Source organism: Senegalia massiliensis (assembly GCF_900626135.1).
GTDB classification, from domain to species: domain Bacteria; phylum Bacillota; class Clostridia; order Tissierellales; family SIT17; genus Anaeromonas; species Anaeromonas massiliensis.
This window is the reverse complement of the sequence record NZ_LR130785.1, coordinates 1119423-1234765: the sequence shown is the minus strand read 5'-3', so window position 1 is coordinate 1234765 and position 115343 is coordinate 1119423. Positions and strand designations below refer to the sequence as shown.

The window sequence follows — 115343 nt, the reverse complement described above, 5'->3', positions numbered from 1 at the left end:
CTTTGTCCTCTTTTTATAAATTTTGTAATATCAAATTCTGATGCCGTTCTACTTCCTTGACTATATCCTACTTCTTTCCCATTTATCCAAATATGAAAAGCACTATCTACCCCTTCAAATCTTAAAATAATATTAGAATTATTCCAACTACTTGGAATAAAAAATTTTCTTTTGTAACATCCTGTAGGATTTTTTGATGGGACATTAGGTGGATCTATAGGGAATGGATAAATTAAATCTGTATAATGAGGTATGCCATAGCCTTCTATTTGCCAATTACTTGGAACAATTATATCATCCCAATCATCAGTTTTATAATTATCATCATAAAACATCTCTGGTGATTCTTCTACTGTATTTGAATAATAAAATTTCCACATACCATTTAACAACATAAAATTATTAGATCTTCCCCTTTCATAAGTTAAGGCATCATTTATATTATTATATGTAAAAAAATATGCTCTACTATCTAATCTATTTTTTTGTAATATATTTAAATTATCCCAATCTTTACTTATCACTTTACCCCTCCTATATTTTGAATATTATATATATTTATATTATACACTATTTTTACTAAAATTCACTAAAAAAAGACTATGCTAAGCATAGTCTTTCATTAAAAATTAGCATCTTCCTCCATAGCCATAAGGCATGAAAAGAACTACTAATAATAAAAAGAAGAATAGTAATTCACTACCTTCATTAAATAATCCGCCTAATACTCCACCTTTAGCTTCGCCCATTTACGATTCCTCCTCTCAATACATTATATGTAAACTAATTATATCTGTTACAAATACATTAATTCATAATTTATACTTTATTTTTAGTCTAAAACATTATATAATAATACTTAGTATTAGTATCTGGTACTAAATATTTCTTGGAGGTGTATAATGAATTTACCTAAACTTAAAATTGGAAATTTAATTGCTAAGGTTCCTATAGTCCAAGGAGGTATGGGTGTAGGTGTATCCTTATCTAATCTAGCTGGAACTGTAGCAAAAAATGGTGGCATTGGAGTGATTTCAGGAGTAGAAATAGGGTTTAATGAGCTTGATTACTTTTCAAATAAAAAAGGAGCTAATATAAGAGCCTTAAAAAAACATATAAAAAAAGCAAAAGAAATATCTCAAGATGGAATAATAGGAGTTAACTTAATGACTGTACTTAATAACTTCGAAGAATTAGTGAAAGAATCTATAAAATCAAAAGTTGATATTATTTTTTCAGGTGCAGGATTACCTTTAAATCTTCCTAAATTCACTAAAGACAGTAATACTAAAATTGCTCCTATAGTTTCTTCGGGAAAGGCTGCAAAAATAATTTGTAAAAATTGGGATAGAAAATATAATGTTATTCCAGATGCTATTGTAGTAGAAGGACCAAAAGCTGGAGGGCATTTAGGATTTAAAAAATCTGATTTAGATTTAGAAGAAAATAATTTAATTAATATTGTTAACTCTGTATTAGAGTCTATTACACCCTTTGAAAAAAAATATAATAAATCTATACCTATTATTGCAGGTGGTGGTATTTATAGTGGAGAAGATATCGCTAAATTAATTCAATCTGGAGCATCTGGAGTACAAATAGGAACTAGGTTTGTTGCTACCAATGAATGCGATGCATCTTATGCATTTAAAGAACAAATAATTAATTCTAAAAGAAATGATATTAAACTAATAAAAAGTCCTGTAGGTATGATAGGACGTGCAGTTAACAATAATTTTTTAGAAGAAGTTTCTTTAGAAAGTAGACATCCTAAAGGATGCATATCAAATTGTCTTAAACCATGTAAACCTAATAAAGCGCCTTATTGCATAGCTGATGCATTAATAAATGCACAAAAAGGTAATTTAAAAGATGGATTTGCATTTGCAGGTGCTAACGCTTATAAAGTTAATGAAATAACATCTGTAAAATCATTAATAAATGAATTAATAAATGATGTTAAAAACTATTAAAAAGCACAGAAGAATTTAAATTCTTCTGTGCTTTTTAATAGTTTTTATATCAATTTACTAACTAACTTATCTTGGTTTGAATTTTCATTATTTATTAAAATTACTTTATTCGCTATAGCTTTTACATCTTCTTTATCATGAGTAACAAAAATAGTAGTTATATCTGCTTTATTAAGTATGCTTTTTAATTCTTTCCTTATCTTAGACTTTAATTCTGAATCTAAATTACTAAAAGGTTCATCCATTAATAATACAGATGGTTGAGGAGCTATAGCTCTAGCTAATGCAACTCTTTGCTGTTGACCACCACTAAGCTCATATGGATACCTATCTTTATATTCAACCATATCAATTAATTTTAACACTTCATTAAGCCTTTTATTTTTTTCTTTTCGATTCATTCTATCTAGTCCAAAAATAATATTTTTAGAAACAGTCATATGAGGAAAAAGAGCATAATCTTGAAACACCATACCTATTTGTCTTTTTTCAGGCAAAATATAATTACTATCATCTGCTAATATTTGTTTATTTAATTTAATTGAACCTTTATTAGGCTCTTCCAGTCCTGCAATTAATCTTAAAATAGTACTCTTTCCACTTCCACTTTCTCCTAGTATAGAAAGAATATCTCCTCTATCTATATTCATATTGAAATCATTTAAAATATACTTTTTACTATTTCTATATTTAAAATATAAGTGTTCAATACTTAGAAACAAATTAATCAACCTCCTTATTCTCTAATTTAAATAAGGCATATATAGCTAATGCACTAATAATAATTATTATGATTGATGAAATTGATGACTCTTGAATCATTTCATCATTTGCATACTCAAAAGATTTTGTTGCTAATGTATTAAAATTAAATGGTCTCAATATTAATGTAAGAGGTAACTCTTTTAATATATCTACAAACACCAATATAAATGCTGTGATTATTGCTGGTCTCAACATAGCTAAATCTACCTTAAAAAAAGTAGTAGTTATATTTTTTCCAAGAACCTGTGATGCTTCAAAAAATTGTTTACCTATTTTATCAAAACCAGATTCTATTGGATTAAATCCTATTGCTAAAAATCTAATTACATAAGCAAATATCAACATAAATAAACTTGTACTTAAAATTAATTTAGAAGACTGTTCTCCAAATAATCCATATATATTATAAAGTATATTGTCTACTTTAACTAATAACAATATTACAGCCATTGCAATTACTGCTCCTGGAATAGAGTATCCTATAGATGTTATTTTAGAATATATTTTTGATATTATACCTTTTTCTATTCGAGTAAAATTTGATATGATTATTGCAATAAAAAGTATTATTAAAGTTGAAATTATTGAAACAAATAAAGAGTTCATTATTAATTTTATAAATTCAAAATCTAATACATTTCTAAAGGACATTATACTCCACTGTATTAGTTGCAATGTAGGTATAATAAAACCTAACGAAAGAACTATTAAACTATATGAAAATACAACCCACTTCTTAAACCCTTTTAATTTTTGTCTATTTATAGGCCTTATTTTTGAATTGCTAAAACTATATTTTCTTCGTCCTCTTATTAATTTTTCTATAATAAAAGTTAAAAATACAATCATTAATAAAATAGAAGAAAGACGGATTGCAGAATCTATATCTCCCATAGAAAACCAAGCTTTAAATATAGCTGTACTAAAGGCTGGAATCCCAAAATACTTTACAACTCCATAGTCATTTAAAACTTCTAGAATTACTAAACTAACTCCACCAATTATAGCTGGTCTAGATATTGGTAATAATATTTTTAAAAATATTTTAAATTGAGAATTGCCTAATATTCTACCGTTTTCTATCAAATCATAAGATTGTTTCTCTAAAAATGATCTAGTTATCAAATATATATATGGATAAAGAAATATTGAAAATATAAATACTGCTCCATTAATATTCATAATATCAAAATATTTTTGATCTACACTAATTTTTAAGGTTTCTCGTAAAAACGTTTGTATTGTTCCTGTATAATCTAATATTCCACTATAAGTATATGCTCCAATATATGATGGTATAGCCATAGGAAGAACTAAAGTCCATTTCATGAATTTCCTTAAAGGGAATTCAAATACAGTTACAATCCATCCTAGACTAGTGCCTAATATCATACTAATTAAACCAGTAAAAACGATTAATTTAGTAGTATTTATCAAATAATCTTTTAATAAATATTCTTTTATATGGGTCCAATTTTCATTAGGACCATTAAATAAATTTTGTATTATATTTAAATTGGTTACTACTATAATTAATATAATTATAGTACTTATTACTGACCAAGCATTTATATGATTCTTCATTCGACTCATTAATTTCATCTTTACACTTCCTATAGCAAATTCATAAAAATTAATATATTACTTCCAACCAACTCTATCAAATATTTTAACAGCTTCAGAGTTATATTCTCCTAATATTGATAAGTTTATATCTTGAGCATTAAAATTTCCCCAAGACTTTAGTAATTCTGATGGTTCTACATTTTTATTAACTGGATATTCATAATTTGCTTCAGCGAATTCTTTTTGAGCTTTTTCACCAGATAAAAATTCAATTAATTTTAAAGCATTTTCTTTATTTTTAGAATTTTTTGTTATTCCTGCTCCACTTACATTTATATGTGTACCCTCAGTTTCTTTATTAGGGAAAAACACACCTATTTTATTTGCAACTTCCACTTCTTCTGGATCAGAAGAATTTAACATTTTGCCTATATAGTAAGTATTCATTATTGCTAAATCACCTTCTCCAGCTACTATAGCTTTAGCTTGATCTCTATCATTTCCTTGTGGTTTTCTAGCCATATTATTAACTATACCTTCTGCCCATTTTTCTGCTTCTTTCTCTCCATATAATTCAATAAATGAAGCTAATAATGATTGATTATATATGTTTGAAGATGATCTAACTAATATTTTTTCTTTCCACTTATCTGAAGTTAAGTCTTGATATGTGGATAATTCTTCAGGACTAACTCTTTCCTCTGAATAAACTATAACTCTTCCTCTAATTGTTAACCCATACCATGTATTATCTACATCTTTTAAGTTTTCAGGAACATTTTGTGATAAAACATCACTCTCTACCGATTGAAGTAAATCTTTAGACTTTGCTCTATGCAATCTTCCAGCATCAGCAGTTATAAGTACATCAGCTTCTGTAGATTCCCCTTCTCTAGATAGCCTTTCAATTAATTCATCTGATTTTGCTTTTACTATATTAACTTCTATCCCTGTATCTTCTGTGAATGCTTCATATAAAGATTCATCTGTATCATAATGTCTATCTGTATATACATTAACAGCTCCCTTACTTTCTTGATTTTTTGAACTTGTTGTATCTGAATCTTCTACAGATGACTCATCACTACAACCTATGGCTAATAGTGAAGTTAAAAATAACGTGAAAATTAATATTATTTTTTTCATAGTACCCTCCTAATTATTATATATTCATTAATTGATATTGTATATTTTTTGATAATATCTATCAATTAGGTATTTACTATGATAATATACTTCTATTTATACTGTCAAGTAAAAAAATAGATCTATAAGATTTTATCTTATAGATCTATTTTACGTTCTAATATATATCCTGTAGTAAATAAAAATGCTACAAAGAGTATTAAAGTAAATATTAATGAAGGTATATTTATAGAAAGTGCTTCTGACATTGTACTCATATCTAAATTAACATTATTAAAAGTAAGGTTTTTTTGTAAAGCTTCACTATTTATTGTTATATTTAACGGTAGATATGTTATCAACAAATAATCGATATAAGATGTAGCTGCAGTAATTGCTATAAATACTATAAATGATATAAACTTACCAATCTTTTTAACCCCTAGAGCTGCTTTACTTATAGCTATAGAAAAATAAACACTCATAACAAATATTATTGAATCTAAAATACCTAATAATGCAACTATAATAAATTCTGGAGTTAATAAAAATTTATTCACATCTCTGAGTATAGTTGTTAATATTGGTTGTTCAATTAAATTTGAATATTTATTTAATATAAAGTAAACAAATATTAATTGTATTAAAGTATATACTGCATACCAAAAAATAGTTACGATTAATTTAGATAATACAATAGAATTTCCTGATACAGGTAAAGTTAAAGTAAGGTACCCTCTATCTTCATATACTTCTTTACTAAATGAACTTACAAAGTAAAATAGTATAGCTACATTCCCTCCAATAAATCCTAGTGTAGTTAAAAATATTGTTCTTCCTACAGTATCTACATCAGCTGTTAAGTAAGTAAACAAACTTAAAAGTGTAAGTGTTATTACTACAACTGAAATAAATTTAGTACTACCTCTAATTTCATATTTCATTAAATTTAACATTACTTAAAAACCTCCCTATATAATTCATCTACAGACATATTTCTTTCATTTCTTAAACTTTCCACATTTCCATTTAAAACTATTTCACCATTTTTAAGAAATGCCACTTCTTCAAACACTCTTTCAAGATCATGTACTAAGTGAGTAGTTATTAACATTGAACTATCTTCATTATAATTATTAATTATAGCATCTAGTATCTTTTCTCTTGCCACAGGATCTACTCCTGCAATAGGCTCATCTAATATATATAATTTTGCATTTCTTGATAATACTAATGTTAAATTCAACTTTTCTTGCATTCCTTTAGATAGCTTTGTTACTTTCATATTTTCTTCTAACTCCATAAATTCTAAAAGTCTTTTTGCTTTTTCTCTATCAAAGTCATTATAAAAATCATCAAATAAATCAATAGCGTCTTTTATCTTCATCCATTTATATAAAAAATTTCTATCAGGTAAATATGACACCATAGATTTAGTTTCTGTTCCTGGTTTCTTTCCTGCAATATATACTTCTCCTTTAGATTGTGTAAGTATCCCCATAAGAATTTTAATCATAGTAGTTTTCCCACTACCATTTGGTCCTAGAAGTCCAATTATCTTACCTTTTTCAATATTTAGATTCACATCTTTTAAGGCAGTTTTTTTCATGTATTTTTTCGTTAAATTTTTCATTTCAACAATATTACTCAAATTAATTTCCCCTTTCTAATTCTTCATTTATTATATTAACTATTTCGGTTTTATTAAAACCTAATTCCTTCATATTATCCAAAAAGGAACTTATTATTTCTTTACATAATTCATCTTTTAAATTAAACATTATTCCCTTATCTTCAGTCACAAATGTACCCATACCTCTTTTTGTGAAAGTAATATTTGACCTTTCAAGTTCACTATATGCTCTTTGCACTGTGTTTGGATTAACTTTAAATTTTTCTGACATGTCTCGTACTGATATTATCTTATCTCCATTTTTTAATTCCCCTTTTGCTATAAGTCTCTTTATATAGTTCATTATCTGAATATAAATAGGTATATTATTATTAAAATCCATATAATCCCTCCAAGGGTTTTATTGTTATATATCAATAGTACACTATGTCACTAACAATGTCAATAATAAATATCACAATTAAAATCCATGTAATCCCTCCAAGAGTTTCAATGTTATATATCAATAGTACACTACATCACTAACAATGTCAACTAAAAATGTAGCCCAAATTTAATTTTTTTAAAATAATATGATAAATATCACAATTAAAATTCTTAATTATTGGTATAATTATATTAGGAACAATTTTTGAAAGGAGATAGTTTATGAATTCAATAGATGTTTTAGTCAATGAACATAATAATATAAAAAGAGTTTTAAAAATCATTAGGTGTATTTGTGTAAATATGGTAGAAGGAAATAAAGTAGAGATAGATGATTTTTCAAAAATTATTGATTTTATCAGAAATTACGCAGATAAATATCATCATGGTAAAGAAGAAGAAATGCTATTTAAATATATGCAAGAAGATTTATCTTCTGATATAGGTGAAGGACCTGTTAGAGGGATGTTCATCGAGCATGATTATGCAAGAAGTTTTATTATGAACTTGGAAATAGCTATAAAAAAATATAAAAGCGGTAATACCGAATCCAAAGTAGATATAATTGCAAATGCTATAGGATATGCAAATTTACTAAATAACCATATCCTTAAAGAGGATAATGTGATTTACAAATATGCTATAACTCATCTACCTAAAGAAACTATAAATAAAATGAATAAAGAATTTGAAATCTTAGAACAAAAACAAGAAAATATAGAAAAAAGAAAAAAATATATAGATTTAATTGAAAAATTAAGTAAAAAATATAACTGCTAAGATTATAATCTTAGCAGTTATATTTTAATAATATGGACTTCCATAACCAGGATAATTATAGTAATCACGATCTCTATATCTTGGATAATAAGGTCTTCTACGTCTATTAAATAGTGACCCTAATAATATTAAAGATATAAAGTCTCTAAATATTCTTCGCCTTCCATAATAAGGTCTTTGCATATTTACTCCCCTGCTCATAACACGTCTTTCCCTTATGTCCTCCTCTATTTCAGGATACTCTTTTATCATATCATCATATATCTCGTCTATCATTTTCTCTAATTCTTCTTCTGTTGGCATTTCATCCATATCACTATATGGATAGTATTTCATTATAGTATCTTCTACTTTAGGATAAAGCTTTCTGTAAATATCAGGATAAGGTATAGTTCCATTCATAAAAAAATCCTCCTCTACATTTTTTCCTTCAATATATATTATGTGAAGAAGATTTTTTTGTGAATATATTATGCTTATTAATATTTTTTATCTATTAGTATCCCGGAATATTCAATATCATTATGAGTATATCCTTTAGAATCATTACTAATATCAGGTATTTTTATAGATTTAAATTCATAATATAAAACTTCCATTAATTCCTTTAAAGGTTTTAAAGAACTCTCTAGTTTTTCTAAGGTTTTAATACTGTCTATAAACTTATAAGTATCTAGCTTTAATATTTCCTTGTTTTCAATGCTTATACCAATTTTAAACAATTGTTCTTTATAGTTTTTTACTATGTTTTTTATCTTAATATTATAAGTCGTATTAAACTCTTTATCTATTATCTCTAAGGACTCTAAAGTTTTATTATATTTTTCTAATAGTTTTTTCATATTGTATGCTCCATAACTATTATTCCTTTGAAGTGCTTTAATTTCCTTTTCGAGACTTATTTCATTGTGATAAAACCTATAATAATGCTCTTGTAGCCTTTCTAAATTATCATAAAATTGATCTGATGCTATAAGGTGATTGGCATTAGAATAAGAAATATTATTTTCAGTCTTGCTTGTAGCCTCCACCCTTTTTACCCCTATGGTACTTAATACTTGTCTATTCCTTTCAACAAAACTACCATGTATTCTTCTTTTACTTCTTGAAGTACTAGATACTGAAGCCATTAGAACACTTCCCCTCATCTTTTACTTCTTTATACCCCTAAATTTTAATTTTTAACTATATTTATGCTACTTCATCAGGAATATATCCTTTAAATTGTGATTTATATAATTTAGAATATAATCCTTTATTATCAATTAAGTCTTCATGTGTACCTACTTCTTCTATTCCTTTATCTGTTAGTACTACAATTTTATCTGCATTTTTGATTGTAGACAATCTATGAGCTATTACTATAGTTGTTCGTCCCTTAGATAATTCTTCTAATGCTTTTTGTATTTTTATTTCAGTTTCATTATCTAAAGCACTAGTTGCCTCGTCAAGTATTAATATTGGTGGATTTTTAAGGAAAACTCTAGCTATAGAAATTCTTTGCTTTTGTCCACCAGATAATCTAACTCCTTTTTCTCCAATATATGTTTTATATCCATTAGGTAATGATATAATAAAATCATGAATATTAGCACTTTTTGCTGCTTTTATAACTTCCTCATGTGTAGCATCTGATCTACCATAAAGAATATTTTCTTCAATAGTACCAGTAAATAAAAACACATCTTGTTGTACAAATCCAATATGTTCTCTTAATGATTTTATTTTGATATCCTTTATATCTATACCATCAATAGTTATACTTCCTTTATCTACTTCGTAAAATCTTGGAATTAAGTTACACAAAGTTGATTTTCCACCACCTGAAGGCCCTACAAGTGCCAATGTTTTTCCACTAGTTATATCTAAATTCATTCCTGCAAGCACTGTTTCTTCTTCATCATACGAAAATGTTACATCCTCAAATTTTATATCCCCTTTAACATTATCTAACTCCATTGCATCATTAGAATCAATTATATCAGGTTTAACTTCTAATATTTGTAAAAATCTTTCAAAGCCAGTCATGCCTGATTGAAACTGCTGTGTAAATTGAGTAAGTCTCCTAATTGGTTGCATAAAGAAATTTATAAATAATAAAAATGCCAATAAGTCAGGTATATTCATAGTACCATTATATATAAAAATACCTCCTACACTTACAACAACTAAATTCAACATATTTATTAAAAAATTCATTCCTGTAAAGAATTCTGCCATAGATTTAAATGCATATTCTCGTGAATCTTTAAACTCTCTATTCCCTAATTCAAATTTATACATTTCATATTCTTCATTTGTGAAAGATTTAGATACCCTTATACCAGATATACTATCTTCAACTTGAGCATTTACATTAGCTATTTTTCTTTTCACTTCTCTAAATGCTTCATTCATTTTCTTCCTTTTTTTCAACGCAAAAAATAACATTAAAGGTACAAATATAAATACTACTAATGTAAGTGGAACATTTATAGTAAACATTAAAATAAAAGATCCTATTAGCATTATAACTGATAAAAATAAATCCTCAGGACCATGATGAGCTAACTCTGATATTTCTCTTAAATCATTTACTATTCTAGACATAATATGACCTGTTCTTACTTTATCAAAATAACTAAAAGGTAATGTTTGAAGGTGAGAAAACAAATCTTTTCGCATATTTGCTTCCATTCTTGCACCAACAACATGTCCCCAATAATCTACTATATAATTAAACAATGCTCTTAATATAAAAAGTAAAATTAAAGTTCCTGTAATTATATATAATTCCCTCATTTTTCCGTTTGGTATAATATCATTAGTTAACTCACGTGTTACCATAGGAAATACTAAATCAATCAAAGCCATAAAAAAAGCACATACCATATCTAATATAAATAGCTTTTTGTGTGGCTTATAATATGATGCAAATTTTCTTAACATTTTCATCTCCCCTTCATATATCTTCTATATATAGTTTAATTCTATTAATTATAGAAGTCAATAATATATTTAGAGAGTCTAAATAAATATAAATGATACCTTAAATTAAGGTATCATTTATATTTATATTTATATATTTTCTTTCTTTCTGATTTTTCTCTTAGTTTTAGGATTTATACCATATTTCTTTCTAGATAATTTAGATAACCAGTACATAAGACCAAATAATAAAGTTATTCCAAGTGGTATAAGTATTAATGGTGTTATGTTAAATTGTCCCCATAATAGATACATAAATACTGCAACTATTGCTGTAGTTATTGCATAAGGTACTTGTGTTGAAACATGATCTATATGGTCTGCTCCTGAAAATATTGATGCAAGTACAGTTGTATCTGATATTGGTGAACAATGATCTCCAAATATAGCTCCTGAAAATACTACTCCAGCCATAGCTACAGATAAATATGCATCATTAGTTAATGCATAAGCAAGTGGTATAGCTATAGGGGTAAGTATTGTCATAGTTCCCCAAGATGTACCTGTTGCAAATGAAATAAGCATACCTAAACCAAATATTAACATTGGTACAAATACAAATGGTAAATTCGGAGGTATTGCTTTTACTATGAATTCATCTAATTTCATCTCTGCAGTTATTGACCCTAAACTCCATGCCATTACAAGAATTACACAAGCAAGTAACATAAGCTTAAGACCATCTACAAAAGTATCCATTGCTTCAGATAATGTCATTATTTTTGTGGAAAGTGCCATTACTATACCAGTTATAGACATTGCAAATGCTCCCCAAAGTAAAGCTTTTGCTGGATCAGAAGCTCCCAATATATCAGTTATGCCTCCTGCACCTCTACCTGTAAACCAAAAACCAAATAGTGTAACACCTACAAGTACTATTAAAGGTAAAAAGAATGTTATAAGCATTGGTTTTGTATCCTTTGGCTCACCTAATTCATAATTAACATCAAGCATTGGTTTTGCACCATCACGAACTATTTTACCTTCTGTTACAGCCCTATGTTCCGCTTTAAGCATTGGACCAAAATCTCTTCCTGTTATTACAAGCATACCTACAAGTAATACTGCAAATATACAATAAAGATTTAACGGTATACTATAAAGATATGCTGTGAATGGTTGTATACTATCTATACCTGCTGTTTCCATACCTGTCTTTACCATACCTATTTGAAATGCTATCCAATCTGATATAAAAAATGTTGCAACTGGTGCCGCAGTAGAATCTAATATGTAGGATAATCTTTCTGAAGATATTTTATGTTCTTCTGAAATATCTCTAAAAACATTACCCACTATTGCAGCATTTACATAATCATTAAAAAATATTACAATACCAAGTATCCAAGCCCCTATTCCAGCTGCCTTTCTCGTTTTAATCTTTTTTCTTGCCCAAGCAGTAAGAGCTTCACTACCTCCAAGTCTCCAGATAAATGCTACCCCTGAACCCATGAGTAGATTAAATAATAATAATGATGCATTCCATTCATCTGTAATAGAACCTACTACTGTATCCAAAGTATATACAGTACCAGAAAAAGGATTCCATCCAGAAATTATAAGTCCTCCTGTAAATATACCTATAAATAAAGAAATTAATACCCTTTTTGTGATAAATGCTAATACTATTGCTACTAGTGGTGGAATAATGGCTAGCCACCCATAATCCATAAATTATCACTCCTCCTATTATTTATTTGAAAATTTCTTTACTTAATATATATTCTACATAAATTATTAAATTCCTTTAATTTTTTAGAATATTTTTTATTTACAGTTTTTTTGATGATTACAATATATACATTTGTCTGTATTTTTACTATAATATAATTCTTCATTATGCGTGTTTACAAAAGTAATAAATTTTTTTATTTTATTCAAGTTCTCGTTTAAAGCATCTTCTGATATATCAATATCCATATATTCTCCTGTTTTAAGTAACATAATTCTAGCTTTTTCCACATTAATTTTATATAGATCCTTTACAACTGAAGTATATAATTGCATTTGTGTAGAATATTGCTCTAATATATATTTTTTATTTTTTACATCATTAGTTTTAAAGTCAATTATCGTTGCTCTATTACCATCAACTATTATTTTATCAATAACACCGGATAATTTAATATCTAATATATTATAATAAAAATGAATTTCATTGTATTGCTTTTTATTATGAAAGTCATTCATGTCTATGTAATTATTTATATATGGTAGAATTTCATTTATTTTATCTGCTGTAATATTTATATTTTTTTCTTGAAAAACCTTTTTAATTAAATTATACTTATCTATGTCTGGATTATATAATTCACATATTCTATGAACTAAAACTCCTTTTTCAATACTAGATAATGTATTATTCATATTACCTTTAGAGTTATTAAAATTAATTACAGGACTTTTTTTATAATATTCATAATAAAAGCTTCTCTGACAATTTTTAAATTTCATATAAGCACTTATACTTAATGTTTCAAATTTCTTTTTTATACTATTATTTATATTAATTAAAGGAAATATATTTGTATCTATATCTCTTTTTTTCAAATGACTTTCTTGAAAGTTCTTTACTCTTGATATTTTCTCATATTCTAAATCTATATTATTTATATATTTTATATTTTCAGTAGATATATTTTCTTCTATCATTGATTTAAAAGAATTTTTATAATTTCTTCCTAAAGATTGAGATCCAAGTATTAGCTTTTCTTCAGCACGAGTCATAGCCACATACAATATTCTTTTATTTTCTTCAAAGTCTTCAATGATTTCATTTTCTAATATATTAGAATAAATAAATGATAATTCCTTTGATTTTTTTTGATTTTCATCTATATGCTTTATGCCTAAGCCTTTATATTTTGAGAATAAAATATCTGAATTATTATTTCTAAAAGGTTTTGAAGTTTGAGGTATAATTATTACTTTAAACTGTAAACCCTTTGATTTATGAATAGTCATAATACTTACACCTTTAGAATCTAAACTATTCACATTGTCTTTTTCAATATCTTGTCCATATTTTTTAAAGTCATCTATATATTTTATAAATTCATTTAACTCTAGATTTTCTTCATATACTAATTTTTTTGTAAAATCAATAAACTTCTCTATATTAGATATCTTTTGTATATTATCATCTAATAGCAAGCAAGTTTCTTTAAATTTAGTTGTTTTTAAAAGTTCTATTAATAATTCGTCTACCCTTAATATTTTTTTAAGCTTATTAAATCTTTTTATAATTGAATAAGCAAATTCTAATTTATCCTTTTCTTTGTTTTCTATAAAATCTTCATAGTAATAAAAATGTTTATATAATGTACTATCTGAAACTCCTATCATAGATGATCTTAAAAAGCCTATAAAAGAAATTATATCATCATTATTATTAATAGCTTTCAATGCATTCATTATATCTACTATCTGTTCTAAATATAGCAACCCTTCACCAGAAAAATTTGAAAAAGGTATATTATATTTTTTAAAAGCTGATTCATATAATGAAATATCTGTCATACTTCTAAAAAGCATTGCAAAATCCCTATAATTATATTCTCCTTTATCAACTGATAGCTTAATTCTTTTAGCTATTAAATCAGCTTCAATTTTTTTGTTATATTCACTTTTATTTTCATCATTTGGAATTTCAATTTCATCATTCTTTAAAATTTCCACATCTATTTCATTCTCAGTAGATTTATTTGAATTAAGTACTTGATATTTACCTCCCATTAATTTTATAAAGAAGTCATTTATTACTTTCATTATTGTGTTTACAGTTCTAAAATTATCATCTAAATTAATTATTAATTCGTCATTTTTATTAGAGATATCCTTTGAAACTTTATCAAATATTGATACATCTGCCCCTCTAAATCTATATATAGATTGCTTAGGATCACCAACTACAAATAAATTATTTCTATCTAAAGCTTTATTTAATGAACATAATTTATATAATATATTTTTTTGTAAATTATCTGTATCTTGAAATTCATCTATCATTATATATTTAAATTTATTTATATAATGATTTAGTATATTTTTATTATCAAATAATTGTAAAGTCAATATTTGTAAATCTTCATAATCTAATTTAGATAATTTTTGTTTTTTTTCACTATATTTTTTGTCTAATAATTTTAGTATATAAAAAGTAAATATATATATATCTTTATTTAATTTTTCTAACATTACTAATAAATTATTAATAACACCTTTGACTTCATCTATATTCTCTTGTAACTTCTTGTTTTTTCCTAGATTTTCCTTTATATATGCAATATTAAATAAATCTTCTTTTTTTATTTCATTACTCTGTTTATTATAAAACTCTAACCATATTTCATCATTTTTTAATTTAGCTAACTTTGAATTTTTACGTGAATTTTCTATTAAATATAATACTTTTTCTTTTATATCACCTAAGTTTGAAGAATCTATTTTCAAATTCTCAATATTTTCAAGGGTTAAATTTTCTATATAATTTATATCCTTACCTGTAGTTCTTATATCTAAATAGATTTTTTTTAAGGTCTGTATTATATTGTCCGTATGCATACTTTCTTCTATAGAAAAAGGAGTGAAATACTGTAAAAATTTATATATTTGATTGTCTTTCTCTATTTGTACAGTAAATATATCATTTAAAATTTCTTCAATAAATTTATTCTTTTCATATTCTTCTAATATCTTAAAATTTGGTTGTACACTACTTTCAATAGGATTTTCACTCAACATCTTTGAACAAAACGCATGAATTGTTGATATATTAGCCATTTCTAAGTCTTCATATATTCTTTTCCAATACTCTTTTTCTTTAGATTCTTCTTCTATTTTTTCTATTACTCTTTTTCTAATTCGTTCTTTCATTTCACCTTGGGCTTTTTTAGTAAATGTAATAGCAACAATAGATTCAATTTCGCTATATTTATCTAGATTGCCATTTTCTAAAATTTTTATATATCTATCTACTAAAACTTTTGTTTTTCCACTTCCTGCTCCTGCATTTACAGCTAAATTTTCATTTATTGTATTAATAGCTTGTTTCTGGCTCTCTGTAAGTTTTATCATACTCTACATCCTTCCCATCTATTCTTTCCTTATTGTATCTACATATTTCTTTATAAGGGCAATAAGGGCTACATTCTTGAGGCTTTACAAAAAAATCACCTGATTTTATACCATGAATATATCTATTGATTTTGTCTTTAGTTATTTCTATAATATCCTGCCATTTTTCTTCATTTAAAGTTTTCTTTTCACCTAGTATATCTTTAGACTCTTTTTTAGCTAAAATATTTATATACTTTTTATCATTTAAAACTATATATCCTCCTGATAATATTTCATAACCTCTCTTCTTCATAGCCATTAAATATATAGGTAATTGAAGGCTTGTCCCTTTCTCAATATCTTTTAATTTTAATCCCTGAGAAGTTTTATAATCATATATTATTATTTTTTCATCTTTTATATCTATTCTATCTATTTTTCCTAATAATTTCACATTAAAATATTCAGTTTCTAAAATGAAATCTTCTTTATAACCAAATTTATATTCAAAAAATTTAGGATAAATTTGCTTTTCTTTTAATCTATTTAAATCTTGATATAAAAACTCTAAAATAACTTTTTTCATAAACTCTATTCTTAAATTCCACATTTTATTTATATTTTTTATTTGTAATTCATTTTTTACTATCCTTATAAGTATTTTAGTTACAATATCTTCTATATTTTTAATTTCAACAATTTTATTATCAATATAATCATAAATTTTATTTTTATATCTAGAATAAAATTCTGCTAATACCATGTGATAAATATTTCCTTTATCCCTATTGTCAAAATCTTTCTCTTTTTCTTCCTCATTAATATTTAATACATATTTAAAAAAGTATTTCATAGGACATTGTCCATATGTTTCAAGACTAGTTATACTAAATGTTTTATCAATAAAATTATATTCTTCATTAATATTTCCATCAAATTCACTAAATTCATGGGAATTTCTTTTAAACTCTACATTAATATTGCTCATTATTTTAGATATAGCATATTTATCTATAGTATTATACATATTAATTTCACGAGACATATCTTCACCTTTGGAATATCTATATAATATATTTTGAAGTAATTCTTCATTATTATATAGATTTATTAAATCTTTTTTAAATATATAATCACTGTTTATATTTTCTATATATTTATCATCTAAACCTATATTTTTAGATACTTCCTCTATAAAAATAGATGGTATTGAAAGTTCAGATGTATTTTCATTACAATATGATAGTACTAATTTTGATTTTGCTCTAGAAATTGATATAGCAAATAATAATTTCTCTTTATCATATATTTCTCTATTAGATGGATATATAATCCCTTTTCTATTTAATAAATTCATGTTTTTCTTATTAAAAAACCAATTATTTTTCTTTGTTTTAGGATAATTACCTTCACTTAATCCTAATATATATATATTTTCAAACTCCAATCCTCTTGATAATGAAGGGCTTATTATATGTACTCCATTCTTATCTTTTTCTTTTATTATTATTTCTTCCTCTTTAAACAAGTCTTTTAATAAATTCATAAAGTATTTTATATCAAAATTATTATTTGGAATAATATCAGTATAAGTTTCCAATTTTTCAAATATCATATTTAAATTATTAATAAAGGCTACATCTCTATAATATATATCTTCATCCTTATGTAACTGATATAATTCTTCTATATTATCTTTTATTTTATAATCTATTAATAAAGTGTTTAGCACTTTTATAATATCTTGTGGATATCTTATTGAATTTAACTCAGGTATTTTTTCTAATAATATATTAATTTCAGATTCTATTATTTGGATAGTTTCTAATTGTTGATTATGTTTTTTGTCATTAGATGCATTTATTAAATAATTTAATTTTTCCTTTTCTTTAGATATTGCAATATGAACATTACTTTCGTTATAATTGTCGTATAGATAATTTAATCTCTTCTCTATAATTTCTTCAGATATATTATAATCTATATTTAAATAAGGTGACTTTAATACTTTAACTACATTTCTTATATTATTATCATTTATTAAATCTAATATATTTAATATATCTCTTGCTATAGGTATATTAAACATTTTTTCTTTTTTATCTAAATTACAAGGTATATTATAACTATTTAACTTTTCTCTCATCAATTTACCATAATTATTTAAATCATCAGTAATAACAGCTATTTTATTTGGAAGTATTTTACCTAGTACATCCTCTTTTATATCATTAGCTATTTTCATAATTTCCAAATTCAAATTATCTGCTCTTATTATATTTATTTTACTAGTATCAACATTTTCATTCTTTTTATTAGAAAATAATTCAATTCCTAATTTATCAAATAAATCTTTTTGGTCATTTTCCTTTTGTTTTAATATAAAACCTAAATCTTCTAATCTTTCTATTGTTTTTCTTATAGTTATATATTCTTTATCTGTTTTATATGGAATGTTTATTAAAATATCTATATTCATTTTGGACAATTGCTTAATCATTTCAAATTCTTGTGATCTAAAGTCAAAAAACTCATCTATTATTATTAATTCTAAGTTTTCAAAAGCACTTTTATTTTTTTCGAAATTATTTATTGATTTTAAAAAAACTTCTTCTTTATCTAATAAATTATTGTTATATAAAAATAATTGATATTCTTTATAAATATAAAATATCTCTTTGAACTTTATATGTTGATTTTCTTCAACCTTTATATCTTCAGATTTTACTAAAGATCTTTTTATTTCACCTATTATATAAATTAAAGATTCTATAAAACTATCATTTTTTATTATATCTTTATAATATTTAATTTTTCCTTGTTGCTCTAATTTTTTTAATATATCTTTTAATATTATTTTCTTTGCTATATCTTGTATCTCAGTATAAATTGATTTATCAATTAATTTATCTACTATGTCATCAAATGTTATTACATTTAAGTTAAATGCTCCTTTAACTTCACTCAATAATAATTTTCTATATTTCATAAGCAAGTCTCTAGAGGGAAGTATGTAATTCATTTTTTCACAATTATTATTACTTATGTATTTTCTTGCCTCATCTATTAATTTATTTTTAAAATTATTATTTATATCACCAAAGAAAATTATTTTTCTACTCATTTTGTACCTCCAAAAAATTTATAATATAATTATACTAAAGTTTTAATTTATTTCCAAAAAAATAATCCCCTTATATAAGGGGATTATGCAGAAAGTTTATATTCTCTAAATATAGAAACTATATCATCTACATTATATTTGCTTGTTTTATCATAAATTAATGAATCTAATATCCTTTTTAATTTAATTTCAAATTCATCGGCATTTGGATTATCTAAATGAAATGGATTTTTTACTATATTTAATTCTAATAATAATTCCCAGAACGTTCTATAACTTACAATTTCTAAAGTTGAAATAGGATATTCTTCAATAAATTTATGTTTGTCTATTTTACAAGTTTTTTTGTATAGTTTTCTTGTTATATAACTTTCAGTATCTTTTAGTTCTAATAGACTATTATAATATTCCTTTGCTATTTCTCTTTTATTAATAATCATATAAATGCCTCCTTATATCTCAAAGTAAATATTAAAACGATTATAACATGAAAAAGCTGCTATAATTGTCGAAATCTCAGTATTTACAAAACTTTAAAAATTATCTTAAATTATTGAGATAATACCTAAGCATCTACTACAATATCTTTATATGGAATAAAACTACAAGATAACCTCCAGTTATCTTCTATTTGCTCATCAGATAATTTATTATATTCTTCAGCACTTACATCAATAATATCATTCCCCTCAAGTACTTTTACTCTACAGCCTCCACATAATGCATTTCCACCACAGGGGGATAATATAGGTATTTTATTTGCACGAGCAATTTGTAATAATGTATATCCTGGATAAGTTTTCACAGTTTTTCCACTCTTTTTAAATTCTATATTAATGTACATATTATTCATCTAATCAACCTTTCTAAAAATATCAGTATTAATATACCCAATTTATAATTAGTTTAATATTTTTAGACATAAATTAATTAATTGTTAATAATAGATTCATATTTTTCTACTATTTCTTTACCTATTTCATCTTTCGATGATAATATTATAAATTTGATTTTATTTTTATCTACTGAATAAATAGCATCTTTTACCTGACTCCATTCTAAATTATCTAAAATATAATCATTCACTAAAACATGAATATTCTCATCACTTTCAATAGTATTAAGCTTAGATATAATTACAGGAAATAATTCTGCTGCACTCATAAACCCTACTATTGATTTTATTTTTACTATATTAATATCTTTTTTGTTCATATAATCTACTAAATTATCTTTTTGTAAAAAATCTTCTACTGATAACTTTATATGATACCTTTTTTCTATATTAGATTTATATGGAGAAGTTATGAACCTTGAATATTTTTCTTTACTCCAAAAAGAATCTAGTAATACTATTTTCTTTCCTTGTTTTGATAACTCTATAATATATTTTTTTGCATCTATTTCAGCTTGTTTTAGATTGCTATTTAAAAATAATACATTTCTATCATACATATTAGACACCCCTCTTAATTTAATACTAGTTATTAGTACCTGATACTAATATTATATGTTATTATAGCATAAATATATCCATTATGTCGAGTTTATTGTTATTGCTGTATTAGTATAAACTTTTTTATGATATACTTTTATATTATAGATAAAGGAGTGTCACTATTGTCTAATAATTTCTTTGACAATTTATCAAGTAATTTTAATATAAATTTAAATTCTCAACAACGTGAAGCAGTATTACATAAAAATGGACCAGCTTTAGTACTAGCAGTACCTGGTGCTGGTAAAACTACTGTTCTTATATCTAGAACTGCTAATTTGATTTTAAATCATAATATAAATCCACAAAATATATTGTCTGTAACTTTTAGTAAAGCCTCTGCTATTGATATGAAAAGTAGATTTTCAAAAGTATTTGGTAATAATTTAGGTAGAAAAGTACACTTTTCTACAATTCATAGCTTTGCATACAGTGTTATAAGATATTATTCAAAAATCAGTAATGATTATTATACTTTAATTGAAGGTAAAAATTCTCCTGTAAATAAAATTGTTATACTAAAAAAACTATATATGGAATTAAATAATTCTATGCCTTCTGAAGAAAAGTTAGAAGAATTATTAAATGCAGTGGGATTTGTAAAAAATATGTTGCTAAATGAAGATGACTTTACACAATATAAAAAATTAAAAATAAATAATTTTAAAAAGATATATGCTAAATATGAAAATTATAAAAAGAAAAATAACTATATAGATTTTGATGATATGCTTTCATTAACTATTAATATATTTGAAAAAAATCCTCTTATATTAAATAACTTAAAACAAAGATATCAATATATACAAGTAGATGAAGGACAAGATACTTCTAAAGCTCAACATAAAATAATTAGTCTTTTATCAAGTCCAAAAAACAATCTATTCATTGTGGCTGATGATGATCAAAGTATATATGGGTTTAGAGGAGCTTATCCAGAGTATTTATTAAGTTTTGAAAAAAAATACTCTCATTCTAAGAAATTTTTTATGGAACAAAATTATAGATCTAGTAGTAATATAGTTGATACTTCAAATAAATTTATTACAAATAATACTATTAGATATAATAAAAACTTATATACTGAAAATAGTGAAGAATCACCTGTAACAATTATTAAATTTAAAGATGAAAAAAAGCAATACGAATATTTATTTGATAATCTCAAAAATAATAGTCATGATTCAGCAATTCTTTTTCGAAATAATGTTTCTACTATATCCATAGTTGATGGATTACTTAAAAATAATATTCCTTTTTTTGTAAGGGATTCTAAAATAACATTTTTTAATCATTGGATAGTAAGAGATATATTATCTTTTATAAAATTATCCTATGATGAAACTGATATAAATAGTTTTGAAAAGATATATTATAGAATGAATGGATATATTTCTAAAAAACAAATAAATTTTATTAAAAGTAAAGATATAGATGAATCTATTTTCCATAACCTATTAAACTTTCCTGATTTAAAAATTTATCAGAAAAATAATATTAAAAGAATACGAGATAAATTTAAAGTCATTAGAAAATTAAATGCAAAAACAGCAATTGACTCTATATTATACGATTTGGAATATGATGAATTCCTAAGAAAAAATTCTAAAAGATATGGACAATCTTATGAAAATATAAAGATAATAATCTCTACAATCAAACTTATTTGTAGAGATCTAGAGTCTCCAATTCTTTTAATAGATAGGTTAAATTATATAAAAAAAGCTCTATATGAAAATAGAGAATATGGTGAAGAAAAGGTTAGGCTATCAACTTTTCATTCAGCAAAAGGATTAGAGTTTGAAAGAGTATTTATGATTGATTTAATTGACAGTGAATTTCCTAATAGTAATAGTATTGACGAATATGAAATGGGAAATAAAAAACCAATAGAAGAAGAAAGAAGACTTTTTTATGTAGGCATGACTCGTGCTAAAAAAGATCTGAAACTTCTTACATATAAATCTCGTGATGGAGAAGAGGTATTAATGTCAAGATTTATAGCTGAATTAGAAAAAATAATATCAAATCAATCTTTAGGTATAAATAACGGTGACAATATAATTCATAAATCCTTTGGAAAAGGAATTGTACTTGATATTGATAAAGATATACTCACAATTAAATTTGAACAATATGGTAAAAAGAAAGTTTCATTGAGTCTTAGTATGGAAAATAATTTATTAAAAGTAGTATAAGACAGATTTTAAAATCTGTCTTATACTACTTTTCTTTTTACCAACCACCGGATGCACCGCCTCCTCCTGAAGAGCCTCCTCCTCCTGAAGAGCCGCCACCTCCTCTTCCAGATCCTCTTCCTCTTCCTATACTTCTTATTAGCATATAAGTCAAAAAACCACCAAAGAATCTAAAGTCTATAAATATTAATATAATAATGAGTAACCCTATAAATATCTTCTGGAGTGTACTAAAACCATTTGACTGATTACTAGGCTTATTTTCTTCTATATTCTCTTCTTTATTTATACCTAAGTATTCATTTTCTATTTCATTTGTTATATTATCAAATGCTAAAAGTATACCTTTGCTATAATTCTCATTTCCAAAATTAGGTTTTAAATACTCATCTCGAATACGTCCCACTTTTCCATCAGGAAGTGCTCCTTCTAATCCATATCCTACTTCTATCCTAAGTCTTTTTTCATTTGGAGCTACTAATAAAAGTACTCCATTATCCTCTTCACTACTACCAATTCCCCACTCTCTAAACAATTCATTAGCAAATTCTTCTATAGAACGTTCTTGTAGTGAATTGACAGTAGCTACAACTACTTGTGCACCATATTTACTATATAAATTTTTATTTTTATTTATAATATGTTCTTCTACATCAGATTCTATAATGTTTGCTTCATCATAAACATAGTATTCATAACTAGGTTCTGGAAGTTCAAAATCTGCGGCAATAGATATGTTAAAATTAAATACTATGGAAAATAATAGAAATATAGTGAGCATCTTTTTGATCATATTCTATCACCTATTCAAATTCTACATCAGGTACTTCTTGATCTTCTTCAGATACCTCAAAATATTCTCTTTTATCTATTCCAAATATTCCTGCTACAATATTTGTTGGAAACTTTCTTATCTTACTGTTTAAAATTTTAGCTGATTCATTATAATCCTTTCTTGCAACAGCTATTCTATTTTCTGTACCAGCTAATTCATCTTGAAGTTGAATAAAATTCTGGTTAGACTTTAACTCTGGGTATCTTTCTACCACTACATTAAGTCCTTGTAGGGCATTTGTAAGCTGATTATTTGCATCAGCAAATTCCTCAGGTGAATCTGCTTTCATAACTTTACTTCTTGCTTCAGTAACTCCAATTAATACATCTTTTTCTTGATCTGCAAAACCTTTCACTGTTTCTACTAAGTTAGGTATAAGATCTGCTCTACGTTTTAATTGGTTTTCTACCTGAGCCCATGAACCATTAACTTGTTCATCTAATGATACTAAGTCATTATAACTCCCAGCTAAAAACATAATAGGAATTATTAAAACAACAACTATCACAACTAATACTATTAACAACGATCTTTTCATAAAATATCTCCTTTCAATCATATATTATACAATATGTATATTATACTCTAATTATATGCTTATACACAAATTTTTATAAAAAAATAACCCCTAGATTCCGTTTCTAGGGGTTACTCCACATTGGGAGGTTTCATTAAAGTATTATCGGCAAGATATACTTTTAAATATTACTATGGAATTGTGTAAATTATGAATTTACTTAAACGGGTAGGTATTGATAATGGGGGTAATATATTATTCAACACCTTAATTTACTTTATTGTTTAATTGAGAGTCATTCTCAACTCTATAAATATAATACCACAGTTGATAATTATTATCAAGTACTTTTTTTAATTTTTTTTATTTTAACTAAAATGACTTGTATCCCCATACATTTTTATATCAAATTTATCATTTTCTGCTTCTACTATTGTAAGGCTAGTATTAGGTAGCACTTGTTCTTTCCATAAGTTATCTATAGTTCTACCTTCAACATACATCATTATAATTGCAAGCACTATCCCATGAGCTACTATAAGTACTTTACCATCATGTTGTTTTTTAATATCTTCTATTGCAGGAATAACCCTATTATATACATCTTTATATGATTCTCCACTATTAGGTTTGTAATCCATTGGTGAGTTCCATAAATTATCAAACATTTTAAAATATTTTTTCTTTATTTCATCTCCTTTAATTCCTTCCCAGTCACCAAAATTCATCTCTTTTAATCTATCATCTGTTATGATATTAATCTTTCTATCTCCTTTTATTATATTTGCAGTATCATATGCACGTGATTGAGGACTAGAATATATTGCTTGAAATTCAACTTCTTTTAACCTATCTCTTAAATTTTCTGCATCTTTTATTCCTTTTTGTGTCAACGGAGATCCCATCTGCCCTTGAAAGCGTGCCTCAATATTCCATTGAGTTTGACCATGTCTTGTTAAATATAATTTTGTCATATAAATCACCTCTAAATTTTATTCATAATACTATATTACCCTATAATTCATAATTAATCTAATAGTATGCTATAATTATTTTAAATATAATTAGGATATATATATGTTGTTAGTGTATAATATAGTTGATATAAATTTATTAGGAGATGATATTGTGAGTAAAAAGCCAATTGTAACTATTAAAATGGAAAGTGGAGATGAAATCAAATTAGAACTGTATCCTGATATAGCTAAAAATACAGTTGATAATTTTATTTCTTTAATAAAAGAAAATTTTTATGATGGACTTATTTTCCATAGAATTATAAAAGGATTTATGATTCAGGGTGGTTGTCCTCAAGGTAGTGGAACAGGTGGACCTGGATATAGTATCAAAGGTGAATTTAGTGGGAATGGCATTAAAAATGATCTTAAACATGAAAAGGGAGTTATTTCTATGGCAAGATCAGCTCATCCTGATTCAGCTGGTAGTCAATTTTTTATAATGCATAAAGATTCTCCACATCTAGATGGTCAATATGCAGCATTTGGAAAAGTAGTAGAAGGAATAGAAATAATAGATAAAATAGCAGAAATGGAAACTAGCTATAATGATAGACCCTTAAATGAACCAAAAATAAATCTAATGACTGTAGATTTAAATGGCTATGAATTTAATGAACCAAACAAAATAAAATAATAGGCTAAATTTAGCCTATTATTTTATTTTGTTTTATTTAAGAAAAATATTGCAAGTGTACCTGGTCCTGAATGTGCCCCTATAGAACATCCTATCATATTAATTACAAAATCTTTAATTCCAAATTTTTCTTGCATCATATTTTTTAACTCATTAGCTTTTTCTAAATCATCTCCATGACTTATAGCAACTGTTTGATTTTTTAAATCTACTCCCCTTTTAGTCATTATTTCTATCATTCTTTTCATAACTTTACCTGAACCTCTAACTTTTTCAATAGGGATTAATTTACCTTCTTCTACATTTAATATAGGCTTTATGCTTAAAAGTCCACCTACAAATGCTTGAGTTTTACTTACTCTACCACCTCTATAAAGATATTCTAAATTATCTACCGTAAATACATGCTCCATGTGATTACTATAAAACTCAATTCGTTCTAAAATTTCATTTATAGACTTTCCTTCTTTTGCTAAAGATGCTGCTTTATGTACTATAAGACCACAACCAAGTGAAGCAGCAAGTGTATCATAAACCTCTATTTTTGATTTAGGATATTCTTCTAATACCTCTTCTTTCATAAGATAACCAGTATTAAAGGTCCCTGATAATTGTGATGAAAATCCTATATAAATAGCTTCTCTATTTTGTTTAGCATATTTAATGAAAGTATTTTTAAATGTTCCTGGAGATACTTGTGCTGTCTTTGGAGCTTTCCCATCTTTCATGAGTCTATAAAGCTCTTTAGGGTTCATATCAACACCATCGCTATATTCTTCGTCATCTATTATTACAGATAAAGGTAATATTTCAATATCTAATTCTTTTATTATTTCTTTTGGTAAATCACATCCACTGTCTGCAATTATTTTTACAGTCATATAATCATCTCCTATTTTTTATAGTTTTGATATACCATTTCAACATGAGGTATATCATCTTCTAAATATACATTTGAAACTTTTTTAAATCCTAAGTTTTCATAAAAACTAATTAAATATTCTTGGGCAGAAATTCTGATTATATCATATCTTAAATTATTTATTATAAAATCAATAGCCTTATCCATCATTTCTATAGCAAGACCATTACCCCTTTGGTTTTTATCTACTAAAACTCTTCCTATTGAAACATCTTCAAAAGATATCCCAGGCTCTAATACTCTTAAATATGCAATTATATCCTTATCTTTTTTAAAAAATATATGATAAGAATCTTTATCTCTGTTATCTATTTCATCATAAGGGCAATTTTGTTCTACAACAAAAACATCTATTCGCTTTTTTAATATTTCATAAAGTTCATCTTTAGTTAATTCATCATAAGTTTTTATCGACCACTCCATTTCATCCCTCCTAAAAATTTATATCTTATATTAGTAATATATATTATTTCTCTTAAATAAATTATACTATAAGGTTATAATTCTTTCCATCATATAGATAAATAAGAGGTGATTTAATGAGTAAAATTTTTTTCATTAGAAAAAAAACATTATATCTATTAATAGGTGCTTTAATACTTCTAATAGCGATATTAGTAGGTTCAGCACTTATTTAACTTAAAATCTAAAGAATAAGGCCCTTATTTCGGGCCTTAAAATTTTGCTATTCATTTGTCTGAAGAACTTCTTTATCTTCTTGTTTAGTTGTTTCTAAGTTTTTAAATGCTACAGCAAGCATAAGTTTTATACGATTTAATTGATTTACTTCACTTGCTCCAGGATCATAGTCTATGGCTGCTATATTTGATTTAGGATATGATTTTCTTAATTTTTTAATCATTCCTTTTCCTGTTATATGATTAGGAAGACATGCAAATGGTTGTAAACAAACTATATTTTCTACTCCCTCTTCTATTAATTCTACCATTTCAGCAGTTAAAAACCATCCTTCACCTGTTTGATGTCCAAGTGATAAATGTTCTTTTGCTGATTCAGCAAGTTCTATTATTTTTTTAGGTTCATTAAATCTTTTACTTTTCTGCAATGCTTTTTTCATATCTTTCCGTAAAAACTCAATAGCCTTTATTGAAATATTGCCTAAAAATTTATTTTTTAAACTACCTGACAATTTTTCATATTTAAAATTATTATTATAGGAAGAATATAAAAAGAAATCTAATAAATCAGGCACTACTGCTTCTGCTCCTTCTTCTTCTAACAATTCTACTATATTATTATTTGCAGTTGGATGAAATTTAACAAGTATTTCTCCTACTACCCCTACTTTAGGCTTAATCATATCCTCAATTATCTCTAATTTATCAAAATCATATACTATAGAATAAATATTTTCTTTAAAATTATCTTTATGTTCACTTGATAAACTATTTTTACATTTATCCATCCAAAAGTTATACAATTTATCTGATGAACCTTTAACTTTTTCATATGGTCTAACTTTATATAATACTCTCATAAGCAAATCACCATATACAAGAGCTTTTACCATTTTGATAGCCATTTTTAAACTTACATTAAACCCTGGTTGTTCATCTAATCCTGATGCATTAAGTGAAATTACTGGAATATGATTTAATCCAGCATCTTTTAAGGCTTTTCTTATAAAAGCTATATAATTTGTTGCTCTACAGCCTCCACCTGTTTGAGATATTATAACTGAAGTGTTATTTAAATCATATTTACCAGATTTTAAAGCATTCATAATTTGACCTACTGTTATAATAGAAGGATAACATGCATCATTATTAACATATCTAAGTCCTTCATCTATAGCCTTATGGTCTACTGATGGTAAAATCTCCAAATTATATCCTACACTTTTAACTGAAGCTTCTAATAACTCAAAATGAATAGGAGCCATTTGAGGTGCCAATATAGTATGAGTCTTTTTCATTTCTTTTGTAAATAATTTCTTCTTATCATTATCATATAATTTTTTAGGAATAAAGTTTTGATTGTCTCTTTCATCCATAGCTGCTATAAGTGATCTAATTCTAATTTTAATAGCACCTAAATTATTTATTTCATCTATTTTTAAAACAGTATAAATTTTCCCATATTGTTCTAAAATCTCATTTACCTGATCAGTAGTTACTGCATCTAACCCACACCCAAAAGAATTTAATTGAACAAGCTCTAGATTCTTTGTTTTTGCCACAAACTCTGCCGCTCTATACATTCTAGAATGATATACCCATTGATCTACAACTCTAATTGGTCTTTTTATTTCTTCAATATCATCTATAGCATCTTCTGGGATTACAGCAATACCAAAGGAATTTATCATTTGTGGTATTCCATGATTAATTTCTGGATCTATATGATAAGGTCTACCTGTCAAAACTATTCCTTTAATATTATTTTTTTCGATGTATTTTAAGGTTTTTATACCTTCTTTTTTAATATCCAGTTTAAATTTATCTAATTCTTTATATGCAGCTTCCACTGCATTTTTTATCTCTCTTTTAGATAAATTTTCTTCTTGTAACTCTTCTATTAATCTTTTAATTAATTTATCTTTATTATCTAGTGGTAAAAAAGGATTATAAAATTTGATGTTTTTATCGTTTATATCTTCTACATTTGCCTTTAAAGTTTCAGGATAAGAAATTACAATAGGGCAATTATAATGATTATCGGAATTCTTATCTTCTTTAATATTAAAAGGAATACAAGGATAAAATATTTTATCGACTCCTTTGTATATCAAATCCATTGTATGACCATGTGTTAATTTAGCTGGATAACAAACTGATTCAGAAGGTATACTATCCATTCCCATTTCATAAACCTCTTTAGAAGATCTTCTAGATATTCTAACTCTATAACCCAATTCAGTAAATAAAGTAAACCAAAAAGGATAATCTTCATACATATTTAATACTCGAGGTATTCCGATTTCACCTCTTATGGCTTCATCTTTTGAAAGAGACTTATATTTAAATAATCTTTTATATTTATATTCATATAAATTTGGAATATCGTTATTCTTTTTTTCTAACCCTGCCCCTCTTTCACATCTATTTCCTGATATATATTTTCTGCCATCAGAAAAATTATTTATAGTCAGTAAACAATTATTCCCGCAAAGTTTACATCTATCTATATTAGTATCTATTTTAAAATCATCAATTTTTTCTTTTGTTATTAATGTAGATTTGTGATTAAAATTATACTTTTCCTTTGCAATAAGAGCTGCTCCAAATGCTCCCATTATTCCAGCAATATCTGGTCTTACAACTTCTCTTTCTGAAATAATCTCTAGAGCCCTTAAAACTGCATCATTATAAAAAGTTCCTCCTTGAACAACTATTTTTTCACCTAATTCTTCAGGTGAACGAAGTCTAATAACTTTGTATAATGCATTTTTTACAACTGATATTGAAATGCCTGCTGATATATCTCCTATATCTGCCCCTTCTTTTTGTGATTGTTTAACCCTTGAATTCATAAACACCGTACATCTACTACCTAAATCTACAGGATGTTTTGAAAATAATGCTTCTCTTGCAAAAGTTTTAATATCCATATTTAAAGATTTTGCAAAAGTTTCTATGAAAGATCCACATCCAGAAGAACACGCTTCATTCAACATAATGGAATCTATAACACCTTTTTTGATTTTTAAGCTTTTCATATCTTGGCCACCGATATCTAGTATGAAATCTACACCTGGAAGGAAAAAATCAGCTGCCTTATAATGTGCTACAGTTTCTATTTCCCCTATATCGATTTTTAAAGCAGATTTTATTAAATGTTCTCCATATCCTGTAACTGTAGAATTAACTATATGGATATTATCATTTAATTTATTATACAAGTCTTTTAAAGCTCTTATACTGGAATTTAAAGGACTACCTGTGTTACTTCCATAATAAGAATATAAAAGCCTTCCTTTCTCATCTATTAATGCCAATTTAGTCGTAGTCGAACCTGCATCAATTCCTAAAAATGCATTTCCTTTATAGTCTTTTAATTCTATTCTCTCTACTCTATTATTATCATGACGTGATTTAAATATTTTATATTCATTTTCACTATCAAATAATGGCTTAATTTTTTGTACTTCTCCTCTATTCATTTTATATATGCCTGGTACTCTCTCATACAAACATTCAAATGGAACAGGTTCTTGTTCTCTAGAAGACAGAGCCGCTCCCATTGCAACAAAATACTGAGAGTCTTCAGGAAATATTATATCTTCATCCTTTAATTTCAATGTTTCTTTAAATCTTTTTCTAAGTTCCGACATAAAATATAATGGGCCACCTAAAAAGGCTACACTTCCTCTTATAGGCTTACCTTGTGATAATCCGCTTATTGTTTGATTTACTATTGCTTGAAGAACTGAAGCTGCAATATCTTCTTTTCTTGCACCTTCATTTAATAAAGGTTGTATATCGGTTTTTGCAAAAACTCCACATCTAGATGCAATAGGGTAAATTGTTTTATAATTTTTTGCAAATTCATTTAATCCAGATGCATCAGTTTCTAATAGTGAAGCCATTTGATCTATAAATGCACCTGTTCCTCCTGCACAAGTTCCATTCATCCTTTGCTCTAATCCTTCACCAAGATAAGTTATTTTAGCATCTTCACCCCCTAATTCTATAGCTACATCTGCTTGTGGAATATATTTTTCTATAGAACTAGTACATGCTACAACCTCTTGTATGAATTCAGCATTTAAATTTTTAGATATTGAAAGACCTCCTGAGCCTGTTATCAAAACTGTAATTTTTTTCTTTTGTAATACTTTTTGAGCATCTGCAAACATTGATATAACTGATTTTTTAATATCAGAAAAATGTCTTATATAATTTTTATAGAGTATATTAAATTGAGAATCTAAAACTATCATTTTTATAGTAGTAGATCCTATATCTAAACCTACATTTAATATATCGTACATATTAAGCCCTCCACGTACCAACATTTTATTTTGTTTTGTTATTATTTATATTACTATAATCAATGATTAATACTTTTTAACTAGATTTAATTATATTAACTATACTATTTATTTATAATTTAATTGTTCAAATTATATTTAATCTTCTACTTTTCTTCTTGGTACATTGAGATACGTCAATGATTCTTCTATTATTTCTTTAGTTATAGGTGCAGCTAATGTGCCACCATAATGAACACTTCCCTTTGGCTCATCTATAATAGTCAAAACAGAAACTCTTGGATCATCCATAGGAGCAACTCCAACAAAAGAAGCCACGTGTTTACCTTTTACATATTTTCCATCAATAGCTTTTTGACTTGTTCCAGTTTTACCGCCTACTCTATAGCCTTCTATATATGCATTTTTTCCAGAACCATTAGATACTACAGACTCCATCATATCCATCATAGTTTCAGCTGTCTTTTTAGATATGACCTGTCTTTTATAAGTGGATTCAAACTCTTTTACTGATTCTCCCTCATCATCTACTATGTTCTTTACAATTCTTGGAGTCATTAGCTTCCCGTCATTTGCTATAGAAGAAACTGCATTTATTAGTTGAATAGGAGTTACAGCTATACCTTGTCCAAATGACATAGTAGCTATATCTACATCTTTCATTGTCTTTTCACTTTTAACTAAGCCTCCAATTTCAGAAGGTAATTCTATGCCTGTTAAATCCCCCATTCCAAAAGCTTTTGCATATTCTACTATTTTTTCTTTACCTAATCTTAAACCTAATACTACTGGCACCTCATTACATGAATTTTCAAGTGCTTCCTCTAATGTTTGTTCCCCATGCGCTTTTAAACAAGTTATGTTTCCAGGAACTTGAGTTACTTTACCATCACAGAAGAATTTTTCATTTGTATTTACAAGTCCTTCTTCTAAACTTGCTGCAGCAATTAATAATTTAAATGTTGAACCAGGCTCATATATTTCTGATACAAGAGTATTTTTCCACATATCATACAATGTATCTTCTTTTTCTTCCCAATTTTTTTCACTAAATTTTTCTTTATACTCTTCTCCTAAATCTATCCAAGGAGATTGAGGATCATAATTTAAAACCATTCTATTGTTTGGATTATATCCAGGCTTAGAGGCCATAGCAAGAATTTCACCAGTTTTAGGATCCATTACAAGTACTGATGCTCTTTTTGCTTTATTATCTTTTAAAGCTTTTTCTGCTCCATTTTCAGCAAAATGTTGTATTCTCTCATCTATAGTTAATACTAAGTTTTTACCGTCTTCAGGTTCATATTTTTTCTGATAATTATATGGAAGCTCCATCCTATTACCATCTACTGTTTTAATCCACCTACCAGGATTACCCATCAATATTTCATTAAAATATTTTTCTATTCCATATTGACCAACTCCATCTCTATTTGTATTTCCAATGACTTGAGATAGAAAATCATCAAAAGGGTAATACCTCTTACTTGTTTCATCAATACTAACTCCTATTAAATTTTCTTCTTTCAATTTTTCTGCTTTTTCTGTTTCTACATACCTTTTTATCTCATACCAATTTTTATCTGATTTTAATGCTATTTCAACCTTTTGTTTTTCTATATCTATTATTTTTGAAATCTTGTTTATGTAATCTTCATGTTTTTCTTCAGATATGTTTTGAGGAATAATAGATACAGTATATAAAGAAACGCTAGTAGATAATTTTTTACCATTTCTATCATATATATCTCCTCTATTAGGTTTTAATTCTATATCTCTAGTCCATTGATGAATAGCTTTGCTACTAAGGCTCTCACCTTTTACAACCTGTAAATAACCTAGTCTTATTATAAAGATAAATACTAGGATCGATAAGATTAATGAAGATACTATTAATCTATTTTTTATAAGCTTATTATACCTTTTCTTCTTCATAATTGTCCTCCGTTTCTTTAAATATATTTTACCACAGCTACAAGAATTTTTCACGTTTTATGCATAAAAATAGACCAGCGTTGCTGGTCTATTTAGGGGGAGTTTAAATGAATTTAAGTTTTAAAATGTCAAATTTTAAGTTATTATTATTAGATGATAATTATTATCATTAACATCCTATTCTTATATTACCCTTCCTTATTTTTATTAAACATTTATTTTAAATCTTTTATTTCTATAAAAGTTTTATCTTTAGAATTCATATCATATTGAACATATAATGCTATTTTTTTATAATCAGGTGATATATTAGCATCTACATTTAAAATATTTTCTCCATAATTTTCTTTAAAATTTAGCAAGTTACTTATCTTTAAGTTTTCATTAAATACAAATATTCCTTCATCCGTAACAATATATATATCATTTTTATTAATACTAATATCATATACATATCCTATGTTTTCTGATAAAATTTCCCCTTTATTAATATCCATAATATTTATATTTTTAACATCTTTATCAATATCCATAAATAAAAAGATTCCATTATTAAATAATTTTAAAGGCGTGATTTTATGCACAGGATAGTCTTCACTTATATCAATTTGATCTTCAAGTATTGTATCTTTGTTTTCATTTAATATGGATATATGTTCTACATTACCATCTATTTTTTTTACACTTCTACTTATAATATTATTTAGTTTTTTTATTTTTGCAGTTTCTATGATAATTGAATTGCTTTCTTGTGGCCAATAAATTCTTGATGTAGTTAATTTCTCTTCTAAATTAATTATTTTCACTTCTTTAGTTTCAGTATCATATATTCCTATCTTATCAGACAAGAGATAATTCATCTCTAAATCATTTAATATATATTCATCATATTTAGACGATTGGATTAAAAATGCTAATTTTTTACCATCATTAGACCAAGTAGGAAGAGTCAACTTACTATTTCCAAATTTTAATTCTTTTTCTATTCCCTCATTTATATCTATTATATTTATAATATCATCTCTACCTGGTATTTGAGATACAATATGTATAGAATCAGGACTCCAGCTAGCAGCAATATAAGAATATACATAATCAATATCAGGTATATAATTTGCATCTTTAAATTTGTCATTTTCTAAATAGTATATAAATCTTTCATTATTTTCTACATTACTTTTTCTCGGTATTCCATTTACGATGACTTTTTTACCATCTGGCGAAATATTATACCATTCTTGAGATTCAGATATTTTTATCTTCTTATCTTTATCTTTCATATAAAATAATCCATCAAAACCATCATTTGAATATACTATACCTTCTTCATTTACTTTTTTCCATTCCCAAATAGTTCCATCAATATGAAATATCTTTTCAAGATTTTGTTTTTCTGAATCATATTTATAAATTATATTTTTAATATTTTCATCTTCAAATGTCAAATTAAAACTAAAAGAATTATTATTAGTCCAAGATAAATCTGTTATAGGATTTATTGATTCTAATTTTGATTTTATATATGTTTTATCACCTTGTTTTTCTATATATATTTTTTTATCTCTATTTTCTTCATTTTCTTTTTTATAATCTTTTGTTTTTTCATTTTCTTTTTCTTTATTATTTTTACTTATTTCTTCATCTTCTTTTTCTATTACAATTATATTTTTTATTCCTTCAATATCTTTTTTATCTAAAGTAAGTGAAATTATAAGCACTATAGTTATAATACAAAAAAGTAAAAGGATTTTTTTGTCTTTCATATTTTCACCCCCATTTTATAATATTTAAACTTGTTTTATTTTATACCATACTTTATTTATACCCACTCATTATTTTGATATAGTAAATTTTTAATTACAATAAGATTACAGTTATTAATAAAAAAAGAAGTATAGAAAAATTTCTATACTTCTTTTAACACTAAATATCATCAACTGATGTAATGGCATTTTGAATTTTTTTAATAGATTGTTCTTTGAGACATTCCATATGATAGCACTGTTTAATTTTTACGTCATAAATTAATTCTTTATCCAATGGATTATCTTGGCAAATATAACATGTGTTTTCGCTTTGCATAAATTTCTTTAATATACCCATTTTTAGCCCCCTAACTTAGCTTAAACTTAGATTTAACTTTTATATCTAAGTTTAATATCCATAAACATAAATTTTTTTCTAAAGTTTTCCATTGGATGCTATATTTTAATTATATTATATTTCTCTATAAAAAGCTAATTAATATTTCATTTCAATTTATTATTTTTTTGCCTCATCATTTCAAATGCGATTATTGAAGTTGCTGAAGTAGCTGCAAGTGAAATCCCTTCATCTCTACCATAAGGAATACTAATTATAGTATCTGCTTTATCTAAAAACGATCTAGTTATTCCTCTTTTCTCTCCACCAATAAGTAAAAATGTAGGTATATCTAAATTTACGTCATATAATGATTTTGAATCTTTCTTTGCAGTAGCTGCTATATTTAATCCATTGCTACTAAAAAATTCTGCAGCATAATCTATATCTTCTGCTATAGCCATAGGCATAAGTTCTGTAGTACCTGCTGAAGCTTTGGCAACAATACTAGTAGCTTCCATCCAATTCCTCGGCTTCACTACTACCCCATCTACACCAGCTAAATAAAGACTTCTTACTGCATATCCAAAATTATACGGATCTTCTATACCATCTAACATTACAATAAAAGGATTATCATTATCTTCAATAAGATTTTCTAAAGTTAAAAATCTCTTCTCGCTAGCCTTCGCTATAATACCACCATGAGTTTTACCTTTCGTCATCTCATCAATTACTTCACCGTCTACTTTTTTTATTTTAATACCTTTTCTATCAACCCAACTAATAAAATTTTTAATTCTTCTACTTTTTTTATCTTTATCAACGTAAATCCTACTAATTCTTCTGCTTTTTGCTTTTATAGCAGATTCTATAGATAGTTTTCCTTCTAATATATATTCTTTTGTCATCTAACCACCTTTCTTTATTATATATTATACTTTAATTTAATAAATATTAAAATATAAAAATAAAATGCGACAATTGTCGCATTTTACTAAGTTTTAATTGTAGATTCTATGATCAATTGCTCCTTCATACCAATATTTTCTTTAGTATCAATTAAATATTTACTAATCAATATCATATCATTAACCTCCTTTATCTTAAAATTTATTTATTAAATTCTATTTTAGTATATTCATCTAATCCAGAATCTCTTTTTGTAGAGCTCATGTTTATTAGTCTATCAATTATATTATTCATGATTTCACCTCCTAATTATATAACTTCATTTTTTTACTTTTCTTCATAATAGCCAATTTTATAGCCTAGTTCTTCCTCTATACCATCATAAACTTTAAACATAATATCACCACCTATACTCTTTAATGGCTAATACTTACATGATTCTATTTTGTTAAATAAATCTAATTCTGTTGATTCTTTTGAAACATTTAAAATATTACTAGTTTCAAATACTAAAAACATAATATCACCTCACCTCTTTATTAATATGTGTAACAACAATACATTGTTACATTTATTACAATTAGACAATAAAAAACCACAGTATCAACTGCGGTTTTTTATAAAGGCACAAAAATAGCCGCAGTTCTGCGGCTATTTAAATATCCAATTCTAAAAGTATATAAATAAATCGCAGTATTCCTGCGATATTTATTACAAATATAATTTATGTAAAGCTAATTTAATTATAAATCGCAGGTCGTTCTTTATATTCAATTTTTTTAATTTTTAAATCTTTTCTTATCATCATCTAAACGACCTCCTTTAATCTATTTGTTATTATTGTATCACACAAATTTTCCTATTACAACTGTTTTTTTAGAAAATTTTTATTTTTCTTTATATATTCATCTACTCTTTTATTATATTCTCTCCTTATATTTTTTATTACTGTATTTTTAGCTGAATTATATTTTATATCATCAACTACTTTTATAGGTAATACACCTACAGATGTGCCACTCATAAAAATACCATCAATATTATTAAGCTCTTCTAATTTTAAATTCTTTTCAACTATATTTACATCTAAACTTTCACACGCTTTTAATATATTAGCCCTTGTAACTCCTAAAAGTACTTCTCCTTTTGGAGCTGTATAAACTTCATTTCCTTTTATGAAAAACATATTTGAACGGCTTCCCTCTGTAATATACTCTTTTTCATCTATAAGTAATGCTTCATATGCATCTTTTTCTTTTAACTTTTCTTTTACTTTTGTTTTAAAAGTATTATTTACTTTTTTAACATTAGGTAAATCTCTCATAGCCTTAATTGTAATAGTAACTACACCTTCATCATATATTCTTTCCTCTGGATAATTACTTTTTATAAAAAAGAATACAGATTCAAAATTAACACCATAATAATTTAATATAATTTTTATATTCATATTAAATTCATCATTTTTGCTTATAAGTTTATAAGTATTTTCTCTTAGGGTTTCTTCATTTATTTGAGAACTATATCCTATCAAATCAATAGATTTTTTTAATCTTTCTATATGTTCTTCTAGAAAAAGAGGTACTCCATTAATAACTCTAATAACCTCATATACTTTTTCTCCTTCTTTTAATTTTAATTCTTTATTATTAGACAGTTCATTGTTATAAATAAAGAATTCTTTGTTAGTTTCTATATTCATTTCACACTACCACCTTTTTTACTTGATTTATACCTTTAGTATACCAAATATATTGATAATATAAAATCTAAAACCATATATCATATTGAATAAAATATTTCTACATACACAAAATATATTATAAGTACAAAATAATAAAAATAACCTTTACAAATGATTTTCATATGCTATAATAAAAGCAAAAGTTATTGTATACAATATTCAGTATCCAAAAAAAATAAATTTACTGGAGGTTTTAATATTGAATAAAGAATGGCAAGATTTTAAAACTGGTAATTGGACAGATGAAATAGATGTACGAGATTTTATACAAAGTAATTATACCCCTTATCTAGGTGATGATTCATTTTTAGAAGGGGCAACAAAAAATACAATAAAACTTTGGGATAAAGTATCTGAATTTATGAAAGAAGAAAGAGAAAAAGGAATACTAGATGCAGATACAAAAATAATTTCTACTATAACTTCCCATGATTCAGGATATATTGATAAGGATTTGGAGCGTATTGTGGGGCTTCAAACTGAAAAACCTCTTAAAAGAGCTATTATGCCTTTTGGTGGTATAAGAGTTGTAAAAGGATCTTTAGATGCTTATGGATATGAATTAGATAAAGAAACTTCAGCTATATTTGATAATAGATATAGAAAAACACATAACGATGGAGTGTTTGATGCTTATACTCATGAAATGAGACGTGCAAGACGTTCAGGAGTTATAACAGGTCTTCCAGATGCTTATGGTAGAGGAAGAATAATTGGAGACTACAGAAGAGTAGCTCTATATGGTATAGATAGATTAATCCAAGAAAAAGAAAATGAAAAGAAACAATTAGATATGGACTTTATGTCAGCAGATGTTGTAAGACTTAGAGAAGAAATTTCCGAACAAATATATGCTTTAAAGGAACTTAAAGAAATGGCAGCTAAATATGGATTTGATATATCAAATCCTGCTAAAAATTCTATAGAAGCTGTACAATGGACATATTTTGGTTATCTTGCAGCAGTAAAAGAACAAAATGGTGCTGCTATGTCACTTGGTAGAGTAACTACATTTTTTGATATATATTTTGAAAGAGATTTAAAAAATAAAACTATAACAGAAAAAGAAATTCAAGAAATTATGGATCATTTTGTTATGAAGTTAAGAATGGTAAGATTTTTAAGAACTCCTTCTTATGATGAGTTATTCTCAGGAGATCCTACTTGGGTTACAGAAGTTATAGGTGGTATGGGTATAGATGGAAGAACTCTTGTAAGTAAAACAAGCTTTAGAATTCTTCATACATTATATAATATAGGTCCTGCTCCAGAACCAAACTTAACTGTACTTTGGTCAGAAAGACTACCAGAAAACTTTAAAAAATTTGTTACTAAAGTATCTATAGATACAAGTTCGATTCAATATGAAAATGATGATTTAATGAGAGAAACTTATGGTGATGATTATGGAATAGCATGCTGTGTTTCAGCTATGAAAATAGGCAAACAAATGCAATTCTTTGGAGCACGTGCAAACCTTGCAAAAGCTCTCCTATATGCTATAAATGGTGGTAAAGATGAAAAAAGCGGTGCTCAAATAGGCCCAAGATTTGAACCTATTACTTCAGAATATCTAAATTATGAAGAAGTTGCAGAAAAGTTTGATCTTGTAATGGATTGGCTATCACAACTATATATAAATACTCTAAATATAATTCATTATATGCATGATAAATATTCATATGAAAGAATACAAATGGCACTTCATGATAAAGATGTAGTAAGAACTTCAGCTTGTGGTATAGCAGGATTATCAGTTGTAGCAGATTCATTATCTGCAATTAAACATTCTAAAGTTAAGGTTATTAGAAATAGTGAAGGTCTTGCAATAGATTACGAAATAGAAGGTGAATATCCTGCATTTGGTAATAATGATGACAGAGTAGATAAAATAGCTACTTCTATAGTAAAAGATTTTATGAATAAGCTTAGAAAGCATAAAACTTATAGAAATTCTATCCCCACCTTATCTATATTAACTATTACATCAAATGTAGTATATGGTAAAAAAACAGGAAGTACTCCAGATGGTAGAAAAGCTGGAGAGCCATTTGCACCAGGTGCAAACCCAATGCATGGCAGAGATACAAATGGAGCTATAGCATCAATGGCATCAGTTGCAAAAATACCTTATGAACATTCAGAAGATGGTATTTCTTACACTTTCTCAATTGTGCCAAAAGCTCTTGGAAAAACAATAGATGATAGAACAAATAATTTAACAGGACTATTAGATGGATATTTCCATGATAAAGGTCATCATATAAATGTAAATGTATTTGATAGAGAAACTCTATTAGATGCAATGGATCATCCAGAAAAATATCCTCAATTAACAATAAGAGTATCAGGATATGCAGTTAACTTTATTAAACTTACAAGAGAACAACAATTAGATGTAATAAATAGAACATTCCATAAAAGAGCTTAAAGTTAATATATTTATCTCTTAATAGGAGGTGTAAGTTTGAATATAGAAGGTAACATTCATTCAATAGAAACATGTGGTACAGTAGATGGACCTGGTGTAAGATTTGTAGTATTTACTCAAGGCTGTCCTTTAAGATGTCAGTATTGTCATAATCCAGATACATGGAAAGTGAATGATGGAAAAAAAATATCAGTAGATGAACTTATGGAAAAAATAATTAAATATAAATCATATATGAAATATTCTGGTGGTGGTGTCACTTTAACAGGTGGCGAACCACTACTTCAACCAGAATTTGCAAAAGAATTATTTAAAAGATGTAAAGAAGAAGGAATTCACACAGCAATAGATACATCAGGATTTATTCCACTTGATAAAACAAAAGAAGTCTTTGAATATACTGACTTAGTATTACTTGATATTAAATCATTTAACCCTAATTTATATAAAGATTTAACAGGGGTAAATAATGACCCTACTATAAAACTAGCTAAGTATTTATCAGAAATAAATAAACCTGCTTGGATTAGATATGTATTAGTTCCAGGTCTTACTGATAAAGATGAAGATATAAAAAATTTAGCTAAATTCCTCTCCCCTCTTAAAAATATAGAAAGAGTAGAACTACTTCCCTTTCATAAAATGGGCGAATATAAATGGGAAGAGCTTGGATATGAATATAAATTAAAGAATACCCCTACCCCATCAGATGAAGCCATAGAAAAGGCAGCTGATATATTTAAAAATGAAGGTATAAATGTAGTTTATTAAAGAACCTGTGGTCAAAATTGACCACAGGTTCTTTAATATATTATTTAAACTCTTTTCTTAAATCATATTCCACCTGAACTATTAAAGCTATAAAGAATATAACAAATAAAACAATATTATATTCAAATACAAATTCTATATCTTTTTCTATATAATAAAATATTACATCAGATATAGCAGTTATAATAGCCATAACTATAAAAAGTATTTTGGATATTTTATAAGCTTTTTTCTGAGCATATTTCCAACTTTCTTCACTTTTAAGTGAACTAGAAGTTCTATAGCCAAATACTACATTTGATTTCATATGACTACTAAAATAAAATGCACCTAAGAATAATGAATATAGAAATATGAAAAATAAATATGTGAGTATTGTACTTAATATGGACATATGAACCTTTCCTTCATGATTACTCTTGCCTAAGTGCCTCTAACACACTTATTTTTGCTGCTTTGTTGGCTGGGTATAATCCTGATAATACTCCTACAATTACAGAAAAAATAATTGCAAATAATGCTAGCCATATTGGAATAGATGTAATATTATTTTCAAGACCATTCATGAATATTTTAGCTACAGTATTGATTATAAATGATAATATATAACTTAGAATTAGCCCTGCTATTCCACCTAATAATCCTATAAACGTAGCTTCATATAAAAATTGTTTTCGTATATCTTTTACTGACGCTCCTATTACTTTGTTTACCCCTATTTCTTTTGTTCTTTCATAAGTACTCATTATCATTGTATTAGTTATACCTACCGCTGCTACAATAAGAGCTATACTTCCTATTCCTCCAAGAAATAGTTGTAAAAATTTAAATACACTACCTACTTGTTCTATCATATCTTTTGTAGAATAAGCCATATAACCTTTATCATTGATTTCTTTTGATAGTCTATCTATCTCATCCATATCATTAGCTACTACTCTAATATTAGAATAGCCTTCTTTTTCTATTATATCTCTAGCATTTTGCTTTTCTTCTACAATATCTACTAGTTCATCTATATCCATTACAGCAGAATAATCTTCTGCTCCTCCAGTAGATTTTAATATTCCTGTAATTCTAGTTCTATATTTCTTTGAAGTTTCCTCTTCTACTTCTGAAATGCCCTCTGAAAAGCTAATAGAAGAAGAACTTCTAAGTAAATCTTTTTCACTTTCATTAGATATTTGTTCTGAAAGGCTTGAGCCTAATAGAATAGAGTTATTCCTTGGAAAACGTCCTTCTTCTAATTCATATCCTAATTCATCTATCTCCTTTGTATCTATACCTGTAAAAGTAGCTGATATAGTTTCTCTACCTATATTTAATTCACCATAAGTCTGATATATAGGAGTAACTGCTTTTACTCCTTCTAACTGCTTTAATTCATTTACATGTTCTTTTTTTAATATCTTTACACTATCTCCTTCATTAGGTCCCATATTAACTCCAGGATAAACTTCAATATTAGTCATATTTCCACTTTCAAATTCTCCTGTAACACTTTCCTCTAGTCCTACTCCTAAAGAAACCATAGTTATTATTCCTGCTGTACCTATCATAATCCCTATAAGAGTTAATATAGTTCTAAGTTTTCTTCTCCACAAACTCGTCCATGCAAATTTTATTATATCTTTATCTATCATATTATCCACCACTAAAATCCAAATAATCCTTTGATAAATCTAATAAATGCATTACCTTCTTCTTTGTTATTAGAATTATCAATATTTTCCCCTGATTTCACATTATATTTTATCTTTTTTTCTATTTCTGTATTTTTATTAAGTCCATCAATATAGCTTACTTTTACATTTATATTCTTTTTACCCTCTTTATCAAATACTGTATTAAAAGTATAACTATCAAAATCACCACTATTAAAATTACCTAGATATTCTGTATAGTTATTTTCTCCCTCTCCTTCTACAGATACAGTTACTCCTTTAACTTCAGTTGTAGAGTTGTTTACTATATTTATAGTTGATTCTACTTCTTCTCCTATAGATATATCTCCATAATCACCTTTACCTAAAACTTTTATACTTTCTTTTTCAGATAATAATATCCCTATAATTTGATCTTCAGTATAAACTTTCCCATTAGAATCCATATAAGATAAAGAGACCACTAAATTATAATTTCCTGGTTTCATATTAGGTGAAGAATATAAATTATACACTACTTCTTCTTTTTTATCAGCCTTTATGAGAGAAATATATTTTACATTACTTTGATTTATAGGAGAAAAATTATTTAATTTCACTTGTTCTTCTTTTGATTGTATTTCTCCTGATTGTATATCTTGTATTTCTTCTTCTACGTTATCTTTTAATGTTAATTTAACTTTTCTTGCATGATATTCACCATAATTATTTAATGTTAGTTTTATTTTAAAATTTTCTCCTGGACTAATTTCCTCAGGTTCTATTTTATATTCTGAAATTACTACTGCAGGACTTTTAGGTGCTGCATATATATTAGTTGATACTAAAAGAATTGTCATTAAAATTATTAAAATAGTTACTACATTTCTTTTCAACATATCATTTCCTTTCATCTTTTATTATTTTTCCATCATGAATAGATATGATTCTATCACAATTATTTGCAACATTTATATCATGAGTTACAATAATAAAAGTAACTTTATTTTCTTTATTCATTTTAGTTATAAGAGATAATATTTCCTTACCTGTTTCTGAATCTAAATTTCCCGTAGGCTCATCACATAAAACTATTTCAGGATTATTTACAATTGCCCTGGCAATACTCACTCTTTGCTGTTGCCCTCCTGATAATTCACCAGGTTTATGACTCTTTCTATCATCTAATCCTACAAGTTTTAAAGCATGAGTTGCCATATCTTTTCTTTTATCTTGTTTCACTCTTGCATATATAAGAGGCATCATCACATTTTCAAGAGCTGATAATGTAGGGTTTAAATTAAAGGATTGAAATATAAAACCTATATTATTTCTACGAAATAAACATAAATCATTTTCAGAGTAATTTGTAATATCTTTATTTTTAATTTTAACTTTACCTTTTGTAGATTTCACTAATCCTCCTGTCACATTTAATAATGTAGACTTTCCTGATCCAGAAGGACCTATTAATGCTGTAAGTTCCCCTTTAATTATATTTAAATCTACCTCATCAAGTGCCTTTACTATGCTTTTTCCCATCTTATAATGCTGTGATACATTTTTAAGTTCTATTATATTTTCCACTAAATCACCTTTACTGAACCATATTGTTTAAATTGCTACTTATAATAGCACTACCTACTATAAATAATGTAGTAACAATAAATATTCCCACATTTATTATTAGACTTTTTTTCATTGATAAATTAAACATCACTTTTATACCTATAATTAAAAGAACTAATTGCCAAATAGACCAAATGTTAACCTTATTTAATATGCTATCCATTAGATCACTTGTTACAACTGGATCAGAAATAATACTTGTTAATATTCCCCCTATTGCTACAGGATAAGATGTAACTAAAACTAATCCAAACATTTCTTTAAAAGTTACCTCACCTTTAAATAACTTAGTAAATATGTATCTAAATAAAGCAAAGAAGAAATAAGTTACTAGAACAGTTACAAATACTGTAATCACAATAGCTATAGGTGATTTTATAAATTCATTGATGCCTCTAGTTAATTCTATTTGATCTGCTGACATGCCTTCTGGAAGTTGATTTGCTATATCTTCAGTTTTAGAAGATGTAATTATAGAAGCAATTGCAGTTAAAATAAAAATCATTATAAAATGAATTAAAGCTTTAGGTTTTTCTTTAAATTTCTCAAAAAACCTACTGGGCTTTATTATGTACCATTTAATTTTTTGTACTAAGCTAGCTTTCTCATTCTCCATCATTAATTCTCTTTCATTTTCTTCATTCATCCCAATACACTCCTTTAATTTTCATTAATAATTTATCACTATATATTAATTCTATAATTATTCCATTATTCCTTTAATTTGTTATCTTTTTAATATAATTGTAATATAATGTATTTTACAGATAGAATATAAATATAACCAATAGAAATACTGCAAATATGCTTAATAACTTTATTAGAATACTTATGATATCGTGATTTTTAAAATTCAAATTTAGCACATCCTTATTTTTCCTATATATAGTCATAATATTATATTGATATATATTTTACAATAGATAATGGACGAACAACACTTTTATCAGTATGAATGACAATTTGAGTATAAAAACACTCCAAACTTTTTAGTCTCGAGTGTTTTTTCTTTTTTCTATTAAATCATATATAAAGTTATAAAGCACAACTCCACCTATGACTACAATTGCTCTTGGAATAAATGGCTCTGGAGCTATCAAAGCTAAAAATCCAATATAAGGAATAAAAATTATATCACTCTTTTTCATGATTGGCCTCCATATTCTATTAATTTAAATCCTCTCTATCATATTTCATACTACTTTCTAGTCCTATCTTTTATCAAATATTCGACTATCAAATACAATGGAAGAAATAAAATTAATAATTTAAGTCTAGATTGTAGAGTAATTGAAGAAATTATTATTAATACTATTAGAAACAATTTAAAAAATATATCATAATTATTCTTTTTCATTCAAATACCACCTATATTAAGCTTTTATAAAAAATTAACCTACCTTTTATTTTCAAGTATATCTTTATTAACTGTATGGAATTCTTTAGAAATCATTTTATTTGTTAAAATAGAAGGTAAAATAAATAAAGCTGAAAATATAAAGGTCATTATATTAAATCCACTCATATTTATATAAATTATAGCTTCAGATACATATAAAATAGATAATCCAATTGTAAATAAAATACCATCTCTAAAATATACTTTATTAGCTAATTTATTATCTTTGTAAAAAAGATTTAATTTAATATAATTCAAGTATTGATATATTATAAATGCTATAAAAATGATAATATATTATATTTAATACTATCGTTAATTATATGAGCTATTGCTGGCATGGCAAATTTACTCATAAAAGCTTGTCTATCTACTCTTATTGGTTTAGATTATAGTCCTAATTTTTCTGTCCCTTTAACTATCCCCTTTATATTTGTTCCTTTTTACATCTTAACTATAAACAATTATATAGCTTTTAATTTCTTATCTAGACATATCTTACCAATTTAAAAATAACTTGTACATATGAAATGGATAAATAGTAATCTAATCGGTATAAATAACATTTCTAAAGAGTAAAAAATGTCATCTGTAGATTTAGTCTTTAGAACTTCATATTTATGGAGTGAACCCAAAACTTCTGAAATATTAGATAAGAATATTAACACTTAATGATTTTTCTCTTTAATATAAATATTGAGGCTGCTATAGCTATAGCAGCCTCAATATTTATAAAATTTTCTATTAAAACATAATCCTAAATTTAATGAAATTAGAAGTATATTCATTCCTATATTCATTTTCAACTAAAATTCTTATATTATATTTATTTAATCTCTTTTTTACATTATAAAGACCGTATCCCCTACCCTTTTTCTTTTTAGTGGAGAATTCTTTTTCAAAGAATTTTTCTATTTTTTCTTTTTCTACTTTAGGATGTTTGTTACTAACTTCTATAATATCATTACCATATTTTCTTAGAAATTTCACTACAACTACATTGTCTTCTACTTCTGTTTCAAATGCATTATCAATTAAATTTCCTAATACTTGAATCAATTCATAGCTTTTTAATTTTGTATATATCATAGGATTTTCTATCAAAATGTTAAATTGAATATTATTTTTTTCTGATTCTTTTTGTTTACTGAACAAAAAGCCTGCTAATATTTTATCTTTTAATTTTATAAGATTTCCTAAATCATTTATATTTTCAATTTCTGAAGTATATTGTTTAAGAGATTCAACTACTTCATTATTATTACTATTAGAATATATAATTGAGTTTATAGCTTGGATATAATTGTCAAACTCATGTTGCTTTCTTCTTACCTCACTAATTAGATTATCTATAATGGGCAAATTTCTCTTATACATTTCTAGTTCTCTAGCTTCATATTCATTTCTTATACCATTTTTAATTACTATAAAATATATAAATATTATACTTAAAGATAAAATAGAAAGATCAAGAAAATTATTTAATAAATTATCTATATCTAATCTCCAATACATTAAAATAATAATTAAAATCATAAATATATTTGCTAATAAAATTATAGCAATTTTCTTTTGTTGATTTATATATGTTAATAATACATGTATTTTAATCTTATAAAAAGTAAATATCACTATAAAAATAAATATTATCTGAGAAATTAATCCATAAAAAAACTCATATTCTATATTACCAATAATTATATTTAAAATTATTAATGATATATATTGCATAGTTAATATTAATATAGTAGATAGAAACCAAATTTTAAATGTAAATACTAAACCCTTCCTATAAGTTAAATATATAACAATATATATCATTATAAGAACAAAAATTGGAATATATTCAATAGGAATAATAATTTCTATAACTGAAATAATTAGAGAATATAAAAAAACATAAATAAGTGATTTTTTAAATAATTTATACTGATTTTCTTCTCTAATTAACCCCAAGGAAATAATTATAAATCCTAAAACATCAAAAATAGATAATATAAATGATTCAAACAATGTCATTGTAATAACTCCATTAATTGATTTTTATATTTTCTGCTTACAGGCATATATCTAGTAATATTCTTTAAATGTAAAACCCATTTAGTTCTATCTATTTTAGTGATATATTTTTTATTTATAATATAAGATCTATGGACTCTCATAAAATTATCATTTAATTCTTGACTCAATTTATTCAATGTATAGGTCTTAATTTCATATTCATCGTTTAAAGTATGTATATATATTCTTTTAAGTTGTGCTTCTATATAAATTATTTCGTTCATTGGTATAATATATGTTTCTTCTTTTTGATTTATAGTTAAATTATTTTCTTGTTCATTTCCTGTGAAACTTTGTATAACAGGAGCAAGAATATTCTTTACTTTCTCTTTCTTAAAAGGCTTTGTAATGAAAGCATAGGAATGAATCTCTCTAAATGCTTCTAGTTCTTCATTTATCATAGCTGTTATAAATATTATAGGAGTAACTATGTATTTATTTAATTTTCTTAGCTCTTGTCCCAGTTTAATACCTGAGTAATCTTTTAAGCCTATATCTAATATGAATATATCTATGTTATTTATTATAGAAATATCAAGAGCTTTAGATGAATATTCTGTAGATATTATTTCTATGCAATCATCTATTTCTCTTATTATTTTTATTATTGAATTTCTAATTAATTCGTTATCTTCTACGATTAATATTTTACTCATAACAGCTATCCCCTTTTGTTAAACATTAATCTATATCATCATACAAATTATAACAAAAATTAGTATTGTAAGCAATTAACTTTATTAATTAACAAATTATATTTTTATTAATATGAATAAATTTCACTATTTTAAAAATTAAGTATAAAAAACTTTGAAGACAGTATCTTCAAAGTTTTATCTAATAATATCTTGATAATCTATTGTTATATTTATTTTACAATAGAAATCTCTATCTATATTCTTAATAACATCTATTAAATCGTTTTTAAATTCTTCTTCAGAAAAATTCTTTCCTATTTTATTACCATCAAGTGATACATCAAATATAATATATTTATAATTACCATTATCTATTATATTAAAATCATGTATTGAATTTATAAGGTAATTATCTTTCAATTCTTTTCTTATTTCCTCTATTATTTTTTCTCTTGTTTCTGTTTCTAGACCTATTGGATCCATATGAATAACAAGATCAATATCATATTTTTCTCCTAGTTCTCTTTCAGCTTGGTCTATTATATTATGAATTGTAACTACGTCTATATCAGGTGGTATTTCTGCATCAATTGTAGCCATTGTTTTTCCTGCTCCATATTGATGTACTTTTAAATCATGTACCCCTAATATATTATCATATGATAATACTCCTTCTAATATTTTTTCTATTAAATCTTCACTTGGAGCTTCTCCTATAAGTTCACTTACTGCTTCTTTTATAAGGGTAAATCCTGAATAAAAAATCATAATTGCTACAATTATACCAATATATCCATCTATAGGAAAGTCAGTTACAAATGATAATGCAAGTGATAATACTACTATAAGTGTTACAAGTGAATCCCAAAGTGAATCTATTGATACTGCTTTTAGAGCATTAGATTTTATTTTTTTACCTAAATATTTGTTAAATGAACTCAACCATAATTTTACTACAATAGATATAATAAGAAATACAAATAATAATAATCTAAATTCTACTGGTTTTGGATCAATTATTCTATCAAATGATGATTTTACAAATTGAACTCCTACAAACATTATAAGTATTGCAATAGTAAGTGTTGTTATATGTTCTACTCTTCCATGACCATAGGGATGATTTTTATCAGGTGGTGTGTTTGAAAGTTTAAATCCTACTATTGTCATAATGGAAGAGGCTGCATCTGATAAATTGTTAAATGCATCTGCTGTTACAGCTATTGATGATATTATTATACCTATTACAAGTTTTAATATTGCAAGTAGTGTATTTACAATTACTCCTACCACCCCAGAAATATAACCTACTTTTTCTCTTGTATATTTGTTGTTATAATTATCATTTTTTAATGTTTTTTTTAGTATGTATTCTGTTATCATTTTTCCTCCAATAATTCCTTTTTTGTGATCAAATAACATTATAATATAATTGAGAATTTTTATCAATTATATTGTTGAGTATAATTTTCTTTTTGATTTAAACTTTTTCTCCATACCACTATATTTATAATTAAAATTAATACAAGATATATATACTTTCCATAAGATAACATTCCAACTATCAAATGAATAACGGATAATCCTCCTAATATAAATATCATACGAAATCCATCTAACATAGAACCTTTTTCTTTGACTGCACCAAATTTTTCTGAAAAAGGTAGTGTTTTATTTCCTGTAATAAACATTAATAATAACCCTAAATTTAATGAAATATAAGCTATCATTAAATCTATCAATATATTTTCTCTTATTATTAAGAAAAATATTATACTTACTAGAAGGAATATGGGTGTTATTAAGTTTATAAATACAGACTTAAGTACTCCTTTATATATAATATTCTCATCTAATTCAAAAAATTTATATATCCAAGCTGCCTTATAGCTATCTGAATACTTTAATAATTGAAGTATTGTTATAAATGAAAATCCTACAAAATATATAGTTAATATAGAAGCTTCTCCTGAAGAAAATGCCATTATAAATGGAAATATTATACTAAACCCTAAGTTTGGATATACCCGAAGTTTAAAGTTTCTTTCATTTTTCATTATATTAGATGAAAAGTTAAAAAGTATTTTTTCCTCTTTTGTTTTGCATACAATATTACTTATTAAATGTGTAAATCTGTGCTTTCTTTTTGTATTTGTATCTTCTTCATTTAACTTTTGAAGATTTCTTTCAAATGCTGGGATTAATTTTATATATATGATTATAGAAATAATTGGTATTATTATTGCAAATGATGAATAAATAAATGTAAGTGTATCTCTACTACCTCCAATTAAAAATTCAAATATAGAAGCAAACCATACTGGTGGTAAAAACCCACTCCACCATGTAGGATTGAAATTCACTTCTAATAATTCTGATACATCAAAAAGTCTTCCAATAACTTGATATGAAAGTGTAATTCCTATAGTGAGTGCTATTTGTACATAATTTATAATATCTTTTAATTTTTCCCCACTAAATACTTTAAGTATTAATAGATATAATAGTGCTGTAAGCATTATTATAAATAGATCTAAGAATATTATTGTACCTAAATATAAAAGAAAAAACACTATTCCCTTTGTAAATAAAGATACTATAAGTGATGGAAATACTAATGCAAGTGTAAGCATGGAAACATAATATAATATATGTAGTATTTTTGCCATATTAAGTGTAATGCTATTTACTGGTTTTGTAAGTATTATATTTTTATCTCTTATATCTAAAAGTACAGATGAAAAATCTGATACTAAAGCAGTCATCATAAAAAACATAAATAACCCAAATACTATACTCATAGAAAATAAGTAATTTATATCAATGATAACAAAAAATATAATTGGTATACCAAATATAAGATATATTGGAAGTGAGCGTAAAAATTGATTTTTATCTTCATCTGTACTCTTATCATTAGATTGATTTATAGTAGATACCCTTCTTGTATCTAAAGTAAGTTTTACCTTTAGTATTTCTCTCATTATAGAATAATCTATACCCACTTTTGTAAATAATATCTTAAACTTATCTAAAATCTTAAGTATATTATATTCTTTCATTAACTTCACCTCTAGATATAGTATCTACTATTTCTTTTGCTATATTTTCATGTTCATTGAAACCAGTTAGTTTATTAAATATCTGTTCAAGCGATCCTTCTTTAAGTTCTGTATTCAATGTTTCCATATTTCCATCTGCAACTATTTCTCCATCATTTAAAAGTATAATTCTATCACTTAATTTCTCAACTACTTCCATAATATGAGATGAATAAAAAATAGTTTTACCTTTTTTTGCAAGTTCTTTTAATACTTCTTTAAATACAAGTACACTATTTGCATCTATACCACTTAATGGTTCATCTAAAAATAATATGTCAGGATCATTTATTATACTTGATATTATAAGAACCTTTTGTTTCATTCCTTTTGAAAAAGAGTTTATTCTTCCGTCATATACATCTTTTATACTAAATAAATCCATTAATTTCTGTGCCTTTTTATCTGCTTCACTATAGGCCATACCATAAAGACTTCCTATAAAAGTAAGATATTCACGAGCGGTCAAATTTTCATACATATCTGCTGTTTCAGGTACATATCCAATTCTTTTTTTATAATCTACAGGATTCTCTACTATGTTTTCTCCAAATATTTCAACATTACCACTGTATTCTTCTACAAGCCCTAGCATGATTTTTACTGTAGTGGATTTTCCAGCACCATTTGCTCCTATGTAACCTATTATTTCTCCTTTTTTTATATCCAAATTGATATCTTTTAGTACTCTATTAGTTCCATAATATTTGTTTAAATTTCTTATTTCTATTATATTTTCCATTCAAATCACCTCTTTTAAACGTTGATAATATTATATCATATATATTCTATACATTTAACAAAGCATAGACAAATGCCTATGCTTTTATTTTAAAACTTTCTTAATTAATTTTAAAGCAGTTTTTGAATAGGGTGGATACCTAAAGTTAAAATCAAATGACTTTGAATTTTTAAATATACTTTTTTCATGTGTAAAAGTATCAAAACTAGCTTTACCATGATAATGTCCCATACCACTACTTCCTACTCCACCAAATGGAAGCTCAGATGATGACAAGTGAAGTATTGTGTCATTTACACATCCTCCACCATAGGATACTTCTTTTATAACTTTTTTCTCTATGTCTTCATTGTCTGTAAATAAATATAGTGCTAAGGGTTTAGGATGAGAATTTATAGTATTTATAGCATCTTCAATATTTTCATATGTTAATATTGGTAGAATAGGTCCAAATATTTCTTGATTCATTATATTATCATTCCAAGAAACATCATCCATTATTGTAGGCTCTATATATAAATCTAATTTATCTGTTTTTCCTCCATGTACTATATGACCACCTAATAATAATTTAGACACTTTATTGAAGTGATCTTCATTTACTATTCTAGGGTAATCATTACTTTCTATTGGATTTTCACCATAAAATTTTTCTATATAATATTTTAGCTTTTCTATTAATTTTTCTTTTAACTCTTTTTGAACTAATACATAATCAGGTGCAATACAAGTTTGACCACAATTTAAAAACTTTCCCCAAACTATTCTTTCAGCTGCTATATTTATATCTGCATATTTATCAACTATTGTAGGGGATTTTCCACCAAGTTCTAATGTTACAGGAGTCAAAGTTTTACTTGCAGCCTCCATTATTTTCTTGCCTACATTTACACTGCCTGTAAAAAATATATAATCAAATTTTTCTCTCAGAAGTTCCTTAGATACAGTACTGCCTCCTGGGATAAACTTCACATGATTTTCATTAAATGTTTCCTTTATAATTTTTTCTAATATTTCTGTTGTATTAGGTACTTTTTGAGATACTGTAAGTATGGCACAATTACCTGCTGCTACTGCTCCAAGTAATGGTTCAAGTGTAAGTTGAAATGGATAGTTCCATGGAGATATTATAAATACTACTCCCAACGGTTCTTTGTATATATAACTCTTTGCTGGAAATTGGAATAATGGAGATTTTACTTTTTTAGGTTTTGCCCATTTCCTTAAATTAGATGTTATGTAATCAATCTCACTTAATGTAATTCCTATTTCTGTTGCATAAGATTCAAACTTTGATTTACCTAAATCTTTATATAATGCATCAGATATATCATCTTCATATTTTTTAATATTTTGTTTTAATATATTTAATATATCTATTCTAAACTCTATATCTTTAATATGACCTGTAGCAAAATATTCTCTTTGTTTTTTTAATATATGTTTATACTCACTCATGGTATTTAACTCCCCTTTTACCTTTTAATCATAAATACCCGAAAATTTATAGTAATATCAATTTGCTACTTCTTTTATTTTTTCAATATTATCTAATACTACATCTCTTTTTATTTTTACTAAATTAACATCTTTATAATTAAGAGAGTTTATTAAATCTTTTAATGAAATCTCAAGTGTATATAAATGTTTCTCATCTTTTTTTTCAATATTTATTTTTTGTCTTAACATAGAAAAATAACTTTCATATTCTTTTGATATTTGTTTAGCCTTTTCAAAATCTTCTTCTAATGCATAAAGGTATATTTCACGAGCAATATATGTTATTCTATTTAAATCTCCTTCTATATTACCTTTATATAAATCAAAATAATTACCTAGAGAAAATATTAATTTATCTGATTGTTTAAGTGAATTTATTTTTTCTTTTTTTCCTACAGCTATTGTTAGATTGTTTAAATAATTTTCAGTTTGACTTAAGGTATCAGTATTTATACCTTTTTCCATAGCCTTTACCTTATATTTACTCCAACTAGTATGTATCTTTTCTATTGTCTTTGATAAATCCATCCAATTTTTCTCTATTTTTTCATATCTCTTTATCTTTTCTTCTTCCTTTTTTTCTTCGTAAGTTTTTTCTTCAGGTGGCATTACTGACTGTGGATTTCCTGAATCTTGTGATCCTCCTGACTGTCCCGCTGATTGCCCCCCTGTGCCTGAACCTTGTTCTTGAGAATCTTGTTCTTTTTCAGAGTCCTCCTCTTCTTTTTTGTCTTTTTCTTCTTTTTCTTCCACAAATATAGGTTCTTCTTCTTCTTCCATTATTTTTTCTATCTCTTCTATAATTTTAGCATTATTTTCTTGTACCTGTGTTAATTCTTCAGGTATCTTTTCTTTGTTTTCTTTCATTTCAGTACTTTCTTCTTTTTTTGTGCAAGAAGAAAGTAAAAATAAACTTATTAAACACACTATTAATACTTTTCTTTTCATAAATAATCACCTCAAAACTAGTATTTCCAGAGGTGATTATTTATATCCTAAAACGACCATTTTCTATGAAACTTGAAATATATTTTGCTGTTTTTCTTCTTTTATGAATTTCAAAATGATTGTATGGTAAAACAATAAAGTCATCAATATCTTCATATTTAACGGAGTCTACACTTACTTTACCATCATTTTCACTTTTAAAAAATGGTCTTGTAATGATTCCAGGTTCATTCCCTGCTATTGCTCCTATATTTATATGAGTACCGTCTAATGAGCTTATTTTCTTTACACTTTCAGGATGTAAAGAATGTAGTGTTTTAAAAATTCGTGGAATTATATAGAAATATTCAGTAATAAATTCTGCTAGTTCATTACCAGTATTAGGCGTAGCTATTAATATTATTTTATCTATATATTTTGAAAGTTGAGGGTAATCTATTATTAATTTTCTTATAACAAGTCCCCCAGTACTATGACCTGCCAGTGTTACTTTTTCTTCGTTTTTAAATTTCTTAGTTTTATCTTCCAAAAATATTTTAAATTCTTCAACTGCCTTATCTATTTCATCAAAAGTAAGTGGAAGGTTTACACAAATAGCATCATATCCTAATTCCTTCATATACTTTTTTAGTCTTCTCATATCCCTATGAGTTCTAAGATAGCCATGTACCAATACTATTTTTTTTCCACTCAAATTATCACTACTTTCTTATATGAAGTGTTGGTAAAGTATACCCATCATGAATACCAGATATTATTGACTTTTTGCCTACACGTGAATATACTCCATAGAAATTCTCATTATATATATATAACCCTGTAATATTTTTAAAGTATCTTTCTGGTTTTTCTGATTCAAAGTCAATCATTAACGTTTCTGGAGGATCAAAATATTCTTGTAATAAATAGTTATTATTATTATTTTCTTTAATTAGCTTTTCCCATTGTTGTTCACTATAATCCTTACCTACATATACTCCTTTTGAAGCATATAAATCCATTGGTTTTATTATATAATTGTCTTTATTTTTAATTACTTCATTAACATCTAAATTATCTAAAATAAGCTCCTTAGTATATGGAATATGCCTTTTGATAAATTTTCTTTCATTTTCATCTAAAATTTCTAGAGTTTCATTCTCTTGTAATATTTTAAATACTATTTTATTATGAATTATTTGTGATTTTATAGGTCCTATTATTTCTGTTTTTCCTTTTTTTATTCCTTTTATAAAATCTTTTATTTTATCTTTATTGTCTAATAGATCTTTTGTTACAAGTCTTCTATATACTATATCAATTTTTTTATTTTTAAAATATAAATATCCATCTTCATTATATTCTAACTCATCTGGACTTATTATTTCACACCACAATCCTCTTTTTCTAAATCTATCTCTAAACTCAATAAATTCATCCATTGAAGATTTACTTATAAAGTCCACAATAGCTATAGAAGGTTTTTCTTCATGATGATTCTCCATATAAACATTTAAAATTTCATCAATCCATGTTTCAAATAATTCAAATGGATGAAATTCATATTTTTCTCCAAATTGTTTTGCTGATTTTGTCTCTAAATATATACGAGATAATTCTCTTTCCTCATTCATAGCAGATGTACCATCTGTATTTATTTCACAAAATTTAAAATCACCATTGTAATCATAAAATATATCGAACCTTGCCATAGGAAAAGGGGAACTATAGTTTGTAGGTAAAAGTATAAGTTCATTTAACCAATCAGGAAATCCAAACTTTTTCCTATACTCAGGATCATTTAAAAATTTATCTATAATCTTTTTAAATATTTGGCTCATTGTTTTTGTTAGTTTTTTAAAATTTTCTATATCATTATCCGTATAAAATTTAGGCATATATAAAAAGGGAACTGGTTCCCCTTTATACGTTGCTTTAGAATTTCTTACTTTTTCTTTCATATCAAAATAATCTTTTCGATATTCATCAATATTTTCTAAAATCATATTTCTATATTCTTTGTCTACTATTTTTCTATTCATTTTTTGCCCCCAAAACTATATCATTTAATATATTTTCTTTTATTGCTTGATATAATCCATTATTTATATTCTCTTTTATATTCATAGCGGGTGTTTTTTTCTCCATTATTAATTTTTCCAATGGTATTAAATATCTTTTCTCATATTCATTTAATGAATTATAAGCTAAATTATATATTTTATTTACTATATTATTTAAATTAAAACCTTCTATGTCCGCATTATAACCATATTCCATTATTCTTTTTTTAATTATGCTAATTTTTTTATCATCAAAATTCTTAAAAACATCTAATAATTCATCTATATTTGAATCACTATACATTATCCCCTTAACAAGTGCAACCCCTGCTAAATTCAAAGGAAAAGGTACTGAATCCATCATTCTAATCTCTATAAATCCTTTAACTCTAACATCTGGAAAAAACATAGTTAGTATATGTTCAAACTCATCTTTTGAAGTATTATCTATATCAAATATATCTTTTGTTTTTTTATCTTTAGTAAATATAAATTCTCCTTCTTTTTTAACGATTATTGGAGGATTATTTAAAATATATTTTGCATAATCACCATATCCAAAATCTTTATCTAGCGCACCAGTTACAATTTTTGATCTATCATTATCACATTTATTCCATATATCTGTTCTAAGTATATTATTAGGATAGATTTCCTCCTCAAATATAGGACTGTTATCAAACATTAAAGAAAGTATAGGAGATAATAAATTTGAAAGTCTAAATTTCCTTTTAAAATCTACTTCATCTCTATAATCTATTGCAACTTGAAGAGCTGCAGTACCTTTCATCATATTATGTGCATATTTCCCTTTATCTTTAAAATATTTTGACATATATTTATATCTTTCTTTTGGAATAAATGGAATATCTTCTATTTTACTATTTGGTTGATATCCCATACATACTATATACTGATTTTTCGTTTCAAGTATAGGTACTATATCATTTAAAAAATTCATATAAATGTCTTCTATTTTTTTGATGTCTTTAAAAGGATTAATACTTACTTCAAACTGCGCTCCTGGTTCTAATGTTATATTTATATCCTTTTTATAAAGTCCCATAAGATAATTATCAGTATAAACTTCATTCCAACCTTTTTCCTTTAACTTAATTAGAGTATCTTCCACTCCTTTTTCTCCAAAATATGGAATTGATTTCAGCGTTTCTTTATTTATTATAAAATGCTCAAACTCTGCACCTATTTTCAATTCTTCTTCTTTTGTATGATTATTATTAAAATACTCTTCGAAATACTTAATTTGTTTGTCTATAAAAAAACTATCCAACTTTACACCTCATTTAACCCAATTTATCTCCTTTTTCTGTTTCTTTATCTGGAGATATTAACACTACACCATCTTTAGTATATACCCCTAAAACTAATACTTCAGACATAAAATTTGCAATTTGTCTTTTTGGAAAATTTACTACTCCAAGGACACTTTTCCCCATTAAATCATCAAGTGAATATTTTTCTGTAATTTGAGCACTAGATTTTTTTATTCCTATTGTTTCTCCAAAATCTACCCACAATTTATATGATGGATTTCTTGCCTCTTTAAATTCTTCTGCTCTTGTTATTTCTCCCACTCTTATATCTAACTTTAAAAAATCATCTATATTAGCCAAAAAAATCACCCCTATCATTTCCTTCTATTATACCAAAACTTATAGTTAATAGAAAATATTATATATAAATGATAGAATATAATTAAATATATTTTGTAAGGAGGAAAGTTATGAATAAGATTTTTGTCAATGGAAATATAGTTACAATGGACTCAAACCAACCTAAGGTGGAAGCAATATATATAGAAGATGATATTATAAAAAATATTGGATCAAATAAAGAAATCTTACCTTTAAAAGATGATTCAACGGAAATAATTGATTTAGAAGGAAAAACTATGTTACCTGGTTTTAATGATAGTCATATGCATCTTATAGATTATGGATTAAGTTTAAGTAAATGTTCTTTAGTAGATGTTTCTAGTGTAGAGGAATTAATCAATAAAGTAATCTTTTTTACAAAGGATAATTGTAGTGATTGGATTTTAGCTGAAGGATTTAATCAAGATAAATTCAAAGATAAAAGACTTCCTAATAGATATGATTTAGATAAGATTTCAACTGATAAACCAATATTTATTACTAGGACTTGTTTACACCTTGGTGTAGCAAATTCTAAGGCTCTCCAATTAGCTGGTATTTTAGATAACACTCTTGAAGTAAAAGGTGGAAAGATAGACTTAGACAATAATGGAATTCCTACAGGAATTGTAAAAGAAAATGCTATGAAGTTAATTACAGAAAAAATACCTACTCCTTCAAAATCAGAAATTAAAAACCTTATAGTTAAAAGTGCTAATATATTATTATCTAAAGGTATTACAAGTATCCAAACAGATGATTTCAATAGTGTAAATGGACTGGATTATAAAGATATTATAAAAATATATGAAGAATTGATAAATGAGAACAAATTACCTATTAAAATCTATGAACAATGTAGGATAACTACAATAGATAATTTAAATGACTTTATAAACAATAATTTTAATAATTATAATAGTAATGAATTTTTTAACTTAGGACCAATAAAATTATTTACAGATGGTTCCCTTGGCTCAAGAACTGCTAATTTAAGAGAACCTTATAATGATGACAATTCTACTAAAGGAATTTCTATTTGTGATCAAAATGAATTAGACGAAATTGTTATGAAATCACATAATATAGGATTAAGTGTAGCTATTCATGCTATAGGTGATAAAGCAATGGATAAGGTTTTTAATAGTATTAAAAAAGCTTATGCTAGAAATCCAAGAAGAGATGTTCGTCATGGTATAGTTCATGCACAAATTACAGATGAAAAATTGATAAATGAATTCAAACTTTATGATGTTATTGCATATGTTCAACCTATATTCTTAAATTATGATGTACATATTGTAGATGATAGAATAGGAAAAAACAGAGCTAAAACAAGCTATGCTTATAAAACTATGATGGCTAACAATATAAAAATATCATTTGGTTCTGATTCACCTGTAGAAAGTTTTGATGTTATGAAGGGAATCTATTCTGCAGTTACACGTTGTGATTTACAAGGAAATCCTAAGGGCGGATGGTTACCTAAAGAAAAGATTTCTATAGAAGACTCAATTTACAACTATACTATGGGGGGAAGTTATTGTAGCTTTGAAGAAGATATTAAAGGAAGTATTTCAAAAAATAAAAAAGCTGATTTAGTAGTACTTGAAGAAAATATATTCCATATTGATAAATCTAAAATCAAAGATATTAATATCTCTATGACATTTGTTAATGGAATATTAAAATATAAAAATAACTGATAATTAAATTTAATTATCAGTTATTTCTCTACCTATATCTGTTTGTTCTTTTTTAAATGTTTTTTTATAGAATATAAAAAATGTTATTGTAGTTGATAATGCTGCTATTATATCAGCAACTGGCTCTGCAAGTAATACAGCAAATAATTTATCATCCATAAAGTTTGGAAGAATAAATATAAGTGGTATAAGAAGTATTATTTTTCTAAGCAGTGCTAGGATTAAAGAAATTTTAGCTTTTCCAAGTGCAAGAAAAGTTTGTTGAAATGCTACTTGAGCACCAAATGCAAATATTCCTGCAAAATAAATCCTTATACTCCATGTAGTCATACGTAATAATTCAGGATCATTATTAAATATGGAGACAAATACCTGTGGTATAATCATAAGCATTGCCCACATGATTGTTGTATATGAAAAGCACAGTTTTGCCAAAAGAATAAAAGTTTCTTTTACTCTTTTTATATTTTTAGCTCCAAAATTATAACTTATAATTGGTTGTGCACCTTGTGTTAATCCCATCATTGGTAATATTATAATTTGCATTATACTGCTCATTATTGTCATTGCACTAACTGCAATGTCTCCACCATAGTTCATAAGCATATTATTTAAAGATATTAAAACTAAACTTTCTGTAGACTGCATTATAAATGGTGATACACCTAAGCCCATTGTTTTTTTAATTATATTAAAATCTGGAACCATATATTTTTTTCTTATTTTTAGCTTTGTTTTTTTCCCAAATAAAAATACAAGTACCCATAGAGCAGAAACAGTTTGAGAAATGATTGTTGCTAATGCTGCACCTTTTACTCCCATATCAAATCCAAATATAAATATAGGATCTAATACAATATTGATTATTGCACCTATTATTACAGTCATCATTCCAAATTTAGCAAAGCCTTGTGTATTTATAAAAGGATTCATCCCTAATGCAATTTGAACAGCAACAGTACCAATGGCATATATACTTAAATAGTCAAGCGAATAAGAAATTGTTGTTTCACTTGCTCCAAAAGCCCAAAGTATCGGTTCTTTAAATATCAATACAATTGTAGTTAGTATTAAGCCAACAATTACAACACTAGAAAAACTATTGCTTACAATTTTTTCTGCTCCATCATTATCTTTTTGTCCCATTTTTATAGCAGCAAGAGGTGCTCCACCCATTCCTACAAGAGAACTAAATGCCATAACTATCATAATTATAGGAAATGCTACCCCAACTCCTGCCATGGCTATTTCACCATTCTCAATTCTTCCGATATAAATTCTATCAACAATATTATATAATAAATTAACTAATTGAGCTATTATAGCTGGTAATGATAATTTTAATAATAATGAAGACACTTTTCCTTTTCCTAAGTCTACTCCTTCTTTTTTTATCATCTTAATCATCTCCGTTAAATTTATAAAAGCGGGTCTAAAATTTTAGACCCACTAAATAAATATTATATACCTATTTTGATTATTTTAAAAGTTAAATTTATTTTATAATAATATTGTTTATTCTGGAGGTAATTTATTGCCTTTTTGCTGAACCTCTTCTGTGTCAAAATCAGGTGATAAAATTAATTTACAAGCTCTAGATATTCCATCATCTCTTGACTTTTCAGCAAGCCATCTAATATAGCCCTTATCTTTATTGTAAATTTCACCAAGTGTGTTCCCATTATATTTTCCAAATGTAACTTTTATATTTTGAGCATCGCTTAATGTCATAGTCTCTACTCTTTCTTCTTCTTCAAATTGTGTTATATCTTCCATATCTTGAGTAAATATATCTGAAAGTGAAGCAACTGTCAATGTTGCATCAACAAGTGCTCTTTTTTTAGCCATTTTAAGACAAGTATTTCCTAACATATATACATCTTGTCTACCACCTAGATATTTTCTCTCTCTACTATTAGAATGACCTAGACCTTCTGTAACTATTTTTTCATTTTTCTTCAATATAGATTTTACACTAAATGCAAAAAAGCCTTCCTCGTAATTTTGTACTTTATCAATTATTTCATATTCACTAGATATTCCTAATAACATAAGTATTTTTTCAGCACCAGGTTTCAATAGAGAAGGTTTTGATGAACCATAAAATGTTTTGCCATAATCATGTCCTTCAACAAGTGTTTTTTGTATTACTTGTTGAAATCTATATATCTTTTGCATAGAATTTTCAACATTTTCTATATCCATATTTTCTATAATTGATAAAGCATAATTATCTTCTTTTACTTTAAAGTCATCATTCATATTTTCACCACCTTGTTTATTTTAATTTATCCAATATTTTTTTATTTATTACTTATATGATTCAATTTGTTCCTTATCTTTATTAGGTATATTAGTTATCACTGATAATTTACCATTAGGTTCTAATACGACAGCTGATATTTGAGATAAAGTTAATCCTTGCTCTAACCTAACTTGCTGTATTATATCATCTTTTGTAACTCTTGTTTTCTTGAAATTTTTTTCTAAAAATTCTCCATCATAGTATAAAAGAGTAGGACTAGATTTTAATATTTTAGTAAATTTTTTAGAATAAACCGATATCTTTGACATTATATATTGCATCATAACAAGTGTTAAGATAGCTGTAAGACCTTCAAATAATTCTGTAGAAGAAGATAATAATGTTGTTGAAAAAATAGATCCCATTGTTATTGTAACTACTAAGTCAAAAGCATTTAGATCTGCAAGTGTTCTTTTTCCAGATATTCTAAGTATAAAAACCAAACTAATATAGAAAAGAACTGCTAAAATTATAATTTTAAATATTTGATTCCAATTTTGAAAAAACATATATTCACCTCTATATATTTACCTATTTTTTATTTATTAGATAAATTATAAAAAAGATATTAAAAAATAAAAAATCTCTCTCTTATAGAATATATTCCCTATGTAAAAGAGAATAAACTATAAGAAAAAGATTTTTAGTTAAATCTAGCACCTTGTTTCTCTATAATATTTTTTATAGGCTTAAATAATATGAGTACTAATATAAAGTTTGAAAAGCCATGTATAATATCAAATAATAGACCTCTTATCCAATAAGTTATTCCATAACCGACTCCATAGAATACAGATTCTGTTAAAGCAAAAAACAAACCGAATGAGAGACCAAATATACCAGCCAAAAATGCATATATATATTCATTTTGAGTTTTATTACTAATAATTGATGTTATTACAACTAATATTGGCCATATCAAATAATAACCTATCAGCCAAGTGTTAAACCCCCATAAGAATATTTCAGTTGTAGAAAATATTATTGAAACCAAAATAGCTTTTTTAAACCCAAAAACTGCAGTATAGATTATAAAAAGCAAAGTAACAATTTCTACATTAGGCACAAAGGATAATGCCATTTTAGATGCAGTTAAAGTGGCACTTAATATAGCGATTAATACAAGATCTCTTACTTTCATATTAATAATTAGTTAACTCAAATTTATATTTATCTCCATCTGTAAGTGGTATTTCAGCTACACCTGTTTCTGCATCTTTACCATTTACTTGAATTTGCCAAAATTCTTGTTCACTTTCTTTTGCTTCATAATCCATCATAGCAGTAACCATTTTTCCAAAATCTGAATCTGTAAGAGTTACACCAATCTCATCTTTATTGTTTTCTAATAAATCTATTAAATATTCATCATCGGTGTTATAGGTAAATGTCTTATCCACATTCTCTTTTTCATTTATTACCTGTATTTCTACTTCTTTAGCTCCTTCTACTGATTCTGGAGATAAAAAAGTCTGATATGCAAATACAAGCCCTAATGCTAAAACTAAAGCTATAATAATTATTAAACTTTTTTTACTCATTATAATTCCTCCTTATATTTATGTATTTAATGTATCTAAAAAAACCCTTCCACTATGAGAGTGGAAGGGTTAATAAAGTCATTTTATATACCACACCACTTCATTTCCACGTGAAGTTTTAAGTGATTTTATATAATTTAAGGTATTCCGACTTAGTATATATTTATACCATACGGTGGCGGGACCGTACAGGAGTTTAACCTGTTTCCCCTCAAACTATACTTCATATTATTTAACTAATTATATAATACTACAATTAATATAAAAAAGCAATTTTAATTTTCTTTTACAAGACTATTATATGCTATTGGTATTACAACAAGAGTAAGAAGTGTTGAGAATATAAGACCTACCATAAGTCCTACAGCTAGTGGTGTGAAAAATGAACTCCCAGATAAAACTAATGGAATAAGACCTATCACTGTTGTAATACTACTTAATAATATTGGTCTTAATCTTTTTTTCGCTGATTCTATACAAGCTTCTTTTATACTTCTTCCCTTCTCCCTCTCTCTATTTATATATTCTATTATTAGTATTGCATTATTAACAACAATACCTATAAGACTTGCTGCTCCAAGTCCTACTGTAAATGTAAGAGGTAGTCTAAATATAAAAACTCCAAAAACTACTCCTATTACAGATAATGGTACAGTTATAAGTATTATAAGTGGTTGAAGTATGGATCTAAATTGAAGAAGTAATATTAGGTACACTCCTACAAGTGCTATAAGTGCAGCTATACCAAGACCACTTAAATATTTTCTAAATATTTCTTTTTCTCCTCCAAATGTAACTTTAATATCATCTGTTTTTTTATTATCTATTATTTCTTCAACTTTACTTTGTTCTACTAAAGTAGATTTATCAGGGTTTACTTCAGCTGTTATTTTGATAAATGGCTTTCTATTGAATCTATTTAATTCTTCTGACCTAGTATCCTCTTCCATTTCTACTACATCTTTTAATACTAATATTTGTTGACTATTAGGAGATTTAATAGGTATATTTTGTAATTCATCTATGGTATTTGGATTGGCATACAACAAAATATTTTTACTTTCATCATCTATGTTAACTTCCCCAATCTGAGTTTTATTCAATGCAAGGTTCACTTGTCTTTGTATATCATAACTTGTAAGTCCTAATATTGACATTTGTTCTTTATTTGGAATAATCTCATATTCTTCTATTATAGAGGGTTGTTCTAAAGTAATGTTATATAAGCTATTCATATCATTCATTTCTTCTTTTATATTATTTGCTACATTTTCTATATCTTTAAATTCATCGGCAGAAAGAGTTATATCAATATCAGGTCCTGGGTTTGTAAGTGCAAGTAAATTAACTGTCGCTGTTCCACCTTCTATTTTATCATTTAGCTCATTTTGAAGTTCATATGCAAAATACTTCTTATTTTTATATTCAGCAATTTTTTCTTCATTAAATCTAAACATTACTTGCCCTAAATCAGGCGATTTAAAATACGGAGGATTTGTTATATAAAATTTAGGTATTGGTCCTCCTATTGATGATGTATATTCATTTATATAATCTCTATCATTTAATACTTCTTTTACGTCTTCTACAATTTGTTGTGTTTGAGCTATATCATTTTCTTCTGCGTTTATATCAATATATGCTATGTTATTATCTGCATAAGGAAATACTTCAAGTCTCATGTTTACCAGCATAAAACCTGATATAATTATTAATACTAATACTATAAACAAAGTAGTTTTAGTATATTTCATGCTTTTTAAAAGTGTATTTTCTAATAATCCTTTAAAATGTTTTCGATTTCTTGCTTTTCTATGACTATTTTTAAGAAGTAAACTTGCAAGTACAGGAGTTACTGTTATAGAAACTATATATGATGCAATTAAAGCTATAATAACTACTTGTGGTAAAGATTTTGCAAACTCTCCTGCCTCACCTGGTAATGTTATAAGTGGTGCAAATGCCATTATAGTAGTAAGTGTTGATGTAAGTACTGGAATACTTGATTCTTTAGTTCCTAAATAAACTGCTTCCATAATAGATATATTTTCATCTAATTTTACTTGTATTGCATCAGTTATAACTATTGAGTTATCTACTAATATACCAAGGGATATAATAAGTGCTGCAATAGATATTTGTTGTATATTAATATTTAAAAATGACATAGATATAATAGTAAGCATTATAGAAAGTGGAATAGTCACTGAAACTACAAATGCATTTTTATAACCCATACCTATAAAAACTACTATAAGTACTAAAACTATTGCTTGAAGTAAATTTATTATAAAGTCATTTACAGAATTTTTAACATCTTCTGGCTGAAATATTATTTTATCTATTTGAGTATTTTCATCTAATTCTTTTTCAAATAGAGAAATCACATCATTTATTTCTTCTTCTGCTAATAATATATTACTATCTTTATCAAAATAAGATGTAATAAGTACAGATGAGTTTCCATTATGCATAAATATTGTATCATCGGTATATTCGTATTTTATTTCAGAAATACTACCTAGAGTTATAGGCGCGTTTGTCTGTGGATTTAATCCTAACACTATCTTCTTTATGTCTTCAATACTATCTTCTTTATTATATGAAATGCTTATATTACCTTCTTTTGTTTGTAAGCCTCCTAATGGTATGTCAATGTTTTGGGCTGTTAAAATATCGTTTATATTTTCCAAAGTTAGGTTTGCAGACCTTAATTTTTCTAAATCTATATCTATTATTATGTTTTCTTCTAATATACCTAATATATTAGTTTCGTTTATTTGCTCTATATCGTTTAATTTTGATTTTATATCTGTTGATAGCTTTTCAATATTTTTCATTTCGTTTATTTCATTATCAGAAGTATTGATACTTAACATTACACCTGTTGTATTTATAAGATCTGTATCAAGTGAGGGAGATTGAACATCACTTGGTAATTCTATAGTTTCAAGTTCTGAACGAAGTACTTCCCATTGTTTTTCTTTATCTACTTCATAGCTAAGTTGTACTATTACTAACGACACATTATCTCTAGAAACAGATTGTATCTTTTCTACACCATCTATGCCAGTAATAGCATTTTCTACATGTTCTGTAATGTCTTCTCTAACTTCTTCAGTCCTAGCTCCTGGATAAATTGTTGTGATCATACCTACTGGACTAATTGCTTCTGGATTTTCTTGTTTTGGCATTTCAAAATAAGTATATACTCCAAATGCTATTATTGCTAAAACAAGTATTATTACAAACTTTCTTTGAAATAATGCTGATTTTATAAGTTTATTCATATAGATCTCCCTCTCATTGAGTTTATATGTAATTATATACCCTTATATAATATGATAATTACTCAAATATTAAAAGTAATTTTACATAATAAAAATAGTCTGATTCTAAATCCAGACTATTTTTTGAATTTCAATATTATTCCTATTAATAAAGAACTTATTCCTACTCCATATAATAGATATGGAATCATTTCTCCTGTTTGTGGCATCTTTGGTGTATAAGTAACTCCATCATCAACTACTTCTTGTTCATCTACTACTTCCTCATTTGGTCCATCATATTCACCTAATACTCTTTCAGTTTGTGCTGTAAAAATCCATTTTACATCTACTTTTTTACCTTGAAATTCATTTCCAGTTTCAGGTCCTGGAAGTTTTACAGTAGCATCAAGTTTTTGAACATCTCCCATTTCTAATTTTCCTAAATAAATATTTTCTTTTGCAAAATTATTCATAGAACCTTCAAATATTAATTCTCCATCATAATTAATTTGAAGAATAAGTTGATTTAATAAATCTACACTATCTATTTCACCAATTCTTTCTGCTTTCATATATAAATTAAAAGGATATTCGTAATCATTTTTTAATGTTATTGAACCTTTTTTAATGTCTCCAGGATTTAAAATTTGAAAATCAAAGAATTTTTCTCTAGAAGATTCTATAACTAATCCTAAATCTTTTCCTATTATTTCAATATCATCAGCATAACTGTTATTAGATACTATCAACATTGTAAAGCTTATAAAAAAAGTAAATATCATTACCAAAATAAATTTATAGTTATTTCTCATATCACCTGCCTCCTCCTTTAAATTTATTATAAAGGCATATGTTCTTATTCCATATGCCTTTATTTATTATTGTACATCTTAATTATTAGTATTCTTCTAATCCTGAAGGAAGTGACGTCAATCCCCAAACATCTTTATATGCATCATTTGATGCTTGAACTGATTCTGCTTTTACATTTAGTGTAAAAGTTGCACCTTGATAATCATTCCCTGTCTCTTCACCTAAAAGCTTAACACTATCTAATAATTTACTTGTCTCTTCATTTTCTTCTAAAATATACTTGTAATAATACCATCCATCATGTAATATCCAATCATTACTATTTATCATTAATTCTACATTATCTATTGACATTTCATTACTCCAAGTAGGTGTTAATTGAACTCTTACATAAGTCTTTTTAGTTCCTTTACTAATTACAGTTACATCTTTATTTGTTTCATCTCCAGGGTTCCAATTAGTTATATTTTCAAATCCATTTTCATTAACTTCTATATCTACCGTTCCAGCTTTAAAAGTATTATCAATTGCTTCTGGTGTGCTTGTAAACCAAGCCATTGTTCCTCCTATTGCAAGTATAGCTATAGCTACTAATGATAAAGTAATTATTAATCTTTTTTTCATTTACAATACCTCCTCAAATTTTTAATTGATTCGGTAACTGGCTGCCATTTAAAAGGCCCTTTAGTTTTGCGTCCTCTAAGTTTACCTAGAGTTTGCCCTTATCGTTTAGAACTTATTTGACTTAAACTTTTAATAAATTTAAATTGATTCACCTCCTATAAAGACTTCTTATTAACTTGCTTTTTTATATAAATAAAAGTTAAAATTATTAAAAGAATTATTGATATAATAAAATATATATTAGTCTTCAAAAAATTCAATATATATCCTATTATTGGTATGCTAAATATAACTTTTCCAAAAACATCTTCTCCTCTTACAACTAATGGGTCTGGAGTTGTATTTGCATCACCTTTAGTAACGAAATTAAATTCTTCTTTTTTTTGTATATCAACTACTCTATGAGTTACTAGTGATTGTGTTGAACCTTTATAAGTTATTATGTCATTTGTTTTTATATCTTTAGGATTAATTTGTTTTACTATTATTAAACTTCCCACATTTATAGTTGGATTCATGCTTCCACTCTGTACTTCATATATTTTATATCCAAATATAGAGGGCTGTTCTCCTTTAAAACGACTTCTCACTGTAACTATAATCAAAATTACAGTTATAACTAATACCATATAAAGGAATATATTTTCTGTAATTTTAAAAATATTCTTAATTTTATAGTCATTATGTCCCTCCATATTTTCATCCCCTCATATTATAGATATTAAGTTATTGTTCTAGCTGAACTTTAAACTTATTAGGCTTTTCATCATCATCATAAAACCAACTATCATTAATTCTTTTATTAGTTATAGTAACTGTTTGATGAAGATTTTCAGAACTTATAGTAACTATTTGCTGACTATAACCTACTAATTCATAATTCATAGGTACAATTTCATTAATATTGTAATTTCCTGGTTTTAAATTTTCTATAGTTTTCGTTTCTCCTTCTTTTATATATAATGCCCATTGTTTTTCTTCAGGTCCATCTATCCATATAGAAAATTTGGTACTAGGGTCTTCATTAATTACTATCTTTTCTATTGTTATACTTCCCCTTATTACCTTTACCACTATTTCATCCTCTGCTATACATGCACTACATCCTTCTTCACCATATTTATCTTTTAATACTAATTTGTAAGTGGTATCTTCATTAGGACTTACTTGAGGATTAGCATCATATGATACCCATGTTGGATCACTACTACTAGTCCAAATATAAGTATATGGTGGATGACCAGAGTTTATCTGAATATTATCTGCAAGATTAACAGTGTCACCTGTCATTTCTAAATCTGGTCCTAAATCTACTTTTAATGGTTCTATTACATCTACTTTAGGTACAGGAAAATCTTTAGTCTTTTCTTCATCATTTACATCTATATAATTTAATTTTGCCCAATCATTTGTAGGTATATCATTTCCTCCTTCAAATGAACATTTAGCTTTTATTTTATATGTTAAAGTTGTTTTTTCCGTTATTGTTCCGGCATTCCAAGTAATTTCATGAGTATTTTCATCATATGTTGCTTCATTACTTGAAAGACTTCCTTCTACATATACAAAGTTATCATTAATTTTATCTTTTACTACTGCATCTTTTGCAATAAAATTTAAATTTTCTGATATTTCATTGTATATTTGTGTCAAATCTGCTGCTGAAAAAGTTTCATAATATCCTGAATCTTGAGCTTGTTGTAATACACTTCTGGCAACTCCTAAACTTTGTGCTGGTACTCCATTTAACAATCCTACTGTAAATACTCTAGCTACATTTTGTGAATTTTGTCCTTCATTTATAGCAGCTTGTGCATGATTATTTATATAAGTAGGTTCACTAGGACCATACCAATTACCAATACTTACTGTAGGTACTCCATCTGTTAAAAATACTATAGCTTTATTTGCTTCTGGTCTAGAATTATTAGCCATAGTAATTCTAGCTGTTCTAAAACCCGCTTCCGCATTTGTTCCTCCATTTGCAACTAATGAATTGATTTCATTAGATATTAAGTTATAATTATTGGTAAAATTAGTATCTAATGTTGCATCATTTATACTACCCCAACCATATATGCTTCCTGAATATGCATACGATACTAATGCTACTCTACTGTTAGGATTTTGTAATACTGTCTGAGAAAAACTTTTAGCTGCATTTTTAGCATAAGTTATAGCTGAACCATCATTCATACTTCCTGATCTATCTATTACAAGTATTACATCTATTGGTTTTTGTGGTATTTCACCATCAATTTCTAATGTAACTAAATATTCTCTACATCCTTCTACACTTTCAGCAGTTTTATCCACTGTTATTGTATCTTCAAATTGAGGATCAGGATTTCGATAAGTAGATAATGCACTAAATATACTACTTTTAGCAATGCTTTCTTTAAATAACTCATCTAAAAATTTTTGATACTCTTTAGGGAATTTTTCAATCTCATGTTCTTCAATAAATGCTGAACTAGAATTCTTTTTCTTTATTATTTCTGGTTTTAATAATTTAACTTCCACTTTTTTATTTTGAGTTATAGATTCATTATTAAATTTAGTGCTTACTATAAATGTATTTACTTTTACTCTTCTTTCTAATGAAGAAAATTTATTATAAATGGTCTTTATTTCTTTTGTTTCTCCAATTTTTAATAGTTTTATATTTTGATTTAAATTTGTAATACTATCCTTTACTATTACATTTTTCAAATCTACATTTCCTTCATTTTTAACTTGAACTGTATATACTATATTTTCCCATGGCTTATATGAATTTTTATCTGTCTTAATTTCAAGTGATAAATTAGCTTTCAACATTTCTTTTTTTTGTTCCTTTTCTTCTGGTTCTGGTTTTGATTTTGTATTTTCTTCTAGCTTCTCTTCTGGTTTTGATTCTTTAGGATCTTCTTTAGATTTATCTTCTTGAGTTAATGATTCATTTTTTATATTTTCCTTATTTAATGGTTCTAAGTTTGATTCTTTTTGGTTTGATTCTTCCTTTTGAACCTCTTCAGAATCACCATAAACTATAGGTAAAAAACCATTTACAAATACTAAAGATAAAATTAATATATATATAATTAAACCTTTGTTGCGAAAATTCTTCATCTAAACTTTCACCTCCATTATTTATTTTACGTTATTATAAAGATACCCTAGTATAATTTTAGAGTAAGTTCAAATAAGTTTTATATTGATTTTTTATGTATTATATATTAATTTTTTATGCATTACATTTTAATTACAAAATAAAATAACATAAAAAAACTTCAGAATAAAATCTGAAGTTTTTAAATCTATATAATGCTATTTGAAATTTTATTAAATTTAAACTCTAAATTACAATTACCTTTTAAATACTTTCTAAACTGCTTTTGTATTCTATCTTCTATTAAATATAAAAACTCTGATTTTATTTCTGTAATCATTATAATTGCTTGATCTTCATTCCAAAATGTTATTACATCACCTTTTCTTAAACTTTTTAACAAAATAGCTTTCAATACATTTCTTGATTGTTTAAGATTATCTGTTGTTCTTTTTTTATGATTTAAAGTGATTAAACTAATATAAGTGTCTACATTTCCACGTATACTTTTTCTTTTTTCAAGATTATATAAAAACTTGAAATACTCTAAATCACAATACATAGCCCCTTGAACCTCACTATCCTTTAATCTTTTTTCAATAAAATATAAATCTGTTATTATTTTTTCTCCATTTGCTATTTGTAATTTCCTATATAAATCCTTCATTGCAATTGAAGGTTTCATATCATAATCTTTATACATTTTATAGGTAGTATACTCATAATAACTCAAAGCATGCTTAATTTGACCCATTTCCTTTAATGCTTCCATATAATATATATGAAATGTTTCATCAAATGGTTGTATTTCTATAACCTTTTCACATATATCAGCTATTTCTTTAAACATACTATTTTCTTTATATATACTTATTAATTTATTTGCTGAATGAATAAATATTCTATTATATCTATTTCTAATAGGTATTATCCAATCTCCACAACTACATTCTCCCATATATTCACCAATATATACTTTTAAAGCTTTTTCATAATAATTAGCTGCTTTTAGAGAGTTTAAATTCATCATATTAGCTTTTTCGATGCTTAATTCAAATATATCATTGTCTATTTTTAAGTTATCACTTATCTTTAATATGTAATATCCATTTATAAATTCTATATCAAATAATAATTCATTTATATTAATTTGTCTTTTTATTTCTTCTATAAACTTTCTAAGTCTAAATATTTGAGTTCTTAATACATTTTTCAAATCATCAGATTCATTATATTCAAATAAATTTTCTATAATTATTTCTGGGAGCAATTTTTTGTTTTTATAAGAGATGAAAAATTTAAGTAATTCTAAAATCTTATATCTTCTACCTAATCCTTCAATTATAGATTTATTACCTATACGAATATCAAAATCACCAAAGGTAAATATTTCTATATCATTTTCATAATCATGATTCAATTTTTCTCCCTTTTCAAACATCTTTATTTCCTCCTAGAATCTATTTTGTTATTTAGTTTATTTACCCTAACATTAAATTTATTAACAATTTTTAATATTAAACCTATAAAAAAGCACATTTAAATATTTATATTTAAATGTGCTTTTTTTATTATATTAACTTTTCTTTTTTAAGATATTTAGTAAAGCTCTTTGTTAAATTATTTGTATTTATGTCTTCAACAAAGAATATCCCATCTTCTACATTTTTCAATTCTGCTTTTTTACTCTTAGTATTAAAACCATCTACATAAAGTACTCTATTACTACCTATTGGCCAATATATATCTTTATCATTTGTTTTTGTAAGTCCAAAATAATTAGAATTTGATTTTTCAATATCAATCAATATCTCTCTAGCACTTAAATAATCAAAATTCTTACCTAATATATTTGAAAGCTTCATTATTACTTGCCAATTTTCATAATCGACTAAAGGTTTTATGGCTTTCTTTAAACTTTGAATTTTTCTTTCAGTATTAGTTATTGTACCACTTGTTTCAGCAAATCCAACTGCTGGTAATACTATATCAGCCCTTTTAGCTGTATCAGTAAGATGTGTATCTTGAACCATTAAAAATTCTAAACTTTCAAGGTTAACATTTAACATATCTTCTCCAAATACTAATAATCCTTTTATATTTTTGTTTTCAATATTATACTTTAGATAATCATATCCTTTAGTTATTCCCATATCTTTAAGACCTTGACTATTAGTATTTTGTTTTAATTGAATTATACCATTTCTAGGTCTTGCAATATGTCCAGTAATAGCTGCCATATTTGCAAGTAAAATTGCTGCATCTGATGTAATTGTTTTTTGTTCAAATACTATCATAGCATTTTTTGATTTCCCATAAAAACTAGCTATTTTTTTAGCCTCATCGCTTACCTCTATATGAGATAAATTCTCTTTTAAATTATCTAATCCTATATAATTATCTTTATCAGCTATTAAATTCTCATCAATAATTGATTTTAATATTTCTTTTAAAAACTTTATATCATTTTTAGTATGAACAGAAATACTAGATAACTTAGTAAGACCAGTTTCACTAGGACTTATAGATAATAGTTTTGCACCTTGTTCTACTACTTTTTTAATCTTAAATCCTGCTATAGGATGTTTTTCCATAACATTTGATTCAACTAATAATACAGTATCTACACCTGAAAGTTCATCAAATGTATTTGTAGATGCATCATATCCAAATACTTCTTCTATTCCTCCTCTATGACTATTAAATGATCCTATATTACTAGTATTCAATACTTCTTTACCTAATTTAGATGCTAAATACATATCTTCATTTGTATACCTATCTGAAATAGATATTGCTACTGTATCACTACCATACAATAATCCTAAACTTTGGGTTTTCTTTGCTGTAAAAAGCAATGCTTCTTCCCATGAGGCTTCTTCTAATTTTCCTTTTTTTCTAATTAAAGGTTTTGTGATTCTTTTTCCTATATTTTTTAAATCAAATCCAAATCTTCCTTTTGCACAAAGAAGACCATTGTCAATAGATGAGTCATTTTTAGGTAATGATTTTACTAATAAATCTCCTTTAGTGTTTAAATCTAAATTACATCCTATACTACAATGTGAACATACAGTAGAAGTTGATTTTGTTTTAAGTGGAACTGACTTTTCAATTGAAAGCCTTTCTTGAAGTGCTCCAGTAGGACACACACTTATACACATACCACAACTTACACAATCTGTTTCTTGTAAGGTCTTACCAAATGCTGGTTGTACTATTGTATCAAATCCTCTATCTATTAAACCTAAGGCATTTGATTTTACTACATCTTCACAAATTCTAACACATAAACCACATAATATACATTTATCTGAATTTCTAATTATAAAGGGATGATTATCATTATTTTGTCTGTTATGCATTTCACCTGATAATCTTTCAGGTTCTACCTTATATTCATTAGAATAATGAAGTAATTTACATTCAAATAAATCACCACATCCACATTCTAAGCAACGCATAGCTTCTCTTTTCACATCTTCCTCTGAATATCCTTTTACTATTTCTTCAAAATTTCTCTTTCTGATATCTGGCTCTAAAAATTCCATTCTTGGTCTATGCTCTACCTCTCTATCAGAGAATTCTTCTATATTTACTTCTTCTCTTGTAACATAAAAAGGTTTTTCGTAACTAACAGTTTTTCCTTCAAGATAACTATTTATAACTTGTACTGCCTTTTTAGCTTCACCAATAGCTGTTATTGCAATATCGGGTCCTTTATTTGTAGCATCTCCACCTGCAAATACACCTTCTATATTTGTAAGAAATGAATTTTTATCTGCAGAAATAGTACCTCCTTTAGTAAGTTCTAAATCTTCAAAGCCTTCTATATCTACAGATTGACCAATTGATGCTATTACAGAGTCTACTTCTATTATTTCTTCTTCTCCTTCAATTGGAATTGGTCGCCTTCTTCCTCTTGAATCTTTTTCTCCAAGTTCCATTTTTTGAAGACGTATTTTTGATGCTTTCCCATTATTCCCAATAATCTCTATAGGACTTACTAAAAATTTAAAATTAACCCCTTCTTCTAATGCTTCTTCTACTTCTACTGCTTCTGCTGGCATTTGTACTTTTGTTCTTCTATATAATGCATATACCTCTTTTGCACCTAATCTAATAGCTGTTCTACAAGCATCCATAGCAGTGTTACCTCCACCAACTACTGCTATTTTATCACCAGTTCTAATAGGTTTATTCAATGCAAATTTATTTAAAAATTCTATTCCCCCAACTACTCCTTCTAAATCTTCTCCTGGACAGTTTAATTTTGTACTATTCCAAGCACCTATTGCAATATATACTGCATCATATTTTTCCCTTAAATGTTCTAACTTTATGTCTCTGCCTACCTTTATATTTGTAAGCATTTCTACCCCCATATTATTTATAAGCTCTATTTCTTTGTTTAATACTTCTTTTGGGAGTCTATATTGAGGTATTCCATATCTAAGCATACCTCCAAGTTTTGGCATAGATTCATATATAGTTGCTTTATGTCCTTCTTTAGCCAAAAAATATGCAGCTGTAAGTCCACTAGGTCCTCCTCCAATTATTGCTACTGATTTTCCTGTAGATGACTTTATTTCTGGCATAAATTGTTCTTTATCATTTAAATCAATATCTCCTACAAAACTCTTCAAAAATGCAATTGAGACTGGATCATCTAGTGTTTCTCTTCTACATGCTGTCTCACATGGATGAGGACACACTCTACCTATACTTGCAGGAAGTGGTAACTTTTCTTTTATAAGTTCTACTGCCTCTTTATACTGTCCATTAGCAATAAGTCCTACATAGCCTTGACAATCTGTATCCCCAGGGCAAGCCAAAGTACAAGGTGCCTTACAATCACCAGTATGATCAGAAAGTAATAATTCAAGAGCTATTTTTCTTGACTCTCTTACTTTCTTCGTATTTGTAGAAATTATCATTCCATCTGATGCTACTGTTGCACAAGACCTTAACAACTTATTCATTCCTTCTAATTCCACCATACATAATCCACATGATCCATATGGTTCAACTCTTTCATCATGACAAAGTGTTGGTATTTCAATATTATTAGATTTAGCTATTTCTAAAATTGTTTGTCCACTATGACCCATTACTTCAATTCCATTTATATTCAGCCTAATTTTATTCATAATTTACGCCCCCTTCACAAACTAACCAATTTTTATAGCACTAAATTTACACACTTCCATACATTTTCCACATTTAATACATTTATCTAAATCTATTATATGAACTAATTTTTTCTCTCCAGATATAGCTTCTACAGGACAATTTCTTTTACAAAGTCCACATCCAATACATTTATCTTCTGAAATACTATATTCAACTAATTCCTTACATGCTTTTGAAGGACATTTTTTATCATGAATGTGAGCTTCATATTCATCACGGAAATATCTTATAGTGCTAAGTACTGGATTTGGTGCAGTTTGTCCTAGTCCACACAGTGAACCTTCTTTTATTTTTGTACCTAATTCTTCTAAAAGTTCTATATCTCCAATTTTCCCTTTCCCTTCACAAATTCTAGTTAATATTTCAAGCATTCTTTTAGTACCTAATCTGCACTGAATACACTTACCACATGATTCTTTTCTAGTAAAATCTAAGAAAAATCTTGCCATATCTACCATACAAGTTGTTTCATCCATTACTACCATTCCACCTGAACCCATTATAGCGCCAATTTTAGATATTGATTCATAGTCAACGGAAGTATCTAAAAGGTGTTTTGGTATACAGCCTCCTGATGGTCCTCCCATTTGTACAGCTTTAAATTCTCTATCTTCTTTTATTCCTCCACCTATTTCATATATTACATCTCTTAAAGTTATTCCCATAGGAACTTCTACAAGTCCACCTTTTTTTATTTTTCCAGTTAAAGCAAATACTTTTGTACCTTTACTATTTTCAGTCCCAAGGTTTGCAAAGGTTTTCCCTCCGTTTAATATTATATAAGCTACATTTGCCAATGTTTCAACATTGTTTATATTAGTTGGTTTATTCCAATATCCCTTTTGTGCTGGAAAAGGTGGTTTTAATCTAGGCATTCCACGTTCACCTTGAAGAGATTCTAAAAGTGCAGTTTCTTCACCACAAACAAAAGCTCCTGCACCAGCTTTTATTCTTAAACTGAATTTAAAATTTTCTCCAAATATATTTTCACCTAAATAACCCTTTTTTTCTGCCTCATTAATTGCATTACTAAGACGCTTTATAGCAAGTGGATACTCTGCTCTTACATATACTATACCTTCATCTGCACCCATGGCATATCCATTTATTATCATACCTTCAATTAATCTATGTGGATCTCCTTCTAATATGCTTCTATCCATAAATGCACCAGGATCTCCTTCATCTGCATTACATACTACATATTTTTTATTTCCGGGGGAATTTTTTGCTGCGTTCCATTTAAACCAAGTAGGAAATCCAGCTCCACCTCTCCCTTTTAAGCCTGATATTTTAATCTCATCAATTACCTCATCAGGACTCATATCCTTTAAAACCTTTTCAAGAGCTTTGTACCCGTCTGTATTTATATATTCATCTATGCTTTCAGGATTTATATTACCACAATTTTTAAGAGCAACACGATTTTGTTTTGATAGTATTTCTATATCTTTTTTATCAATAGTAAATTCATTCACAGAAATGTTATCTGTATATATATTATTAAGTAGTATACTAACTTTATTTTCATCCATATTAACAAATGTAATTTTTTTACCTTCATGTATAACATCTATAATAGGCTCTAAATAACACATTCCTATACAACCAGTAGATGATAATTCTATATCTAAATTATTATTTTTTATCTCGTATGATAATTTATCATATACCTTATTTGCACCAGCAGCTATACCACAACTACCTTGCCCTACTATTATCTTCATTTTTATGCCCCCTTTCTTTTGCTATTTTCCTTTATACTTCTAATAATTTGTTTTGCTTTTTCAGCAGTTAGATTTCCAAATGTATCATCATTTATCATCATAACTGGAGACAAGCTACAACATCCAAGACAAGCTACATTTATAAGTGTAAAAAGTCCATCATCAGTAGTTTCTCCATCTTTTATATTTAATTCATCAAATATTGATTCTTCTATTGTTTTAGAACCATTTACATGACAAGCTGTTCCCTGACAAAGCATTATCATATTCTCTCCTACAGGATTTAATCTAAACTGTGTATAAAATGTAGCAACCCCATGAATTTTGGCAGGCTTTACACCTGTTTTAAGTGATATATAATTCAATATATCAATAGGAAGATAATTATATTTTTCTTGAACTTCTTGAAGTATGCTAATAAGAGTGCCTTTTCTACCATCATACTTCTTTAAAATTAAATCAATATTATTCTTGTCTTCTTTTGAAATGTCTGTAAAAACAAATTTTTCTTTTTGACAACAACCCACTTTATACATCCCCTTTATATAATTTTAATTATTACCTAGAATATCTCTTGCAATTTTTTTACCAGTAGGAGTAGCAGCGAGACCTCCTAAAGCCGTTTCTCTTAAAGCAACTGGAAGAGACCTTCCAACATTATACATGGCATCTACTACTTCATCAAAAGGTATTATACTTTTAATTCCAGCAAGAGCCATATCAGCAGATATAAGTGCATTTGTAGCTCCAATTGCATTTCTTTTAACACATGGACTTTCTACAAGGCCTGCTATAGGATCACAAACTAACCCTAATATATTTTTTATAGTCATAGATGCTGCTTCTAAGGATTCACTAGGTTCTCCACCTTCAATTTCAACAAGAGCTGCTGCTGCCATTGCTGCTGCTGACCCTGTTTCAGCTTGACATCCTCCATCTGCTCCTGCTACTGTAGCATTTTTTGTGATAATATATCCTATAGCAGAAGCTGTAAAAAGAGCTTTTATTAACCTATCATCTTCTATACTGTATTCATCTTTCATCATATACAATACTCCTGGTACTATTCCAGATGACCCAGCAGTAGGAGCTGCTACAATTTGCCCCATAGTAGCATTTACTTCTAAAACAGCCATAGCTGCTGCTACTGCTTTCATTGTTCTTTTACCAGAAAGAGTATTTGAATTCATATATCTTTCTTTAAGCTTTTTAGCATCTCCACCAACAAGTCCACCCATTGATTTCAAACTACTATTCAGACCTTTTTCTACTGCATTAATCATAGTAATTAAATTTTCTCTCATTATTTCAAATATTTCATCATAATTCTTTTCTGAATTTTCAACTTCTCTTGCTATCATTACTTCCCAAATTTTTTTATCTTCTTTTCTACATATATTTAAAAGTTCTTTTCCATCTTTAAAATTATACATTTGCTTACCTCTTTTCTATAAAGCATCTATAACATAAACTTCTTCAACATTTCCCGAGGAATTTTTTATAGATTTTATAAGTTTATCTGAAAGTTTATTATCACATTCTAAAACCATAAGTGCATCTTTTCCTTTACTTTGTCTGTATACGCTCATAAATGCTATATTTATATTTTCATCAGCTAATACTTTTGTTATTTTTGTAATTACACCAGGGCCATCTATATGTTTCACTATAAGTGTTGGATATTCTCCTACAAATTCTAATTTCATTCCATTTATTTCAGTAATTTTTATATTACCTCCACCTATGGAAGATCCCATAAGTTCTACTATTTTGCCATTAGATTGATATATTAAAAATTTTACTGTATTAGGATGAGCATCTCCTAAATCAGTAGGTATAAAATTATAATTAATTCCTTTTTTGTTTGCAATTTCTAAGGAGTTTTTTAGATTTTCATCATATTCTATAAATCCCAACAATCCAGCCATTAATGCTCTATCTGTTCCATGGCCTCTATAAGTATTTGCAAAAGATCCATGAAGTAAAAAATCCACCTTTATTATATCTGATTTTATAAGCTTTGAAGCAATTCTTGCAAGTCTTGCAGCACCTGCCGTATGAGAGCTAGATGGTCCTATCATCTTAGGACCTATTACATCAAATGCACTATAATTTTTCATTTACATCATCCTTATTAGTTAATTATCTATATTAGTATAACATATTAAACTTTATACTATAAAGTTATTATTTTATTAATTATATTTATTGATTTGATTATATTATAATAGTTACTAAAAGTAACAAAAAACATCCTATTAAAGATACTATCTATTCTATCTCATATTATATACATGTAAAAAAGTATACCAAAAAAATCAGTATACTCTTTTACATTACATTTTTATAAAATTTTTAAAGTCTTGAAATATATTTGTATCTTTGCCTTCTTCATAATCTTCTGTTATATCAAATGTTTTAATATCAATTTGATTATTTTCCATAGATTTATATAATTCCTCCATGAAAATACCCTTACCTTTTATAGAGTCACAAGTTGGACTACCTTCTATGCCTAATATTCCAATTATTTGATAGCCATTATTTAAATATTCATCCATTTGTTTAACAATATCATTCACTAAATTTTCACATAAATTTCTATAATCATATGTATCATATTCTTTCTTAGTCATAGGTGGTCTATTCTCACCTAAAAAAATAAATTCTGGACAAGGAAACTGGATAATTGATATATCATTATCTATTATAATTTTTACTATATCATTAAAAGCTCCTTTTGACCTTTCCCAATCTCGAATAACTGAATTTTGATTTAATATACAATGAGCCGTATATATTATTTGTTTTTTTCTATGCATTTTGATTACTCTTTTGATATGCTCTTAAATTCAAAGGTAAATACTGAATTATAAATAAAACTAATATACAACTAGCTATTTTGTCAATAATATTACCTGTAATTCTAGGAATAAATGCAGCTGTAAAAATCTTCTGTCCACTTGCAAGTAGCCATGCAAATATAATATCTGTGCCTCCACCTGTTACTCCCCCATAAACTAAAACTGCAATTGGAGTTCCTATTAAAGGGGCTATAATTGATAATATAATACCTGTCACAATTGCAATTTTAAAATTAAATCTATATTTTTTAGCTATAAGTCCCACAATTAATCCTATAGCTATATTTACAATTGCAAAGGGGATATTTTTAGGATTTGTTATCATTCCTTGTATTATATTTGTAAGTCCTCCTGTCATTGCACCAGCAAATGGACCAAGTACAACTGCTACAAAAATTGTACCTATAGTATCTAAAAATAATAAAGGTATTTGTATGAATTGTATTACTGTACCAAAAACAATATTTATTACGATTCCTAATGATGCAATAACCATAGAATTTGTTGAATTAAACACATTACTTTTCATTAAACTCCCTCCTAAATTTTTGATAGTTAAACTAATATCATTATAAATTTAGGATAAATAATAGTAAAATAGAAAATATCTATAATTAGTAGACTTATTATACAATTTATAAATAAATTATATCCATTGGTCACTATAATCTTTTATAAAATCATCTATAGTTCTAGGTTTTCTTTTTAATATGTTTTCTGCTGTATCTGTTACTTTCCTTGCCATTCCAAATTTAGTAGTTAAATAAAGTACAGTCATTACATTAGCAAATTCCTTTTTAACTCCTCTATTTATCATCTCTTTTCTAAATTGTAACAGGCTAGGATTTGAATATTTTATATCCTTTCCTAAAATCTCACTCATTTTATTTGCAACTTCATAATAACTTATGGCTTCACATCCTGTTATTGTATAGGCTCTTTTTCTATGTCCTTTTTCTGTAAGAGTTATACCTATTATTTCACCAATGTCCCTAGTGTCAATAAAGCTTACCTTTGCATTACCCCCAGGAATAAAAATATCATTTCTTTCCTTTATATCTTCTTTATGAGTAGTTGATAGATTCTGCATAAAAAAACTTGGTCTTATAAAGGTATATGGTATATTTGATTCTAATATAATTTTTTCTATTTTATGGTGAGGCGGGAAAGGATTTTTTTCTATTCCAAGTAAAGATAGAAATACTATTCTCCTAACAAATTTTTGCTTGCATTTATTTATAAATGGTTTAAATATCTCGTTTACATCTGTAAGTTGCGGAGGTCGAACTAAAAACACTTTATCCATTCCTTCTAATGCACTATCAAATGTATCTTTGTTTTCAAAGTCTAAATGAACTAAATTAATTCCGGGGAATTTCCCTTTATATTTTTTAACATTTCTTACACCAGCTGTAAAATCAATGTTATTCTTTATAAAATAATCCATTACTGCACTACCTACATTTCCAGATATGCCTGTAAGTAAAATTTTTGCCATTATATCATCTCCATTTGCTAATAATATTAATAGTTCATACCCATTTTATGTTGTTTTATTATTTATTATTTCCTATTATATAAACTTTTGTCAAGTATCACTTTATGTATTATATAAGGAATTTAATATTATCAAAAAGCAAATAAAAACTTTAAAATTAAATTAAGATAATTTGATATTAGATACAATAAGTAAATAGTAAAGATTATTTACCTTTAATTTTCCCTGTAAATAATAATATCAATGGTAATATTAATCCAAAGGTAAGAGTAAGTCTTGGCCAATTTACACTATCCCATTCAACGAAATATATTGTATCAGGATAAACTATTGTAGATAATATTACCATTATCATAGCTATTGGTAATATTAATATTTTATAATTATTTAATTTTAAAAACTGAGATATACTAACTGTAAGGCTATAAAAATAAATAAACAATTTATAGAATACAGATAAAAACCAAACCATTGCAAATAATATTTCTAACCGTTGTATATATTCTCCTATCTTTGCTTTTTTGGATAATATATGTGTAGGATAAAGATGTCTTGATGTTATTTCTGATCCTAATACAAGAGTACACATATCAATAGCTATTATTAGAACTATTGATGCTATTATTGTAGCTATTAAAAAATCCTTTTTAATTCCTTTAACATTATTTACATTTGATGGACAAAATGTTAATAATGCTATAAAAGTAAAAGAAGTAGCTCCCATAAATGGTAAAATTCCTTTAAACACAGGAGAAAATCCTTTTTCTAATATTGGATACATATTATTAATATCTATTTGTGGAATTAACAATAGAATTGGTATAAAAAAACCTATAAGAGTTATTGGTATAATTATTTCTGAAGATCTAGCTACCACTTCTATACCTAACTTTGCTGCTATTACAACTACTATCATAAAAAGAGTCTTTAACACATAAAGAGGTGTTTCGTGCATTATATGTGTACTTAAAAAATTTCCCATAATCCATATTTGAGCAGAACATGCTAATATAAAAAAATATATAAGTAATAATTTAATCAAACCACCTATATATTTACCAAATAAAAATTCAATATATTCCATTAAATTTTTATCTCCCATTTTATCTATTAGATTATAGTAAATAAAAGCAACAATTAAACTTAATATACTTCCTAACAATGCAGATAACCATGCATCTTGCTTTGCAATACCAGAAAGCATTGATGGATATAACACAACAGAACTTGCAACATATTGGAAAAATATAAAATTCCTTAATTGATTGTTATTTATAATACTTTTAGACATATATATCTCCTCTCTTAAAATTTAATATCCTATATTATTTTTTGGAGAATAAATCATATAAACTAAATGTAATGGATTTGGTATATTCATATCAAGAACCTTCATGACCCCTAATATAGTTGCAAATAATAATATAGAAAATGACCATATTTCTTTTCTAGAATTACTTTTTTTGAGAGACTTAAATTCATATATAATAATTATAATTGAAATCATTATAATACCTATACTATTTTTCATTCTTATTCACTCCATCATCTACTTTATCTATAAAAATACCTTTTGTAGTTCCCGTTCCTGTAATTTTTGATTTTACATTTATATTTATATCTAAATTTGAAAATTCATCCTCCCAATTATCTCTTAATTCTTTAAATTCTTTTGGATGTTTTCTATGTAATTCTAATCCAAATCCAAATACATCACTTTTAAGCTTTTTAGCTTTTTTAATAGATAAATTCATATAACTTTTAACTTGTTTTTCTAAAGTATTTTCTAATTCTTTTATATTGTCTGTCTTTTTTATGTCTATATCACACTCTACATCAGCAATTTTAACTTCTAAATTAATTTCTATGTTAATATTAGGTATTCCGTTCTTAATTTCAGATTTTATTTTAGACTTTGATTTTAATAATTCTACTGATAAATCATCTTTTTCATTACAAGGAATAGTTATAATAGTATTCTTTAAATTATCTATTATGGCATTATATCCTCGACTTTCATTTTGATTTAACCACCCTACTAATTTATCTCCATTAAATACTCCTATATCTTGTGCTCTAATAATATTTGCAGGTTGAACTTCACTTACATTTTCCATACCACTATTGTTTTGATTCTGTCCTATTACTGAAATTCCTGTAAGAACAGGATCTTTACCTATATTTATTAAATCTGATATAAGTTGATCTAATTGAATAGTTCTAACATTTCCCCAAGATTTTTCAGCCATTTCTAAACTATCATATAATTTCTCAGCAGGTATCTTTTCAATAGCAGTGAGTACATTTAAAGCATCTGTTGCCATTAAATCTTTTGTAATAACAATATAAAAATCTGTTCTTAATTCATGATCTCTAGAGAAAAAATCTAATACATCTATAATTCCTTCTTTTGCTAACTCTTCTCCAATCATTAAAATCATTAAATGACCTAAATAAACCTTTCTTGGAACATCTCTAGTTAGTTTTCTTAAAGCTTCAAATACTGTTTTACCTTTTACTCTATATGTTGAAACTTCAGATCTCTCTGTTAATTCTTTTCCTGCTATTTCACTTGGATTTATAATTTGAACTGTGACTAAATATTCATCTTCTATTTTATCTACACCTACAGCTGAGGCAATAGTAATTTCTGAGAGTTCTCTTTTATCCCAACATCCTATTAATAAATTAGTTAGAATTATTATAATTAAAAACAATGCTTTTTTCTTCATATTTAAACCCTTTCTATTATGGTTTCTTTGGTTTTGCATCTGTAGGATTTTGCTGACGTACAGAATTTTTACTTGAAATAAGTTTAGGTCTTTTAAACATTCTCCATATTGGCGTTCTAATTAATGTATCTTTTTGTCCACTTAAATTAAATGGTGCTAGAGGATACATATATGGTATTCCAAAAGATCTTAAGCTACAAAGATGAAGTAACATAGTAAGTAAACCAAGTGCAATTCCAAAGAGTCCAAAGCTTGCTGCAAGTAACATAAATATAAATCTTAATATTCTAACTGTCATTGCTAAATTATAAGAAGGTGATATAAAACTAGCTAATGCGGTTATTGATACAACTATTACTTTTGCAGGTGAAACAAGTCCAGCTTGAACTGCTGCTTCACCTAACACTAATGCTCCCACTATAGATATTGCTGTTCCAATTGCTTTAGGCATTCTTACTCCTGCTTCTCTTAATATCTCAAATGTTAACTCCATTATTAAGGCTTCTATTAAAGCTGGAAATGGTATACCTTCTCTCTGGGCAACAATACTTATTAAAAGAGCAGGTGGTATCATTTCTTGATGGAAAGTAGTTATAGCTATAAATAATGAAGGAGTAAGTAATGATAAAAAAAATGCTACATATCTAAGCATTCTAATTAAACTAGATATATCAGCTCGTTGATAATAGTCCTCAGGAGATTGAAAAAATTGTACAAATAATGCAGGAACTAAGAGAACAAATGGTGTTCCATCTACTAATATTGCTATTCTCCCCTCCAATAGTCCTGCTGAAACACTATCAGGCCTTTCAGTATTATATATTGTCGGAAACAATGTATATGGTTCATCTTGAATAAGTTCTTCAATATATCCACTTTCTAAAATACTATCTATTCTTATTTTACTTATTCTATATCTAACCTCATCTATTATTTTTTCATCTGCTATACCTTTTATATATGCAATTGCTACATCTGTATTAGTTTCTTTTCCTATTACTTTTTGTTCGATTCTAAGATTTGTATTTTTAATTCTTCTTCTTATAAGAGAAATATTTGTTTTAAGGGTCTCACAAAATCCATCTCTAGGTCCCCTTATGACATTTTGACTACTAGGTTCTTGAACACCTCTATCTTCAAACCCTTTAGTAGCTATAACAAAACAAGTACTAAACCCATCTACTAAAATTACAGAATCTCCAGATAAAATATGTAAAAATAAATCTTTGAATTTACTAATTTTCTTTATTTCACTATCTAATATAATATTTTCTTCTATATATTCTAATAAATTCTTATTCTTAACTTCCTCTTTAACATCTTTACATTCACTATTATGCATAAGAGGCTTAAGTACAAATTTATTTATAATGTTTTTATCTCCTAACCCATCTATATATACAACTGACATTTCTATCCCCGTATTTACTGAAGAACAAAATTGTCTAATGACTAAATCACTACTTTCTCCAAGTTCTTCTTTTATAATATTTATATTTTCATTTAAATTTTCTTCTACTGTCTCATCTATATATATATTATTTATTTCTACTGAGTTTTTCGTTTTCTTATTTTTTTTTCTAAATAAATCACTTAATTTCTTCATTTGATTAACTCCTAATATTAGACATATTCATTATAAGTTTAAACAAATTTCACAAAAAAAATACAATTAATCATATGATTAATTGTATTTAATAAAATATATTTTATTTTAAGCTATATTTCTTCTATAATATCTCCTGGCTTTATTACACCATCTCTTATTACTTTTGTAAATATACCTTCCGTTGGCATGATACATTTACCAACTTTTGTCGCTATTTCACATCCAGTATGACATTCTTTTCCTATCTGTGTTACTTCTTGAATTGTACTACCTATTCTAAGTTTTGTACCTATTGGTAATTCATGAAGTATTATACCTTTAGTAGTAATATTTTCTGCAAATTTACCACTATCTAAATCTTCTACTCCCATTTTTTTCATTTTATCTATACTTTCATCTGCTAATAAACTTACCTGTCTATGCCAATCACCTGCATGAGCATCTCCAATTAAACCATGGTTTATCTTAAAAATTCCTTTTTCTATAGGCGTTTTTATTGTGCCTTTTTGCGTGCTTATATTTATAGCTAAAACCCTACCCTTTATCATTTTTATTCTCCCCTTATATAATCGCCACTTTTACCACCAGTCTTTTCTATAAGTCTTACGTTTGTTATAACCATATCTTTATCTATAGCTTTACACATATCATATATTGTCATTGCAGCAATATTTACAGCCATTAAAGCTTCCATTTCAACTCCAGTTTTACCTATTGTCTTAACAGTAGTTTCTATTTCTATTTGTTCTTCATTTATTGTAAAACTAATATCTGCTCCTGTTAAGAATATATTATGACACATTGGAATTATATCACTTGTTTTTTTTGCCCCCATTATACCTGCTATTTGAGAAACTGACAATACATCTCCTTTTTTTATCATCCCATTATTTATACTATTAATTGTTTCTTTTTTCATCTTTATTGTTCCTCTAGCTATGGCTACTCTTTTAGTATCATTTTTTTCTCCTACTTCTACCATATGAGCTCTACCTTTTTCATTAAAATGAGTAAATTTCATATTAACCCCCTATCTGATTCATATTTTTTTCTATATATTTCCCATCTTCTAAACGATGTGATTCTGGTTTTTCCAATATAGAATTTAATATAATATTATTTATACTTTCTCCATTTCTAATAGCATGCTTTAAATCTATCTCCCTACTTGAATGAAGACAAAGCTTAAGATTACCTTGAGAAGTAAGTCTTATTCTGTTACAATATTCGCAAAATTTACAGCTAATGGGATTAATTATCCCGACTCTCCCCTTTCCTTCTGGTAATTTATAATATAATGCTGGAGATGATAAATCATGATTTTTTATTTTTTCTAATGTTTTTATTCTATTTAAAACTTCATCACTTGAAATGAAGTTTTCATTTGCCCACTTTGAAGCTTCACCTATAGGCATAAGTTCTATAAAACGCACATCTATATTTTCGTTACTTGTTAAATATACAAAATTTTCTATTTCATCATCATTAAATCCACCGATTAGTACAGTATTTATTTTTATAGGTGTAAGTCCAATTTCTTTAGCTTTTTTTATTCCTTTGAAAACTTTATCTAGGTTTCCACCTCTCGTTATGATTTTATATTTTTCTTTATTTAAGGTATCTAAAGATATATTAACTCTATTTAATCCTGAATTTTTCAAATCTTGTGCATACCTCTCTAAAAGAAGTCCATTTGTTGTCATAGATATATCCTTTAACCCCTCTACTTTAGATAGATTAGATATCAGTTTTATTACACCTTTTCTTATAAGTGGTTCACCACCTGTTATTCTGATTTTTTCTATTCCTAACTTAACAAATTCTTTTGCTATTAATTCTATTTCTTCTAAAGAGAGTAAATCATTATGATTACATTTATATATTCCATGGGCTGGCATACAGTATTTACATCTCAAATTACATCTATCTGTAATTGATATTCTTAAATAATTTATATCTCTACCAAAACTATCTTTCATTTTGTCAACCCCCACTAATTTAACAGTTATAAAAAAAACACATCTCTCTTTTCCCCTTTTTTCAACCCTTCTTCTTCACCTTTAATTATAACATATCCATGAGATTTAGATAAAGTATATATCATTCCAGATGTGCCTTTTATAGGAGTTGCATAGAAAGCTTCTTTATCTTCTTCTAAACTTACCAATTGATAAGTTTCTCTACTTGTACGATTTTCAAAATTTTCTTTTATTATTGCCTTTATTTTTCTTATACCATAATCTACATTTAATTTCTCATTCAAAAAGTTTTCTATAAAAGCTTTAAATACTATAAGAGAAGAAGTAGGATGTCCCGGGAGGCCTATTACAATTTTTTCTCCTACTTTTGATATTATAGTAGGTTTTCCTGGTTTTATTGAAACTCCATGAACAAATACTTCACTATTATCAAATGACTCAATGACTTTTAAAGTATAATCTTTTTTCCCTACAGAACTACCTCCTGATATCAATACTATATCAGAAATTTCTAAAGCTCTTTTAGTTGCTTTTCTTATTAATTCAAAATCATCTTTTACAATTTCACTGCTTGACACTTTTCCTCCGATTCTTTTTATTTCAGTAGAAAGTGAATATTTATTTACATCTCTTATTTTCCCATTTCCTACATTAGAATCTATATCTACTATTTCATCCCCTGTAGATATAATCGAAAATTCAAGCTTTTTGTACACTTCTATTTTACTCATACCTATTGATGCAAATGTTCCAATATCAGATGGAGTTAACTTTCTTCCTTTAGAAAATAAAAGTTCTCCTTTTTTCATTTCATCACCTTTGAAATTAATATTTTCACCAAGAAATATCTTTTTATTTAGTAACAATATATTGTCTTTCTTATGAACATCTTCAATCATTATAATACCATCTGATCCCTTTGGAACCATTCCACCTGTAGGAATATATATTGCTTGGTTACTTTTTATTTCTAAATCAGTTTTTTCTCCCATATTTACTTGTCCGATTATTTTTCTTTGTTTTATATTGGAACATCTTATAGCATATCCGTCTTTAGTAGAACGATTAAATTCTGGTATATCTATATTTGATTTGATATCTTCTGCTAATATCCTATCTAATCCATCTATTATATTGATTTTTTCTGTTTCGATTAAAAAATCTTCTAGTCCCTTCTTAAATTTTGATTTTGCTTGATCTATACTATCGAGTTTAGAGAATACCATTTTCTATTACATCTCCTTTGCTTAAATAGACGAGTTTATTACAAATTCTTTTTGCTTGACTCATATTGTGGGTTATTATTATTACTGTAGAGTTACTACTTTTATTAAAATTTATTATTTCTCTTTCCATTACTTTTATAGAATCAGGATCTATATTTGATGTAGGTTCATCTAACAATAATAACTTAGGATTAAATACTAGAGCTCTTGCAAGGGATACTTTTTGTGATTCTCCTCCTGATAATTTATGTGCTTTTTTATATCTTAAGTCATCTATATCAAATTTCTTAATCATATCTTCCACTTTGTTTTTTAGATGTTCTTTCTCATATCCTCTTATTTTTAAAGGATAAGCTATATTATCATAAACACTTCTTTTAAAAAGATATGGTTTTTGATTTACTAATGTAATCTTTTTGTATAAATAATCATCTAATTTTTTTCCTGAATATTCAACTTGTCCAGAAAACTTATTATCAAGACCTGCTATTATATTTATAAGTGTTGATTTCCCTGCACCATTTGGGCCTATTATTCCTGTTATCTTTTTCTTCTCTATAGTTAATTTATCTATATTTAATATTTTTCTTTCTTTATAATATTTTCTTATATCTTTTAAAAATATATCCATTTTATTCTTCCTCACTATAACTATATATAATGCTATTTATTCCAAAAGAAATAACAAGTAATACAAGTCCTAAGGCTATAGCCATAGAATAATGTCCCATTGAATTAAACATAGTTATTGATGTAGTTATTACTCTTGTAAAGCCTTTTATATTTCCTCCTACAATCATAACTGCTCCAACTTCTGAGATTGCTCTTGAAAAACTAGTAACAACATTCATAAAAATATCTATTTTAAGCTCTCTAATTATTAAAACGACAATTCTAAATTTATTTGCCCCAAGGGTTATTCCAATTTTTTCGATTTCCTTTCCTCTATTTTTAGATAAATTATAAGTAAGACCTAAAATCAATGGTATCACTAAAAAAGTTTGAGCTATTACCATGGCTATAGGTGTATATAATAAATCTAGAAATCCAAGTGGACCTCTTCTAGATAGCATAAGTGCAACTATTAAACCTACTATAACTGACGGAATACTCATAAAGGTATAAGTAAGTCGTGAAAATAACCGCTTACCTCTAAATTCTTTAATTCCTAAATAAATTCCTATGGGAATTGATATTATAGATGCTATTACAGTTGCTAAAGTAGAGACAAAAAGTGATAAAAAAATTATTCTATATATTTCTGCATCAAAACTCAGTAATAGCTCCATAGCTTGAATAAAACCTTCACTTATATAATCCATATCATCACCAACTTTTATTTTGCATTTGGTGTAAATAAAACTTCACCATATTCTTCTCTTCCATATTCCCCTATTATTGCTTGTATATCTTTTGATGAAAACCAATTTTGAAAATTTTTAGCTCCTTCGCTATTTATGTATTCATTTTTTTCTGAATTTACTGTAGTTACTGAATATTGATTAAACAATATATCATTTCCTTCTACCAATATATCCAACTCTATTTCATTTTTCATTGAAAGATATGTTCCTCTATCTGTTAAGGTATAAGCCTGCTTTTCATCTGTCATCTTTAAAGTATCAGCCATCCCTGAGCCATTTTCTATGTAAAAATTCCCCTTTGGTTTTATCCCTATTTCATTCCATATTTTTAATTCTTTTTTGTGGGTACCAGAATCATCTCCCCTAGATATAAATTTATATTCATTTTGATTGTAAATAGTTTCCAGTGCTTTATATATATCATCGTTATATTTTCTCTTTATATTTAATGAATCACTATTTGGACCTACTAGAATAAAATCATTATACATTACTTCTACTCGTTTCATTCCATGTCCTTCTTTTAAAAAATCCATCTCTGAATCTTTTGCATGAGTTAATAATACATCTGCTTCACCATTTTTGCCCATTTCTAATGATTTTCCTGTTCCTACTGCAATGACTTTAACTTTTATATTATATTTCTCTTCAAAATAAGGCAAAATATGGTCTAATAATCCACTATCACGTGTACTTGTAGTTGTAGCCAGTATAAGTTCATTTTGTTCTACTTTATTTTCTATATCAGTACAACCTAAAATGGAAATAATTGTTAATAATACTGCTAATAAGAGTTTACTAATCTTTTTCAAATTATTTTTCTCCTTATCTAGCACATTCATTTGTTTTGTTTTTAAGTATTTCTAATCCATGATCTAATGCATCTATAATATAGTCAAGAGATTCTCTAACTGCTTTTGGGCTACCTGGTAAGTTCACTATTAATGTTTCATTTCTTATTCCAGAGATAGCACGAGATAACATTGCCCTTTTAGTTATACTGAGACTATAATATCTTATAGCTTCAGAGATGCCAGGTGTTAATTTTGTTACAACATTCCTTGTAGCTTCAGGAGTTACATCACTCTTACTAAAACCAGTTCCACCAGTAGTTAAAATTAAATCTAATTTTAAGTCATCACTCATCTTTATCATTTCACTAGTTAATTCCTCTTCATCATCAGGAAGTACTATGTACTTTGATACAGTATATCCTTTACTTTCTACTATTTCTTTTATAACTTTTCCACTTAAATCTTCTCGTTCACCTTTTGAACCCTTATCACTTGATGTTATTATTCCAACTGTAAACATAAATTCATCTCCCCACATACTTATAGTTATATTGTATTATTTTTATCGTTATATTTCAATAAAAATAACGAGCAAAATTGCCCGTTATTTTTTTGTTACATTTATTTTATTTTTATAAATACAAAAAATTCTACTCTTTCTATTTCTATATTTTCATTTGAATTTGTATTATTTCCATTTATATTTTTGAATAATATTTGCACTTTGATATCATTATTCTGATCTGTAAATTTCATATCATTCATATCTAATATATCTTTGTTTGAACTATCTTTATGAATTTTTCTTGCTATATCATTTATATTTTTTGTATAGATTTCATTATCATTGTTTTTTATAACAATCTCATCATTACTGCTACTATATTTTACAGAATAGTCTCCACCAAATATCTTTGCACTTTGTGGTTCATAAGTAGTATAGAAAGTAAAATAATCATAATCCTCTATTGATATAATCCTTTCATCTTCTAATATATGGTTAAAGTAATTTCTATTTTGATAAGGATACATATGGTCTTCTTTTAAATCAAAGCCAAATACATCTTCCATCTCACGTAAATCAAAACCATCTGAAAGAAATCTTATATCATCAAGTGAATGATAGTTTAGAAAATACCGTATTATACTGCTAACTTCTCTTTGCACATCTTCACTTACATTTTCATTTGGATTTATATCTAATGAATCTGTTAACATATTATTACTTTTAAGTAATTTTTCAAATCTATTATTTTGACTCCATTTCGAAACTGAATAAGCACTTATTGGACCTGTAACAGATATTATAATTATAAGTGCAAGGGATATTGTAACCCAAATATTCCTTATATCTTTCTTTAAAGAATAATATATCATAACTCCTGTAACCCAAATACCTACTGCTATTACAAAATATCTATCTTCTGTTATACCATAAGCATTTATCCTTAAAGCTACAGCCCAAAACATCATGCCAATTAAAGGAATAATTGCTTTTGGAAATATTTTTATAAAATTATTTATCCATTTACTTTGACCTTTAAGTGGATATATGAAAAATAATACTATAGTCATTATAATTGAATACCACAATACTAAATTACCAATTATATTTTGTGGTAATTGAGATGTAATAATTATTTTCCCAAAATATACATATAAAATAATTGTGTATATAGATATCAAAGGAAGTACTATGTATTCAAGTAAAACCTTTAATACTTTTGGAAAACTTCTAATAGTAATTTTATCACCTTTTTTTGGAATATCTGCTAAGAAAAATGCAGGTGCAAAAATTCCAGCTACTACAAATGCAATATCAGCAAAAATCTTACCAGGTATGTCTGCATTAAATAATAAATTAATTGTAGTAAGTATCGCTGCAAGCCCTAAATAAAGCACTACTGAATAGACATATGTAACTATAAATCTAGAAAATAACCTTATAACATATAATTCATAATTATGTTTTCTCTTAATATAAGGTATAAAACTAAAGATTATGAAAAAAGCTATCATGTATGCTGTATATCTAGTTCCAGAAACATAATCGATTTCGTTTAATAATAAAAAATAATATCCTATTAAAATTATAGGAGTAAATATATGTCCTAAGATTTCAATAGATTTTTTCACATTATCTTTGGTTTCAAAAAATACATATATTGATAAACTAAGTGGTATTCCAAGGGCAAGTATCATTGCTATTCTTGAATATAAATCCCCATCATCTCTAAATAAAAATTCATTATGATTTATATAAATTAGTAAACAAACTGTAAGCACTGAATATAATAAAGATATTGGAAACCTCTTTAAGCTTTCTGATATTCTATTAGGTAATTTTTTAAACCCTTCAATGATATTCATAAAATTCACCTCTTTTTATTTGTATTATATTTCAAGTATATCACAAAAAAGAGACAATAAAAATTGTCTCTAAAGTCTATAATTCTTCATTATCTAATTCAACCTCTAAACTATATCTATAATAATCATCTAAAAGAGGTAAATTACAATCACGAGCTCTTGATGGAAACTCGATAACTTGTTCATATGGTGGAGGAACAAGATCAGCATCTAAATCTTCAGTTATATTTATATCAATTAAAGATTGATTTCCATCATATTGTTTTTGTAATACAGATACTATAATTTCACCTATTTGTCTACCTAATTTTAACCCTTCTGTTAAATCTGCTGGAAAATGTACTCCACCATATAATCTAGAATTTGAATTTTCTTCTGCTAACTCCTTTAACTTGTCAGATTCAGTGGAGAAGAAATAGCTTAATACAATTTCTACTGCTCCAGCTACTACTGAGTGTCCAGAAGGATAAGTTGGAAACTTAGGTGTACATATTTCTGTATATAATTCTTGATCAAGCTGGTTTGGTCTTGGAATATCCCACAAATATTTAAAATACCAAGTAATAACAAAGGCATCATTTATTGCCCCATGAACAGCTGCAAGTACTCTAGATGCTCTTATAGGCCCTAAACCATAAGTGTCTATTAGCCTGTCTATTATAGGAGTCCATTGTTTTGTAGCAGGACCATCTCCCCAATATTCAGCTTTTCTTTTTTCAAGTGGTGTAAGATTATCAAGTGTTTCTTTTACAACTAATAATTCTTTATCAAAATTAAAATTATCAGGAGATAAAATTTCAAATGCAATTTCTTTACCATCTAATGCTATAAATTTGCCTTTTTGATTTCTATCAAAATAATAAAGAGGCCATGTTCCTGCAAAAGGACTTATACCTTGAGGAACTCTCTTCTCACCTGCATAAGATAATTCAGACCATTTTCTTTTTAAATCCTTATTCTTACATTGCCCCATACATAATAACCTCCAAAATATGACTTAGTATAATATATGCTAAAGGTTATTATTTTGAGATACTATCTTTCCAACTATCTTAGATGTTTTATTTTATTCTAGTCTCCAGGACTCCAATTTGCTCTATACTACACTCAACTATATCTCCTGATTTTAAAAATTTTGGAGGATTAAATCCCATGCCTACTCCAGAAGGTGTCCCTGTAGAAATAATATCTCCAGGCTCTAAAGTCATGTGAGAAGATAACTCTACTATTATATCTTCTATAGTTTTTATCATATATTTAGTGTTTGAATTTTGTCTTATTTCTCCATTTACTTTAGATTGTATATCTAACTCTATAGGAAACTTAAATTCATCTATCGTTACAATAAATGGTCCAAGTATTGAATAATCATCTAAACTCTTACCTAAAAACCATTGTTTATGCTCTTTTTGAATTTTTCTAGAAGTTAAATCATTAAAAATAGAAAATCCAAATATATATTCTTTAATATTTTCTCTTTTAATATTTTTAGCTTTTTTTCCAATAATAACTGCAAGCTCTGCTTCATAATCAATTTTAGAATCCAAATCAAATCTTCCATTTATATCTTCTTTTGTAGACCTTATTGTATTTGCTCTTTTACTAAAATAGTTTAATTTAAAATTTTTCAAATCTATTTCTTCATTATCTTTATTTATTTCTTTAATATGATCCATATAATTTCTCCCAACACAAATTATATCGTGAACCGGTCTTATTATAGGTGAAAGTAATTTGATGTCATCTATATTAATATTAGGTTTACTTTCTTTTATAATTTTCAAATCATCTTCTGTACTATTTTTTATGAAATCTATCATATCTGAAAAATTTTTTGATAAACTAATTTCATTTATATTTAAAATACCCTCATTAGTAAAAATACCAATTTCTTCTTTATTATTATATAGAAATGTAATAATCTTCAAATATTATCCTCCTAATAACATATAAATTTGTACTTTAATTTCCTTCTATTTGATTTGTAAGTTCAATTATTTCATCAATAACCTTTCCAATATAATCTATTGTTTCATTTAAAGGTTTATCAGTGGTAATATCTACTCCTGCCATTTTTGCAAGTTCTACTGGTGTTTTTGTTCCACCTGCTTTTAATACATTTAACCAATCTTCTACTGCTTTTTCTCCTTCATTTAATATTCTTTTACTAACTTCTGTAGCTACAGTAAGTCCAGCACTATAAGTATATGGATAAAGTCCCATATAATAATGAGGCTGTCTCATCCAAGTTAACTCTGCTCCTTTATTTATCTTTACATCTTCTCCCCAAAACTTTTCTAATGTATTTCTTTTTATTTCACTTAATTTTTCTGCATATACACTTTCTCCTCTATCAATAATTTTGTAAACTTCTCTTTGATAATGTGCCTCTAATAAATGAGTCACAAAATTATGGAAATAAGTGTTTGTAATCATTGAAGATAAAACCCATCTTTTAAATCTAGGATCATCTTCTTTATTTATCAAATAATTACTTAAAAGCATTTCATTTATAGTTGAAGGTGCCTCTATAAAATAAAGTGAAGGTGATTCATCGAATACATTATTATTTTCTTGAGAAAGTAAGAAGTGACCGCCATGACCCAATTCATGAACCAAAGTAAATACTTCACTCATAAGACCATTCCAAGATAATAATATATATGGATGAACTCCAAAAGGAGTTGCACAAAAACCTCCTGTAGATTTCCCTTTATTTTGAGCAAAATCTACCCATCTTTCATCATATGATTTCATAACCATATTTAAATAGTCTTCTCCCATAACTGATAATGCACCTTTTATATACTCTTTAGACTCTTCTATTGTAACTTCAGGGTCATAATCAGGATCAATAGAAACTTTTAAATCTGCAAAGGTAATTTCATCTAAATTATATATTCTCTTTATTAATTTAGCATACTTTCTCATATGAGGAGTTAATTTTTCCATAATTATATCTATCTGTCTATCATAAAGCTCTCTATCTACTTTTTGGTCAAAAAGTAAATATTCAAATACAGAATTAAAACCTCTCATGGAACTCATTATTTTTTCTTTTTGTATTTGAGTCTGATATGCAGTGGCTATTGTATTTTTATATTCACCTATCTTATTTGAAAATAGATCAAATGCTTTTCTTCTTAAATCTGTATCTTTATTTCCTTGATAAGAGTTTTCATAAAGTACAAAACTAAGTGGGTATTCAACTCCATTGACTTCAAAACTTGGAAAATCCATATCAGCAAGTTTTGCTTGACTATATATATTTTCTGGAGAATCTAAAATTGGTGAAAGACTTGCAAATGATTTTTCAACTTCTGGATCAAGTGTATAAGGTTTACTTCTTTTTATATCTTTTAAATAATTTTTATATTTATCTGTTTTATTTATAGACTCATCTAATATATTTTCTTTTACTTCTTTTAGTTCACTTTCTATAAATGTAAGTCTACTTAAAATTTCTGAAATCAAACTATTGTTCTTATTAAATAAAGTTTGCATACCTGAATCCGTTTGATCAACTGAAACTGCAAGATAAGCATAATTACTTGTTAATATTACATTTTCATATACTTTCTCATATTTTTCAAGACAAATTAATATAGTTGATGAATTATCTAATTTACCTTTATATTCTTTTTCAATTAATTTAGATTCTTTTACCACATTTTCAAGTGTTTTTTCATATTCCCCCTCTGAACTGAAAATATCTGATAAATCCCAAGTAAGTGACTTATCTACTTCACTTCTGTTCTTTAATTTACTCATTTTATCCCTCTTTCCATCTTTTATATCTATTTTATCAATATAAATATTATATCATAAATATTTGCAATCGTAAGAATATTCATTCGAGTTTGAAATATTCTTTTAAATTTTCTGGACCAGAAATCACTTCTCTTCCAACAAATAGTGTGCCATCTGTTTTTGATTTTACCTCCCACTTAACTAAACTAATAAATCCATTTGAAATCTCTATTGCAGTGATACCAGTTGGATGTACACAACTACCATCATTGAAATATGGTATATCGTTTACTTCTGGGAATATAGGTTTGTGGGTATGACCTGCAATAAGCATTTGTTTATTATCTTTAACCCATTTAATTATTCTTTTATCTATTAATTGCCGTTTAGAATAATTTTTAGCAGGACTAGTAGGATCATTTATACCAAACAACTCTAAATGTTTCCATAATTTACCCACGAGAAACCTTCTTGCTTTCCACCATTTATAATCTAGAAAACTAACTTGATGTCCATGTACTAAAAATATTTTTTCTTTTGTAACCTTATGCTTCAATATTAGCCCTTCATGAACTTTTATATTGTCAAAGAGAGTAATATAATCTTGATTAGTTTGACCTAAAAATTGACATAAATTTTCTTTTACGTATTTTTGTTCTTTTTTTATCATATCATGATTTCCAAATATAAAATAAAGTCTTCTCCTCTTATAAAATTCGGATAATATAGAAAAGGTATCTAGATTAGCATCAATAATATCATCAATATTATTATTTTCCCAAAGTTCATCACCATCTCCAAGTTCAATATAGATATATCCTTTATTTAAATATTTAGATAATGCCGCAAAATAAATATTCTTATTTTTAGAAAAGTTATCAGCATAACTACCATCACCTCTATGACAATCACTCATTATAACTATTTTCGAATGATTATCAAATAATATTTCTTTAGAGGATTCATAAACTTTAGATAAATTTTTTTGACCATACATTTTAGTCTTCCTCTTTGCTATCAATATATTTCTGGATTTCTTTATATATTTCAATTAACTTTTTAGGTCTACCTATATTTAAAACTTCTTTATATAAATCAGGTGACTTTTTATATAATATATCTAATTTTTCTGGGAAGGTATCATATGGTTCTGTTAATAACTCATATTTATCACATAATTCTTTATTTTTAAATTGAATAACTTTATCTGTTTTTTCATTTCTAGTATAAGGTTGTTCTACGTGAGGCTTATCAAATTTCAATCTAATTATATTACCTCTTTGAATTATTTCAGTATTTGAATAATTAGCATTTCTTAATCCTTTTATGAAGTTATTAGTCATATCTCTATTTTTAAATACAATTTTTATATCCATAGTAAGTTCTTCTGGTTCAGAAAATTCTCCAACTCTAAACCCTGTTAACCACCAATGACTAGATTTTCTTTTAAGAATTGTTCTATTATTTTTTTTCAGAACAAAAGACATTTCAAGGAAATCTTCATCCTTTACAGCATTATAAAAAGTACCATTAAAAAAATCAGGTATATCTAAATCTGGACCTGTAGTATAATATATGCCAATTTCAGCTCCAGTACACAAATCATATTGTCCTTTCCAAAATTCTATTAACCACCTTTTATTATCATATTCAAAATATATTGGCTCACAATCTATTATCATACCTAGTGGTGCAGCAGCTTCATCATATAATCTACAATATCCCATTTTTCTTTGCCAAGCATCTATATTAGAAAAAAATATATCTTGTGTTTCATCATAAGAATATCCACTTATATCTATAATTTCATCTATCTTTTCTTTATCAAATGGGGTTTTATATTTATCAAATAAATTTTTACTATATTCTTTGTATTTTTTATAAACTATTATCATTAAAATAATAAATAACAAAAAAAATGATATAACATAAGAAAAATCTATATTATTTAACATAATATCACCTCGAATATTTTCATATAATATTGTATTCAGAGTATAAATATTATGTTAAAAATAGATATGACTACCTATAATAGGTAGTCATAAAATTTAACCAATAATATCAAAATTATTATATTTCATAAATCTAATAAAAGCTTTTTTCCCTTCTTGGGTTCTTTTATATACTCCAGCATCTTTTAATACATCTAAAAACTTCATTCCAACTTCTTTTTCTAATATCTCTCTTGCTTTATCTGTATTATTTATAGTACCATATTTATCTACTAACTCAATTATCCAATCCTTATGTTTTTGTATTTGCTCATATTGTTCTAAGTTATCTATAAGTTTATTATTTAAAAGAATATCTTCAATTTTTTCTATTTCTTTTTCAAGTCTTCCTGGAAGTACTGCAAGTCCCATAACTTCAATTAATCCTATATTTTCTTTCTTTATATGATGTAGTCTTTGATGAGGATGAAAAATTCCTTTTGTGTACTTTTCATTTGTTCTATTATTTCTTAAAACCAAATCTAATTCATATTCATCATTTGAATTCTTTCTTGCTATAGGAGTTATAGTATTATGAGGTTCTCCTTCTGAAAAAGATAGTATATCTATATTTTCATCGTTATAATTCCTCCAAGAATTTAATAGCTTAGATGATAACTCCACTATATCTTTTTTATCTTTCCCAGATAATCTAATAACTGACATTGGCCATTTTACTATGCCTATCTTAACATTTTTGAATTCATTAGATTTAAACTGTAACTCTATATTAGCTTTTTCCATAGCAAATTTATGATTTCCACCTTGAAAATGCTCATGACTAAGTATAGAACCTCCTACAATTGGCAAATCTGCATTTGAACCTATAAAATAGTGTGGTACCTTTTCTATAAAATCTAATAACCTATTAAAAGTATTTTTTGTAATACTCATAGGTTCATGAGTTTCTTTAAATATAATACTATGTTCATTATAATAAACATATGGCGAATATTGCATATACCAATTTTCATCATTTAATTTTATAGGTATGACCCTATGATTTTGACGTGCTGGATGATTTATTCCACCTTTATATCCTACATTTTCTAAACATAATAGACATTTAGGATATGATTTTTTTGCTTGCAGTTTTGCAAGTGCAATATCCTTTGGATCTTTTTCTGGTTTAGATAGATTTATAGTAATTTCTAAATCACCATATTCTGTATTTGTCTTCCAGTATAAGTTTTTATTTATTCTATCCATTCTTATATAATTAGACGCCTTTGACATTTTATAATAATCTTTAGTAGCTTTTTCTATTCCAGAATTTTTTTCAGTACTCCAAAATTTATTTGCAATATCTGATTGTCGTGGAATTAATATCCCCATAATCTTTGCATCTAATAAGTCTCTCATAGATGTTGTATTTCTTTCTATTATTCCTTCTTCATAGGCATAATCCAATATATTTTCTAATATATCTACAGGACTATGTAATATTTCATCTTTAAATTCGCCATTATAAGGTTCTTCAATTTTCAATAACTCCATTAAATTATTTCTCATTTGAACCATGTCTAACTTTTCAATCATATCATTTTGATATGCAAAATTTAATAATCTTTCCATTTCATACGATATATCTGTCTTACTCAAAAAGTTCGCCTCCTATATATTTCTATACATAGATTATATACTTTAATAACCCTAGTTTACAAGTTATCATTATTCTCTACTACATCTTGATTTAATTCCTTTTTAATATAGATTTTCCCCTACAAATGTTAAAACAAATAATACAAAAATTGTAATACATGCTATTGTATGAATTACAACTACATTATTCGCTATTTCACTATATTCTCTATTAGCATATTTATCTACAAATATGGATAATGAATAGGGTGGTGGTAATATTAAAAATGTAAAGTAGGCATAATCAAATAACGGATCGTTAGTTATAATTCTGTTTATTATAAATATTTTAAAAATATATCCCATAATTAGTATAGTTATAATTCTTATAAGGAATAATTTCATACTTTGTTTTATGTATATTTTATTTATTTTAAGTCCAAACCCTATAATAATAAGTATAATAGGAGTTGCAAGACTTGATAAATAATTTAATGTAATATCTACTCCCATAAAAAGGGTGTTTTCAAAAAATATTTTTTCCAACTTCATAATATTTAACAATAATCCTAAAATAATTGAAATTATAAGAGGTGAATTTAAAAAACCTTTAATTGTATCTATGGAAAATCTTTCATTATTAAATTTCATTTTTAATAAGGTATAAAATATAAACCATATAAAGAATTCATGAGCTACTCCAAATATTGATATTTTTTCTAAATTTTCAACTCCAAATACAGAGCTAAATAAAGGTATTCCTAAAAGTCCAAAAGTAAATGAAGTAACTATAAATGGCACTAATGGATGAGATATAGATTTAATTCTATTTAATAAATTACCTATAATATATAATATAATAAGTAATATAAATACTACGAATATAACTAAAAAATACTCCTTTTTAAGAGTCATATCTCTAAAAGTAATAAATAATAATGCAGGTAGTGCTATATTTATGACTCCATTTTTAAATTCATCCATCGATTCTTGTTTAACTAAGTTTTTTTGTTTTATAATATACCCAAGTGCTATAAGCAAAAATATTGGTATTACTTTTGATATAATTTCTCCCATATTTACATCCCTTCTTTAAATATACTAACAAGTAGTATATAACAAAATAAACGAACTAGAAAGTCCGCTTATTTAAAAAAGTTATACTTCATACTTTTAGCTGTTGATTCATTTTTTACAGCTAAGATTTGACTCATTATAGAAAATGCAATTTCTTCTGGGGTTTCTCCCCCAAGATCCAATCCTATTGGGGCAAATACTTTTTTTAATTTTTCTCTTTCTATACCTTCTTTAACTAAAGTGTCAATCATATTTTTGCATTTTCTTATACTTCCTATCATACCTATATATTTAGCTTCACTATCATAAACTTCTCTCAAAGCCTTTAAATCGTCTTTATGACCTTTACTTACAAGTACGATATATGAATTGTCAGATATTGGATAGTTGTTTAATTCTTCTATTATATCACCTGTTTTAAGTTCTACACTACCTGGAAAAATATCACTTTCTATTATTTCTTTTCTAGTTTCAAATACTACTGTTTTAAAATCTAGAAATTCACCTAATTTATATAATCTTTGAGCTATATGACCTCCACCTACTATGAGTAATATATTTTTTTTATTAAATACTTTTATAAAAATTTCAGCTTGTCCTCCACAAGTCATACCTAATTCGCCTTTTTCAGTAAGTTCATAATTATATTTTTTACTTTCTCCTGTTTCTAAACATTCTTTAGCACGTTTTAATACATCATATTCAATTTTCCCTCCCCCTATTGTGCCTACAATTGATTCATCTTCTTTTATTACCATCATTGCACCATTTTCTCTAGGGGTTGAACCTTTTGAATCAGTTATTATGGCAAGTGCCACTTTTTTATTCATTTGAATTTCTTTTTTAACTTCTTCAATATATTCAATCTCATACATTCTTTTATTCTCCTTTATCTATTATTTTTTTATAATCTTCAATTGTATCTATATCTATACCTAGATATTTATCATGAATTTTTATGTAATTTACAATATCAAAGTTATCTTTTATCACTTCTCTCCCTCCTATATCCCCATTAATCAATAATAACTCTTTTTTCAAATAAGCTGGAAATATAATAGGATTTCCTCTTTTACCATTATAAAGAGGAATTATTATTTTTTCTGTCTTTTTCTTAAATTCAATTATAATCTTATTTATAACTTCTATTGATAAAAAAGGTTGATCTCCTACAAAAAATATGAAACCTTTTGTTCTTTCATCTGCTTCTTTTATTCCTAGTTTTATAGATTCACTTTGTCCTTTTTCTGCATTATTATTATATATTGAAATAATACCTTGATTTTTAGCAATATCTTTTATTCTCTTATCCCTATAAATGATAATTATGTCATCAACTTCAGAACCTTTAACCTTTTTTATTGTTCTCTCTATTAAAGTTTCAGAGTTCACTTTTAAAAATAATTTATCACAAGTCATTCTCTTTGAAAATCCTGATACCATTATTATAGCTGTTATCATAGTTCACACCTTCTACAATAATTATTGTAAATGCTTATTACCAATATATACTTTAAATCTATAGTTTCTTTAGCTATACTTCTTAATAATTTACATGCCTTTATTTGAAGCTCTTTGTCATCAGCTTTATTTAGTATAAGTATTTTTTTTGTATTTTTAGGACTATTTTTAAATAATCCATCTTTAGATACTACTAATTTTTTTATTGAATTATTACTTATAATTTCACCTATTTTGGTGCCTGTTACAGATGAAAACTCATCTACTCTATGAACATTTTTATTGTTTAATAACATCCCTATAGCATCTACGCCTATAATGCCTATTACCTTTGTAGTTAGACTTGGAATTAATGGTTCATTATAATTAGGAGCTTTTATAGTTTTTCTTTTTGCCCCATCTGATTCCACTATTATTAAATCAAAGATATTTCTTCTATATATTTCATCTATAAAACTTTTATCTACACCTATTAATTTGTTTTCTGTTGATATATATTCTCCTATAATTGTAATAGTTCCATTTTTTATTTTAGTTATATCTATCCTTTCTTTATTTAATAAAAACATATTATCTATAAAATCTTCTGTTGGATAGTATATTTTAGTAGTTGTAGTTACAAATACTTTTAAATTTTTATCTTTGCATTCTTTTGCTAGTTGAAACATAACTGAAGTTTTACCTCCAGCTCCTACTATAGATATCAAATCTTTCTTTTTTATATTTAATCCATCACTTAATCTCATTATTGTTTTTCCTATATAAATTATACATTATAGCTTCTAATACTCCTCCAGCTACTGAACGTGCTTTATCTGATATTTGGTAGCTATATTTCGCTTCTCCTCTAGGATCTACATCTCCTATTTTCATGCCTTTATATACATAATACTTATCCCTAATCATACCTCTAATTACACCTGATATTTTTGTCTCTATTTGACATTCACCTATAGTAGCTACTATATCTCCTTTTTCAACTAAAGTTCCTATATCTTTTAATACTTTTATATTTCCATAAGATTTTGCTCTAAGCACTCTTTCCTCTGTAAAACCTTCAATATTTCCAGGAATTCCTGTATTTGGCTCAGGTATTCCTTTATAAATTACTCTTCCTAACATATGACCTCTTTTGGTTTCTACTACTGTATGAACATCTTCACCTGCAGAAAATCCAGGTCCTACACCTATTACAATCTCAGCCATATCTTTATATGTTCCTATATTCTTTTTTGCAAGTATTCCATCTACTATTATTTTAGGTTTAAACTCTTCTATATATTTTCCATAAGGGTCTATCATTACTGGAACTATCCCTTTTTTAATTAAGTTTAAAGATTTATATTTTGAATCTGATAATTTTCCAGTTAAATTTTCTATAGTAATTTCATCTTCATATACGGCTTCTGAAAAAGAAACTTTCCTTCTAACCATAGATGGGTTTTCTTTTTCTAAAAATATAACATCAAAGCCACTCATATATAATCTATGCCCTATTCCTGTAGCTATATCTCCTGCACCTCTTATTATTACTAGCATACATTTCATCCTTTCGCTATATTCATATCTACATAACGATTTCTAAAAAATTATATTATATTATCAAAATATTTTTTAAATAATCTATTCATTTCAATATCTAATTCTTCTGTAAATTTTTCATATGCATGTATCAATATTTTTGCATCTTCAGTTAAACTACAACCTCCACCTGACCTTCCCCCAATTGTTCTATCTAATAATTTCAATTTCAGTTCATTTTCAATATTATTTATTATTTTCAGACCTTTGCTATAACTCATGTTTAGATTTTTACAAGCCATATTTATTGACCCTAATTTATTTATTTGTATAAGTAATTCATAAGGTCCTTTACCAAAAGCTTTATTTTTATCTTCTATCCATACTTTATATCCTACTTTCAAAACAATATCCCCCTATTACATAAAAATACATAGTTATAGTATATCATAAAGAGCCATACTATAACTATGTATACAAACCTAAGCTGTTTTTAGCTTATTTTTTCTTTATCAGCTATTTCTTGCCTTTCTTTCTTTTCTTCATCAATAGTTTTCTTTGGCACTATAATATTTAAGAAGAATACTACTATAGCTGAAATTATAACTGGTGATGATGTAAATATTTCTGTTACCCATTCTGGAAATTGTTCTAAAGCTCCTGGTACAGTTGTGATTCCCATTCCAAGGGCTATTGCAAGACCAACTATTGAAACATTTCTAGTTGACATTTCACCCTGAGTTATAAGTTTTATACCTGTCATAGTAATCATAGCAAATACTGATATTGTAGCTCCACCTAATACTGATTGAGGTATTGTGGTCATAATTGCTCCAACTTTTGGTATAAATCCTGCTAAAAGTATTGTTCCAGCAGCAAGTAGTAATACAAATTTACTTACAACTTTATTCATAGCAACTATACCTACATTTTGGCTATATGTTGCAGTTGGTAATCCTCCAAAAAGTGAACCTAATATACTTGCAGTACCATTTCCTATTATACCACCTGATAATTCACTATCTGTTGGTTCTCTATCAAGTCCTCCTGCAGTTGTAGCAGATAAATCTCCTACTGCCTGTATAGAATTAACTACATACATTATAGACATTGTTATTATTGCAGTAGGATAAAATTTTATTCCAAAATGAAGAGGTCTTGGAATAGCTACCAAGCCTGCATCTCCTACTCCAGAAAAACTTATCATTCCAAGTGCTAGTGCTAAAATATATCCTGCTATTATTCCCATTAATACTGATGCTAATTTTGTTATTCCTTTTGTGAAATTATTACATATTAATACCACTACTAATGTTACAATAGCTACAGCCCAATTTTTAAGTGAACCATAATTTGCTGCACCTACTCCACCTGCCATATAATTTATAGCTATTGGATATAGTGATAATCCTATAGTAAGTACTACTGTTCCTGAAACTATAGGTGGGAAAAATTTTCTCAAAGGCTTTATAAATATACCTACTATAATAGCAACTATACCACCTATTAATTGTGCCCCTAATACCCCTGCAACTCCATAATTATTTGCAATTGATAATACAGTTGGCACATATGCAAAACTAACTCCCATTATAACAGGAAGTCCTGAACCTATTCTAAAATTAGATTTTCCACCTATAGGATACAGCTGTAATAATGTAGCTATCCCTGCTATAAACATTGCAGCTTGAATTAAAAGAGTTGATTCTCCTGTTGAAAGTCCTACTGCTCCTGCTAAAATTATTGCTGGTGTAATATTTCCTACTAACATTGCTAAAACATGCTGAATTCCAAGTGGTGCTGCTCTTGTAATTGGTGGTCTTCCATATAAATCAAACACTGAATTACTTCTGGTACTTTTTCCTTCCATCATATTACCCCCTAATATTTTCAGTTTAAATTTTAACAAACTATTATAGTATTAATTATCATTAGTAAGAAAATTAAGCCTAGCTAGATGATTAAATCATCTAGCTTAGCATTTTATTATTTTAATTTAGCTATAGCTTCGATTTCAACTTTAGCCTCTTTTGGTATTTTGGCTACTTGAACACATGACCTTGCTGGTGGCTCATCACCAAAATATGTGCCATAAACTTCATTTACTGCTGCAAAATCATCTAAGTCTTTTACAAATATTGTAGTTTTGATTATGTTTTCCATACTACTTCCTGCTTCTTCTAATATTGCCTTTACACTATCAAGTGATCTAGCAGTAGCTTTTTTAATATCATTAATTAATTCTCCTGATTCAGGATCCATTGGTAATTGTCCTGAAGTAAATACAAACTCTCCCACTTTTATTGCTTGTGAATATGGTCCTATTGCTCCTGGTGCTTTTTTTGTTGATACTACTGTTCTTTCTACCAAAATAATCTCTCCTTTATTTTTTCTTTTTATTATACGGTGTATCTTCTAATGGTAATTTAGTTCTAAATTGACCATCATATTTTAAGTATGCTCCTTGTACCGCTGGGGCTGTAGGTATTGAAGCTATTTCACCAATTCCTTTTGCTCCAAATGCAAGTGTTTCATCACTCTTTTCTATTATAACAGATTTAATCTCTGGAACAGATGTGGAACGGAATAGTCCTAATTTTCCGAATTTAACTTGAGGTACAGAATTTTTTAATGGATAATCTTCTGTTAATGCATATCCAAGACTCATTACTACTCCACCTTCAATTTGTCCTTCTAAATTTTTAGGATTTATTGCTTTGCCTATATCATGTGCTGCCACTACCTTTTTTAATTTTCCTTCATCATTTAATATAACTAAATGAGCAGCATAACTATAAGCAACATGACTTACTGGATTATCTTTGTTAGATCCCATAGGATCTGTTATACCTTCATATTCACCATAGAAGTCTTCACCTTCTAATTCCTTAAGTGACTTTATTTCTAATGATTTTCTTAGTTTTATAGATGCTCTTCTAACTGCCTCACCTGCAAAGAAAGTTTGACGTGAAGCTGTAGTCATTCCTGAGTTAGGTGTAGTAGCTGTATCTGGAGCATCAACAACTACAAGTTCTGGTAAAATATCTACTGTCTCACATAACATCTGAGTCATTATAGTTCCAAGTCCTTGACCTATACAAACTGCACCCACTCTTATGTGTATTTTACCATCTATCACTGATAATCTACATCTACCTATATCAGGCACACCTACTCCAAGTCCAGTATTTTTTATTCCTGATGCAATGCCTACATAAGTATTATTATCATATTCTTCTTTAAGTGCTTCTAGACATTCTAGCATTGCTGTAGTTTCATCTGCAATTTGTCCATTAGGTAATATATCACCTGGCTTTATAGCATTTCTATATCTTATTTCCCAAGCAGATAATCCTGCCTTTTGTGCTAAAAGATTAATATTAGACTCTGTTGCAAATATTGTCTGAGTTACTCCAAATCCTCTATATGCACCTGCTGGAGGATTATTAGTATAAACGGCTACCCCCTCTATATCTACATTTTGATAATTATATGGACCTGCTGCATGAGTACAGGCTCTTTGAAGAACTGGACCACCTAATGATGCATATGCACCTGTGTCAGCTATTATTCTAGCTTTCATTGCTGTAAGTTTCCCACTTTCATCACATGCTGTTGTAAATTCCATTTCCATTGGATGTCTTTTTGGGTGAATTATTAAACTTTCTGATCTTGTAAGAGTAACTTTCACTGGTTTTTTAGTAGACCAAGCAAGAAGTGCTGCATGATGCTGAACACTCATATCCTCTTTACCTCCAAAACCTCCTCCTACAAGTTTACATATTGCTCTTACTTTTTTAGGTTCAATTCCTAACAACTCTGAACATTCTGACTGAACTGCATATACTCCTTGACAACTAGTATATATAGTTACTCCATCATTTTCTGGAACTGCTAATCCACTTTCAGGTTCTAAGAAAGCATGTTCAGTGAAAGGTGTAGAATAATGTTGTGTAACTACATATTTTGAATTTTCAATAACTTCATCAACATTACCTTTTTTAAGAAATTGTTTTGATAATATATTACCATCTTCATGAATCTTTGGAGAATCTTCTTTCATAGCAATCTCAGGTGCAGATAGCGGAACTAATTCTTCATACTCAACTTCTATTAAGTTTAATATTTCGTCAAGAGATTCTTTAGTATTAGATGCTACTAATGCAATTCCATCTCCTAAGTATCTTGTTTCTTCTCCTATATCTATAAGAGCAGGCCAATCTTTTTTAAGATGTCCTATATATCTTTCCCCTGGTATATCCTTTGCCGTAAGTACTGTTTCACAATCCTTATGCTCTAATGCTTTTTCTATATTAATACTTTTAACTAGAGCACGAGGATATTTAGTTCTTAGGGCTTTACCATATATCATTCCTTCTATTTTCATATCATCTACATATTCCCCTGAACCAAGTACTTTTTCATCATTATCTATTCTTTTCATTCTATCTCCAACATTTCCTTTAGACTTTTCATCTTTGGGAATATTGCCTTCTCTAAGTGCTTTTGCTGCAAGTGCTATAGCTTTTTCAATTTTTACATATCCAGTACACCTACATAAATTACCTACTATAGCTTTTTTAATATCATTTGATGATGGATTAGAGTTTTTATCTATTAAAGCTTTAGCTGATATAACCATACCTGGTATACAATAACCACATTGAACTGCTCCAGCTTCTCCAAATGCCCACGTATAGATTTCTTTTTCTGTATCTGTGAGTCCTTCAACTGTTGTTATTTTTTTACCATCAATTTTAGAAATAGTTAAGATACATGCTTTCATTTTCTTACCATCTACTAATATTGTACATGCACCACATACCCCTTCACCATTACATCCATTTTTTACTGATGTTAAATCCGTATCATCTCTTAAATATTCTAATAGTCTCTTATCCTTTTCAACCTCTATTTTTTTTTTATTTAATATAAAGCTATACATATTCATTCACATCCCCTATGAGAGTTTTACTCTATTTATAAGGTATACTTAGAGCATTTGTAGGACATACTGTCACGCACAATCCACATCCAAAGCATTTATCTATATCTATTTTCCACTCATCTTCAACCTTTATTGCATCATATGGGCAAACCCTTTCACACATTCCACATAATATACATTCATCACGATTAATTGATGGAGGTATAACATGTTCTCTATAATTTCTTTCTTCTATCTTTTTATGAGTTAATCCTTTTATTTCTTCTATATCTTTATAGCCTTTTTCATCTAAAAAGTCATTTAATTCTTTGACTATTTTTCCATATACTTTAGGCCCCTTTAATATAGCTTCTGTACAAACTTGAACTGCTGATGCCCCTGCCATAAACATCTCAGCTACTTCTCTTCCATTAGTAACCCCACCTACACCAATAATAGGAATTTTTACAGATTTTGAAGCATCATATATACATCTAACGGCTAAAGGATGAATTGGAGACCCAGATAACCAACCATATCCTGTTTTACTACCCATTATAGGAAGTCCTGTGTCAGTATCTATAGTCATAACTGGCCCAAAAGAATTAATCATTACAAGCCCATCAGCTCCAGCTTCTTCTAAAGCTTTAGCTATGGTTTGAATATCAGTATGAGGGCTCATTTTAACAAATACAGGTACATCTAAAAATCTTTTTGCTGCCTTCATGGCATTTACTATAGGGGTTACATCAGTTCCTACATAATGTGTAGATAACTCTACTGCATCTGCATAAGGCTTTACCATTGGAGCTAATTTTTCTATTTGCTGTGCAGTATAACCCATACCTATAATAACAGGTAATCCAGTTTCTTTTGCTATTTTATATTCTGTTTCTAACCATTCTTCAACTGAGTGCTCTGACCACAATTCAGTATTTAAAAAACCACTTTTTGTATTTCCCATACAAGGTCTTGGTATATCTGCTGGCTTAACTGAAATAGTTTTTGTAACAATACCACCAGCACCACCATCTGCTGCTTTTTTACAATAATCACCATTTCTTGCACCTGGACCTGCTGCTGTCATTATTGGATTTGGAAATTCTATACCACAAATATTTACACTTAATTTTGCCATAATATACTACACCTTCCTTTTAAGCGATAGTTTAAAAACTATATTAAATTATAAATTTTTGTTTACCTTTTTTCTCTTTATAAATTTCCCTTTGATTCTATTTGATAAAAATTTATTTTCCTTTACAATTGTAGTTCCTCTTAATATTACTCTATCAATTTTGCATTTAACTTTTAAACCTTCATACATAGAGTAATCTGAGTTTCCATGTAAATCTTTGATTTTTATTTCTTGTTCAATGTTTGGATTTATTATAACTATATCAGCATCTGAACCTGGTTGTATTACACCCTTCTTAGGGTATAATCCATATATTTTTGAAGGATTTGTACACATCACTTCTACAAATTTATTTATACTTATCTTCCCTTTACTAACCCCTTCTGAAAATATTACTGAAACTCTTTCTTCTACACCAGGTCCTCCCCCTGGCGCTATAGTAAAATCATTTTTTGCTATGAGTTTTTGCCTGAAGCTAAAAGGACAATGATCAGTTCCTATAGTTTGTATATCACCTTGGTTTATACCATCCCATAAAAAATCAATATCTTTTTTTGTTCTTAAAGGTGGTGCCATTATATATTTAAGCCCTTCAAAATTATCTTTTTTATATTCCTCTTGCGTAAGAGTCAAATATTGAGTACAAGTTTCTACAAATATATTTTTCTGTCCTCTTTTTCGTGCTTCCTTTACTTCTATTAAACCTTCTTTAGTCGATAAATGTACAATATACACTGGTGCATCCCCTGCAAGTTTAGCTAAATTAAGTATCCTACCTATTGCCTCTGATTCTGTATTATTTGGTCTAGATTTAGCGTGGTATATTGGAGTAATTTTACCTTGACTTTTATATTTAGCTCTAAAATAATTTATCACTTGATCATTTTCTGCATGAACTGGTACAATACCACCTACTTGTTTCATTTTTTTAAGAACTCTATATAATTTATCATCACTTAATTTATTATTATATGTCATATAAACCTTAAAACTAATAATTCCATTGTTTACATGGTGTTCTAATTCATCTAAAATCTTATCATTTAGATGCTGTACAACACCATGAAAACTATAATCAATCATAGCTTTATCATGAGCTAATTCATGATATTTATTAATCTGGTGGCTTAAATTACAACCTTTAGGTCCAAAACCTAAATGATCAACAATAGTTGTTGTTCCACCACATGCAGCTGCTATTGTTCCTGAATAAAAATCATCAACTGTAGTATACTTTCCAGCTATCAAATTCATATGAGTATGAACATCTATTGCTCCTGGAATTACATATTTTCCTTCTGCATCTATAATTTCATGTCCTTCTTCTGCTATGTTATTGCCTATGCATTCTATTTTTTCATCTTTTAATAAAATATCAGCTTTATAGGTATTTTGTTCTGAAACTATCAAGCCATTTTTAATTATCATATTGTACCTCCTACAATGGCCTTTGTATGGAAAAGGTTTTTAATGTTTAATAAAGAGGAGAACATTCTCCTCTTTATTAAATTATATTTACTTTCCACCCATTGTTAATGTCATTACCGCTTTAGCTGTATGAAGTCTATTTTCTGCTTCATCATAAATAACTGAATGTAGTCCATCTATAACTGAATCCTCTACTTCATTTACTCTATCTGCTGGTAATGCATGCATGTATATAGAATCTTTATTAGTTAAATCCATCATTTCTTGAGTACATTTCCAGCTCTTATATTGCTCTAACATATCATCTACAACTTCTTCACTTTCATTATTTACCCAACTACCCCAGTTCTTAGGTATAACTACATCAGCATCTCTATATGCTTCTTCCATATCATGAGTTATTCTAAATGTTCCACCATTTTTTTCTGCATTTTCTTTAGCTTGTTCAATAGCCCAATCTGGTAAATCATATCCTTCAGGATAAGCTAAAGTTACATCCATACCGTATCTTGGGAATAATAAAGCCTGAGT

At 26.7% G+C, this 115343-nt stretch carries 103 protein-coding genes and 2 riboswitches (2 of these 105 cut by a window edge); of the genes, 7 read left to right on the top strand and 96 right to left on the bottom strand.

Going from position 1 to position 115343, the window contains the following annotated elements; genetic code table 11:
• A protein-coding gene (ebgA, locus tag E0D94_RS06005; RefSeq protein WP_130806379.1) for a beta-galactosidase subunit alpha crosses the window boundary here: on the bottom strand, positions 1-524 show its 5' portion. Its footprint begins 2569 nt before the window's first position; only the first 524 of its 3093 coding nucleotides appear in the window; it begins with the start codon at positions 522-524; its stop codon lies off the left edge, out of view.
• Between the two features lie 378 nt (positions 525-902).
• On the opposite strand from ebgA, the gene E0D94_RS06000 reads away from it, so the two are divergent.
• Complete coding sequence (locus E0D94_RS06000; RefSeq protein WP_130806378.1) at positions 903-1973, top strand: NAD(P)H-dependent flavin oxidoreductase; 1071 nt, start codon at positions 903-905, stop codon at positions 1971-1973.
• A gap of 44 nt (positions 1974-2017) precedes the next feature.
• Here E0D94_RS06000 and E0D94_RS05995 read toward each other — a convergent pair whose 3' ends face one another.
• The 6 genes from E0D94_RS05995 to E0D94_RS05970 form a co-directional block, all read right to left on the bottom strand.
• A complete protein-coding gene (locus E0D94_RS05995) occupies positions 2018-2695 on the bottom strand; it encodes an ABC transporter ATP-binding protein (protein ID WP_130806377.1) in 678 nt (225 codons plus the stop codon).
• Between the two features lies 1 nt (position 2696).
• Positions 2697-4322, bottom strand: a complete 1626-nt coding sequence (locus E0D94_RS05990) for an ABC transporter permease (RefSeq protein ID WP_341274559.1) — start codon at positions 4320-4322, stop codon at positions 2697-2699.
• A gap of 57 nt (positions 4323-4379) precedes the next feature.
• Complete coding sequence (locus tag E0D94_RS05985) at positions 4380-5450, bottom strand: Fe(3+) ABC transporter substrate-binding protein (RefSeq protein WP_130806376.1); 1071 nt, start codon at positions 5448-5450, stop codon at positions 4380-4382.
• Positions 5451-5587: 137 nt separating this feature from the next.
• On the bottom strand, positions 5588-6385 hold the full coding sequence (locus tag E0D94_RS05980; RefSeq protein WP_130806375.1) for a hypothetical protein: 798 nt from the start codon (positions 6383-6385) through the stop codon (positions 5588-5590).
• Entirely contained in the window at positions 6385-7080 is a 696-nt protein-coding gene (locus E0D94_RS05975; RefSeq protein ID WP_130806374.1) for an ABC transporter ATP-binding protein, read from the bottom strand. The genes E0D94_RS05980 and E0D94_RS05975 overlap by 1 nt, the downstream gene beginning before the upstream one ends.
• A gap of 1 nt (position 7081) precedes the next feature.
• Positions 7082-7444, bottom strand: a complete 363-nt coding sequence (locus E0D94_RS05970; RefSeq protein WP_130806373.1) for a GntR family transcriptional regulator — start codon at positions 7442-7444, stop codon at positions 7082-7084.
• A gap of 266 nt (positions 7445-7710) precedes the next feature.
• Between E0D94_RS05970 and E0D94_RS05965 the strand changes: the two genes are divergently transcribed.
• On the top strand, positions 7711-8268 hold the full coding sequence (locus tag E0D94_RS05965) for a hemerythrin domain-containing protein (RefSeq protein ID WP_130806372.1): 558 nt from the start codon (positions 7711-7713) through the stop codon (positions 8266-8268).
• Between the two features lie 24 nt (positions 8269-8292).
• On the opposite strand, the gene E0D94_RS05960 is transcribed toward E0D94_RS05965, so the two are convergent.
• From E0D94_RS05960 to E0D94_RS05920, 9 genes are all read right to left on the bottom strand, one after another.
• Positions 8293-8670, bottom strand: a complete 378-nt coding sequence (locus tag E0D94_RS05960; protein WP_130806371.1) for a hypothetical protein — start codon at positions 8668-8670, stop codon at positions 8293-8295.
• 77 nt (positions 8671-8747) lie between these two features.
• A complete protein-coding gene (locus tag E0D94_RS05955; RefSeq protein WP_130806370.1) occupies positions 8748-9398 on the bottom strand; it encodes a hypothetical protein in 651 nt (216 codons plus the stop codon).
• Positions 9399-9459: 61 nt separating this feature from the next.
• Positions 9460-11196 (bottom strand): ABC transporter ATP-binding protein, encoded by a 1737-nt coding sequence (locus tag E0D94_RS05950; RefSeq protein ID WP_130806369.1) that lies wholly within the window; start codon positions 11194-11196, stop codon positions 9460-9462.
• 129 nt (positions 11197-11325) lie between these two features.
• Positions 11326-12906, bottom strand: a complete 1581-nt coding sequence (locus tag E0D94_RS05945; protein ID WP_130806368.1) for a Na+/H+ antiporter NhaC family protein — start codon at positions 12904-12906, stop codon at positions 11326-11328.
• Positions 12907-13002: 96 nt separating this feature from the next.
• A complete protein-coding gene (locus E0D94_RS05940; RefSeq protein WP_130806367.1) occupies positions 13003-16311 on the bottom strand; it encodes a UvrD-helicase domain-containing protein in 3309 nt (1102 codons plus the stop codon).
• A complete protein-coding gene (locus E0D94_RS05935; protein ID WP_130806366.1) occupies positions 16274-19417 on the bottom strand; it encodes a PD-(D/E)XK nuclease family protein in 3144 nt (1047 codons plus the stop codon). Before E0D94_RS05935 ends, E0D94_RS05940 begins: the two co-directional genes overlap by 38 nt.
• Positions 19418-19500: 83 nt before the next feature.
• A complete protein-coding gene (locus E0D94_RS05930) occupies positions 19501-19857 on the bottom strand; it encodes a hypothetical protein (RefSeq protein WP_130806365.1) in 357 nt (118 codons plus the stop codon).
• Positions 19858-19982: 125 nt separating this feature from the next.
• On the bottom strand, positions 19983-20261 hold the full coding sequence (locus E0D94_RS05925) for a 2Fe-2S iron-sulfur cluster-binding protein (RefSeq protein WP_165442881.1): 279 nt from the start codon (positions 20259-20261) through the stop codon (positions 19983-19985).
• A gap of 86 nt (positions 20262-20347) precedes the next feature.
• The gene (locus E0D94_RS05920) at positions 20348-20872 is read right to left on the bottom strand and encodes a hypothetical protein (RefSeq protein ID WP_130806363.1); all 525 of its coding nucleotides are present in this window, start codon (positions 20870-20872) and stop codon (positions 20348-20350) included.
• Between the two features lie 165 nt (positions 20873-21037).
• Between E0D94_RS05920 and E0D94_RS05915 the strand changes: the two genes are divergently transcribed.
• A complete protein-coding gene (locus tag E0D94_RS05915; protein ID WP_242620489.1) occupies positions 21038-23113 on the top strand; it encodes an ATP-dependent helicase in 2076 nt (691 codons plus the stop codon).
• Between the two features lie 37 nt (positions 23114-23150).
• Here E0D94_RS05915 and E0D94_RS05910 read toward each other — a convergent pair whose 3' ends face one another.
• The 3 genes from E0D94_RS05910 to E0D94_RS05900 form a co-directional block, all read right to left on the bottom strand.
• Positions 23151-23906, bottom strand: a complete 756-nt coding sequence (locus tag E0D94_RS05910) for a TPM domain-containing protein (RefSeq protein ID WP_130806361.1) — start codon at positions 23904-23906, stop codon at positions 23151-23153.
• A 10-nt stretch (positions 23907-23916) separates the two neighbouring features.
• Positions 23917-24486: a LemA family protein gene (locus E0D94_RS05905; RefSeq protein ID WP_130806360.1), complete on the bottom strand. Its 570-nt coding sequence runs from the start codon at positions 24484-24486 to the stop codon at positions 23917-23919.
• A gap of 347 nt (positions 24487-24833) precedes the next feature.
• Positions 24834-25439 (bottom strand): histidine phosphatase family protein, encoded by a 606-nt coding sequence (locus E0D94_RS05900; RefSeq protein WP_130806359.1) that lies wholly within the window; start codon positions 25437-25439, stop codon positions 24834-24836.
• Positions 25440-25623: 184 nt separating this feature from the next.
• On the opposite strand from E0D94_RS05900, the gene E0D94_RS05895 reads away from it, so the two are divergent.
• Positions 25624-26118 carry a peptidylprolyl isomerase gene (locus E0D94_RS05895; protein WP_242620523.1) on the top strand — a complete coding sequence of 165 codons (495 nt, stop codon included), beginning with the start codon at positions 25624-25626 and terminating at the stop codon, positions 26116-26118.
• Positions 26119-26141: 23 nt separating this feature from the next.
• Here E0D94_RS05895 and E0D94_RS05890 read toward each other — a convergent pair whose 3' ends face one another.
• From E0D94_RS05890 to E0D94_RS05860, 8 genes are all read right to left on the bottom strand, one after another.
• Positions 26142-26999, bottom strand: coding sequence for a DegV family protein (locus E0D94_RS05890; protein ID WP_130806357.1), 858 nt, complete (start codon positions 26997-26999; stop codon positions 26142-26144).
• Positions 27000-27010: 11 nt separating this feature from the next.
• On the bottom strand, positions 27011-27463 hold the full coding sequence (locus E0D94_RS05885) for a GNAT family N-acetyltransferase (RefSeq protein ID WP_130806356.1): 453 nt from the start codon (positions 27461-27463) through the stop codon (positions 27011-27013).
• Between the two features lie 262 nt (positions 27464-27725).
• Complete coding sequence (locus E0D94_RS05880) at positions 27726-31994, bottom strand: 2-hydroxyacyl-CoA dehydratase (RefSeq protein ID WP_130806355.1); 4269 nt, start codon at positions 31992-31994, stop codon at positions 27726-27728.
• A gap of 138 nt (positions 31995-32132) precedes the next feature.
• Positions 32133-33929 (bottom strand): peptidoglycan D,D-transpeptidase FtsI family protein, encoded by a 1797-nt coding sequence (locus E0D94_RS05875; RefSeq protein ID WP_130806354.1) that lies wholly within the window; start codon positions 33927-33929, stop codon positions 32133-32135.
• 215 nt (positions 33930-34144) lie between these two features.
• Positions 34145-35692 (bottom strand): PD40 domain-containing protein, encoded by a 1548-nt coding sequence (locus E0D94_RS05870; protein ID WP_130806353.1) that lies wholly within the window; start codon positions 35690-35692, stop codon positions 34145-34147.
• Positions 35693-35852: 160 nt separating this feature from the next.
• Positions 35853-36011, bottom strand: coding sequence for a hypothetical protein (locus tag E0D94_RS14760; protein ID WP_165442880.1), 159 nt, complete (start codon positions 36009-36011; stop codon positions 35853-35855).
• A 167-nt stretch (positions 36012-36178) separates the two neighbouring features.
• On the bottom strand, positions 36179-36922 hold the full coding sequence (locus E0D94_RS05865; protein WP_130806352.1) for a TrmH family RNA methyltransferase: 744 nt from the start codon (positions 36920-36922) through the stop codon (positions 36179-36181).
• Between the two features lie 863 nt (positions 36923-37785).
• Positions 37786-38625 (bottom strand): aminotransferase class IV, encoded by an 840-nt coding sequence (locus E0D94_RS05860; protein WP_130806351.1) that lies wholly within the window; start codon positions 38623-38625, stop codon positions 37786-37788.
• Positions 38626-38866: 241 nt separating this feature from the next.
• Here E0D94_RS05860 and pflB point away from each other — a divergent pair, with 241 nt between their 5' ends.
• Complete coding sequence (gene pflB / locus E0D94_RS05855) at positions 38867-41098, top strand: formate C-acetyltransferase (protein WP_130806350.1); 2232 nt, start codon at positions 38867-38869, stop codon at positions 41096-41098.
• A 36-nt stretch (positions 41099-41134) separates the two neighbouring features.
• A complete protein-coding gene (gene pflA / locus E0D94_RS05850; RefSeq protein ID WP_207289651.1) occupies positions 41135-41869 on the top strand; it encodes a pyruvate formate-lyase-activating protein in 735 nt (244 codons plus the stop codon).
• A gap of 40 nt (positions 41870-41909) precedes the next feature.
• Here pflA and E0D94_RS05845 read toward each other — a convergent pair whose 3' ends face one another.
• The 19 genes from E0D94_RS05845 to E0D94_RS05765 form a co-directional block, all read right to left on the bottom strand.
• Positions 41910-42263, bottom strand: a complete 354-nt coding sequence (locus tag E0D94_RS05845; RefSeq protein ID WP_130806348.1) for an SdpI family protein — start codon at positions 42261-42263, stop codon at positions 41910-41912.
• A 19-nt stretch (positions 42264-42282) separates the two neighbouring features.
• Positions 42283-43512 carry an ABC transporter permease gene (locus E0D94_RS05840; RefSeq protein WP_130806347.1) on the bottom strand — a complete coding sequence of 410 codons (1230 nt, stop codon included), beginning with the start codon at positions 43510-43512 and terminating at the stop codon, positions 42283-42285.
• A gap of 11 nt (positions 43513-43523) precedes the next feature.
• Positions 43524-44426, bottom strand: coding sequence for a COG1361 S-layer family protein (locus tag E0D94_RS05835; protein WP_130806346.1), 903 nt, complete (start codon positions 44424-44426; stop codon positions 43524-43526).
• Positions 44413-45054, bottom strand: a complete 642-nt coding sequence (locus tag E0D94_RS05830) for an ABC transporter ATP-binding protein (RefSeq protein WP_130807359.1) — start codon at positions 45052-45054, stop codon at positions 44413-44415. The genes E0D94_RS05835 and E0D94_RS05830 overlap by 14 nt, the downstream gene beginning before the upstream one ends.
• Positions 45055-45109: 55 nt before the next feature.
• A complete protein-coding gene (locus tag E0D94_RS05825; protein ID WP_130806345.1) occupies positions 45110-45787 on the bottom strand; it encodes a Yip1 family protein in 678 nt (225 codons plus the stop codon).
• Between the two features lie 343 nt (positions 45788-46130).
• Complete coding sequence (locus tag E0D94_RS14755; RefSeq protein WP_165442879.1) at positions 46131-46289, bottom strand: hypothetical protein; 159 nt, start codon at positions 46287-46289, stop codon at positions 46131-46133.
• Positions 46290-46339: 50 nt separating this feature from the next.
• Positions 46340-46498 carry a hypothetical protein gene (locus E0D94_RS14750; RefSeq protein ID WP_165442878.1) on the bottom strand — a complete coding sequence of 53 codons (159 nt, stop codon included), beginning with the start codon at positions 46496-46498 and terminating at the stop codon, positions 46340-46342.
• 39 nt (positions 46499-46537) lie between these two features.
• Entirely contained in the window at positions 46538-46798 is a 261-nt protein-coding gene (locus E0D94_RS05820; protein ID WP_130806344.1) for a hypothetical protein, read from the bottom strand.
• 486 nt (positions 46799-47284) lie between these two features.
• Positions 47285-48559, bottom strand: a complete 1275-nt coding sequence (locus tag E0D94_RS05815) for a sensor histidine kinase (RefSeq protein WP_130806343.1) — start codon at positions 48557-48559, stop codon at positions 47285-47287.
• Positions 48556-49257: a LytR/AlgR family response regulator transcription factor gene (locus tag E0D94_RS05810; protein ID WP_130806342.1), complete on the bottom strand. Its 702-nt coding sequence runs from the start codon at positions 49255-49257 to the stop codon at positions 48556-48558. Before E0D94_RS05810 ends, E0D94_RS05815 begins: the two co-directional genes overlap by 4 nt.
• 177 nt (positions 49258-49434) lie before the next feature.
• A complete protein-coding gene (locus E0D94_RS05805; protein WP_130806341.1) occupies positions 49435-50622 on the bottom strand; it encodes a cation diffusion facilitator family transporter in 1188 nt (395 codons plus the stop codon).
• A gap of 62 nt (positions 50623-50684) precedes the next feature.
• Positions 50685-52301, bottom strand: a complete 1617-nt coding sequence (locus tag E0D94_RS05800) for a hypothetical protein (protein ID WP_130806340.1) — start codon at positions 52299-52301, stop codon at positions 50685-50687.
• The gene (locus tag E0D94_RS05795; RefSeq protein ID WP_130806339.1) at positions 52288-53082 is read right to left on the bottom strand and encodes an ABC transporter ATP-binding protein; all 795 of its coding nucleotides are present in this window, start codon (positions 53080-53082) and stop codon (positions 52288-52290) included. The genes E0D94_RS05800 and E0D94_RS05795 overlap by 14 nt, the downstream gene beginning before the upstream one ends.
• Positions 53083-53166: 84 nt before the next feature.
• Positions 53167-54540 (bottom strand): aldehyde dehydrogenase, encoded by a 1374-nt coding sequence (locus E0D94_RS05790; protein WP_130806338.1) that lies wholly within the window; start codon positions 54538-54540, stop codon positions 53167-53169.
• Positions 54541-54597: 57 nt separating this feature from the next.
• On the bottom strand, positions 54598-55530 hold the full coding sequence (locus tag E0D94_RS05785) for a hypothetical protein (protein ID WP_165442877.1): 933 nt from the start codon (positions 55528-55530) through the stop codon (positions 54598-54600).
• Positions 55531-55570: 40 nt separating this feature from the next.
• On the bottom strand, positions 55571-56224 hold the full coding sequence (locus E0D94_RS05780) for an esterase/lipase family protein (protein ID WP_130806336.1): 654 nt from the start codon (positions 56222-56224) through the stop codon (positions 55571-55573).
• A 7-nt stretch (positions 56225-56231) separates the two neighbouring features.
• Positions 56232-57551: a glutathionylspermidine synthase family protein gene (locus E0D94_RS05775; RefSeq protein WP_130806335.1), complete on the bottom strand. Its 1320-nt coding sequence runs from the start codon at positions 57549-57551 to the stop codon at positions 56232-56234.
• Positions 57544-58863: a glutamate-cysteine ligase family protein gene (locus E0D94_RS05770; RefSeq protein WP_130806334.1), complete on the bottom strand. Its 1320-nt coding sequence runs from the start codon at positions 58861-58863 to the stop codon at positions 57544-57546. The genes E0D94_RS05775 and E0D94_RS05770 overlap by 8 nt, the downstream gene beginning before the upstream one ends.
• A 13-nt stretch (positions 58864-58876) precedes the next feature.
• Entirely contained in the window at positions 58877-59206 is a 330-nt protein-coding gene (locus E0D94_RS05765; RefSeq protein ID WP_130806333.1) for a tRNA-binding protein, read from the bottom strand.
• Between the two features lie 110 nt (positions 59207-59316).
• Between E0D94_RS05765 and E0D94_RS05760 the strand changes: the two genes are divergently transcribed.
• Positions 59317-60933, top strand: a complete 1617-nt coding sequence (locus tag E0D94_RS05760) for an amidohydrolase (RefSeq protein WP_130806332.1) — start codon at positions 59317-59319, stop codon at positions 60931-60933.
• Between the two features lie 9 nt (positions 60934-60942).
• Here the strand turns inward: E0D94_RS05760 and E0D94_RS05755 are convergent, their stop codons facing one another.
• From E0D94_RS05755 to E0D94_RS05510, 50 genes are all read right to left on the bottom strand, one after another.
• On the bottom strand, positions 60943-62340 hold the full coding sequence (locus tag E0D94_RS05755; protein ID WP_130806331.1) for an MATE family efflux transporter: 1398 nt from the start codon (positions 62338-62340) through the stop codon (positions 60943-60945).
• Positions 62341-62448: 108 nt separating this feature from the next.
• Positions 62449-63195: an exodeoxyribonuclease X C-terminal domain-containing protein gene (locus E0D94_RS05750; protein WP_130806330.1), complete on the bottom strand. Its 747-nt coding sequence runs from the start codon at positions 63193-63195 to the stop codon at positions 62449-62451.
• A 48-nt stretch (positions 63196-63243) separates the two neighbouring features.
• Positions 63244-63747: a DUF421 domain-containing protein gene (locus tag E0D94_RS05745; RefSeq protein WP_130806329.1), complete on the bottom strand. Its 504-nt coding sequence runs from the start codon at positions 63745-63747 to the stop codon at positions 63244-63246.
• A 134-nt stretch (positions 63748-63881) separates the two neighbouring features.
• Positions 63882-64379, bottom strand: coding sequence for a hypothetical protein (locus E0D94_RS05740; RefSeq protein WP_130806328.1), 498 nt, complete (start codon positions 64377-64379; stop codon positions 63882-63884).
• 1 nt (position 64380) lies between these two features.
• A complete protein-coding gene (locus E0D94_RS05735) occupies positions 64381-64779 on the bottom strand; it encodes a DUF4430 domain-containing protein (RefSeq protein WP_130806327.1) in 399 nt (132 codons plus the stop codon).
• An 88-nt stretch (positions 64780-64867) separates the two neighbouring features.
• Positions 64868-65013, bottom strand: a riboswitch (adenosylcobalamin (AdoCbl) riboswitch).
• 41 nt (positions 65014-65054) lie between these two features.
• Entirely contained in the window at positions 65055-68069 is a 3015-nt protein-coding gene (locus E0D94_RS05730) for an efflux RND transporter permease subunit (RefSeq protein WP_130806326.1), read from the bottom strand.
• A gap of 116 nt (positions 68070-68185) precedes the next feature.
• Positions 68186-68863: a hypothetical protein gene (locus E0D94_RS05725; RefSeq protein ID WP_130806325.1), complete on the bottom strand. Its 678-nt coding sequence runs from the start codon at positions 68861-68863 to the stop codon at positions 68186-68188.
• 85 nt (positions 68864-68948) lie between these two features.
• The gene (locus E0D94_RS05720) at positions 68949-69488 is read right to left on the bottom strand and encodes a BsaA family SipW-dependent biofilm matrix protein (protein WP_130806324.1); all 540 of its coding nucleotides are present in this window, start codon (positions 69486-69488) and stop codon (positions 68949-68951) included.
• Positions 69489-69517: 29 nt separating this feature from the next.
• A riboswitch (cyclic di-GMP riboswitch) is annotated at positions 69518-69595 on the bottom strand.
• A 48-nt stretch (positions 69596-69643) separates the two neighbouring features.
• Entirely contained in the window at positions 69644-70183 is a 540-nt protein-coding gene (locus E0D94_RS05715) for a signal peptidase I (protein WP_130806323.1), read from the bottom strand.
• 31 nt (positions 70184-70214) lie between these two features.
• The gene (locus E0D94_RS05710) at positions 70215-72599 is read right to left on the bottom strand and encodes a vWA domain-containing protein (protein ID WP_130806322.1); all 2385 of its coding nucleotides are present in this window, start codon (positions 72597-72599) and stop codon (positions 70215-70217) included.
• Positions 72600-72787: 188 nt separating this feature from the next.
• The gene (locus E0D94_RS05705; protein ID WP_130806321.1) at positions 72788-74020 is read right to left on the bottom strand and encodes a BTAD domain-containing putative transcriptional regulator; all 1233 of its coding nucleotides are present in this window, start codon (positions 74018-74020) and stop codon (positions 72788-72790) included.
• Between the two features lie 130 nt (positions 74021-74150).
• The gene (locus E0D94_RS05700) at positions 74151-77729 is read right to left on the bottom strand and encodes an NAD(P)-binding protein (protein WP_130806320.1); all 3579 of its coding nucleotides are present in this window, start codon (positions 77727-77729) and stop codon (positions 74151-74153) included.
• Between the two features lie 21 nt (positions 77730-77750).
• Entirely contained in the window at positions 77751-79499 is a 1749-nt protein-coding gene (locus E0D94_RS05695; RefSeq protein WP_130806319.1) for an NADH-ubiquinone oxidoreductase-F iron-sulfur binding region domain-containing protein, read from the bottom strand.
• A 2-nt stretch (positions 79500-79501) separates the two neighbouring features.
• A complete protein-coding gene (gene nuoE / locus E0D94_RS05690; protein ID WP_130806318.1) occupies positions 79502-80035 on the bottom strand; it encodes an NADH-quinone oxidoreductase subunit NuoE in 534 nt (177 codons plus the stop codon).
• 15 nt (positions 80036-80050) lie between these two features.
• Entirely contained in the window at positions 80051-80932 is an 882-nt protein-coding gene (gene sdaAA, locus E0D94_RS05685) for an L-serine ammonia-lyase, iron-sulfur-dependent, subunit alpha (protein ID WP_130806317.1), read from the bottom strand.
• A 15-nt stretch (positions 80933-80947) separates the two neighbouring features.
• Positions 80948-81619 (bottom strand): L-serine ammonia-lyase, iron-sulfur-dependent subunit beta, encoded by a 672-nt coding sequence (gene sdaAB, locus E0D94_RS05680; RefSeq protein ID WP_130806316.1) that lies wholly within the window; start codon positions 81617-81619, stop codon positions 80948-80950.
• A gap of 216 nt (positions 81620-81835) precedes the next feature.
• The gene (locus E0D94_RS05675) at positions 81836-82321 is read right to left on the bottom strand and encodes a CD3072 family TudS-related putative desulfidase (RefSeq protein WP_130806315.1); all 486 of its coding nucleotides are present in this window, start codon (positions 82319-82321) and stop codon (positions 81836-81838) included.
• A complete protein-coding gene (locus E0D94_RS05670) occupies positions 82314-82892 on the bottom strand; it encodes a CD3073 family putative ECF transporter S component (RefSeq protein WP_130806314.1) in 579 nt (192 codons plus the stop codon). Before E0D94_RS05670 ends, E0D94_RS05675 begins: the two co-directional genes overlap by 8 nt.
• 117 nt (positions 82893-83009) lie before the next feature.
• Entirely contained in the window at positions 83010-83861 is an 852-nt protein-coding gene (locus E0D94_RS05665; protein ID WP_130806313.1) for an SDR family oxidoreductase, read from the bottom strand.
• A 205-nt stretch (positions 83862-84066) separates the two neighbouring features.
• Positions 84067-85152: a GerAB/ArcD/ProY family transporter gene (locus tag E0D94_RS05660; protein WP_130806312.1), complete on the bottom strand. Its 1086-nt coding sequence runs from the start codon at positions 85150-85152 to the stop codon at positions 84067-84069.
• 21 nt (positions 85153-85173) lie between these two features.
• The gene (locus tag E0D94_RS05655; protein WP_130806311.1) at positions 85174-85392 is read right to left on the bottom strand and encodes a hypothetical protein; all 219 of its coding nucleotides are present in this window, start codon (positions 85390-85392) and stop codon (positions 85174-85176) included.
• Positions 85382-86593, bottom strand: a complete 1212-nt coding sequence (locus E0D94_RS05650; RefSeq protein WP_165442876.1) for a Ger(x)C family spore germination protein — start codon at positions 86591-86593, stop codon at positions 85382-85384. The genes E0D94_RS05655 and E0D94_RS05650 overlap by 11 nt, the downstream gene beginning before the upstream one ends.
• 16 nt (positions 86594-86609) lie before the next feature.
• The gene (locus E0D94_RS05645) at positions 86610-88199 is read right to left on the bottom strand and encodes a spore germination protein (RefSeq protein ID WP_130806309.1); all 1590 of its coding nucleotides are present in this window, start codon (positions 88197-88199) and stop codon (positions 86610-86612) included.
• 113 nt (positions 88200-88312) lie between these two features.
• Entirely contained in the window at positions 88313-88750 is a 438-nt protein-coding gene (locus tag E0D94_RS05640; RefSeq protein WP_130806308.1) for an MOSC domain-containing protein, read from the bottom strand.
• 2 nt (positions 88751-88752) lie between these two features.
• Positions 88753-89223: a cyclic pyranopterin monophosphate synthase MoaC gene (moaC, locus tag E0D94_RS05635; protein WP_130806307.1), complete on the bottom strand. Its 471-nt coding sequence runs from the start codon at positions 89221-89223 to the stop codon at positions 88753-88755.
• Position 89224: 1 nt separating this feature from the next.
• Positions 89225-90181, bottom strand: a complete 957-nt coding sequence (moaA, locus tag E0D94_RS05630) for a GTP 3',8-cyclase MoaA (protein ID WP_130806306.1) — start codon at positions 90179-90181, stop codon at positions 89225-89227.
• A gap of 26 nt (positions 90182-90207) precedes the next feature.
• Positions 90208-91407: a molybdopterin molybdotransferase MoeA gene (locus E0D94_RS05625; RefSeq protein WP_130806305.1), complete on the bottom strand. Its 1200-nt coding sequence runs from the start codon at positions 91405-91407 to the stop codon at positions 90208-90210.
• Entirely contained in the window at positions 91394-92038 is a 645-nt protein-coding gene (locus tag E0D94_RS05620) for an ATP-binding cassette domain-containing protein (RefSeq protein WP_130806304.1), read from the bottom strand. The genes E0D94_RS05625 and E0D94_RS05620 overlap by 14 nt, the downstream gene beginning before the upstream one ends.
• 1 nt (position 92039) lies before the next feature.
• Positions 92040-92729, bottom strand: a complete 690-nt coding sequence (locus tag E0D94_RS05615; RefSeq protein ID WP_130806303.1) for an ABC transporter permease — start codon at positions 92727-92729, stop codon at positions 92040-92042.
• A 14-nt stretch (positions 92730-92743) separates the two neighbouring features.
• Positions 92744-93583 carry an ABC transporter substrate-binding protein gene (locus E0D94_RS05610; protein WP_130806302.1) on the bottom strand — a complete coding sequence of 280 codons (840 nt, stop codon included), beginning with the start codon at positions 93581-93583 and terminating at the stop codon, positions 92744-92746.
• A gap of 13 nt (positions 93584-93596) precedes the next feature.
• On the bottom strand, positions 93597-94085 hold the full coding sequence (locus E0D94_RS05605; RefSeq protein ID WP_130806301.1) for a MogA/MoaB family molybdenum cofactor biosynthesis protein: 489 nt from the start codon (positions 94083-94085) through the stop codon (positions 93597-93599).
• 101 nt (positions 94086-94186) lie between these two features.
• Positions 94187-95935 carry a DUF4153 domain-containing protein gene (locus E0D94_RS05600; protein WP_130806300.1) on the bottom strand — a complete coding sequence of 583 codons (1749 nt, stop codon included), beginning with the start codon at positions 95933-95935 and terminating at the stop codon, positions 94187-94189.
• Positions 95936-96011: 76 nt separating this feature from the next.
• Positions 96012-96908 carry a vanadium-dependent haloperoxidase gene (locus tag E0D94_RS05595; protein ID WP_130806299.1) on the bottom strand — a complete coding sequence of 299 codons (897 nt, stop codon included), beginning with the start codon at positions 96906-96908 and terminating at the stop codon, positions 96012-96014.
• An 88-nt stretch (positions 96909-96996) separates the two neighbouring features.
• Entirely contained in the window at positions 96997-97863 is an 867-nt protein-coding gene (locus E0D94_RS05590; protein ID WP_130806298.1) for a fumarylacetoacetate hydrolase family protein, read from the bottom strand.
• Positions 97864-97897: 34 nt separating this feature from the next.
• Positions 97898-99706, bottom strand: a complete 1809-nt coding sequence (pepF, locus tag E0D94_RS05585) for an oligoendopeptidase F (RefSeq protein WP_130806297.1) — start codon at positions 99704-99706, stop codon at positions 97898-97900.
• A gap of 79 nt (positions 99707-99785) precedes the next feature.
• Positions 99786-100682: a metallophosphoesterase gene (locus tag E0D94_RS05580; protein ID WP_130806296.1), complete on the bottom strand. Its 897-nt coding sequence runs from the start codon at positions 100680-100682 to the stop codon at positions 99786-99788.
• A 1-nt stretch (position 100683) separates the two neighbouring features.
• On the bottom strand, positions 100684-101640 hold the full coding sequence (locus tag E0D94_RS05575) for a DUF4474 domain-containing protein (protein WP_242620488.1): 957 nt from the start codon (positions 101638-101640) through the stop codon (positions 100684-100686).
• Between the two features lie 96 nt (positions 101641-101736).
• Positions 101737-103281 carry a UDP-glucose--hexose-1-phosphate uridylyltransferase gene (gene galT, locus E0D94_RS05570; RefSeq protein WP_130806295.1) on the bottom strand — a complete coding sequence of 515 codons (1545 nt, stop codon included), beginning with the start codon at positions 103279-103281 and terminating at the stop codon, positions 101737-101739.
• 102 nt (positions 103282-103383) lie between these two features.
• Positions 103384-104337: an AEC family transporter gene (locus E0D94_RS05565; RefSeq protein ID WP_130806294.1), complete on the bottom strand. Its 954-nt coding sequence runs from the start codon at positions 104335-104337 to the stop codon at positions 103384-103386.
• 68 nt (positions 104338-104405) lie between these two features.
• On the bottom strand, positions 104406-105212 hold the full coding sequence (locus tag E0D94_RS05560) for an XdhC family protein (RefSeq protein ID WP_130806293.1): 807 nt from the start codon (positions 105210-105212) through the stop codon (positions 104406-104408).
• A gap of 4 nt (positions 105213-105216) precedes the next feature.
• Positions 105217-105798, bottom strand: coding sequence for a nucleotidyltransferase family protein (locus E0D94_RS05555; RefSeq protein ID WP_130806292.1), 582 nt, complete (start codon positions 105796-105798; stop codon positions 105217-105219).
• Positions 105795-106544 (bottom strand): selenium cofactor biosynthesis protein YqeC, encoded by a 750-nt coding sequence (yqeC, locus tag E0D94_RS05550; protein ID WP_130806291.1) that lies wholly within the window; start codon positions 106542-106544, stop codon positions 105795-105797. The genes E0D94_RS05555 and yqeC overlap by 4 nt, the downstream gene beginning before the upstream one ends.
• A complete protein-coding gene (gene yqeB / locus E0D94_RS05545; RefSeq protein WP_242620487.1) occupies positions 106531-107337 on the bottom strand; it encodes a selenium-dependent molybdenum cofactor biosynthesis protein YqeB in 807 nt (268 codons plus the stop codon). The genes yqeC and yqeB overlap by 14 nt, the downstream gene beginning before the upstream one ends.
• A gap of 50 nt (positions 107338-107387) precedes the next feature.
• The gene (locus tag E0D94_RS05540) at positions 107388-107723 is read right to left on the bottom strand and encodes a winged helix-turn-helix domain-containing protein (protein WP_130806289.1); all 336 of its coding nucleotides are present in this window, start codon (positions 107721-107723) and stop codon (positions 107388-107390) included.
• Positions 107724-107812: 89 nt separating this feature from the next.
• Positions 107813-109192 carry a uracil-xanthine permease family protein gene (locus E0D94_RS05535; protein WP_130806288.1) on the bottom strand — a complete coding sequence of 460 codons (1380 nt, stop codon included), beginning with the start codon at positions 109190-109192 and terminating at the stop codon, positions 107813-107815.
• Positions 109193-109305: 113 nt separating this feature from the next.
• Positions 109306-109689 carry a RidA family protein gene (locus tag E0D94_RS05530; protein WP_130806287.1) on the bottom strand — a complete coding sequence of 128 codons (384 nt, stop codon included), beginning with the start codon at positions 109687-109689 and terminating at the stop codon, positions 109306-109308.
• A gap of 13 nt (positions 109690-109702) precedes the next feature.
• Positions 109703-112264: a selenium-dependent xanthine dehydrogenase gene (xdh, locus tag E0D94_RS05525; protein ID WP_130807357.1), complete on the bottom strand. Its 2562-nt coding sequence runs from the start codon at positions 112262-112264 to the stop codon at positions 109703-109705.
• Positions 112265-112295: 31 nt separating this feature from the next.
• Complete coding sequence (locus E0D94_RS05520) at positions 112296-113384, bottom strand: 4Fe-4S binding protein (protein ID WP_130806286.1); 1089 nt, start codon at positions 113382-113384, stop codon at positions 112296-112298.
• 48 nt (positions 113385-113432) lie between these two features.
• The gene (hydA, locus tag E0D94_RS05515; RefSeq protein ID WP_130806285.1) at positions 113433-114812 is read right to left on the bottom strand and encodes a dihydropyrimidinase; all 1380 of its coding nucleotides are present in this window, start codon (positions 114810-114812) and stop codon (positions 113433-113435) included.
• Between the two features lie 87 nt (positions 114813-114899).
• Positions 114900-115343 carry the 3' end of an ornithine carbamoyltransferase gene (locus E0D94_RS05510; RefSeq protein ID WP_130806284.1) on the bottom strand. 540 nt of this gene lie beyond the right edge of the window, so only the last 444 of its 984 coding nucleotides appear in the window; its start codon lies beyond the right edge, outside the window; its stop codon occupies positions 114900-114902.

Excerpts from the sequence above, each read along its gene's own strand:
- E0D94_RS06000 (WP_130806378.1), top strand. The coding sequence starts at position 903 with ATGAATTTACCTAAACTTAAAATTGGAAATTTAATTGCTAAGGTTCCT.
- E0D94_RS05990 (WP_341274559.1), bottom strand. The coding sequence starts at position 4,322 with ATGAAGAATCATATAAATGCTTGGTCAGTAATAAGTACTATAATTATA.
- E0D94_RS05985 (WP_130806376.1), bottom strand. The coding sequence starts at position 5,450 with ATGAAAAAAATAATATTAATTTTCACGTTATTTTTAACTTCACTATTA.
- E0D94_RS05980 (WP_130806375.1), bottom strand. The coding sequence starts at position 6,385 with ATGTTAAATTTAATGAAATATGAAATTAGAGGTAGTACTAAATTTATT.
- E0D94_RS05970 (WP_130806373.1), bottom strand. The coding sequence starts at position 7,444 with ATGGATTTTAATAATAATATACCTATTTATATTCAGATAATGAACTAT.
- E0D94_RS05965 (WP_130806372.1), top strand. The coding sequence starts at position 7,711 with ATGAATTCAATAGATGTTTTAGTCAATGAACATAATAATATAAAAAGA.
- E0D94_RS05960 (WP_130806371.1), bottom strand. The coding sequence starts at position 8,670 with ATGAATGGAACTATACCTTATCCTGATATTTACAGAAAGCTTTATCCT.
- E0D94_RS05955 (WP_130806370.1), bottom strand. The coding sequence starts at position 9,398 with ATGGCTTCAGTATCTAGTACTTCAAGAAGTAAAAGAAGAATACATGGT.
- E0D94_RS05950 (WP_130806369.1), bottom strand. The coding sequence starts at position 11,196 with ATGTTAAGAAAATTTGCATCATATTATAAGCCACACAAAAAGCTATTT.
- E0D94_RS05945 (WP_130806368.1), bottom strand. The coding sequence starts at position 12,906 with ATGGATTATGGGTGGCTAGCCATTATTCCACCACTAGTAGCAATAGTA.
- E0D94_RS05940 (WP_130806367.1), bottom strand. The coding sequence starts at position 16,311 with ATGATAAAACTTACAGAGAGCCAGAAACAAGCTATTAATACAATAAAT.
- E0D94_RS05935 (WP_130806366.1), bottom strand. The coding sequence starts at position 19,417 with ATGAGTAGAAAAATAATTTTCTTTGGTGATATAAATAATAATTTTAAA.
- E0D94_RS05930 (WP_130806365.1), bottom strand. The coding sequence starts at position 19,857 with ATGATTATTAATAAAAGAGAAATAGCAAAGGAATATTATAATAGTCTA.
- E0D94_RS05925 (WP_165442881.1), bottom strand. The coding sequence starts at position 20,261 with ATGTACATTAATATAGAATTTAAAAAGAGTGGAAAAACTGTGAAAACT.
- E0D94_RS05920 (WP_130806363.1), bottom strand. The coding sequence starts at position 20,872 with ATGTATGATAGAAATGTATTATTTTTAAATAGCAATCTAAAACAAGCT.
- E0D94_RS05910 (WP_130806361.1), bottom strand. The coding sequence starts at position 23,906 with ATGATCAAAAAGATGCTCACTATATTTCTATTATTTTCCATAGTATTT.
- E0D94_RS05905 (WP_130806360.1), bottom strand. The coding sequence starts at position 24,486 with ATGAAAAGATCGTTGTTAATAGTATTAGTTGTGATAGTTGTTGTTTTA.
- E0D94_RS05900 (WP_130806359.1), bottom strand. The coding sequence starts at position 25,439 with ATGACAAAATTATATTTAACAAGACATGGTCAAACTCAATGGAATATT.
- E0D94_RS05895 (WP_242620523.1), top strand. The coding sequence starts at position 25,624 with ATGGAAAGTGGAGATGAAATCAAATTAGAACTGTATCCTGATATAGCT.
- E0D94_RS05890 (WP_130806357.1), bottom strand. The coding sequence starts at position 26,999 with ATGACTGTAAAAATAATTGCAGACAGTGGATGTGATTTACCAAAAGAA.
- E0D94_RS05885 (WP_130806356.1), bottom strand. The coding sequence starts at position 27,463 with ATGGAGTGGTCGATAAAAACTTATGATGAATTAACTAAAGATGAACTT.
- E0D94_RS05880 (WP_130806355.1), bottom strand. The coding sequence starts at position 31,994 with ATGTACGATATATTAAATGTAGGTTTAGATATAGGATCTACTACTATA.
- E0D94_RS05875 (WP_130806354.1), bottom strand. The coding sequence starts at position 33,929 with ATGAAGAAGAAAAGGTATAATAAGCTTATAAAAAATAGATTAATAGTA.
- E0D94_RS05870 (WP_130806353.1), bottom strand. The coding sequence starts at position 35,692 with ATGAAAGACAAAAAAATCCTTTTACTTTTTTGTATTATAACTATAGTG.
- E0D94_RS14760 (WP_165442880.1), bottom strand. The coding sequence starts at position 36,011 with ATGCAAAGCGAAAACACATGTTATATTTGCCAAGATAATCCATTGGAT.
- E0D94_RS05865 (WP_130806352.1), bottom strand. The coding sequence starts at position 36,922 with ATGACAAAAGAATATATATTAGAAGGAAAACTATCTATAGAATCTGCT.
- E0D94_RS05860 (WP_130806351.1), bottom strand. The coding sequence starts at position 38,625 with ATGAATATAGAAACTAACAAAGAATTCTTTATTTATAACAATGAACTG.
- E0D94_RS05845 (WP_130806348.1), bottom strand. The coding sequence starts at position 42,263 with ATGTCCATATTAAGTACAATACTCACATATTTATTTTTCATATTTCTA.
- E0D94_RS05840 (WP_130806347.1), bottom strand. The coding sequence starts at position 43,512 with ATGATAGATAAAGATATAATAAAATTTGCATGGACGAGTTTGTGGAGA.
- E0D94_RS05835 (WP_130806346.1), bottom strand. The coding sequence starts at position 44,426 with ATGAAAGGAAATGATATGTTGAAAAGAAATGTAGTAACTATTTTAATA.
- E0D94_RS05830 (WP_130807359.1), bottom strand. The coding sequence starts at position 45,054 with ATGGGAAAAAGCATAGTAAAGGCACTTGATGAGGTAGATTTAAATATA.
- E0D94_RS05825 (WP_130806345.1), bottom strand. The coding sequence starts at position 45,787 with ATGAATGAAGAAAATGAAAGAGAATTAATGATGGAGAATGAGAAAGCT.
- E0D94_RS14755 (WP_165442879.1), bottom strand. The coding sequence starts at position 46,289 with ATGAAAAAGAGTGATATAATTTTTATTCCTTATATTGGATTTTTAGCT.
- E0D94_RS14750 (WP_165442878.1), bottom strand. The coding sequence starts at position 46,498 with ATGAAAAAGAATAATTATGATATATTTTTTAAATTGTTTCTAATAGTA.
- E0D94_RS05815 (WP_130806343.1), bottom strand. The coding sequence starts at position 48,559 with ATGACATTGTTTGAATCATTTATATTATCTATTTTTGATGTTTTAGGA.
- E0D94_RS05810 (WP_130806342.1), bottom strand. The coding sequence starts at position 49,257 with ATGAGTAAAATATTAATCGTAGAAGATAACGAATTAATTAGAAATTCA.
- E0D94_RS05805 (WP_130806341.1), bottom strand. The coding sequence starts at position 50,622 with ATGATAACAGAATACATACTAAAAAAAACATTAAAAAATGATAATTAT.
- E0D94_RS05800 (WP_130806340.1), bottom strand. The coding sequence starts at position 52,301 with ATGAAAGAATATAATATACTTAAGATTTTAGATAAGTTTAAGATATTA.
- E0D94_RS05795 (WP_130806339.1), bottom strand. The coding sequence starts at position 53,082 with ATGGAAAATATAATAGAAATAAGAAATTTAAACAAATATTATGGAACT.
- E0D94_RS05790 (WP_130806338.1), bottom strand. The coding sequence starts at position 54,540 with ATGAGTGAGTATAAACATATATTAAAAAAACAAAGAGAATATTTTGCT.
- E0D94_RS05785 (WP_165442877.1), bottom strand. The coding sequence starts at position 55,530 with ATGAAAAGAAAAGTATTAATAGTGTGTTTAATAAGTTTATTTTTACTT.
- E0D94_RS05775 (WP_130806335.1), bottom strand. The coding sequence starts at position 57,551 with ATGAATAGAAAAATAGTAGACAAAGAATATAGAAATATGATTTTAGAA.
- E0D94_RS05760 (WP_130806332.1), top strand. The coding sequence starts at position 59,317 with ATGAATAAGATTTTTGTCAATGGAAATATAGTTACAATGGACTCAAAC.
- E0D94_RS05755 (WP_130806331.1), bottom strand. The coding sequence starts at position 62,340 with ATGATTAAGATGATAAAAAAAGAAGGAGTAGACTTAGGAAAAGGAAAA.
- E0D94_RS05750 (WP_130806330.1), bottom strand. The coding sequence starts at position 63,195 with ATGAATGATGACTTTAAAGTAAAAGAAGATAATTATGCTTTATCAATT.
- E0D94_RS05745 (WP_130806329.1), bottom strand. The coding sequence starts at position 63,747 with ATGTTTTTTCAAAATTGGAATCAAATATTTAAAATTATAATTTTAGCA.
- E0D94_RS05740 (WP_130806328.1), bottom strand. The coding sequence starts at position 64,379 with ATGAAAGTAAGAGATCTTGTATTAATCGCTATATTAAGTGCCACTTTA.
- E0D94_RS05735 (WP_130806327.1), bottom strand. The coding sequence starts at position 64,779 with ATGAGTAAAAAAAGTTTAATAATTATTATAGCTTTAGTTTTAGCATTA.
- E0D94_RS05730 (WP_130806326.1), bottom strand. The coding sequence starts at position 68,069 with ATGAATAAACTTATAAAATCAGCATTATTTCAAAGAAAGTTTGTAATA.
- E0D94_RS05725 (WP_130806325.1), bottom strand. The coding sequence starts at position 68,863 with ATGAGAAATAACTATAAATTTATTTTGGTAATGATATTTACTTTTTTT.
- E0D94_RS05720 (WP_130806324.1), bottom strand. The coding sequence starts at position 69,488 with ATGAAAAAAAGATTAATAATTACTTTATCATTAGTAGCTATAGCTATA.
- E0D94_RS05715 (WP_130806323.1), bottom strand. The coding sequence starts at position 70,183 with ATGGAGGGACATAATGACTATAAAATTAAGAATATTTTTAAAATTACA.
- E0D94_RS05710 (WP_130806322.1), bottom strand. The coding sequence starts at position 72,599 with ATGAAGAATTTTCGCAACAAAGGTTTAATTATATATATATTAATTTTA.
- E0D94_RS05705 (WP_130806321.1), bottom strand. The coding sequence starts at position 74,020 with ATGTTTGAAAAGGGAGAAAAATTGAATCATGATTATGAAAATGATATA.
- E0D94_RS05700 (WP_130806320.1), bottom strand. The coding sequence starts at position 77,729 with ATGAATAAAATTAGGCTGAATATAAATGGAATTGAAGTAATGGGTCAT.
- E0D94_RS05695 (WP_130806319.1), bottom strand. The coding sequence starts at position 79,499 with ATGAAGATAATAGTAGGGCAAGGTAGTTGTGGTATAGCTGCTGGTGCA.
- nuoE (WP_130806318.1), bottom strand. The coding sequence starts at position 80,035 with ATGTATAAAGTGGGTTGTTGTCAAAAAGAAAAATTTGTTTTTACAGAC.
- sdaAA (WP_130806317.1), bottom strand. The coding sequence starts at position 80,932 with ATGTATAATTTTAAAGATGGAAAAGAACTTTTAAATATATGTAGAAAA.
- sdaAB (WP_130806316.1), bottom strand. The coding sequence starts at position 81,619 with ATGAAAAATTATAGTGCATTTGATGTAATAGGTCCTAAGATGATAGGA.
- E0D94_RS05675 (WP_130806315.1), bottom strand. The coding sequence starts at position 82,321 with ATGCATAGAAAAAAACAAATAATATATACGGCTCATTGTATATTAAAT.
- E0D94_RS05670 (WP_130806314.1), bottom strand. The coding sequence starts at position 82,892 with ATGAAAAGTAATGTGTTTAATTCAACAAATTCTATGGTTATTGCATCA.
- E0D94_RS05665 (WP_130806313.1), bottom strand. The coding sequence starts at position 83,861 with ATGGCAAAAATTTTACTTACAGGCATATCTGGAAATGTAGGTAGTGCA.
- E0D94_RS05660 (WP_130806312.1), bottom strand. The coding sequence starts at position 85,152 with ATGTCTAAAAGTATTATAAATAACAATCAATTAAGGAATTTTATATTT.
- E0D94_RS05655 (WP_130806311.1), bottom strand. The coding sequence starts at position 85,392 with ATGAAAAATAGTATAGGTATTATAATGATTTCAATTATAATTATTATA.
- E0D94_RS05650 (WP_165442876.1), bottom strand. The coding sequence starts at position 86,593 with ATGAAGAAAAAAGCATTGTTTTTAATTATAATAATTCTAACTAATTTA.
- E0D94_RS05645 (WP_130806309.1), bottom strand. The coding sequence starts at position 88,199 with ATGAAGAAATTAAGTGATTTATTTAGAAAAAAAAATAAGAAAACGAAA.
- E0D94_RS05640 (WP_130806308.1), bottom strand. The coding sequence starts at position 88,750 with ATGATAAAGGGTAGGGTTTTAGCTATAAATATAAGCACGCAAAAAGGC.
- moaC (WP_130806307.1), bottom strand. The coding sequence starts at position 89,223 with ATGAAATTTACTCATTTTAATGAAAAAGGTAGAGCTCATATGGTAGAA.
- moaA (WP_130806306.1), bottom strand. The coding sequence starts at position 90,181 with ATGAAAGATAGTTTTGGTAGAGATATAAATTATTTAAGAATATCAATT.
- E0D94_RS05625 (WP_130806305.1), bottom strand. The coding sequence starts at position 91,407 with ATGGTATTCTCTAAACTCGATAGTATAGATCAAGCAAAATCAAAATTT.
- E0D94_RS05620 (WP_130806304.1), bottom strand. The coding sequence starts at position 92,038 with ATGGATATATTTTTAAAAGATATAAGAAAATATTATAAAGAAAGAAAA.
- E0D94_RS05615 (WP_130806303.1), bottom strand. The coding sequence starts at position 92,729 with ATGGATTATATAAGTGAAGGTTTTATTCAAGCTATGGAGCTATTACTG.
- E0D94_RS05605 (WP_130806301.1), bottom strand. The coding sequence starts at position 94,085 with ATGTTTACAGTTGGAATAATAACATCAAGTGATAAGGGTTCAAAAGGT.
- E0D94_RS05600 (WP_130806300.1), bottom strand. The coding sequence starts at position 95,935 with ATGAATATCATTGAAGGGTTTAAAAAATTACCTAATAGAATATCAGAA.
- E0D94_RS05595 (WP_130806299.1), bottom strand. The coding sequence starts at position 96,908 with ATGGGGCAATGTAAGAATAAGGATTTAAAAAGAAAATGGTCTGAATTA.
- pepF (WP_130806297.1), bottom strand. The coding sequence starts at position 99,706 with ATGAGTAAATTAAAGAACAGAAGTGAAGTAGATAAGTCACTTACTTGG.
- E0D94_RS05580 (WP_130806296.1), bottom strand. The coding sequence starts at position 100,682 with ATGTATGGTCAAAAAAATTTATCTAAAGTTTATGAATCCTCTAAAGAA.
- E0D94_RS05575 (WP_242620488.1), bottom strand. The coding sequence starts at position 101,640 with ATGTTAAATAATATAGATTTTTCTTATGTTATATCATTTTTTTTGTTA.
- E0D94_RS05565 (WP_130806294.1), bottom strand. The coding sequence starts at position 104,337 with ATGGGAGAAATTATATCAAAAGTAATACCAATATTTTTGCTTATAGCA.
- E0D94_RS05560 (WP_130806293.1), bottom strand. The coding sequence starts at position 105,212 with ATGTATGAGATTGAATATATTGAAGAAGTTAAAAAAGAAATTCAAATG.
- E0D94_RS05555 (WP_130806292.1), bottom strand. The coding sequence starts at position 105,798 with ATGATAACAGCTATAATAATGGTATCAGGATTTTCAAAGAGAATGACT.
- yqeC (WP_130806291.1), bottom strand. The coding sequence starts at position 106,544 with ATGAGATTAAGTGATGGATTAAATATAAAAAAGAAAGATTTGATATCT.
- yqeB (WP_242620487.1), bottom strand. The coding sequence starts at position 107,337 with ATGCTAGTAATAATAAGAGGTGCAGGAGATATAGCTACAGGAATAGGG.
- E0D94_RS05535 (WP_130806288.1), bottom strand. The coding sequence starts at position 109,192 with ATGATGGAAGGAAAAAGTACCAGAAGTAATTCAGTGTTTGATTTATAT.
- xdh (WP_130807357.1), bottom strand. The coding sequence starts at position 112,264 with ATGTATAGCTTTATATTAAATAAAAAAAAAATAGAGGTTGAAAAGGAT.
- E0D94_RS05520 (WP_130806286.1), bottom strand. The coding sequence starts at position 113,384 with ATGGCAAAATTAAGTGTAAATATTTGTGGTATAGAATTTCCAAATCCA.
- hydA (WP_130806285.1), bottom strand. The coding sequence starts at position 114,812 with ATGATAATTAAAAATGGCTTGATAGTTTCAGAACAAAATACCTATAAA.